This window comes from Rhodococcus sp. NPDC060176 (assembly GCF_042728675.1).
Taxonomy (GTDB): Bacteria; Actinomycetota; Actinomycetes; order Mycobacteriales; family Mycobacteriaceae; genus Rhodococcus_F.
Window position 1 is genome coordinate 164,760 of sequence record NZ_JBHWYS010000003.1, and the last position, 113,753, is coordinate 278,512.

111 protein-coding genes and 1 riboswitch (1 of these 112 only partly in view) are annotated in these 113,753 nt (G+C 62.2%); of the genes, 61 read left to right on the forward strand and 50 right to left on the reverse strand.

The window, feature by feature from the left end:
* Window positions 1-1,145: RDD family protein (locus ACFWEM_RS15670; RefSeq protein ID WP_378534874.1), on the forward strand; the 1,145-nt coding region annotated here is incomplete at its 5' end.
* Between the two features lie 32 nt (window positions 1,146-1,177).
* On the opposite strand, the gene ACFWEM_RS15675 is transcribed toward ACFWEM_RS15670, so the two are convergent.
* A complete protein-coding gene (locus ACFWEM_RS15675) occupies window positions 1,178-2,587 on the reverse strand; it encodes an acyl-CoA synthetase (RefSeq protein WP_378534876.1) in 1,410 nt (469 codons plus the stop codon).
* A 28-nt stretch (window positions 2,588-2,615) separates the two neighbouring features.
* On the reverse strand, window positions 2,616-3,956 hold the full coding sequence (locus tag ACFWEM_RS15680; protein ID WP_378534878.1) for an SLC13 family permease: 1,341 nt from the start codon (window positions 3,954-3,956) through the stop codon (window positions 2,616-2,618).
* Window positions 3,957-4,055: 99 nt separating this feature from the next.
* Between ACFWEM_RS15680 and ACFWEM_RS15685 the strand changes: the two genes are divergently transcribed.
* The 14 genes from ACFWEM_RS15685 (at window position 4,056) to ACFWEM_RS15750 (ending at window position 16,056) form a co-directional block, all read left to right on the forward strand.
* Window positions 4,056-4,703, forward strand: coding sequence for a FadR/GntR family transcriptional regulator (locus tag ACFWEM_RS15685; RefSeq protein WP_003945418.1), 648 nt, complete (start codon window positions 4,056-4,058; stop codon window positions 4,701-4,703).
* Window positions 4,704-4,970: 267 nt separating this feature from the next.
* A complete protein-coding gene (ftsH, locus tag ACFWEM_RS15690; RefSeq protein WP_378534880.1) occupies window positions 4,971-7,517 on the forward strand; it encodes an ATP-dependent zinc metalloprotease FtsH in 2,547 nt (848 codons plus the stop codon).
* A gap of 59 nt (window positions 7,518-7,576) precedes the next feature.
* Window positions 7,577-8,194, forward strand: coding sequence for a GTP cyclohydrolase I FolE (folE, locus tag ACFWEM_RS15695; RefSeq protein WP_019746783.1), 618 nt, complete (start codon window positions 7,577-7,579; stop codon window positions 8,192-8,194).
* Window positions 8,195-8,199: 5 nt separating this feature from the next.
* Window positions 8,200-9,060: a dihydropteroate synthase gene (gene folP, locus ACFWEM_RS15700; protein WP_378448270.1), complete on the forward strand. Its 861-nt coding sequence runs from the start codon at window positions 8,200-8,202 to the stop codon at window positions 9,058-9,060.
* A 1-nt stretch (window position 9,061) separates the two neighbouring features.
* The gene (gene folB / locus ACFWEM_RS15705) at window positions 9,062-9,427 is read left to right on the forward strand and encodes a dihydroneopterin aldolase (RefSeq protein ID WP_378534882.1); all 366 of its coding nucleotides are present in this window, start codon (window positions 9,062-9,064) and stop codon (window positions 9,425-9,427) included.
* The gene (folK, locus tag ACFWEM_RS15710) at window positions 9,424-9,927 is read left to right on the forward strand and encodes a 2-amino-4-hydroxy-6-hydroxymethyldihydropteridine diphosphokinase (protein WP_378534884.1); all 504 of its coding nucleotides are present in this window, start codon (window positions 9,424-9,426) and stop codon (window positions 9,925-9,927) included. Before folB ends, folK begins: the two co-directional genes overlap by 4 nt.
* Window positions 9,928-9,944: 17 nt before the next feature.
* The gene (locus tag ACFWEM_RS15715; RefSeq protein ID WP_230816814.1) at window positions 9,945-10,412 is read left to right on the forward strand and encodes a DUF3180 domain-containing protein; all 468 of its coding nucleotides are present in this window, start codon (window positions 9,945-9,947) and stop codon (window positions 10,410-10,412) included.
* A 68-nt stretch (window positions 10,413-10,480) separates the two neighbouring features.
* Complete coding sequence (locus tag ACFWEM_RS15720; protein WP_378534886.1) at window positions 10,481-11,587, forward strand: DUF6779 domain-containing protein; 1,107 nt, start codon at window positions 10,481-10,483, stop codon at window positions 11,585-11,587.
* Window positions 11,588-11,697: 110 nt separating this feature from the next.
* Window positions 11,698-12,639 carry a Rossmann-like and DUF2520 domain-containing protein gene (locus tag ACFWEM_RS15725; RefSeq protein WP_378534888.1) on the forward strand — a complete coding sequence of 314 codons (942 nt, stop codon included), beginning with the start codon at window positions 11,698-11,700 and terminating at the stop codon, window positions 12,637-12,639.
* Window positions 12,632-13,564, forward strand: a complete 933-nt coding sequence (gene panC / locus ACFWEM_RS15730; RefSeq protein WP_378534890.1) for a pantoate--beta-alanine ligase — start codon at window positions 12,632-12,634, stop codon at window positions 13,562-13,564. Before ACFWEM_RS15725 ends, panC begins: the two co-directional genes overlap by 8 nt.
* 27 nt (window positions 13,565-13,591) lie before the next feature.
* Window positions 13,592-14,038, forward strand: coding sequence for an aspartate 1-decarboxylase (gene panD / locus ACFWEM_RS15735; protein ID WP_003945761.1), 447 nt, complete (start codon window positions 13,592-13,594; stop codon window positions 14,036-14,038).
* Window positions 14,039-14,041: 3 nt separating this feature from the next.
* Window positions 14,042-14,857: a type III pantothenate kinase gene (locus ACFWEM_RS15740; protein WP_378534892.1), complete on the forward strand. Its 816-nt coding sequence runs from the start codon at window positions 14,042-14,044 to the stop codon at window positions 14,855-14,857.
* 219 nt (window positions 14,858-15,076) lie between these two features.
* A complete protein-coding gene (locus ACFWEM_RS15745) occupies window positions 15,077-15,637 on the forward strand; it encodes a cysteine dioxygenase (protein ID WP_378536149.1) in 561 nt (186 codons plus the stop codon).
* Window positions 15,634-16,056 (forward strand): rhodanese-like domain-containing protein, encoded by a 423-nt coding sequence (locus tag ACFWEM_RS15750; protein WP_003945445.1) that lies wholly within the window; start codon window positions 15,634-15,636, stop codon window positions 16,054-16,056. Before ACFWEM_RS15745 ends, ACFWEM_RS15750 begins: the two co-directional genes overlap by 4 nt.
* Before the next feature lie 21 nt (window positions 16,057-16,077).
* On the opposite strand, the gene ACFWEM_RS15755 is transcribed toward ACFWEM_RS15750, so the two are convergent.
* Complete coding sequence (locus ACFWEM_RS15755) at window positions 16,078-17,037, reverse strand: AraC family transcriptional regulator (RefSeq protein ID WP_378534894.1); 960 nt, start codon at window positions 17,035-17,037, stop codon at window positions 16,078-16,080.
* An 80-nt stretch (window positions 17,038-17,117) separates the two neighbouring features.
* Between ACFWEM_RS15755 and ACFWEM_RS15760 the strand changes: the two genes are divergently transcribed.
* From ACFWEM_RS15760 to lysS, 3 genes are read left to right on the forward strand one after another with little or no spacing between them, the layout of a single operon-like run.
* On the forward strand, window positions 17,118-17,951 hold the full coding sequence (locus ACFWEM_RS15760) for an NmrA family transcriptional regulator (protein WP_378534896.1): 834 nt from the start codon (window positions 17,118-17,120) through the stop codon (window positions 17,949-17,951).
* Window positions 17,948-18,451 carry a DUF1772 domain-containing protein gene (locus ACFWEM_RS15765; RefSeq protein WP_378534898.1) on the forward strand — a complete coding sequence of 168 codons (504 nt, stop codon included), beginning with the start codon at window positions 17,948-17,950 and terminating at the stop codon, window positions 18,449-18,451. The genes ACFWEM_RS15760 and ACFWEM_RS15765 overlap by 4 nt, the downstream gene beginning before the upstream one ends.
* 11 nt (window positions 18,452-18,462) lie before the next feature.
* Complete coding sequence (gene lysS / locus ACFWEM_RS15770; RefSeq protein WP_116057298.1) at window positions 18,463-19,974, forward strand: lysine--tRNA ligase; 1,512 nt, start codon at window positions 18,463-18,465, stop codon at window positions 19,972-19,974.
* A gap of 48 nt (window positions 19,975-20,022) precedes the next feature.
* Here lysS and ACFWEM_RS15775 read toward each other — a convergent pair whose 3' ends face one another.
* The 4 genes from ACFWEM_RS15775 to ACFWEM_RS15790 all read right to left on the reverse strand — a co-directional run bounded on the left by ACFWEM_RS15775 (window position 20,023) and on the right by ACFWEM_RS15790 (window position 23,294).
* Entirely contained in the window at window positions 20,023-20,400 is a 378-nt protein-coding gene (locus ACFWEM_RS15775; RefSeq protein ID WP_378534900.1) for a hypothetical protein, read from the reverse strand.
* Complete coding sequence (locus ACFWEM_RS15780) at window positions 20,397-21,293, reverse strand: hypothetical protein (RefSeq protein WP_378534902.1); 897 nt, start codon at window positions 21,291-21,293, stop codon at window positions 20,397-20,399. Before ACFWEM_RS15780 ends, ACFWEM_RS15775 begins: the two co-directional genes overlap by 4 nt.
* 316 nt (window positions 21,294-21,609) lie before the next feature.
* Window positions 21,610-22,416: a hypothetical protein gene (locus tag ACFWEM_RS15785; RefSeq protein ID WP_378534904.1), complete on the reverse strand. Its 807-nt coding sequence runs from the start codon at window positions 22,414-22,416 to the stop codon at window positions 21,610-21,612.
* Window positions 22,417-22,499: 83 nt separating this feature from the next.
* Window positions 22,500-23,294: a hypothetical protein gene (locus ACFWEM_RS15790; protein WP_378534906.1), complete on the reverse strand. Its 795-nt coding sequence runs from the start codon at window positions 23,292-23,294 to the stop codon at window positions 22,500-22,502.
* 184 nt (window positions 23,295-23,478) lie between these two features.
* Between ACFWEM_RS15790 and ACFWEM_RS15795 the strand changes: the two genes are divergently transcribed.
* The 5 genes from ACFWEM_RS15795 to ACFWEM_RS15815 all read left to right on the forward strand — a co-directional run bounded on the left by ACFWEM_RS15795 (window position 23,479) and on the right by ACFWEM_RS15815 (window position 29,158).
* Entirely contained in the window at window positions 23,479-23,817 is a 339-nt protein-coding gene (locus tag ACFWEM_RS15795) for an Lsr2 family protein (protein ID WP_283307103.1), read from the forward strand.
* A gap of 105 nt (window positions 23,818-23,922) precedes the next feature.
* Window positions 23,923-24,864: an esterase/lipase family protein gene (locus ACFWEM_RS15800; RefSeq protein WP_378534908.1), complete on the forward strand. Its 942-nt coding sequence runs from the start codon at window positions 23,923-23,925 to the stop codon at window positions 24,862-24,864.
* Between the two features lie 5 nt (window positions 24,865-24,869).
* On the forward strand, window positions 24,870-25,760 hold the full coding sequence (locus ACFWEM_RS15805) for an esterase/lipase family protein (protein ID WP_378534910.1): 891 nt from the start codon (window positions 24,870-24,872) through the stop codon (window positions 25,758-25,760).
* Window positions 25,761-26,057: 297 nt separating this feature from the next.
* Complete coding sequence (locus tag ACFWEM_RS15810; protein WP_003945604.1) at window positions 26,058-28,601, forward strand: ATP-dependent Clp protease ATP-binding subunit; 2,544 nt, start codon at window positions 26,058-26,060, stop codon at window positions 28,599-28,601.
* A gap of 77 nt (window positions 28,602-28,678) precedes the next feature.
* Window positions 28,679-29,158: a nucleoside deaminase gene (locus ACFWEM_RS15815; protein ID WP_378534912.1), complete on the forward strand. Its 480-nt coding sequence runs from the start codon at window positions 28,679-28,681 to the stop codon at window positions 29,156-29,158.
* 55 nt (window positions 29,159-29,213) lie between these two features.
* Here the strand turns inward: ACFWEM_RS15815 and fadD5 are convergent, their stop codons facing one another.
* The 3 genes from fadD5 to ACFWEM_RS15830 all read right to left on the reverse strand — a co-directional run bounded on the left by fadD5 (window position 29,214) and on the right by ACFWEM_RS15830 (window position 32,664).
* Window positions 29,214-30,803 carry a fatty-acid--CoA ligase FadD5 gene (gene fadD5 / locus ACFWEM_RS15820; RefSeq protein WP_378534914.1) on the reverse strand — a complete coding sequence of 530 codons (1,590 nt, stop codon included), beginning with the start codon at window positions 30,801-30,803 and terminating at the stop codon, window positions 29,214-29,216.
* Window positions 30,804-30,898: 95 nt separating this feature from the next.
* On the reverse strand, window positions 30,899-31,678 hold the full coding sequence (locus ACFWEM_RS15825) for an enoyl-CoA hydratase (RefSeq protein ID WP_378534916.1): 780 nt from the start codon (window positions 31,676-31,678) through the stop codon (window positions 30,899-30,901).
* The gene (locus ACFWEM_RS15830) at window positions 31,675-32,664 is read right to left on the reverse strand and encodes an NAD(P)H-dependent flavin oxidoreductase (protein ID WP_378534918.1); all 990 of its coding nucleotides are present in this window, start codon (window positions 32,662-32,664) and stop codon (window positions 31,675-31,677) included. Before ACFWEM_RS15830 ends, ACFWEM_RS15825 begins: the two co-directional genes overlap by 4 nt.
* A 340-nt stretch (window positions 32,665-33,004) precedes the next feature.
* Here ACFWEM_RS15830 and ACFWEM_RS15835 point away from each other — a divergent pair, with 340 nt between their 5' ends.
* Window positions 33,005-34,228: a TetR/AcrR family transcriptional regulator gene (locus ACFWEM_RS15835; RefSeq protein ID WP_378534920.1), complete on the forward strand. Its 1,224-nt coding sequence runs from the start codon at window positions 33,005-33,007 to the stop codon at window positions 34,226-34,228.
* Window positions 34,229-34,326: 98 nt separating this feature from the next.
* Window positions 34,327-34,761 (forward strand): OsmC family peroxiredoxin, encoded by a 435-nt coding sequence (locus ACFWEM_RS15840; RefSeq protein WP_378534922.1) that lies wholly within the window; start codon window positions 34,327-34,329, stop codon window positions 34,759-34,761.
* Here the strand turns inward: ACFWEM_RS15840 and ACFWEM_RS15845 are convergent.
* Together ACFWEM_RS15845 and ACFWEM_RS15850 are read right to left on the reverse strand one after the other, a co-directional pair.
* On the reverse strand, window positions 34,736-35,218 hold the full coding sequence (locus ACFWEM_RS15845) for a hypothetical protein (protein ID WP_378534924.1): 483 nt from the start codon (window positions 35,216-35,218) through the stop codon (window positions 34,736-34,738). The genes ACFWEM_RS15840 and ACFWEM_RS15845 overlap by 26 nt on opposite strands.
* The gene (locus ACFWEM_RS15850; RefSeq protein ID WP_378534925.1) at window positions 35,215-35,730 is read right to left on the reverse strand and encodes a DUF4352 domain-containing protein; all 516 of its coding nucleotides are present in this window, start codon (window positions 35,728-35,730) and stop codon (window positions 35,215-35,217) included. The genes ACFWEM_RS15845 and ACFWEM_RS15850 overlap by 4 nt, the downstream gene beginning before the upstream one ends.
* A gap of 24 nt (window positions 35,731-35,754) precedes the next feature.
* Between ACFWEM_RS15850 and ACFWEM_RS15855 the strand changes: the two genes are divergently transcribed.
* The 3 genes from ACFWEM_RS15855 to ACFWEM_RS15865 are packed head-to-tail and all read left to right on the forward strand — an operon-like array spanning window position 35,755 to window position 38,511.
* Window positions 35,755-37,110, forward strand: a complete 1,356-nt coding sequence (locus tag ACFWEM_RS15855; RefSeq protein ID WP_378534926.1) for a sensor histidine kinase — start codon at window positions 35,755-35,757, stop codon at window positions 37,108-37,110.
* Between the two features lie 47 nt (window positions 37,111-37,157).
* The gene (locus ACFWEM_RS15860; protein ID WP_378534927.1) at window positions 37,158-37,811 is read left to right on the forward strand and encodes a response regulator; all 654 of its coding nucleotides are present in this window, start codon (window positions 37,158-37,160) and stop codon (window positions 37,809-37,811) included.
* A gap of 55 nt (window positions 37,812-37,866) precedes the next feature.
* A complete protein-coding gene (locus ACFWEM_RS15865) occupies window positions 37,867-38,511 on the forward strand; it encodes a DsbA family protein (protein ID WP_223257813.1) in 645 nt (214 codons plus the stop codon).
* Here the strand turns inward: ACFWEM_RS15865 and ACFWEM_RS15870 are convergent.
* Both ACFWEM_RS15870 and ACFWEM_RS15875 read right to left on the reverse strand, forming a co-directional pair.
* A complete protein-coding gene (locus tag ACFWEM_RS15870) occupies window positions 38,490-39,758 on the reverse strand; it encodes a GAF domain-containing protein (protein WP_378536151.1) in 1,269 nt (422 codons plus the stop codon). The genes ACFWEM_RS15865 and ACFWEM_RS15870 overlap by 22 nt on opposite strands.
* 59 nt (window positions 39,759-39,817) lie before the next feature.
* On the reverse strand, window positions 39,818-40,597 hold the full coding sequence (locus tag ACFWEM_RS15875; protein ID WP_378534928.1) for an acetoin reductase: 780 nt from the start codon (window positions 40,595-40,597) through the stop codon (window positions 39,818-39,820).
* A gap of 220 nt (window positions 40,598-40,817) precedes the next feature.
* On the opposite strand from ACFWEM_RS15875, the gene ACFWEM_RS15880 reads away from it, so the two are divergent.
* Complete coding sequence (locus ACFWEM_RS15880; protein WP_378534929.1) at window positions 40,818-41,963, forward strand: hypothetical protein; 1,146 nt, start codon at window positions 40,818-40,820, stop codon at window positions 41,961-41,963.
* Window positions 41,964-42,002: 39 nt separating this feature from the next.
* On the opposite strand, the gene ACFWEM_RS15885 is transcribed toward ACFWEM_RS15880, so the two are convergent.
* Complete coding sequence (locus tag ACFWEM_RS15885) at window positions 42,003-43,466, reverse strand: MFS transporter (protein WP_378534930.1); 1,464 nt, start codon at window positions 43,464-43,466, stop codon at window positions 42,003-42,005.
* A 211-nt stretch (window positions 43,467-43,677) separates the two neighbouring features.
* Here ACFWEM_RS15885 and ACFWEM_RS15890 point away from each other — a divergent pair, with 211 nt between their 5' ends.
* Window positions 43,678-45,549: an NAD(P)-binding domain-containing protein gene (locus ACFWEM_RS15890; RefSeq protein ID WP_378534932.1), complete on the forward strand. Its 1,872-nt coding sequence runs from the start codon at window positions 43,678-43,680 to the stop codon at window positions 45,547-45,549.
* 60 nt (window positions 45,550-45,609) lie between these two features.
* Here the strand turns inward: ACFWEM_RS15890 and ACFWEM_RS15895 are convergent, their stop codons facing one another.
* From ACFWEM_RS15895 to ACFWEM_RS15905, 3 genes are all read right to left on the reverse strand, one after another.
* Window positions 45,610-46,386 carry a CbtA family protein gene (locus ACFWEM_RS15895; protein ID WP_378534934.1) on the reverse strand — a complete coding sequence of 259 codons (777 nt, stop codon included), beginning with the start codon at window positions 46,384-46,386 and terminating at the stop codon, window positions 45,610-45,612.
* Complete coding sequence (locus tag ACFWEM_RS15900; RefSeq protein WP_003945915.1) at window positions 46,377-46,571, reverse strand: CbtB domain-containing protein; 195 nt, start codon at window positions 46,569-46,571, stop codon at window positions 46,377-46,379. The genes ACFWEM_RS15895 and ACFWEM_RS15900 overlap by 10 nt, the downstream gene beginning before the upstream one ends.
* 24 nt (window positions 46,572-46,595) lie before the next feature.
* Window positions 46,596-46,735: riboswitch (cobalamin riboswitch) on the reverse strand.
* A gap of 88 nt (window positions 46,736-46,823) precedes the next feature.
* The gene (locus ACFWEM_RS15905; protein ID WP_378534936.1) at window positions 46,824-47,132 is read right to left on the reverse strand and encodes an antibiotic biosynthesis monooxygenase family protein; all 309 of its coding nucleotides are present in this window, start codon (window positions 47,130-47,132) and stop codon (window positions 46,824-46,826) included.
* Between the two features lie 45 nt (window positions 47,133-47,177).
* On the opposite strand from ACFWEM_RS15905, the gene ACFWEM_RS15910 reads away from it, so the two are divergent.
* Entirely contained in the window at window positions 47,178-47,915 is a 738-nt protein-coding gene (locus ACFWEM_RS15910; protein WP_378534938.1) for an alpha/beta fold hydrolase, read from the forward strand.
* On the opposite strand, the gene ACFWEM_RS15915 is transcribed toward ACFWEM_RS15910, so the two are convergent.
* Both ACFWEM_RS15915 and ACFWEM_RS15920 read right to left on the reverse strand, forming a co-directional pair.
* A complete protein-coding gene (locus tag ACFWEM_RS15915; protein WP_378534940.1) occupies window positions 47,900-48,325 on the reverse strand; it encodes an HIT family protein in 426 nt (141 codons plus the stop codon). The two genes, ACFWEM_RS15910 and ACFWEM_RS15915, sit on opposite strands and share 16 nt — an antisense overlap.
* 38 nt (window positions 48,326-48,363) lie before the next feature.
* On the reverse strand, window positions 48,364-50,985 hold the full coding sequence (locus ACFWEM_RS15920; RefSeq protein ID WP_378534942.1) for a LuxR C-terminal-related transcriptional regulator: 2,622 nt from the start codon (window positions 50,983-50,985) through the stop codon (window positions 48,364-48,366).
* 294 nt (window positions 50,986-51,279) lie between these two features.
* Here ACFWEM_RS15920 and ACFWEM_RS15925 point away from each other — a divergent pair, with 294 nt between their 5' ends.
* On the forward strand, window positions 51,280-52,188 hold the full coding sequence (locus tag ACFWEM_RS15925) for a hypothetical protein (protein ID WP_378534944.1): 909 nt from the start codon (window positions 51,280-51,282) through the stop codon (window positions 52,186-52,188).
* Window positions 52,189-52,237: 49 nt separating this feature from the next.
* On the forward strand, window positions 52,238-53,254 hold the full coding sequence (locus tag ACFWEM_RS15930) for a hypothetical protein (RefSeq protein WP_378534946.1): 1,017 nt from the start codon (window positions 52,238-52,240) through the stop codon (window positions 53,252-53,254).
* Here the strand turns inward: ACFWEM_RS15930 and ACFWEM_RS15935 are convergent.
* The 10 genes from ACFWEM_RS15935 to ACFWEM_RS15980 all read right to left on the reverse strand — a co-directional run bounded on the left by ACFWEM_RS15935 (window position 53,251) and on the right by ACFWEM_RS15980 (window position 63,118).
* On the reverse strand, window positions 53,251-54,132 hold the full coding sequence (locus ACFWEM_RS15935) for an A/G-specific adenine glycosylase (protein ID WP_378536154.1): 882 nt from the start codon (window positions 54,130-54,132) through the stop codon (window positions 53,251-53,253). The genes ACFWEM_RS15930 and ACFWEM_RS15935 overlap by 4 nt on opposite strands.
* Window positions 54,133-54,297: 165 nt before the next feature.
* Window positions 54,298-54,837, reverse strand: coding sequence for a hypothetical protein (locus ACFWEM_RS15940; RefSeq protein WP_378534948.1), 540 nt, complete (start codon window positions 54,835-54,837; stop codon window positions 54,298-54,300).
* Complete coding sequence (locus ACFWEM_RS15945) at window positions 54,834-56,084, reverse strand: MlaD family protein (RefSeq protein ID WP_378534950.1); 1,251 nt, start codon at window positions 56,082-56,084, stop codon at window positions 54,834-54,836. The genes ACFWEM_RS15940 and ACFWEM_RS15945 overlap by 4 nt, the downstream gene beginning before the upstream one ends.
* Window positions 56,081-57,154, reverse strand: coding sequence for an MCE family protein (locus tag ACFWEM_RS15950; protein WP_378534952.1), 1,074 nt, complete (start codon window positions 57,152-57,154; stop codon window positions 56,081-56,083). Before ACFWEM_RS15950 ends, ACFWEM_RS15945 begins: the two co-directional genes overlap by 4 nt.
* Window positions 57,154-58,233, reverse strand: a complete 1,080-nt coding sequence (locus ACFWEM_RS15955) for an MCE family protein (protein ID WP_378534954.1) — start codon at window positions 58,231-58,233, stop codon at window positions 57,154-57,156. Before ACFWEM_RS15955 ends, ACFWEM_RS15950 begins: the two co-directional genes overlap by 1 nt.
* Window positions 58,230-59,222 carry an MCE family protein gene (locus ACFWEM_RS15960; RefSeq protein ID WP_378534956.1) on the reverse strand — a complete coding sequence of 331 codons (993 nt, stop codon included), beginning with the start codon at window positions 59,220-59,222 and terminating at the stop codon, window positions 58,230-58,232. The genes ACFWEM_RS15955 and ACFWEM_RS15960 overlap by 4 nt, the downstream gene beginning before the upstream one ends.
* On the reverse strand, window positions 59,219-60,229 hold the full coding sequence (locus ACFWEM_RS15965; protein WP_378534958.1) for an MCE family protein: 1,011 nt from the start codon (window positions 60,227-60,229) through the stop codon (window positions 59,219-59,221). The genes ACFWEM_RS15960 and ACFWEM_RS15965 overlap by 4 nt, the downstream gene beginning before the upstream one ends.
* Complete coding sequence (locus tag ACFWEM_RS15970) at window positions 60,226-61,410, reverse strand: MCE family protein (RefSeq protein ID WP_378534960.1); 1,185 nt, start codon at window positions 61,408-61,410, stop codon at window positions 60,226-60,228. The genes ACFWEM_RS15965 and ACFWEM_RS15970 overlap by 4 nt, the downstream gene beginning before the upstream one ends.
* Entirely contained in the window at window positions 61,407-62,252 is an 846-nt protein-coding gene (locus tag ACFWEM_RS15975; RefSeq protein ID WP_378448203.1) for an MlaE family ABC transporter permease, read from the reverse strand. The genes ACFWEM_RS15970 and ACFWEM_RS15975 overlap by 4 nt, the downstream gene beginning before the upstream one ends.
* A complete protein-coding gene (locus ACFWEM_RS15980) occupies window positions 62,252-63,118 on the reverse strand; it encodes an MlaE family ABC transporter permease (protein ID WP_378534962.1) in 867 nt (288 codons plus the stop codon). The genes ACFWEM_RS15975 and ACFWEM_RS15980 overlap by 1 nt, the downstream gene beginning before the upstream one ends.
* A gap of 228 nt (window positions 63,119-63,346) precedes the next feature.
* Here ACFWEM_RS15980 and ACFWEM_RS15985 point away from each other — a divergent pair, with 228 nt between their 5' ends.
* Both ACFWEM_RS15985 and ACFWEM_RS15990 read left to right on the forward strand, forming a co-directional pair.
* Window positions 63,347-63,985, forward strand: coding sequence for a carbonic anhydrase (locus ACFWEM_RS15985; RefSeq protein WP_007726896.1), 639 nt, complete (start codon window positions 63,347-63,349; stop codon window positions 63,983-63,985).
* Window positions 63,986-64,082: 97 nt separating this feature from the next.
* Window positions 64,083-64,826, forward strand: a complete 744-nt coding sequence (locus ACFWEM_RS15990) for a DUF4232 domain-containing protein (protein WP_378534964.1) — start codon at window positions 64,083-64,085, stop codon at window positions 64,824-64,826.
* Window positions 64,827-64,852: 26 nt separating this feature from the next.
* On the opposite strand, the gene disA is transcribed toward ACFWEM_RS15990, so the two are convergent.
* Window positions 64,853-65,938 (reverse strand): DNA integrity scanning diadenylate cyclase DisA, encoded by a 1,086-nt coding sequence (gene disA / locus ACFWEM_RS15995; protein WP_378534966.1) that lies wholly within the window; start codon window positions 65,936-65,938, stop codon window positions 64,853-64,855.
* 96 nt (window positions 65,939-66,034) lie between these two features.
* Between disA and ACFWEM_RS16000 the strand changes: the two genes are divergently transcribed.
* The gene (locus ACFWEM_RS16000; protein ID WP_378534968.1) at window positions 66,035-66,595 is read left to right on the forward strand and encodes a PaaI family thioesterase; all 561 of its coding nucleotides are present in this window, start codon (window positions 66,035-66,037) and stop codon (window positions 66,593-66,595) included.
* A 23-nt stretch (window positions 66,596-66,618) separates the two neighbouring features.
* Here the strand turns inward: ACFWEM_RS16000 and radA are convergent, their stop codons facing one another.
* Together radA and ACFWEM_RS16010 are read right to left on the reverse strand one after the other, a co-directional pair.
* Window positions 66,619-68,052, reverse strand: coding sequence for a DNA repair protein RadA (radA, locus tag ACFWEM_RS16005; protein WP_276116490.1), 1,434 nt, complete (start codon window positions 68,050-68,052; stop codon window positions 66,619-66,621).
* A 98-nt stretch (window positions 68,053-68,150) separates the two neighbouring features.
* Window positions 68,151-68,786 carry a copper chaperone PCu(A)C gene (locus ACFWEM_RS16010; RefSeq protein ID WP_021342814.1) on the reverse strand — a complete coding sequence of 212 codons (636 nt, stop codon included), beginning with the start codon at window positions 68,784-68,786 and terminating at the stop codon, window positions 68,151-68,153.
* 265 nt (window positions 68,787-69,051) lie between these two features.
* Between ACFWEM_RS16010 and carD the strand changes: the two genes are divergently transcribed.
* The 5 genes from carD to rlmB are packed head-to-tail and all read left to right on the forward strand — an operon-like array spanning window position 69,052 to window position 73,133.
* On the forward strand, window positions 69,052-69,540 hold the full coding sequence (carD, locus tag ACFWEM_RS16015; protein WP_003945666.1) for an RNA polymerase-binding transcription factor CarD: 489 nt from the start codon (window positions 69,052-69,054) through the stop codon (window positions 69,538-69,540).
* Between the two features lie 22 nt (window positions 69,541-69,562).
* Complete coding sequence (gene ispD, locus ACFWEM_RS16020; protein ID WP_378534971.1) at window positions 69,563-70,270, forward strand: 2-C-methyl-D-erythritol 4-phosphate cytidylyltransferase; 708 nt, start codon at window positions 69,563-69,565, stop codon at window positions 70,268-70,270.
* On the forward strand, window positions 70,271-70,747 hold the full coding sequence (ispF, locus tag ACFWEM_RS16025) for a 2-C-methyl-D-erythritol 2,4-cyclodiphosphate synthase (RefSeq protein WP_378534973.1): 477 nt from the start codon (window positions 70,271-70,273) through the stop codon (window positions 70,745-70,747). It abuts the gene before it with no gap.
* Window positions 70,748-70,758: 11 nt separating this feature from the next.
* The gene (cysS, locus tag ACFWEM_RS16030) at window positions 70,759-72,153 is read left to right on the forward strand and encodes a cysteine--tRNA ligase (protein WP_095970890.1); all 1,395 of its coding nucleotides are present in this window, start codon (window positions 70,759-70,761) and stop codon (window positions 72,151-72,153) included.
* 2 nt (window positions 72,154-72,155) lie between these two features.
* Window positions 72,156-73,133 carry a 23S rRNA (guanosine(2251)-2'-O)-methyltransferase RlmB gene (rlmB, locus tag ACFWEM_RS16035; RefSeq protein ID WP_230816683.1) on the forward strand — a complete coding sequence of 326 codons (978 nt, stop codon included), beginning with the start codon at window positions 72,156-72,158 and terminating at the stop codon, window positions 73,131-73,133.
* Window positions 73,134-73,167: 34 nt separating this feature from the next.
* Here rlmB and ACFWEM_RS16040 read toward each other — a convergent pair whose 3' ends face one another.
* Window positions 73,168-74,949, reverse strand: a complete 1,782-nt coding sequence (locus ACFWEM_RS16040; protein ID WP_378534975.1) for an ABC transporter ATP-binding protein — start codon at window positions 74,947-74,949, stop codon at window positions 73,168-73,170.
* Entirely contained in the window at window positions 74,946-76,571 is a 1,626-nt protein-coding gene (locus ACFWEM_RS16045) for an ABC transporter transmembrane domain-containing protein (RefSeq protein WP_378534978.1), read from the reverse strand. The genes ACFWEM_RS16040 and ACFWEM_RS16045 overlap by 4 nt, the downstream gene beginning before the upstream one ends.
* Window positions 76,572-76,770: 199 nt before the next feature.
* Here ACFWEM_RS16045 and ACFWEM_RS16050 point away from each other — a divergent pair, with 199 nt between their 5' ends.
* Window positions 76,771-77,760, forward strand: coding sequence for an iron-siderophore ABC transporter substrate-binding protein (locus tag ACFWEM_RS16050; RefSeq protein WP_378534980.1), 990 nt, complete (start codon window positions 76,771-76,773; stop codon window positions 77,758-77,760).
* Between the two features lie 38 nt (window positions 77,761-77,798).
* Here ACFWEM_RS16050 and ACFWEM_RS16055 read toward each other — a convergent pair whose 3' ends face one another.
* Both ACFWEM_RS16055 and ACFWEM_RS16060 read right to left on the reverse strand, forming a co-directional pair.
* Window positions 77,799-78,596 (reverse strand): helix-turn-helix domain-containing protein, encoded by a 798-nt coding sequence (locus ACFWEM_RS16055; protein WP_378534982.1) that lies wholly within the window; start codon window positions 78,594-78,596, stop codon window positions 77,799-77,801.
* 170 nt (window positions 78,597-78,766) lie between these two features.
* Window positions 78,767-79,486: a hypothetical protein gene (locus ACFWEM_RS16060; protein WP_378534984.1), complete on the reverse strand. Its 720-nt coding sequence runs from the start codon at window positions 79,484-79,486 to the stop codon at window positions 78,767-78,769.
* Window positions 79,487-79,789: 303 nt separating this feature from the next.
* Between ACFWEM_RS16060 and ACFWEM_RS16065 the strand changes: the two genes are divergently transcribed.
* Window positions 79,790-80,515: a hypothetical protein gene (locus ACFWEM_RS16065; protein ID WP_378534986.1), complete on the forward strand. Its 726-nt coding sequence runs from the start codon at window positions 79,790-79,792 to the stop codon at window positions 80,513-80,515.
* An 88-nt stretch (window positions 80,516-80,603) separates the two neighbouring features.
* Here the strand turns inward: ACFWEM_RS16065 and ACFWEM_RS16070 are convergent, their stop codons facing one another.
* The 7 genes from ACFWEM_RS16070 to ACFWEM_RS16100 all read right to left on the reverse strand — a co-directional run bounded on the left by ACFWEM_RS16070 (window position 80,604) and on the right by ACFWEM_RS16100 (window position 86,537).
* A complete protein-coding gene (locus tag ACFWEM_RS16070) occupies window positions 80,604-81,296 on the reverse strand; it encodes an LpqN/LpqT family lipoprotein (RefSeq protein WP_378534988.1) in 693 nt (230 codons plus the stop codon).
* Between the two features lie 77 nt (window positions 81,297-81,373).
* Entirely contained in the window at window positions 81,374-82,246 is an 873-nt protein-coding gene (locus ACFWEM_RS16075) for a biotin-dependent carboxyltransferase family protein (RefSeq protein WP_378534990.1), read from the reverse strand.
* 57 nt (window positions 82,247-82,303) lie between these two features.
* Entirely contained in the window at window positions 82,304-82,918 is a 615-nt protein-coding gene (pxpB, locus tag ACFWEM_RS16080) for a 5-oxoprolinase subunit PxpB (protein WP_378534992.1), read from the reverse strand.
* On the reverse strand, window positions 82,915-83,676 hold the full coding sequence (locus tag ACFWEM_RS16085; RefSeq protein ID WP_378534994.1) for a LamB/YcsF family protein: 762 nt from the start codon (window positions 83,674-83,676) through the stop codon (window positions 82,915-82,917). The genes pxpB and ACFWEM_RS16085 overlap by 4 nt, the downstream gene beginning before the upstream one ends.
* Window positions 83,677-83,710: 34 nt before the next feature.
* Window positions 83,711-84,592 (reverse strand): metal ABC transporter permease, encoded by an 882-nt coding sequence (locus ACFWEM_RS16090; protein ID WP_003945811.1) that lies wholly within the window; start codon window positions 84,590-84,592, stop codon window positions 83,711-83,713.
* On the reverse strand, window positions 84,589-85,431 hold the full coding sequence (locus tag ACFWEM_RS16095; RefSeq protein WP_020723636.1) for a metal ABC transporter ATP-binding protein: 843 nt from the start codon (window positions 85,429-85,431) through the stop codon (window positions 84,589-84,591). Before ACFWEM_RS16095 ends, ACFWEM_RS16090 begins: the two co-directional genes overlap by 4 nt.
* Window positions 85,432-85,586: 155 nt before the next feature.
* Window positions 85,587-86,537: a metal ABC transporter solute-binding protein, Zn/Mn family gene (locus ACFWEM_RS16100; protein WP_378534996.1), complete on the reverse strand. Its 951-nt coding sequence runs from the start codon at window positions 86,535-86,537 to the stop codon at window positions 85,587-85,589.
* 139 nt (window positions 86,538-86,676) lie between these two features.
* Here ACFWEM_RS16100 and ACFWEM_RS16105 point away from each other — a divergent pair, with 139 nt between their 5' ends.
* Window positions 86,677-87,765 (forward strand): LacI family DNA-binding transcriptional regulator, encoded by a 1,089-nt coding sequence (locus tag ACFWEM_RS16105; RefSeq protein WP_007733995.1) that lies wholly within the window; start codon window positions 86,677-86,679, stop codon window positions 87,763-87,765.
* A 3-nt stretch (window positions 87,766-87,768) separates the two neighbouring features.
* Here the strand turns inward: ACFWEM_RS16105 and otsB are convergent, their stop codons facing one another.
* A complete protein-coding gene (otsB, locus tag ACFWEM_RS16110) occupies window positions 87,769-90,309 on the reverse strand; it encodes a trehalose-phosphatase (RefSeq protein WP_378534998.1) in 2,541 nt (846 codons plus the stop codon).
* An 87-nt stretch (window positions 90,310-90,396) separates the two neighbouring features.
* Window positions 90,397-91,035 (reverse strand): cholesterol catabolism transcriptional regulator KstR, encoded by a 639-nt coding sequence (kstR, locus tag ACFWEM_RS16115; RefSeq protein WP_003945752.1) that lies wholly within the window; start codon window positions 91,033-91,035, stop codon window positions 90,397-90,399.
* A gap of 94 nt (window positions 91,036-91,129) precedes the next feature.
* Here kstR and ACFWEM_RS16120 point away from each other — a divergent pair, with 94 nt between their 5' ends.
* From ACFWEM_RS16120 to ACFWEM_RS16145, 6 genes are all read left to right on the forward strand, one after another.
* Entirely contained in the window at window positions 91,130-93,292 is a 2,163-nt protein-coding gene (locus ACFWEM_RS16120; protein ID WP_378535000.1) for an acyl-CoA dehydrogenase, read from the forward strand.
* Between the two features lie 83 nt (window positions 93,293-93,375).
* Complete coding sequence (locus ACFWEM_RS16125) at window positions 93,376-94,416, forward strand: acyl-CoA dehydrogenase family protein (RefSeq protein WP_378535002.1); 1,041 nt, start codon at window positions 93,376-93,378, stop codon at window positions 94,414-94,416.
* Window positions 94,401-95,552: an acyl-CoA dehydrogenase family protein gene (locus ACFWEM_RS16130; protein ID WP_378535004.1), complete on the forward strand. Its 1,152-nt coding sequence runs from the start codon at window positions 94,401-94,403 to the stop codon at window positions 95,550-95,552. The genes ACFWEM_RS16125 and ACFWEM_RS16130 overlap by 16 nt, the downstream gene beginning before the upstream one ends.
* 10 nt (window positions 95,553-95,562) lie before the next feature.
* Window positions 95,563-96,561, forward strand: coding sequence for a bifunctional MaoC family dehydratase N-terminal/OB-fold nucleic acid binding domain-containing protein (locus tag ACFWEM_RS16135; RefSeq protein ID WP_378535006.1), 999 nt, complete (start codon window positions 95,563-95,565; stop codon window positions 96,559-96,561).
* A 2-nt stretch (window positions 96,562-96,563) separates the two neighbouring features.
* The gene (locus tag ACFWEM_RS16140) at window positions 96,564-97,004 is read left to right on the forward strand and encodes a MaoC family dehydratase (RefSeq protein ID WP_378535008.1); all 441 of its coding nucleotides are present in this window, start codon (window positions 96,564-96,566) and stop codon (window positions 97,002-97,004) included.
* Window positions 97,001-98,170 carry a lipid-transfer protein gene (locus ACFWEM_RS16145; protein ID WP_003945661.1) on the forward strand — a complete coding sequence of 390 codons (1,170 nt, stop codon included), beginning with the start codon at window positions 97,001-97,003 and terminating at the stop codon, window positions 98,168-98,170. The genes ACFWEM_RS16140 and ACFWEM_RS16145 overlap by 4 nt, the downstream gene beginning before the upstream one ends.
* A gap of 110 nt (window positions 98,171-98,280) precedes the next feature.
* Here ACFWEM_RS16145 and ACFWEM_RS16150 read toward each other — a convergent pair whose 3' ends face one another.
* Entirely contained in the window at window positions 98,281-99,576 is a 1,296-nt protein-coding gene (locus ACFWEM_RS16150; RefSeq protein ID WP_378535010.1) for a DUF222 domain-containing protein, read from the reverse strand.
* A gap of 84 nt (window positions 99,577-99,660) precedes the next feature.
* Here ACFWEM_RS16150 and ACFWEM_RS16155 point away from each other — a divergent pair, with 84 nt between their 5' ends.
* The 6 genes from ACFWEM_RS16155 to ACFWEM_RS16180 all read left to right on the forward strand — a co-directional run bounded on the left by ACFWEM_RS16155 (window position 99,661) and on the right by ACFWEM_RS16180 (window position 105,519).
* Window positions 99,661-100,212 carry a GNAT family N-acetyltransferase gene (locus tag ACFWEM_RS16155; RefSeq protein ID WP_378535012.1) on the forward strand — a complete coding sequence of 184 codons (552 nt, stop codon included), beginning with the start codon at window positions 99,661-99,663 and terminating at the stop codon, window positions 100,210-100,212.
* A gap of 31 nt (window positions 100,213-100,243) precedes the next feature.
* Entirely contained in the window at window positions 100,244-101,245 is a 1,002-nt protein-coding gene (locus ACFWEM_RS16160; RefSeq protein WP_378535014.1) for a helix-turn-helix domain-containing protein, read from the forward strand.
* A 134-nt stretch (window positions 101,246-101,379) separates the two neighbouring features.
* Window positions 101,380-101,790 (forward strand): VOC family protein, encoded by a 411-nt coding sequence (locus ACFWEM_RS16165; RefSeq protein WP_047269632.1) that lies wholly within the window; start codon window positions 101,380-101,382, stop codon window positions 101,788-101,790.
* A gap of 126 nt (window positions 101,791-101,916) precedes the next feature.
* Window positions 101,917-103,110 (forward strand): serine hydrolase domain-containing protein, encoded by a 1,194-nt coding sequence (locus tag ACFWEM_RS16170; protein WP_378535016.1) that lies wholly within the window; start codon window positions 101,917-101,919, stop codon window positions 103,108-103,110.
* 103 nt (window positions 103,111-103,213) lie between these two features.
* On the forward strand, window positions 103,214-104,062 hold the full coding sequence (locus ACFWEM_RS16175) for a mycofactocin-coupled SDR family oxidoreductase (protein ID WP_378448231.1): 849 nt from the start codon (window positions 103,214-103,216) through the stop codon (window positions 104,060-104,062).
* Window positions 104,059-105,519, forward strand: a complete 1,461-nt coding sequence (locus ACFWEM_RS16180) for an MFS transporter (RefSeq protein ID WP_378535018.1) — start codon at window positions 104,059-104,061, stop codon at window positions 105,517-105,519. The genes ACFWEM_RS16175 and ACFWEM_RS16180 overlap by 4 nt, the downstream gene beginning before the upstream one ends.
* A gap of 30 nt (window positions 105,520-105,549) precedes the next feature.
* Here the strand turns inward: ACFWEM_RS16180 and ACFWEM_RS16185 are convergent, their stop codons facing one another.
* On the reverse strand, window positions 105,550-107,025 hold the full coding sequence (locus ACFWEM_RS16185) for a glycoside hydrolase family 71 protein (protein WP_378535020.1): 1,476 nt from the start codon (window positions 107,023-107,025) through the stop codon (window positions 105,550-105,552).
* A gap of 525 nt (window positions 107,026-107,550) precedes the next feature.
* Here ACFWEM_RS16185 and ACFWEM_RS16190 point away from each other — a divergent pair.
* Genes ACFWEM_RS16190 through ACFWEM_RS16200 form a run of 3 tightly spaced genes read left to right on the forward strand, consistent with a single transcriptional unit; the run spans window position 107,551 to window position 109,946 of the window.
* Entirely contained in the window at window positions 107,551-108,507 is a 957-nt protein-coding gene (locus ACFWEM_RS16190) for an ATP-binding cassette domain-containing protein (protein WP_378535022.1), read from the forward strand.
* The gene (locus ACFWEM_RS16195; protein ID WP_003945537.1) at window positions 108,504-109,304 is read left to right on the forward strand and encodes an ABC transporter permease; all 801 of its coding nucleotides are present in this window, start codon (window positions 108,504-108,506) and stop codon (window positions 109,302-109,304) included. Before ACFWEM_RS16190 ends, ACFWEM_RS16195 begins: the two co-directional genes overlap by 4 nt.
* A 30-nt stretch (window positions 109,305-109,334) precedes the next feature.
* A complete protein-coding gene (locus ACFWEM_RS16200; protein ID WP_378535024.1) occupies window positions 109,335-109,946 on the forward strand; it encodes a TetR/AcrR family transcriptional regulator in 612 nt (203 codons plus the stop codon).
* A gap of 11 nt (window positions 109,947-109,957) precedes the next feature.
* Here the strand turns inward: ACFWEM_RS16200 and ACFWEM_RS16205 are convergent, their stop codons facing one another.
* Window positions 109,958-110,752: a putative protein N(5)-glutamine methyltransferase gene (locus ACFWEM_RS16205; protein WP_378535026.1), complete on the reverse strand. Its 795-nt coding sequence runs from the start codon at window positions 110,750-110,752 to the stop codon at window positions 109,958-109,960.
* Window positions 110,753-110,963: 211 nt separating this feature from the next.
* Here ACFWEM_RS16205 and ACFWEM_RS16210 point away from each other — a divergent pair, with 211 nt between their 5' ends.
* Window positions 110,964-112,124, forward strand: a complete 1,161-nt coding sequence (locus ACFWEM_RS16210; protein ID WP_378535028.1) for a lipase family protein — start codon at window positions 110,964-110,966, stop codon at window positions 112,122-112,124.
* Between the two features lie 10 nt (window positions 112,125-112,134).
* On the opposite strand, the gene ACFWEM_RS16215 is transcribed toward ACFWEM_RS16210, so the two are convergent.
* Window positions 112,135-112,701, reverse strand: a complete 567-nt coding sequence (locus ACFWEM_RS16215) for a TetR/AcrR family transcriptional regulator (RefSeq protein WP_378535030.1) — start codon at window positions 112,699-112,701, stop codon at window positions 112,135-112,137.
* A gap of 127 nt (window positions 112,702-112,828) precedes the next feature.
* Here ACFWEM_RS16215 and zapE point away from each other — a divergent pair, with 127 nt between their 5' ends.
* Window positions 112,829-113,753, forward strand: partial view of a cell division protein ZapE gene (zapE, locus tag ACFWEM_RS16220; protein ID WP_378535032.1) — the 5' portion only. The gene runs 23 nt beyond the window's last position; only the first 925 of its 948 coding nucleotides appear in the window; it begins with the start codon at window positions 112,829-112,831; its stop codon lies beyond the right edge, outside the window.

Below are 113,753 nucleotides of genomic sequence, written 5' to 3' on the forward strand. Positions count from 1 at the left end.
CGGCGGTGCTGTTCGAGATTGCGTCGAGTTCGCCGGAGTTGCGGCCGGCGATTGCTGCGAATCCGTCGACGTACGACGATCTTGTGACGTGGCTCGAGGCGTTGGGTGATCCTGCTGTGGATGCGGCGTTGGATCGAAGGGCTGCTGGGCAATTCGGTCTACCCGAGCCTCAGCCTGAGCCTGAGTCTGAGCCTGAACCGGTGCCCGTGCCAGTGTCGGTGCCTGCGCCGGTGAAGCCTTCATGGCGTGCTCTCGAGGCTGGAGATCCGCGGACCCCGGCGGCGGTGCTGTTCGAGATTGCGTCGAGTTCGCCGGAGTTGCGGCCGGCGATTGCTGCGAATCCGTCGACGTACGACGATCTTGTGACGTGGCTCGGAGCGTTGGGTGATCCTGCTGTGGATGAGGCGTTGGATCGAAGGGCTGCTGGGCAATTCGGTCTACCCGAACCCGAACCCGAACCCGAACCTGCGACCGAGACCTTCATCTCGAACGCACAGGAATCCCGCTCCGGTAGCGACCCCGTGCAACTGGCCGCACCGCCACTGGTCGTGCCGCAACCGAACCCGGGGTATGCGCCGACCGGCGTTCCACTCCGGCCTGGTGGTTTTCGGCCGGCCGGAGCCGGGATACGAGTTGCCGCGCGATTCATCGATTTTGCCATTCTCGCAGTCGTGTCGGTCGTCGGCGGCATGATCTCCACCGCGACGCTCAGAAACGGTTTCGACTTCGATGCCTACCGGACAAGTTCGGGTCTGATCGGCCTCCTGATCGGGATGGGTTCGATCGTGTACTTCGTTTGGGGAGAGTCAGCATTCGGGGTAACCCTGGGCAAACTTGCGCTCGGAATAGGCGTTCGCTCGGTAGGAGGTGCGCGCCCGACCCTGGCGCAGTCCTTCAAACGGAATGCATTCGTGATCCCCATGTACCTCGGATCGGCTGTTTCGGCGTTGGCCATGCTCGGTAGTGGTGACGAGCTCGTCGGCATGCTGAACACGATGTCGTTGGGCAGTATCGCCAGTATCCTGGGTACTGTTGTAACAGTGGGTATTTCGATCGCGATCATTGTCTCGATCAGTGCTGCACCGGATGTACGCGGTTTTCACGATCGGATGGCTGACGCCGTCGTCGTGGTCACCAGACAGTGAGCGAGCGCGCTTCGAGGGAAACACGCATGCCTTCAGGGCGTCAACAGTTTCTTCTGCACCTTCCCCATAGCGTTGCGGGGCAAGCTGTCCACCAGACAAACCTGGCGAGGACGCTTGTGGATCGACAGTGATTCGGCGACGAAGTCCGAAACCACAGCGCAGTCGGCTACGTCGCCGACGATGAACGCGACTATGCGCTGTCCGAGGTCGTCGTCTGGCACACCGACGACGGCGGCCTCGCGAACACCGGGGTATGCCAGAAGTGCCTGTTCCACCTCGCCGGCACCGATGCGGTATCCACCGGATTTGATCATATCGACCGACTCGCGACCGACGATGCGGTGGAATCCGCTCTCGTCGATCACCGCGATGTCGCCGGTGCGGAACCAGCCGTCTTCGGTGATGGATTCCGCTGTCTTCGAGGGGTTCCCGAGGTACTCGTCGAAGAGCACGGCTCCCGCGACTTCCAGTTGACCTAGCTGCTCTCCGTCGTGCGCCGACAATTTACCGTTCTCACCGCGCAACCTCGTCCTGACTCCGGGAACGGCGTGCCCGACCCAACCCGGGCGGCGTTCACCGTCGTGCGTCGTGCTGACGGTGATGAGGGTTTCACTCATTCCGTAGCGCTCGACGGGAGCCAACCCCGTCAGCGATTTCATCCGCTCGAACAACGGAACCGGAAGTGGTGCACTGCCGGATACGAGCAAGCGCGCAGATCGCAATGCTGCCGCCGCCGAGGGATCACCGCACACGCGTGACCAGACGGTCGGAACACCGAAGTACAACGAGCCACCCGTGGCCGCATACGAATCCGGGGTCGGTCTGACGGTATGAATCAGCGGCGAGCCCACGCGCAACGCGCCCAACACGCCGAGAATCAACCCGTGGACATGGAAGAGGGGCAGTCCATGGACGAGTGTGTCCTCCGGAGTCCAATCCCACACATGAGCGAGCGCGTCGAGATCCGCTGCGATCGATGCTCGCGAGAGGACGACGCCTTTCGGAGCTCCGGTGGTTCCCGAGGTGTACATGATCAGTGCAGTAGCTGCCGCGCTCGGTTCGGGATAGGACGTCGCGGATCGCGTGTGAATATCGATGGGAATCAACGGGATACTCGAATCCGTTGGCCCTTCTCCGAGTATCAGTTCGGCCTTGGAATCGGCGATGATGTGCTGACGCTCGAGCGGGCCGGAGTCCGGTGGAATCGGGACCACGGCAACACCGGCGATCAGTGCGCCGGTGACGGCGACCACCGTCTCGAGGCCGGCGGCGGCTTGTACTGCCACTCGCTGTGCACCATGGATTTGATCGGCGACTGCGGTGGCGGCGGCTAACAGGTCGGCGCGAGAGAGGGTGGAACCTTCGCCGAAACTGACCGCCGCCTCGTGGTCGTCGAATGCGCGAGGGTCGAGGGAGCGCAGAAGTGTGGATTCGCTGTTCATCGCGAGTTCCCTTTCTTTGAGCGAAGATTCAGACGGACCAGGGAACAACGAACAGCAACCAGGCGAGAATCGGTGTCACCACCATGATGGTCATGCCCCACCGCATCGTCAGCCCGAACACCACGTCGCGTTCTTCCGGAGCGGCGTTTGCCACTACCAGTGCGCCATTGGTCGAGAACGGACTGCAATCGACCAGAGACGAGGAGATTGCCAGCGCGATGACCAGAGCGGTTGCATTGACCTGACCGGTCATGAGGAAGGGAATAGCCAAAGGGATGAGTGCTCCCAGGATTCCGGTGGTGGATGCAAACGCCGATACGATCGCGCCGATCAGGCAGATCAAGAAGGCTGCGAGAAGTGGAATGCCGACGTGTGCAACCGAATCCCCGAGCCACTGGACGGTGTTCTGGTTCTGCAGAAGAGCGACGTACGTGACAATTCCGCCGATGAGGAGCACGGTGCCCCAGCTGATCTTGTCGACGGCGCCGCGGGCGGAGGCCGGGAAGATCAGGGTGAGAAGTACCGCGACGGTCAGTGCGGTGAATCCGACGTCGAGGTCGAAGACCAAGGCGCCGAGTGCAAGTGACGCCAGTCCGAGCAGGGTGAGTCGGCGCTCGAGATTGAGTGCTCCCTCGTGCGGAGCGGTCCCACCGGAGGACTTGCCGCCACCCTTCGAGCTGTCACCGGAACCCGAACCGGTGATGGTGTTGCCACCGCCAGACGCGTTGCCGACTGCGTTGACGAGCACGCGCTCGGAGGCGCCGCGCGCAATCAGTGCGCGACCGCCGAACGAGACGTACGCGATGGCAGCAACAACGGCCGCGGCCGCGAAGGTCGAGACGAACAGCAAGGCCGGGCTCGACGGGAGGCCGTTCTGACGCATGACGTCGTTGGTGATCACACCGAAGATTCCGATGGGGGAGAAGCTGCCCGCCGTTGCGCCCTGGACGACCATGAAGCCCATCAGCATGGGGTGGATTCGGTAGCGGGTGGCGAAGCCCATCGCCACGGGCGCGATGATGGCGACGGCAGCGGGACTGACCGCGCCCATGGCGGTGACGGCCGCGCACACCGCGAACATTGCCCACGGCACGAGGGCCACTCGTCCTCTGACCGCCCGGACGGCCGCGTGAATGATCCAGTCGACCGTGCCGTTGTTTCTGGCCAGCGCGAACAGGTAGGTGACGCCGACCAGGATGACGAAGAGGCTGGCAGGGAAGCCGTCGAGGATCTCGCTGGTATCGACGGTGAAGACCAGTGTTCCGACGACGAAGGCAGCCACCAGGGCAAGCGCACCCATGTTCACCGACCTCACGGTGGATATGACGAACACCAGGACAAGTACTGACAGGGCTATGACATTTGCCATCGAACTCTCAATCCGTTCGCGACCAGCTTGTGGTCTGCATCACTTGGAATTGGCCTAGCCTCTCTGCCACTGCTCCATTTGTCAAGTACACTCCGAGGCATGAATTCGACGTCATCGCCCGGCTCGCGCTCGGGCCTGCCCGGACGATTGAAGCGTCCGCGCCTGTACGAGCAGTTGGCCGAGCACATTTCGAATTTCATCGAGGCTCAAGGTCTTTCGCCCGGCGATCGGCTTCCTCCCGAACGCAGCCTGGCTGCCGAACTCGGCGTGAGTCGCGCGTCGCTGGCTCAAGCGCTCGTTGCCCTCGAGATCCGAGGCCGAGTCGAAATCCAGCACGGTAACGGTGCAGTGATTCGTGAAGCTCCGACGCCCGACGCGGGCCGCTCCGCGGACTCGGGCGTGCGGCTTCAGGATCGGACCGTCGACGAACTGACTGCGGCGCGGGAAGCGATCATGGCCGGCCTGGCTCGGGCGGCGGCGTCGAATCCCAACGCTGCGCTGCGGGTCGCGATGCTGACTGACGACGGGACCGCGAGAAACTTCGCCGAGACGTGGCGTTGTGTCAGGCACCTTGCCGGAGGTGGCTTATTGGCTGATCTCGACGACACGATCGCCCAGCAGGCGGACGTGCCCGAGTCGTCGGCTCGGCTGTCTGCGCGACTCGATCAGCTCGCACACCGCATCATCGACGGTGACCAATCGGGCGCCGCCGACGCTGTTGCGGGAATCCTCTCCGACACGGCCTGACGAATAACGACGGACGAGCGTCGGAAAAGCGCACGATAACCGCTGTGAGCATGTTCGCTCACAGGAAACTGTGCTGCGACGTAGCCCGGGAACCTGATCGGCAATGCGCACGTTGAACACAGTGACGACCGTTCCAACCAAGCGGCACGGCTGCTGGCGGGCATCGATGGGGCCGATCGCGGTAACCTGCAGGTGTCCGGTTGGCAGCCGGAAGGCGACCTGGCAGACCCGCACTCTCGAAAGGACCGGCCACATCGGCCGACCTGTATGAACCGTAAGACTGTGTTCCGTAACGTGCTACTCGTAGCCGTCGTGCTGTTGGTGATCTATGCCTTCAGCTACTTCAGCAACGACACCCGCGACTTCAAGACCGTCGACACGTCGGTCGCGATCTCCCAACTCGACGCCAAGAACGTTGAGTCGGCGCAGATCGACGACCGTGAGCAGCAGGTTCGTCTGTGGCTCAAGAACGGCAACGACGCCACCGACGGTAAGACGCAGATCCTGGCGAAGTACCCCGCGAGTGCGTCGGAGCAGATCTTCGACAAGGTCGAAGGCGCCGGAGCGGACAAGTTCAACACGACGGTCACTCAGGAGAGTTGGCTGACGTCGATCCTTCTGTTCGTGCTGCCGATGATCATTCTGTTCGGCATCTTCTTCTTCGTCATGAACCGGATGCAGGGCGGCGGTGGTCGCGGCGGAGTCATGGGATTCGGTAAGTCGAAGGCCAAGCAGCTCACCAAGGACATGCCGAAAACCACGTTCGCCGACGTCGCCGGCGCGGACGAGGCTGTCGAAGAGTTGTACGAGATCAAGGACTTCCTGCAGAACCCGGCTCGCTACCAGGCGCTCGGCGCCAAGATTCCGCGCGGTGTGCTGCTGTACGGCCCTCCCGGAACCGGTAAGACGCTGCTCGCTCGCGCTGTCGCAGGCGAAGCCGGCGTCCCGTTCTTCACCATCTCCGGTTCGGACTTCGTCGAGATGTTCGTCGGTGTCGGTGCTTCGCGTGTTCGCGACATGTTCGAGCAGGCCAAGCAGAACAGCCCCTGCATCATCTTCGTCGACGAGATCGACGCCGTCGGTCGTCAGCGCGGCGCAGGTCTGGGCGGTGGACACGACGAACGCGAGCAGACGCTCAACCAGTTGCTTGTCGAGATGGACGGCTTCGGTGACCGCACTGGCATCATCTTGATCGCCGCAACCAACCGCCCCGACATCCTCGACCCCGCACTGCTGCGTCCGGGACGCTTCGATCGCCAGATTCCGGTCGGCGCCCCCGACCTCGCCGGCCGCCGCGCGATCCTGCGCGTGCACTCGCAGGGCAAGCCGATCGATCCCAACGCAGACCTCGAAGGTCTCGCCAAGCGGACCGTCGGAATGTCGGGTGCCGATCTCGCCAACGTTATCAACGAGGCTGCGCTGCTCACCGCACGCGAAAACGGAACCGTCATCACCGAAGCCTCGCTCGAGGAATCGGTGGACCGTGTTGTCGGTGGACCGCGGCGTAAGAGTCGCATCATCAGCGAGCACGAGAAGAAGATCACGGCGTACCACGAGGGCGGTCACACGCTGGCTGCTTGGGCAATGCCTGACATCGAGCCGGTCTACAAGGTCACGATCCTCGCTCGCGGTCGCACCGGCGGTCACGCGATGACCGTGCCCGAGGACGACAAGGGTTTGATGACGCGTTCCGAGATGATCGCTCGTCTCGTCATGGCAATGGGTGGACGCGCCGCCGAGGAGCTGGTGTTCCACGAGCCCACCACCGGAGCGTCGTCCGATATCGACATGGCGACAAAGATCGCCCGCGCGATGGTCACCGAATACGGCATGAGTGCCAAGCTCGGCGCGGTTCGCTACGGCCAGGAGGGCGGGGATCCGTTCCTCGGCCGTTCGATGGGCGTGCAGTCCGACTACTCACACGAGATCGCTCGTGAAATCGACGAGGAGGTGCGCAACCTCATCGAGGCAGCGCACACCGAAGCGTGGGCAATCCTCAACGAGTACCGCGATGCGCTCGACCTCATCGCTACCGAACTGCTCGAGCGTGAGACGTTGACTCGCAAGGACCTCGAGAAGATCCTTGCCGGTGTCGAAAAGCGTCCGCGCATCACGGCTTTCAACGATTTCGGTGGGCGCACGCCTTCGGATCGTCCGCCGGTGAAGACCCCGCGTGAACTCGCGATCGAGCGCGGCGAAACCTGGCCGGAGCCCGCTGCCGCACCAGTTCTCGTCAAGGCCGGCGCAGCCAACAACAGTGTCCCCAACGGCGGTGTCCCCAACAACGGCAACCAGGGACCCTCGAACGGGTATGCACAGCCTTCGTACCCGCAGCCGAGTGCTCCGCAGCAGACTCCGCAACCGGGAACACCCGACTACGGAGCGCCCGCCGGATGGTCGGCACCGGGTTGGCCTCCGCGTGAGAACCAGTCGCCGACGTACCCCGGACAGCAGTCGGGTGGATACACCGGTGGACAGAATCCGAACCCGCCGAACCAGCAGCAGGGCCAGTACGGTCAGCCCCAACACGGTCAATCCCAGCCCGATCAGGGGCAGTACGGTCAGCCGCATCCGGGACAGCAGGCGTACCCGGAGCAGCCGCACCCCGGCCGCCGCTACCCCGCGCAACCCGACTACCCGGTGCAGTACCCGGACGGTGGACCCTTCGCCGATCCGAACCGGGGAAACCCGACCGGCGAAAACCAGTGGCAGAGCCCCGCACCGGAACAGCCGCAAACTCCTCCGCCGCATCATTCGGCTGAGGACGAGGGACCGAGCACCGTTCGCTGGGACGGACCGGACGGATCTCGCTGACCTTGCGCCACTAGGCTCTGCGGCGGGGGACCTGTGAACAATTCTCGAGGAGAGTTCGGTTGTCGGTGAATGATGTGGCCAGTGAACTGGTGTCGCTCGGAACGGGCCGCCCGTTCGATCAGGCGCGGGCAGAGGCTGCCGTACGGGAATTGTTGATCGCGGTCGGCGAAGATCCGGAGCGCCCAGGCCTGCTCGATACGCCGGCCCGGGTTGCGCGCTCGTACAAGGAGATCTTCGCGGGTCTGTACTCCGAGCCCGACGATGCGTTGAACACGACTTTCGACGAGGGTCACCAGGAATTGGTGCTCGTGCGAGACATTCCGATGTTCTCGACGTGCGAGCACCACCTGGTGTCCTTCCACGGCGTCGCCCACGTTGGCTACATCCCGGGAAAGTCGGGCAAGGTCACCGGTTTGTCGAAGCTGGCGCGTGTTGTCGATCTGTACGCCAAGCGTCCGCAGGTTCAAGAACGCCTGACCAGTCAGATCGCGGACGCATTGATGCGCAAGCTCGATCCGCGTGGAGCCATCGTCGTCATCGAAGCCGAGCATCTCTGCATGGCGATGCGCGGTATCCGCAAGCCCGGAGCCAGCACGACCACGTCTGCGGTTCGTGGGCTCCTGCAATCCAGCGCGGCCTCACGGTCCGAAGCGCTGGACCTCATCCTTCGTAAGTGAGCGAGATGTCCGCGGCTTCCGTTGCAGACAGCGATCCGGCCCGGATGGTCGTGATGGGGATTTTGAACGTCACCGCCGATTCGTTTTCCGACGGTGGCCAATTCCTCGATCGTGACGCGGCGATCTCTCGTGGGCTAGAGCTGCAACGCATTGGCGTCGACATCGTCGACATCGGCGGTGAGTCGACGCGTCCCGGTGCCACCCGAGTGGACCCGAAACTCGAGGCTGACCGTATTGCCCCGGTGATCGAAGAACTGGTTGCTGCGGGAATCCGCGTCAGCGTCGACACGATGCGTGCTTCTGTCGCCGCAGCCGCGATCGAAGCGGGTGCGGGGATCGTCAACGACGTCTCGGGCGGTCGCGCTGACCCCGACATGGCGTCCGTGGTTGCCGACGCCGGAGTGCCCTGGATCCTCATGCATTGGCGTTCGGCCCGCGACTACGTCCATCGTGGCAGTGCCGATCACTACGACGACGTGGTCCGAGACGTCCGTGACGAACTGCTGTCGCAGGTCGACCTGGCGTTGAAGGCGGGCGTTGATTCGTCGTCGATCATCCTCGATCCCGGCCTCGGGTTCGCGAAGAACGCCGACCACAACTGGGCTCTGTTGCGGGCCCTGCCCGAGTTCAACGCACTCGGATTCCCGGTCCTGGTCGGCGCTTCCCGTAAGCGGTTCCTCGGGTCTCTGCTCAGCGATCCCGAAGGCAATCCGCGCCCGCCGGCCGGCCGTGAGACTGCGACGGCCGTGGTCTCCGCCCTTGCAGCGCGCGAAGGTGCTTGGGGAGTTCGGGTGCACGACGCACAAGCCTCGCTCGACGCCATTGCCGTGGTCGACGCCTGGAACCGTGGACGAGAAAGGGCCTGACATGGGGGACCGAATCGAATTGCGCGGGCTGAAGGTTCGCGGCAATCACGGAGTGTTCGACCACGAGAAGCGTGACGGTCAGGACTTCTTCATCGACATCACGGTGTGGATGGACCTGGCGCCCGCCGCGGCGTCGGACGATCTGACCGAGACCCTGCACTACGGCGAGTTGGCGGAAGCCGCCGCAGCCATCGTCGCCGGCCCTTCGCGCGATCTCATCGAGACCGTCGCTGCCGAGATCGCTGACGACGTCATGAAGGATTCGCGAGTCGAGAGCGTCGAGGTCGTGGTCCACAAGCCGTCGGCGCCGATTCCGCTGGTCTTCGCGGACGTCGCCGTCGTCGCACATCGGACCAGGTCGGCATGACGCGCGCTGTTCTGTCGATCGGTTCCAACATCGGCGACAGCGTGGCTCACCTGCAGTCCGTTGTCGACGGGTTGGGCAGCGCCGTCGTTGCTGTCTCACCGGTCTACTCGACGGCGCCGTGGGGTGGCGTCGAGCAGCAGGATTTCTACAACGCGGTGGTGGTGGTCGACGACCCCGAGGCCGACAGCGTTGAATGGCTTCGCCGTTCGCAAGCTCTCGAAGAAGCCGCAGATCGGGTGCGCGAACAGCGTTGGGGACCCCGAAGCCTGGACGTGGACGTGGTCGACTGCGAAGGCGTCGTCAGTTCCGATCCCGAACTCACACTTCCGCACCCCCGGGCTCATCTTCGTGCCTTCGTGCTCGTTCCCTGGCTGGACGTCGAGCCTGATGCGACGCTGATCGTCGACGGTCGGAAGTTGTCGGTGGCAGAAATTCTCGGCGGCCTCGATCGCAGCGAACGTGAAGGTGTGCGCACTACCGATGTGGTGCTTGCGCGGTGACCGAACAAGACAAGGGTTTGAAGCCGACCCGGATCAGTGAACTCGCGGTTCTGGCCGCGGTTGCGGCCGTGGCCACCTGGATTCTGATTCGCGTGTTCTACGGTTCGATGCCGCCCATCCCTGTTTATGCGGGAGCGTCGCTGTACTTCGTGGCCGTTGCCGAAGCCGTCTTCGCTTTTGTCATTCGTGCGCGCGTCAAGAATCGTCAGGTCGGCGACGGGCTCAGACAACTCCATCCGATCACTGCCGCCCGGGCGCTGGCATTGGCAAAAGCATCCGCTTTGGTCGGTTCAGCTACCGTGGGTGTCTGGGTTGGAGTGCTGGTGTATCTCATCCCACAGCGCTCGGTTCTGCAGGCCGCGGCCTCCGACACGCCGGGCGCGTGGGTGGGGTTGGGCGCCGCAATTGCGCTGGTAGCGGCAGCTCTGTGGCTCGAACATTGTTGCAAGACGCCGGAAGATACACCTGACGAGCCGGCGCACTGACAGCCTGGTCGGCAAATCACCCACCGAGGTACGTGGCGACCCCGGTCTCGGCAAGTACCCTGGCAACCATGACAAATTCTGGTCGATCGAAGTCTGCGCGCCGAAGCAAGCGCAGCGCGAGCCAGATGATCATTGCTGCTCTTCTGGCACTTGCTGTCATTGCTTCGCTGTTCCTGATCTTCAGCAACAGCGTTCAGCTTCTTCGGGTGGGACTGGTCGTCGCTCTGTGGGCAGCCACCCTCGGCGCTATCGCCATGACCAAGTATCGGCGTGAGTCGGCACTGGACAAAGCCAAGGTTGCCGATCTGCAGACCGTGTACGAACTGCAGCTCGAGCGTGAAATTTCTGCTCGACGCGAGTACGAACTGAGCGTCGAAGGCCGTGTGCGTCGTGAGGTGACCGCCGACGCGGAGGAACTGGCCGGGCTGCGCGCCGAATTGGTCGCGCTGCGCCGGAACCTCGAAGCGCTTTTCGAAGGTGGACTGTTGCCCGAACAGACCGCGCTCAAGACCGATTCGACGCGAGTACCGGAACTTGGCGGTAGTTCGTACGGCGCGTACCAGCCGGCACCGTCGGGACTGTACGTTCCCGGCGCCGGCCAGAGCGGGCCCAGCCAACCGGCACCGAACGTCGGCGGCTTGGCTTCGCCCAACGACGATCCGGTGACTGCTGAGACAACCGTCGTGTTCGCGGAGACGTCGTGGCGCGACAGCAGCTTCGTGGCGCCGCGCGTCATACCGACGCAGAAGTCGCAGGAGACGCCGAAGCCGCAGGAGACGCAGAAGCCCCAGGATCAGACCCGGAACCAGGCCCCGAAGAATTCTCCGGTGAGTTCTGTGAGTTCCTCGCCGACACGAACGGCGAAAGATGTTCCGGTGGAGAAGGATCCGGAGCCGGTCGAGCCAGAAATCAAGGCTCCCGCCCAGGCCCCGAACATCGAAGACGCCGTCATCGAAGACGCCGTCGTCGAAGAGGCGCCCGAGGTTGTTCCCGAGGTTGTTGCGGAAACAGAACCTGAGCCCGACGCCGAGCCGCGCCGTCGTCGTCGCGCTGCCCCGGAAGATGCCGCGAGTGGTGCTCATTCCAACGGATTGACCGTCGCCGAAATAATGGCAAATCTGAGTTCGGCCAACCCGTCCGAAGGCTCCGGTCGACGCCGTCGCCGAGAGGACTGAGTCGCAGATCACTCGCCCGGCCATGGCAGGACGGTTCGGGCGAAGGATATCCTCGGACGCAGAACGTCTGGTACCCGCCGAGCGGGACTGGAACGAACGAGAGGAATCCGGTGACTTCCTTCGGGATCACTAATGGACCTGCACCTGCGCGATTGACGGTAGGAATTGTCTCCGCAGGCCGGGTCGGAACAGCTGTCGGTGCCGCGTTGGAGCGAGCCGGTCATGTTGTCAGCGCTTGCTCCGCAGTCTCCAGTGCCTCGGTCGCCCGCGCTGTGAAGCGGCTTCCCGATACCGAAATTCTCCCGGCTGCCGACGTCGCAGCTCGCTCCGAACTGCTGGTTCTCGCTGTTCCGGACGACCAGCTTGCTGATCTCGTTCGAGGGCTCGCGGCCACGAAAGCCGTCAAGCCGGGCACGCTCGTCGCCCACACGTCGGGCGCCAACGGCATTGCGATCCTGGCTCCCCTGACCGAACTGGGCGCACTGCCCTTGGCTATCCATCCGGCGATGACGTTCACCGGTCACGACGAGGACACTGCGCGGCTGTCGTCGGCGTGCTTCGGAATCACGGCCGGCGACGACATCGGATACGCGATCGCGCAGTCTCTCGTCCTCGAGATCGGCGGCGAGCCGGTCCGAGTGCGCGAGGAGAACCGCGCGCTCTACCACGCTGCCCTGGCTCACGGCAGTAATCACCTGGTCACCCTAGTTGTCGACGCTGTCGAGGCGCTGCGAGCGTCGTTGCAGGGTGACGAGCTGCTCGGTCAGCAGTTGATCGACGGCGATCCGGGTGGAGTGGCCGAGCGTGTCCTGCAACCGCTGTTGTCGGCGGCCCTGGACAACGCACTACGACGCGGTCCCTCGGCGTTGACCGGCCCGGTGGCACGCGGCGATGCCGCTGCCGTCGACACACATTTGCGCGTACTGACAGAACTGGATCCGGAGCTCGCTGCCGGCTATCGAGCGATGTCCTTGCGATCGGCCCAGCGGGTGGGCGCCCCCACCGAATTGTTCGACATCTTGACTGAAACGGGAGGTGACCGTCGTGAGTGATTTGCAGGGCGGATACAAGCGCGGCGAACTGACGGTGCACCACGATCCGGACAAGCTTCGGCGCGTCTCGCGGGCACTGCGTGGAGTCGGGCGCCAGGTGGCGCTCGTTCCCACGATGGGTGCGCTGCACGCGGGGCACATCGAACTGGTTCGTCAGGCCAAGGTCACCGGCGCCGTCGTGATCGTGTCCATCTTCGTGAACCCGCTGCAGTTCGGTGCCGGCGAAGACCTGGACGCATACCCGCGCACTCTCGATGCCGATCTCGACCTGCTTCGCGCCGAGGGCGTCGAATTGGTGTTCGTGCCCAGCGCCAAGACGATGTACCCGCGTGGTCAACGCACCACCATCGTGCCCGGACCGTTGGGTGGCGAGCTCGAAGGCGGCGCACGCCCCACTCACTTCGCGGGAATGCTGACGGTCGTGGCAAAGCTGCTGCAGATCGCGGCACCCAATCACGCGTACTTCGGCGAGAAGGACTATCAGCAGCTGACGCTCATCCGTCAGATGGTGTGGGATCTCAACTTCGACGTACAGATCATCGGAGTTCCGACGGTCCGCGAGTTCGACGGCCTCGCGTTGTCCTCTCGCAATCGCTACCTCGACGAGAGCCAGCGCGCCGCAGCGGTCGCGCTGTCCGCAGCTCTGATCGCCGGCGCACACGCGGCGGCCGGGGGAGCGGAAGCAATTCTGGAAACCGCACGCGCTGTCCTGGCAGCTGTTCCGGAAATCGAGGTCGACTACCTCGAGGTTCGGGGCGTCGATCTGGGCCCCGCTCCCGAGCGGGGTGACGGCCGACTGTTGGTGGCCGCCAAGCTCGGAACCACCCGTCTGATCGACAATGTCGGTGTTGCCGTGGGAACCGGCTTCCTCGAGCGTGACACCGATCCGTCCGCCGACGCCATCGACGACCTGCTGTCTCACTGAGCACTTTTCACGAGTAAGGACCTGGATATGTTTCGCACAATGATGAAGTCGAAGATCCACCGCGCCACCGTGACTCACGCCGACCTGCACTACGTTGGCTCCGTCACCGTCGACCAGGATCTGATGGATGCCGCCGACCTCCTCGAAGGCGAACAGGTGTGCATCGTCGACATCGACAACGGGGCGCGTCTCGAGACGTACGTCATCGCCGGTGAGCGCGGAACTGGTGTCATCGGAATCAACGGTGCAGCAGCGCATCTGGTCAAGCCGGGCGACCTGGTCATTCTGATCGCCTACGGCGTGATGAACGAGCAGGAAGTCAAGGAGTACTCCCCGCGCGTCGTGTTCGTCGATGCCGACAACAAGCAGATCGAGCTCGGTTCCGACCCGGCTCACGCGCCGGAGGGTTCGGGCCTGATCACCCCGCGCATGCTGTCGACACTCGAGGCCTCGCGCGAATCCAGTCTGGTGTAATCCATGCTGCTCACGGTCGACGTGCGGAACACCAACATCGTTCTCGGTCTGTTTTCCGGAACTGGTGAGCATTCGAAGCTGTTGCAGGACTGGCGAATGCGAACCGACCCTCGGATGACTGCCGACGAGTTGGCGTTGACCTTCCGTGGGCTGTTGGGTACTCATGTCGATCAGATCGCCGGTGTCGCCGCGTTGTCGACTGTGCCATCCGTCTTGCGTGAGATCCGCGTCATGCTCGAGCGGTACTGGGGTCATGTTCCCCATGTCGTGGTCGAGCCGGGCGTGCGCACCGGTGTGCCGCTGCTGGTGGACAACCCCAAAGAAGTCGGAGCCGACCGAATCGTCAACAGCCTTGCCGCGCACAATCTTTACGAGGGACCGTGCATCGTCGTGGACTTCGGCACGTCGACCTGCGTCGACGTCGTTTCCGCCAAGGGTGAGTTCCTGGGTGGCTGCATCGCGCCTGGGCTCGAGATCTCGACCGACGCCTTGGCGTCGCAGTCTGCTGCGTTGCGCAAGGTCGAATTGGTGCGTCCGCGTTCGGTGGTCGGGAAGAACACCGTCGAATGCATGCAGTCGGGCGCGGTATTCGGCTTTGCGGGCCTCGTGGACGGACTGGTCAACCGCGTACGCGACGAACTGCCCGAATTCGGTGGTGACGACGTCTCCGTGATCGCAACCGGGGACAGTGCACCGCTGATCATCCCCGAATCCGACACCATCGATCACTTCGAACGTGACCTCACCCTTGAAGGGCTGAGGTTGGTCTTCGAGCGCAATCAGGCGCGTCGCGGATCCGGTCGACGACCGGTCGCCTGATCGATGGTTTTGTTCCAGCAGTTTCGCGATCGCGAAAGTTGTGCCACAATGGTGCTCGTGAATCGCTGCATGGGTGCTCAGGAGTGTTGTCGAGGCTGACCGCTGCCTTGACCAATTCACACTCCTTGGAGCTAGCTCGTGCTATCTACATATTCTGCAGATCTCTCTGTTTTGGCCCCGACTCTTACTGCTGATCGCACTGTTTCCGCAGGTCGTGGCATCAATCGTGGGCCCTCCGGACGTCGCCCGAGCGGTGCCTCGTTGCCCACCCGCCTTCGCCCGGCCGATTTGCTGCGACTGACCGACGAGGGAGCAAACGGCGTGCTCGACGGCAGTTTCGATCACCTCATCCCCGACGCCTTCCCGACGCTCGACCGTTGGTCCACCCGCCTGCACGCGGACGACGACGTCGATGTGTGGCTCATCAGCTGGGTACCCGAACGCAATACCGAATTGCACGACCACGCAGGCTCGTTCGGCGCATTGACCGTTCTCAGTGGTTCTCTCACCGAATTCCGTTGGGCCGGTGACACCCTGGTGGAACGCCAGCTCGACGCCGGCGATCAGGCTTCGTTCCCGCTCGGATGGGTTCACGATGTCGTACGTTCGACGGATGCTCCCGGTGCTCCGATCGAAATCAGCTCTGATGCACCGACTCTGAGTGTTCACGCCTACTCGCCGCCGCTGACGGCAATGTCCTTCTACGAAGTGACGGATCACCGGACACTTCGTCGCACCCGTACCGAGCTGACCGACCTGCCCGAGGGGGGCACCAAATGACCATCGACCAAATGCTCGACGACGCTCGCGCACAGATCGATCGCATGTACGTCTTCCAGCTCACCGAGGCCTTTCACCGCGGAGCAATCTTCGTCGACATTCGTCCGCAGGCGCAGCGTGCCATCGAGGGAACTCTTCCCGGCGCACTCGCGATCGAGCGGAACGTGCTCGAATGGCGCCTCGACCCCACCAGCAGCGCGCACCTTGCGCTGGCCACCGACCACGACGTCGAGTGGGTGATCGTGTGCTCGGAGGGTTACACCTCGAGCCTCGCCGCAGCGTCGTTGCAGCAGCTCGGCCTGCACAAAGCCACCGATCTGGTGGGCGGGTACCAGGCGATCAAGGCCGCCGGCCTGCTCGGTGCGCTTAGCGGAGTGCGTCATTGCTCCCGCGAGTTGGCGGCGGTTTCGGCTCATTGAGGTTTTTGCTGTGCGCCTTTATTAACCGCGGGCGGTTAATAAAGGCGCACAGCGGGTTTGGCGGTACATCTTCGGGCTCAATCCGTGATGGCGGGTGAACGCGGTCGTGAGCGCAAAGGGGCTCGAGTAGCCGACTTCTCGCGCGATCGACGACACTGTTCGCCCGGGATCTGCCAGCAGGTCCGCGGCCACGGACAGTCGCCACTCGGTCAGGTATCCAACCGGCCCGATTCCCATGAGATTGGTGAACCGGCGAGCAAAGGCTGCTCGCGAACTGCCGGCTTCCTGAGCCAGGCTCGCGACTGTCCAGGAGTATTCCGGCCGATTGTGCATGAGCCGCAAGGCATGTCCGACGACTGGATCTTCGTAGGCCTTGATCCATCGCGGTGATCGATCCGGGTTCTCGGCGAACCACGTTCGGACCGCCGAGATCAGGACCAGGTCCAGGAGCCTGTCCAACAACACCTCCTGCCCGGGGCCGTCGGAGGCGATCTGTTGCTCCAGAAGCGTTGTCATCGGCTCGGTTTCGATACTGCGTCGCACGACCGCGACGGGTGTCAGGCTGTCGAGGATCTGGCGGCTGACGTAGGAGTCCAAACGGTATGTGCCCGTGAGCATGACGGTCTCGCCGCTCGTCGAGTTGCCCCAAGTGCGAACCCCGAGCACTGACATGTCCTCGAGTGGTGTGCCGTCGACCGCGGCGCAGTTCTGCGCCTCGTCGATGAGTACGTGGACCGGGGTGCCGGGTTGATCGGCGACTGTATAAGGATCAGGACCCCGCAACAGTGCCACGTCGCCGGCCCCGAGATTCTCGGTCTGTCCTGTGTCGGAGAGGACGACTGCGGTGCCGCGAACCAGAATCAGCACGGTGACGGGTGCGTGGTCCTCGATACGTAACGACCACGGCGGATCGAGTAACGAGCGCAATAGAAATGCACCTTCCGCCCGCGACCCGGCCAGCATCATCGACAATGCATCCATAATTCGACGGTAGACGCTGGCGTATGTTTTTGCGACCTTCGGCTATGGATCGTATTGCCGTCGCGCGGTCGAATGAGTTCATGACTTCAACAAGTGAAATTCAATCGGCAGTGGTGATCGGTGGTACCGGCAAGACCGGTGCGCGCGTTGCGCAGAGGCTGACGGCGGTGGGAATCCGTACCCGAATCGCGTCGAGAACATCCGGGTCGCGTTTCGACTGGAACGATCAGACGACGTGGCGGCCCGCGGTGTCCGGCGCCGAAGTGGCATACGTGACGTATGCGCCAGATCTGGCTGTTCCGGGATCGAGCACACACATCGAGGAGTTTGCGAATCTCGCGGATCGCGAAGGGGTTCGCCGCATGGTGCTCCTGTCCGGGCGCGGTGAACCGGCGGCGCAGAAAGCCGAACACGTTCTCGCCGACAGCGGTCTGGAATGGGCTGTGGTGCGGGCCAGTTGGTTTGCCCAGAACTTCAGTGAGGGGTATCTGCTCGATCCGATCAGGGAAGGCCACCTGGCACTTCCGGTCGGTGAGGTGGGGGAGCCCTTCATCGACATCGACGATCTCGCCGACGTGGCGGTGGCCGCATTGACTCGAACCGATCTCCTCGGCCGAGTCCTCGAGGTGACAGGTCCGGAGTTGCTCACTTTCGCGGCAGCGGTGGATGCGATCTCGACGGCGTCGGGTCGCCGCGTGACATTCGAAAGAATTGGACTCCAACAGTTTTCCGACGATATGGCGGAAGTCGGCGTCCCGAGTGACGTCCTGGAGTTACTCACGTACCTGTTTGCCGAGGTTCTCGACGGACGGAATCAAAGCGTGACCGGCGTTGTCGAAGAGGTCCTGGGACGACCCGCTCGAGATTTCACCACCTTTGCCGCCGAGACCGCTCGAACAGGGGTTTGGTCATGAAGAAGTCCGAGATCATTCTGGAGCTACTGGTCGGCGTGACTGCACTCGGCGCGCTCGTCGCCGGTGGTGCGTTGTTTGCCTTCTCTTCCTTTGTGATGCCCGCCCTGCGGTCGTTGGATGCGCATACCGCGATCACGTCGATGCAGGCGATCAACGTCGAAGCGCCGCGTAGTGCGTTGATGCTGCCGCTGGTCGGATCGGCGCTCACCGCGATCGCCGCTGGAATCTGGGCATCGATCTCCAGACCGGACGGCTGGGTCATTGCCGTTGTCGGATGCGTCGGGGTGCTCGCGTCCTTCGCGGTGACCGCGATCTACCACGTCCCTCGCAACGACGCGTTTGCCTCGGTCAGCGCTACCGACGCAGCCGCATGGGCGTCGTACGAGGCTGGTTGGACTATGTGGAATCACGTCCGGGTCGGGTTGTACTTGCTGTCGGGAATCGTGCTCGCGATGGCCGCGGTGCTACCAGCAACAAACGCGGTGGACACGGCCCAGTAGTCTTGTACCCCGTGAGTGATGTAGAAGCCCAGCCAGTCGACGACACCCCCGAGCAGCTCCGTATTCGGCGCGAGAAGCGTGAACGGATCCTGGCGCAGGGGCAGGAGGCGTACCCGGTTTCGGTCGATCGCACCCACACGCTCGCGCAGATCCGCGCGGAGTACCCGGAACTCGAGCCGGACACGGCGACTGGTGTGTTGGTCGGAGTCGTCGGCCGCGTCATCTTCATGCGCAATACCGGCAAGCTGTGCTTCGCGACTCTGCAGGAAGGCGACGGCACCCAGCTGCAGGCCATGATCAGCCTCGCCGGCGTCGGCGAAGAGGCACTGGCTGCCTGGAAGTCCGACGTCGACCTCGGCGACTTCGTCTTCATCCACGGTGAGGTCATCAGCTCCCGTCGCGGCGAGCTCAGTGTGATGGCCGACGCATGGCAGATCGCATCCAAGTCGCTGCGCCCCCTGCCGGTTGCGCACAAGGAAATGAGCGAAGAGTCCCGGGTGCGTCAGCGTTACGCAGACCTGATCGTTCGCCCCGAGGCTCGTGACAACGCCCGCAAGCGTGTTGCTGTCGTTCGTGCGTTGCGCAATGCGCTCGAGAGCCGCGGCTTCCTCGAGGTCGAGACGCCGATGCTGCAGACGCTGCACGGCGGGGCGGCAGCTCGTCCGTTCGTCACGCATTCGAACGCTCTCGACATCGACCTGTACCTGCGTATCGCGCCGGAACTGTTCCTCAAGCGTTGCGTCGTCGGCGGTATCGAGAAGGTCTTCGAGATCAATCGCAACTTCCGCAACGAGGGCGTCGACTCCACCCACTCGCCCGAGTTCGCAATGCTCGAGACGTACGAGGCTTACGGCACGTACGACGATTCCGCGAAGATGATTCGTGAACTCGTCCAGGAAGTTGCGCAGGAAGCATTCGGCACGCAGGTCCTCACTCTCGCCGACGGTTCCGAGTACGACGTCAGTGGCGAGTGGCAGGTCCTCGAGATGTACCCGTCGCTGTCGGCGGCCATCGGCGCCGAGGTCACCCCGGATACGACGGTCGACGAGCTTCTCGCTTTGGCGGAGAAGGTCGGCCTCGAGGTTCCCAAGGACAAGGGTTACGGCCACGGCAAGCTTGTCGAGGAGCTGTGGGAGCACCAGTGCGGCGATCAGCTGTACGTGCCGACGTTTGTTCGTGACTTCCCGGTCGAGACGTCGCCCCTGACCCGCGATCACCGCAGCAAGAAGGGTGTCACCGAGAAGTGGGACCTGTACATCCGCGGATTCGAGTTGGCGACCGGCTACTCCGAACTTGTCGACCCGGTCATCCAGCGTGAGCGCTTTGTCGATCAGGCGCGCCTCGCGTCGGCCGGCGACGACGAAGCGATGGTGCTTGACGAGGAGTTCCTCGCCGCGATGGAACAGGGCATGCCGCCAACAACGGGCACCGGCATGGGAATCGATCGACTGCTGATGGCTTTGACCGGCCTCGGTATTCGCGAGACGATCCTCTTCCCGATCGTCCGTCCTTCCGCCCGCTAGCTTTACTTCGATCAAGGTTCGGCCGCACATGTTGTGGCCGAACCTTTTTCAGTTGGGACGCTCCCAAGGGATTCGGTACGGTTCGTAGTCTTCGTCCCCGTCAGATATCGGCGGTGCGGAGAACCAGATGAATCTGGGTGAGTTCTTCAGCTCGACCAGTTCAGCAGGGAGCGCTCGAAGTTGGGATTCGATTTGTTCCCAACGACATTCGCCTGCCGCCACCCTTGCTGCATAGTGGCGAAGTTCGGCTGAGGCTTCGGGTCTGTCGGCAAGAAAGTTCAGCAAGTGGTCGGTGACGTCGATCCGGGAGTCCCAGTCCCCGTCCGTGACCCGGTCCAACTTGATCGCTGCATCGGCCACCGCGGCCGCTGCTTTCATGATCTTGTCGTAGCTGCTGCGCAGCTCGGGAGGTATCTCGGAGTTCATACGGCATCAGCCCACGGATCGCGACCGGTCCCCGGGTTGTAGCCGGTCTTCGGCGTATTCAACACGCCCTCCGCATCCGCGACACCGGCGATCGACAGGCCGAGTTCGGTCTTCTTCTTCGCGTCGTCGAGTGTGTCGACGACCGGTGCGAGTAACCGTTCGGACATCTCGCTCAGCTTGCCGGATGGTGAGGTGACGAGATCGAGGAACTCCTTCAAACATTCGACCAGGACTCGGATATCGTCGACAATTTCCTGAACTTTCTGTGCGGTCGAGAATGCTGCGCTGACCAGTTCTACCGTGATGATGGATGGTCCGGCATACGGAACTCGGCGAAGAACCCATTTCATCGCCGATCTCCCGTCGGTAATTTGAACCTGATCATCGAGTTTTCGTTCCAAGAATCGAAGGGCTGATTCGACACCGCGTCGGATCTGATCCGAGAGAACGTACAGAATCTCTTTGACGACTCGACCGTGTGGGCCTTCCCATTTCAACGCTTCCGACAGTTTGCGTGAGTATCCGTCGAACGACTGGGCGGCAAGGCCGTCCCAGCTCTCGCCGACTCGCTTCGTTCCGTCTTCGAGATTCAAGCCGCATTTTTCGATGCCGTCGCCGCCGGTTTTGTATGCGTCGCCGATCCGTTTGAGCTCGTTCCAATTACCGCTCAGCGGTGCGATCAGTCGTTCCAGCGGGCTCCATCCGGTCACAATCTTGAATCCGTTGTCGACGTCTCCCACCCACCCCGCAGATTCCGCGATGACCTTTCGGATGTCGTCGGTCGCAGACTGGGGTGGTGGAAAGTCGACGGCGTTTGCCGGCTTGAACTCTGCTGGACTGTCGTACGGCACGGCGGGGCCAGATATTGGATTCTCGGAATTGTAGGGCGACATGTCCACAATTGACATTTCACTGTGCGCGTTCAGCGCATCGTAGTTTCGCTTCTCTTGATCGTGGTACATCCACGCAGCACGATTGAGATGCATGCCGGTAGTAGCGCAATCGGATGCCAAGTTGGCATAGCGGCGGTAGGTGACATCGGTGTACGCCTGGAGTGGCGTTGAGAGTAGTCGCATCAACTCGCCATCAAAATCTCCGAACGGAGCGGTGTGGTGCAATACCAAGCGACAGCCGACGCCAGCGTCCATTGAGATTTGATCTACGAGGTTTGCAACCCCGGCGATTTGCCTCGGGCTAGCACGAAAAGTTTCACCCATTGCAGCATCCTGCGGTGTGGTGAATCGACTCTATGATGCGGTCGGCGACAGCGCGGTCGAGAGAGTTTTCAAACCCTTCATCGATGCGGATCATGAAGATCATGACCTCGGCTGTGGCGTAACTGGGTGTTGCGACGATGTCGAATGTTGCGGAGGGCGGGTCGCATTCGTTGTCGGCGGGGATATTTGTTGCGGTTGCTGTGTATCGGATCGCAGGGCGTCCGGAGATGGTGAATTCGGTGGGCTTGCTGTATGCGATGTTGGCGGTGTTGCCCTTTTTGTCGGTGAAGATTGCTTGGGCTTTGTGGACCCATTCTTGTGCTGCGGTGTCGATGTCGACGCCGTTCCGTCCAGTCGCTCCCGTCATCGCGAGTTTTGCGCCGTCGGAAGCCTCGCAGAAATCGTAGGCATATTCGCCGATCGCACCGAAGGCGATCAATCCCTCTGCCGAGCTCCATCCGGCAATTGCGTCCGAACCGTTACGCCAGTCTGGCGGAATGTCGTATGTGAGGCCGAATTTGGTGGCTATGGGTTGGGGTTGGCCGGGTTCGACCTCGATTTTGGGTGGTGGTCGATCCAGTGATGGGAATCCCGGTGGCAGTGGTGGGGGCGGCGTTGTGCTTGTGGTGTTGACGGGTGGGGCGAGTGCGGTTGCGAGTGATTCCGCTGGTGGGAGTTCGTCGGTGTGTGCGTTGCTGATGTGTCCCATGATGAAAAAGAATGCGTAGAGTCCGGCGATGGCTCCGCCGATTCGCAGTAGCGCTCGGTAGAGGTCTTTTCTCGAGCCGTCTTCTGTCATGATTCCCCCGTCTGGATGCATCCCCCGATGCGTTGCGTGGACTTTACCGTCTACCGCGCAACGACGTCGTAGGCGGTAATGCGTCAATCTGTTGTTCGACGGATTGTTGAAATGATTTGCTCGATCGAGCCCTGGTCGAGGGCGTTAGGCAGTCCCTGATCTGACTGGACAAGGAAGACCATGACCTCGGCTGTGGAGTAACCGGGTGTGGTGACGACATCGAATTCTGCTGAGGGCGGATCGCATTCGTTGTCCGCCGAGATATTGGTGGCGATTGCGGTGTATCGGATCGCAGGGCGTCCGGAGATGGTGAAATTCGTGGGTCCGCTGTAAGCGATGCTGGCGCGAGTGCCGTTCTTGGCGGCGAAGATTGCCTCGGCTTTGTGGACCCATTCTTGTGCTGCGGTGTCGATGTCGACGCCGTTGCGCCCTGTGGCCCCAGTCAGGGCGAGGGTGCTGCCATCAACGGCCGAGCAATAGTTTCTTCTGTACTGGCCGAGCGCACCAAATGTAACCGGACCCCATTTCGTATTCCATCCAGCGACTGAGGTTGCGGCGTTCTTCCAGTCGGCCGGGATGTCGTATGTGAGGCCGAATTTGGTGGCTATGGGTTGGGGTTGGCCGGGTTCGACCTCGATTTTGGGTGGTGGTCGATCCAGTGATGGGAATCCCGGTGGCAGTGGTGGGGGCGGCGTTGTGCTTGTGGTGTTGACGGGTGGGGCGAGTGCGGTTGCGAGTGATTCCGCTGGTGGGAGTTCGTCGGTGTGTGCGTTGCTGATGTGTCCCATGATGAAAAAGAATGCGTAGAGTCCGGCGATGGCTCCGCCGATTCGCAGTAGCGCTCGGTAGAGGTCTTTTCTCGAGCCGTCTTCTGTCATGATTCCCCCTCCGGATGCATCCCCCGATGCGTCGCGAAGAGTGTATCGGCACTGTCCTTGTCGCAAGACAAGTCGATAGGCATACCCGGCGGAGATCAGTCCCAATCATCCGGACGAGCCAAGACAGGACGTTTGTCCAGGTGCTATTGTCGCTGCTTATCGAAGGATCCGGGGAGGAATGGTCGTGGTGAAAAAGGTTGTTGTCACGATGGTTGACGATCTGGACAAGAAATCGCCCGCTGACGAAACTGTCGAGTTTTCCGTCGACGGAGTTGCATACGAAATCGATCTGACCGCCGCCAACGCCGCGGAACTGCGTGATGCACTGAAAAAGTGGATTCCCCATGCAAGAAAGTCGAATTCAGCCAAATCGGTCAACGGATCGGTGACCAAATCGCGCCCGGTTGCCGACCGCGATCAGAGTGCCGCCATCCGTGAATGGGCCAAGGGAGCGGGTTTCGAGATCTCGGCCCGGGGACGCATTTCCACCGAGGTGCGCCGAGCCTACGAAAAGGCCGTCTGAAATGGATCGCGAATGGATTCGGGCGCATTTTCCCGAAACGGATTGGTAACGCGTTCTAGTTTGTTAGCGTCTGCACGGTTCGCATCTCTCTCAGAGGAGTCGGTCGTGCACAGAATCAGGTTGTTCGGGGGCGTGGTTCTTGCCGCTCTGATGCTCGTCGGGTTCACATCCGTGGCTTCGGCTCAGGCTCCGTTGCCCGTGCCCAACGCATTCCTCGCAGGAGTTCCTCAGGAGTTGGGAAATCCTGGCGGTTCAGCTCCTGGATCCAATGACTTTTCATGCAAACCGACTGCCGAACATCCCAATCCGGTTGTGCTCGTTCACGGAACCGGCGGGAACAGGCAGACCAACTGGGCCACCTATGCGCCGTTGCTCGCCAACGAGGGCTACTGCGTCTTCGCGCTGACGTACGGCAACTTCCCCGAGCAGCCGTGGCCGTTGTCAGCAATCGGTGGAATGCAGGAAATTCCCTCCAGCGCAGCGCAATTGTCGAATTTCGTCGATCAAGTTCTCGGCGCAACCGGCGCAACGTCGGTGGATCTCATCGGCCATTCGCAAGGCACGATCATCAACGGGTACTACGCGAAGTTCCTCGGCGGTGCTGACAAAGTGGACAACATCGTCTCGGTGGCGTCGCTGTGGAAGGGAACGCTCGGAAACGAGCAGGCAAGTGTCGGCCGCAGCCTTCGCGAACTCGGGGTATCCGAGGCAGCGCAGGCCGGATTCCCGATCTGCAAGGCGTGCCTGAACATGGGGTCCGGTTCGGAGTTCATCGAAAATCTCCGTGCGGGAGGCGTTTACGCGCCGGGCGTTCACTACACGAACATCACGACTCGCTACGACGAACTGGTGCTGCCGTATACAAATGGGCTGGAGCCTGGGCCGAACGCCACCAACATCGTCGTTCAGGACAATTGTGAACAAGACATCTCCGATCATCTCGCCATCGCGGCGTCGTTGCGCGCCGCGACTTTTGCTCTCAATGCACTCGACCCCGCGCATCAGCGGCCGGTACCGTGCAACTCGGTATTGCCCGTCGTGGGTTGATCAATATGCGGAGGCCTTCGGTGGGGATCAGAACATGTGTGGGCGCTCTCGCTCTGGCGGGAGCCGTGGCCGCGTCCGCCACATCTCTTGCGTCGGCGAACGAACCTCTCCCCGTACCGTCGGGTTTCCTCAGTGGCATCGCCCTCGAAGCGATCAACCCGGGCGGATCGGCTCCCGGCACCAACGATTTCTCGTGCAAGCCTTCCGCTGCTCATCCTGATCCGGTAGTCCTCGTGCACGGGACGGCAGCCAACCGTCAGACCAACTGGGGCGTACTCGCACCCGTACTGGCCAACGAGGGGTACTGCGTTTTCGCGCTCACCTTCGGGAATCGAACGGACCAGCCGTGGCCGATTTCCGCAGCCGGTGGTCTCGCGCCACTCGGAGACAGCGCAGGGCAACTGTCGGAATTCGTCGACGACGTCCTCTCGTCGACGGGTGCCTCGAAGGTCGACCTGATCGGACACTCTCAGGGAACGACGGTCAGTGCGTACTACGCCAAGTTCCTCGGCGGCGACGCGAAGGTTTCCACGATCGTCTCCATCGCTCCGTTGTGGGACGGCTCGGAGGTCGGCCCGCCCGAAGGCGTCGGGGGACCGGATTTCGACAACGCCACCTTCGTGACCGAACTGCGCGACGCCGGCGTTTACTCCGACGACGTCGAGTACACCAACATCGTGACTCGGTTCGACCAAGTGGTCGTTCCGTACAGCAGCGGAATACTCGCCGCGTCGAACGCGTCGAACATAGTTGTTCAGGACGGTTGCGAACAGGACCTGTCGGATCACATCGCGCTGGTGGCGTCGCAACGAACAGCGACTCTGACGCTCAACGCGCTGGATCCGTCGAATCCGCGTGAGGTGCCGTGCGCTCGGGTACTCCCGATATTCGGCTGATCAGGCGTCGAAAATCGCTGTTCGCTTCAGGCGTACAGGAACCGGGAAACGATTCCCTCAGCTGCGACGTTGTGAACGGTAAGCAGTCCGGCTTCCGCCGCCAATCGGGTGGAGGAGCAGCAGGTGGACTTCGCGCCCTCTAGAGTAATAAGTGGGGTCGTGCAACCTTTGTCGATTCGTGGACGTCAGTCCGCTGACCGGCGAGGCGATCAGTCTGTAGTGCCGGAGCGAAACGCGGCGACCAGGGACGAGACATCCGGTCTCGAACCTGCCCGCCGGAGAGTGTGAGGGAGAGCGATGTTCGAGAGGTTCACCGATCGCGCGCGGCGCGTTGTTGTCCTGGCTCAAGAAGAAGCCAGGATGCTCAACCACAACTACATCGGCACGGAGCACATTCTTCTCGGCCTCATTCACGAGGGCGAAGGTGTCGCAGCCAAGTCGTTGGAGTCGTTGGGTATCTCCCTCGAGGGAGTCCGCAGCCAGGTCGAGGAGATCATCGGCCAGGGCCAGCAGGCTCCGTCCGGTCACATCCCCTTCACACCGCGCGCCAAGAAAGTCCTCGAGCTGAGTCTGCGCGAAGCGCTGCAGCTCGGACACAACTACATCGGTACGGAGCACATCCTGCTCGGTCTCATCCGCGAGGGTGAGGGCGTAGCAGCCCAGGTTCTGGTCAAGCTCGGTGCCGATCTCAACCGCGTCCGCCAGCAGGTCATCCAGCTGCTGTCGGGCTACCAGGGCAAGGAGCCCACCGAAACCGGTGGCACCCGCGGAGAGGCCGGCACGCCGTCCACCTCGCTCGTGCTCGACCAGTTCGGTCGCAACCTGACGCAAGCTGCCCTCGAAGGCAAGCTGGACCCGGTCATCGGCCGCTCGAAGGAAATCGAGCGTGTCATGCAGGTTCTCTCGCGTCGTACCAAGAACAACCCGGTTCTCATCGGTGAACCCGGTGTCGGTAAGACCGCTGTGGTCGAGGGCCTGGCTCAGGCAATCGTCAACGGTGAGGTCCCCGAGACCCTCAAGGACAAGCAGCTGTACACGCTCGACCTCGGGTCGCTCGTGGCCGGCAGCCGTTACCGCGGTGACTTCGAAGAGCGCCTGAAGAAGGTTCTCAAGGAGATCAACACCCGCGGCGACATCATCCTGTTCATCGACGAGCTGCACACCCTCGTGGGTGCGGGCGCGGCCGAGGGCGCTATCGACGCGGCCTCCATCCTCAAGCCCAAGCTTGCCCGCGGTGAGCTGCAGACCATCGGTGCCACCACTCTCGACGAGTACCGCAAGTACATCGAGAAGGATGCCGCTCTCGAGCGTCGTTTCCAGCCCGTTCAGGTGGGCGAACCAACCGTCGAGCACACCATCGAGATCCTCAAGGGTCTTCGTGACCGCTACGAGGCTCACCACCGTGTCTCCATCACGGACGGTGCGCTCGTGGCAGCTGCGACGCTGGCCGACCGCTACATCAACGACCGCTTCTTGCCGGACAAGGCGATCGACCTCATCGACGAGGCGGGCGCGCGAATGCGCATCCGTCGGATGACTGCACCGCCGGACCTGCGCGAATTCGACGATCGCATCGCCGACGCGCGTCGCGAGAAGGAGTCCGCGATCGACGCGCAGGACTTCGAGAAGGCCGCGAACCTGCGTGACAAGGAGAAGACCCTCGTCGCTCAGCGCGCCGAGCGTGAGAAGCAGTGGCGTGCGGGCGACCTCGACGTCATTGCCGAGGTCGACGACGAGCAGATCGCCGAAGTTCTGGGTAACTGGACCGGCATCCCCGTCTTCAAGCTCACCGAGGAGGAGACCACTCGTCTGCTCCGCATGGAAGAGGAACTGCACAAGCGGATCATCGGCCAGGAAGAGGCAGTCAAGTCCGTCTCGAAGGCGATCCGTCGTACGCGTGCAGGTCTGAAGGATCCCAAGCGTCCCTCGGGCTCGTTCATCTTCGCCGGCCCGTCCGGTGTCGGTAAGACCGAGCTCGCGAAGTCGCTCGCCAACTTCCTGTTCGGCGACGACGACGCTCTGATCCAGATCGACATGGGAGAGTTCCACGACCGCTTCACCGCTTCGCGTCTGTTCGGTGCCCCTCCCGGGTACGTCGGATACGAAGAGGGCGGCCAGCTCACCGAGAAGGTGCGCCGCAAGCCGTTCAGCGTTGTGCTGTTCGACGAGATCGAGAAGGCACACCAGGAGATCTACAACACCCTCCTGCAGGTGCTCGAGGACGGCCGTCTCACAGACGGTCAGGGACGTACCGTCGACTTCAAGAACACGGTGCTGATCTTCACGTCCAACCTCGGTACTTCGGACATCTCCAAGGCAGTCGGCCTGGGCTTCAGCTCGGGAACGGGCACGGAGTCGAACTACGAGCGCATGAAGCTCAAGGTTCACGACGAGCTGAAGAAGCACTTCCGTCCCGAGTTCTTGAACCGTATCGACGACATCGTCGTCTTCCATCAGCTCACGAACGAGCAGATCGTTCAGATGGTCGACCTGATGCTCGCTCGCGTCGAGGCGGCTCTCAAGAACAAGGACATGGCCATGGAGGTCACCGACAAGGCCAAGTCGCTTCTGGCCAAGCGCGGATTCGATCCGGTACTGGGTGCACGACCGCTGCGTCGTACCATCCAGCGCGAGATCGAGGACCAGATGTCCGAGAAGATCCTTTTCGGAGAGATCGGACCGGGTCACATCGTGCTCGTCGACGTCGAGAACTGGGACGGCGAAGGCTCGGGCGAGGACGCGAAGTTCACGTTCACGCCTACCAAGAAGCCGATCGACGTGCCGGACGCACCGCCGATCGAGCTGACCAAGGCCGGCGAAAGCGAAAGCGCAGCAGAGTAGTACAGCAGAGTAAGTAACGAACGGGCGGCACCTCACCGGTGCCGCCCGTTTCGTGTACCACGGGAGAGGATGTGCACATGAACGACATCGAACTGGGTCATCTGCGCCGTTGCGTCGAATTGGCTTCGGAGGCATTGGATGCCGGTGACGAACCTTTCGGTTCCGTCCTGGCAGCGGCCGACGGAACCTTTCTGGCGGAGGATCGAAACAGGATTGCGGGCGGCGACAACACTCGCCACCCCGAGTTCGAGCTGGCGCGGTGGGCGGCTCAGTACCTGACGCCGGAAGAGCGCTCCACAGCAACGGTGTTCACCTCGGGCGAGCACTGCGCGATGTGTTCGGCAGCGCACGCATGGGTGGGACTGGGACGTATCGTCTACATCTGTTCTTCGGCCCAACTAGGCGACTGGCTCGAGGAGTGGGGTGTGGCTCCGGCGCCGGTGAAGTCTTTGTCCGTCAACGAGGTAGCGCCGAACATCCCGGTCGAAGGCCCGGTATCGGAGTTGGTTCCGCAGGTGCGAGAGCTGCATCGGAAGTTGCATTCGCAGAGCGCTTGACGGGCACACAAACGGGCGGCACCTCGCTGGAGGTGCCGCCCGTTTGCGTGTCGAGTCAGGAAACTGCGTCGACTGCTCGAACCTTCTCTCGCAGTTCACCCTTGACGACCTTGCCGCTTGCATTACGCGGCAGCGCTTCCACGACGACGATGTCCTTCGGGTGCTTGTAGCGCGCGAGCCGATCATTGAGGAAGATGCTCAGCTCCTCGATGGTCAGGTCTACGGCTGAACCTGGCGCCATCGCGACGATTGCGACCGGCACCTCGCCCCACTTGGCGTCGGGACGACCGACTACGGCGGCTTCGACGATCAATTCGTGTTCGTAGAGGACGTTTTCGACCTCGGCGCAGTAAATGTTCTCTCCACCAGAGATGATCATGTCCTTCTTGCGGTCGACGACGTACACAAAGCCTTCATCGTCGACGCGAACGAGATCGCCCGAGTGGAACCAGCCACCGTGGAAGGCGTCAGCGGTGGCGGTGGGGTTGTTCCAGTACTCGCTCATCATCGTGGGCCCGCGGTAGACGATTTCGCCGATCTCACCGGGCGTCACGTCGTCCATGTTCTCGTCGACGACCCTGGCCGAGATGGTTGGGATGACCCGACCGACGGATCCGAGCTTACGAATCGCATCCTCGCCGTCGAGAACGCAAGTGATGGGCGACATCTCGGTCTGACCGAAGACTGCGACATTGAACGCGTCGGGGAAGGTTTCGGCCATTGCCCGCAGGATCGTGTCGGACGACGGTGCGGCACCCCACGAGATGTTCTTCAGTGACAGTGCTCGAGGTTGCGCCTTCTGCACTGCGCACACGGCCTGCCATTGCACGGGCACGAGGAACAAACTGGTGACCTTCTCGGCTTCCAGAATGTCGAGTAACTGACCCGGGTCGAACGCGCCGACCGGGTGGATCACCGTGGTAGTGCCGAGTTGCAGGCTCGGTGCGATGGAACCGAGGGCCGCGATGTGGAACATGGGCGAGGCGCAGAAGCCGATGGAATCGGCATTGAACAAGTGGAAGGCCCTGATGCAGGTCAATGCTTGCGAAGACAGGTTCGAGTGGGAAAGCACCGAACCCTTGGGGCGACCGGTGGTTCCCGAGGTGTACATGATGAGAGCCGGAGTGTCGTCCGGGATGTCGACGAACGCGTGCTTCTCGCCGTCTTCGCTGATCAAGTCCTCGTAATTCAGGCTGTCACCCTCAGCGGGGGCGCCCACGGTGATGGAGATGTCGATCCCCTCGGACGCGGCGCGCGCAGCTCCGGCCAGCGGAGCCAACGGTCCCTCGGCGACAATGACTTTGGAGCCGGAGTCGTTTACCAGGTAAGCGACCTCGGGTGGTGTCAGACGGAAGTTCACCGGAACAGCGATCGCGCCCAGTGCGTTGGTCGCGAGCACGACCTCGAGGTATTCGGGGCGGTTGAGCATCAGGATGAGCACGCGGTCGCCGAAGCTGACGCCGCGTCGGGCAAGAGCGTCTGCCAGCTTCTCGACGCGTGCGTCGAGGGTGCTCCAGGTGATGGAATCGCCCAGGAATCGCAGCGCGGTGCGATCGGGAATCATCTGCGCATGCCTGGCGATCTGATTGTTCCAGTTGGTGCGGCGTGAACGCTGCGCCTCGGAGACTGCATCGGTGGAGGCCATCGATGGGTTCCTCTCATGCGTGGGTGATTGTGTGACTCAGGCTACAGTGAGCCGTCGAAGTGCACAGTGGTTTTGTTAACACAAATTCGCAGCGGTCACTGGAAGTGCGGTGCACGCTTCTGGAGCATCGCCATCGCGCCTTCTTTGAAGTCCTCGCCAGTGAGAAGTTCTGCCTGACCGGTATTTTCGAGCTCCAGGGCGGCGTCGAGGCGGTCCAACGTAGCCGCATTGAGTGCGCGTTTGGTGAGTTCGAGGGCGCGTCGGGGAGCCTTCGACGTGCGATCGGCGATCGACTGGATGTGTGCGTCGAACGCGTCGTCGGAGACGGTGCGGGACACGAGCCCGAAACGCTCGGCGTCCTCGGCGGAAACCCGCTCGCCCAGCAACGCCATCTCGGCCGCGCGGGCGCGTCCGATCGCCGCCGGTACCAGCGCGCTGGCACCGCCGTCGGGCATCAGACCGACGTTGACGAACGAGAGAAGGAAGTAGGCGCTCGACGCTGCGTACGTCAGATCCGCGGCTAGGGCGATGGATACACCGACGCCGGCGGCCGGGCCGTTGACCGCAGCGATCACCGGGACCGGGGCGCTGGTGATGGCGCGAATCAGAGAAGTTGCCGCATCCATGACGACCTTCGGGTCTGCGGGGTTGACGGCCGCTGCGGCGAGGTCGGCTCCGGTGCAGAACGCGCGACCGGAGCCGGTGATGACGATGGTACGAACTGCCGGGTCTGTGCCGCCGTCGTGGACGGCGGCCGCGAAAGCGTTCATCGTGGGCAGATCGATCGCGTTCATGCGCTTGGGGCGATCGAAAGTCAATCGCAGTACGCCGTCGGTGATTTCGGAGCGGAAGCCAGCCTCGGCAGTGGCGGTCATGCCGCGCTCACCGCCGTCACGAATCCGGAAAGCCGTGAGGTGATGATGTGTTCGGCCTCCGACACCATACGGTCGATCATGTCGGCGACGGTCGGGATGTCGTTGATCAATCCCTGGCTTTGGCCGGCCGACCAGATGCCTGCATCGAGATCGCCGTCTTCGAAGACCTTGCGTCCGCGTGCTCCGGCGACCAGATGCTGAATGTCGCTGAACTCTGCGCCGCCGCGTGCCTCGATGTCGACGACCTCTGCGCTGATCGCATTCGCGGCCACGCGTGCCGTGTTGTGAAGGGTCCGGAAGATCAGCTTGGTATCACGCTCGGTGTTTGCGACAATCTTCTCTTTAACCGATTGTGCTACAGGGGATTCCACGGTGCACATGAATCGAGTTCCCATGTTGACACCGTCCGCTCCGAGAGCAAGAGCCGCAACGAGTCCTCGGGAATCTGCGATTCCGCCCGAAGCGATCACGGGAATCGTGAGTTGCTGCGTGGCAGCCGGAATCAGAATCAGCCCTGGTATGTCGTCCTCGCCCGGGTGCCCGGCGCATTCGAAGCCGTCGATGCTGACGGCGTCGACGCCCAGTCTCTCGGCTTTGACCGCATGTCGAACTGCAGTGCACTTGTGGATAACTTTCACGCCCGCGTCCTTGAAATGCGGAAGATGATCGATCGGATTGGAACCGGCGGTTTCGACGATCTTGATCCCGGATTCGATGATCGCCTGGCGGTATTCGGCGTACGGCGGCGGCGTGATCGACGGCAGAATAGTGAGATTGACGCCGAAAGGCTTGTCGGTGAGATCGCGGGTTCGAGCAATTTCCTTGACGAGGTCTTCCGGTGTGGGTTGAGTGAGGCCCGTCAAGAACCCGAGGGCGCCGGAATTTGCCGTGGCCGCAACAAGTTCTGCTCGTCCCACCCACATCATGCCCCCCTGCACGATGGGATGGTCAACGCCGAACATTTCGGTGAAGCGAGTGCGAATCATCTGCTCACAACTACTTTCTTACGGTCGGTCATTCGGCATCGAACCCTCTTGCAGGCGAAGAAAACCTCACGCCGCAGGGAACGAGCCCGCTAGCGGACTTCGTGCGAGGTTATGCGAATCGTCACTAACATAACACCGCTGAGAGAGCGGGTGTCAAGACTCTTTTTGCGGAATCCGTCCGTCGCAACACCTGCGTTGTAGGGTTTCGGGTGAAGCTGTACCGGGCGCGAATTGCGACTTTCGTGACGGTTACCATGATCCGTTCGGGCTCGCGCCTGTGAAAGAGCGGTGCAGCGGACGAAGGAAGTAGAAGAGGAAAGCAACGGAAGTGGAGGGTTTGGTGCCCGGACAGACGCGCGTCTCCGTGCGCGGCAGTGAACCTGCACCACGGACGCGTCCGAAGAATCGGAAGGCGCAAATCGCGGCCGCTGCCGCGGAGGCGTTCAGCGAACGTGGCTACCACGCGGTCGGTATCGACGAGATCGCAGCGAAGGTCGGAATCTCCGGGCCGGCCCTCTACCGTCATTTCCCCACGAAATACGCGCTGTTCGTCTACACGGTGAACAACCTGACGCAGGCGTTGTTGGATGCCAGCGATCCAGCGGTGCACCGAAACGAAGATCCACGCGAGCAGTTGAACTCCACGATGGTGGGTGTCATCCGCGCAACGATCGAGAATCGGCGCAGGGGAGGGCTCTACCGTTGGGAGGGGCGCTACCTGGTCGACGAGGATCGTGAGCAATTGCGGGTGGGAATGCGCACGCTCAATCTTCGGATCGCCGAACCGCTTGCCGCAGTGCGTCCCGAACTCGATCCGGCCGATGTAGAGCTGATCGCACCGGCCGTGCTCAGTGTGATCGCCAGTATCACCGGACACCGATCGGCGTTGTCCGCCAAGCAGATCGAAGCGCTGATTCTTGCGGCATGCTGGTCTGTCATCGGCGTCGAATTGCCCGTTGGTGAGGAGGATGGCGCGAGGGTAGTGGCGTCCGAACGCAAACCCGGCCTCGCCCGGACGTCGAAACGTGAAGTGCTGCTTCAGGAAGCAGTTTTGCTGTTCTATCAGCGCGGCTACCACGACGTGAGCATCGAGGAGATCGGTGCCGCGGCGGGTATCAATGCGTCGAGCGTGTATCGGCACTTCGCGAGCAAGGCCGACCTACTTGCTGCTGCATTCCACCGGGCGTCCGATCGTCTGACGATGACGTTGGGTTCGGCCTTGGCGGAGTCGGAGACTCCTCTCGCGGCCGTCGAGACGTTGGCGAAGATGTACGTCGAGGTTTCATTCGGGACCAGCGAACTGTTGGCCGTGTACTTTGCCGAGATCGGCAGCTTGCCGGATCGATCACGGACCGAGTTGCGCAACATTCAGCGGCTCAATGTCGAGGAGTGGGCGCACCTGTGCGTCGAGGCACGGCCGGAGTTGACGATCGTCCAAGCGCGGTTCCTCGTCCATGCGGCGCTCGGACTGGTCTTCGATATCGGCCGTATCGTTCACTTTTCCTCCGAGAACTCCGCGCAGGCGCGCGTCGAGAAACTGCTGTCTGCGACGCTCCTCGGGTAGAGCAGTCCGAAACAGTAGGTGTGACTTCACGTATCGCGGGTAGGTTCGTGATCGCAAGGCGTTCACCGAATCATGTGAAGACGGAAGTAGGGACAGCAATGCCAACTCGTACCGCACGCACCGCCTGGAACGGCACCCTCGAGGCCGGATCGGGACAGGTGGAACTCACCAGCTCGGGCGTCGCCACCTTCGACGTGTCGTTCCCCAAGCGCGCAGCTGAGGAGGCCGGCGGAACCACCAGCCCCGAGGAACTCATCGCCGCGGCGCATTCGTCCTGCTACGCGATGCAGTTGTCGGCCCTGATCGCCGAGGCCGGCGGAACCCCGCAGAGCCTCGACATCACCGCGGACGTGTCACTCGGCCCTGACACGGTCGGCTTCAAGCTCACCGGAATCAAGCTCACCGTTCGCGCCGAGGTCGACGGCCTCGACGCCGACAGTTTTGCCAAGGTTGCCCAGGCGGCAAAGGAAACCTGCCCGATCAGCAAGGCACTGACCGGCGTCGACATCACGTTGGACGCGGCCCTGGACTGATCATCTCGTGCTCGGGCGCCCCCTCCGGCGCCCGAGTGCGGTGGTGTGTGACGACCAGGTAGCTCGCGAACAGTATCGGGAGCACCCACAGATCCGAGGGATCGCGAAAGACCACGATCGGCAAGAGATCTCCGCGGAATCCTCCTGCGGTCAGGCGGAGAAACCCGATCACCCACTCGTACGCGTCGCCGATCGGCGGTACCACCTTCACGGCGGCGAAGCCGATTCCCGTGACTGCGATGGACCAGGCGATCGCTGCTCGCCCCACCAGGCTTCGCCTGAGCACCTCGAGAACCGAGAGAAGAAGCAGGGGAAACAGGAACACACCGGCGACGTCGGACAGCTTGCCCGTCATCGTGTTCCCGAAGGCTCCTTTGAGTACGTGGTCGTTGACCAAGATGACGGCCACCGAGACCAGCGCCCACGGACTCAGCAGCAGATCGCCCGGACGGTTCACGACAGGTTGATCGTTGCCGAGCCGGACGAGAACAGATCGCACTTGAACTGAAGGCGCAGACCGGTGGCGGCTTCGGGGACCTCGTACGCCAATTCGCCTCGCTTGGCAGCGCCCGGCGCAAGTTCTCCGTCGACACTCGACGTGCTGCTGTCGGTGAACGTGATGTTGTACGACTTGTTTGCCGAGTCCTGCAGTTCGAAGCACATCATCGACGAGACCGTCGACGGCTTGTCGCTGTTGTTGGTGACCTCGGTGTCGACGACGACGTAGCGGTTTCCGGGATCCGCGGTGATGAACTGATTGGTCGAGACGTAAGGATCGACAACGCCGTGTACCTGGACGCGCCAGTCGCCCAGTTCGACGACGTCACCGATACCGAACGCAGTTGCAGGTGCGGCGGACGAACCGTTGTCGTCGACCTTCTTCGCTTCGTCTGTTTCGCCCGAGGCGATGGTGGCGAACAGGGCTGCGCCGACGGCGAGGAGGGCGAGGGGAGTGCGGAGTGATCGCATGATGTGCGCCTTTCGAGAGTTGGTATGGCACAAGTCAACGATGTGGGGACCGCTCACCGCTTCAGTCGAAAGATCGGGGCGCCTCATCCTTTCGGTCGGAGCTTGACTGTTCGTCCACCCGTTCGGCTGATTCGAGGCGTCGGTGGCGATCGATACGCTTACTCGGTGATCACTACCAAAGGAACTGTTGTGCGACGACGCGTGTGGACTACCGCCGCTGTCGCGTTCAGCCTTTTCTGTTCCTTCATGACGGTGGGCATCGCAGGCGCGTCGGGAAATATGCCACCGGTATTGGTCGGGATCGGGTTCGTCCTGGGCGTGGCCGGTGGGATATCTCTTGTCTGGCGCCATCAACATCCCTGGGTGGTTCTGGCGATCACGCTTGTCGGCCCGCTGTTCTTCCCCACCGATGCGACGGCGGCGCTCATCGCGTTGTTCGCCGTTGCTCGGATCGCTCGTGGACCTCGGCTTGCAGCCGCTGCGGCAGCTGTCTTCGTCGTTTGCGGAATTTCGTTGACCTACGACGCTTTTCGAAATCGTGAGTACTCCGTCCTCACGATGGGAACGATGAAACCCAAGGACGGTTCGGCGGTAGTTCAATATGACATCGCCATCTGGATCCCGTGGCTCGTCGCAGCCGTCATGGTCGGCATCGTCGTGGCGCTCTCGCTCCTGATTCGGACTAGAACCGAACTCGTCGAGGCCGAACACGTACGGGATCTGGCCACTGAGAAAACAGACGTGATGCGCGACGAGATGATTCGCACCGAAGAGCGAACGCGGATCGCTCGCGACATGCACGACACGATCGCGGCCAGTCTGAGTCGGATTTCGTTGTTCGCCGGTGGGTTACAGGTCAGCGCGGCAGACAATCCCGAGAAGGTCGTCAACACCGCTGCGATGATCAGAACCACCGCGCACGAGGCTTTGGACGAATTGAAGGGAATCGTCGGAGTGCTCAGGGGAAGCGGTGATCGTCGCGAACACGGCGGGCATCAGGGGATCGACGCGATCGGTGATCTGGTCAACAGCGCACGCGCGGCAGGAATTCACTGCCGTCTCGAATCGGAGTTGCTCCCGGGTGATGTCGGAATGTTGGCGGGGCACGTCTGTTATCGCGTCGTGCAGGAGTCGTTGACCAATGTCCAGAAGTACGCGAGCGACCAGATGCTCGTCATTTCGGTCACCGGGTCGCCGCACGACGGAATTCGCATTCTTGCACGCAACAAGCTCAGCGAGCTTGCACCCATGACGTCGATCGGTTCGCGATCAGGTCTACGAGGGTTGGCCGAACAGGCGCGAGAGATCGGCGGCAAGGTCGAGGCAGGCGCGCTGGGGGACGATTTCCTCGTCAGTTGCTGGGTGCCCTGGTCGTCGTAGCCCGCCTAGCTCTAACTGTCGGGGCCACTGGGTAATCTGAGCGCACTATGGACGCTGACTCGCGCATCACAGTTTTGATCGTCGACAACGACGCCTGGGTTCGGCGCGGAATGAAGGACATCCTGGAAGCAGCGCCGGACATCGTGGTGGTTGCCGAGGCCGAGGACGGCGATCAGGTCGCAGCCAAGGTCACTCGTTTTCGTCCGCACGTGGTGTTGATGGATCTGAAAATGGCACGGGTGGGCGGCTTGGCGGCCACCCGAGAACTGATGACCATGAGCAATCCGCCGAAGGTCATCGCGATGACGGCCTTCGATGTCGACGACATGGTCGTGCAGGCAGTCGAGGCGGGCGCGCACAGTTTCCTGAGCAAGGATGCGGCGCCGGAGGCGTTCCAGCAGGCAGTACGGGTGGTTGCGTCGGACCACTCGTTGTTCAGCTCCGATTCTCTACGCGCCATCGTGGCCTCGTCGCCGCGTCGGCAGGCACCCGACCTCACTCCGCTCGCTTCGCTCACCGATCGCGAGCGTGAAGTGCTGACAATCCTGGCGACGGGCGCTGCCAACAGCGTCATCGCGGAACGGCTGTACCTCGGTGAGACCACCGTCAAGACGCATATCTCTTCGCTGTTCGCCAAGCTCGGCGTGCCCAACCGGGTGAGTGCGTCGTTGATCGCGTTCCGGTGTGGCCTGGTCACGTGACTCGGGACTAATCCCGCCCCTGTTTGTTGTTGCACCTTCGGTGACTGATCAAATCGTGATTGACCAAGACGTGACCATCGAAGTGTGGTCGGACGTTGCTTGTCCGTGGTGCTACATCGGAAAGACCAGGTTCCTCTCGGCTCTGGATCGTTTCGAGAACAAGGACCGCGTCAACGTCATCTGGCGTTCGTACCAGCTCGCTCCGGAGACTCCGGTGGGAGAAGGACGCACCGAACTCGACGCCCTGGTCGAGATGAAGGGTATGGCGCCTGATCAGGTGCGTCAGATGTTCGCCCACGTCAGCGCGACGGCAGCCGAGGTCGGGTTGACCTTGGACTTCGAAACCGTGATCGCCGCCAATACCTTTGATGCACACAGGTTGCTGCATCTCGCAGGCGAGCGGCAGAACGAACTCCTCGAAGCGCTGTTCAAGGCTCACTTCAGCGACGGCAAGGTGATCGACGACCGTGAGGTGCTGGTCGAGCTGGCAGTAAGCGTCGGCCTCGACGCCGATGTCGTGCGCGAGCAACTCGACTCCGATGCCGCCGCGGAGGCGGTACGCGAGGATCTGTCCATGGCGCGCCAACTCCAGGTCAGCGGCGTCCCGTTCTTCGTCGCCAACCGTGCGGTCGCAGTATCCGGCGCTCAGCCCGAAGAGGTGTTCTTGCAGTTGCTTACTCAGGCCTCCGAACCGGCCTGAGTACGGCGAGCGGCACGAACTGCCGGCGCGTTCGAGAACGGCAACAGATGTGCGCCGTCGTCGGGGCAGGAGAGCGTGACCTGTGCTGCATCGACGAACCGGTACGGCTGCGCCGCAACAACTCCGGCAAGGTTCTTTCGCAGACGCGACATCTCGGCCCGCGCGGTCACCGTGCGGGCCGGATCTCCGAACAGATCCTGCGCCAACCGAGATGCCGTCAGTCCGCGCCTCTCGGATCCGAGGAGGAACAAAATCTCCGCATGCCGCTGGGTCGGGGAGTACGCCCATTCGCCCAACCCCGACGTGACGGTCACCGACATGTTCTCGGAATCGCGCAGATCGATATGCACCGTGGGGGCGGTGATTTTCTCGCCGGTGGTGATCGGCCGAACCAGCCACCCGCCGGGAAGCGGATCCAGTTCGCACAGGCCCAGGGCGGGGAACCACGTCCTGCCGGGAGCCAAAGCTGCGGGGAGCAGCACGCGCGAGCGGTGGGGTAGCGCGTCGACCGCCGCTACCCAGCCATGGGTATCGATCACCAATGCAGGTGATCCGCTCCGTGCAAGCATCGGTCCTGCAACAGAACGTAATTGATCGAGATTGTCCCGATGCTTGTCGCGCAGGTGTGATTGGGCAAGACGTGCGACGGCGTCGACCAGAGCCAGTGTGGTGGGGTGGACGGTCTTGGCGGGACCACTGATGTCGACTACGCCGATGACACGGTCGTCCCGCGGATCGCGGATGGGTGCCCCAGCACAGGTCCACGGATGATGGCTGCGCGCATAGTGTTCCGCCGAGAAGATCTGAACCGCCTGACGTGACACCAGTGCCGTTCCGATGGCATTGGTGCCGACGCTGTCCTCGGCCCAGTTCGCCCCTTCGACAAATCCCAGCCTCGCGGCCTGGTCCAGTACACGATGGGACCCGCTGCGCCACAGCACAGTTCCGCGAAGATCCGCGACGACCATGATGTTTTCGCCGCTTGCGGTGACCGATTCGAGTCCGCGCGTGACGTCGTCGAGCACGTCGTACAGTCCGGACTCACGGCGGCGGAGATCGAGTTCGGCCACGTCCATGGACGGTTCGACCCGGTTGTGCTCGGGGTCGATACCTAACTCGCGCAGGCGTTGCCACGATTGGCGTACCACGTCCCGGGGGCGGGCCGGTGCGCGGTCTCCGGCCATCGTCGCGTCGTACACCGCGGCGAGGGTCCTCGCGTAGTCGCGAGGATCCTCACCGGGTGGCATCGCGGGCTCGGGCATCCGCTTTTTTGGCGAAGGCGCCGTTTTCAGTGAAGACACCGCGGTCAGCGGTAAACGAGGCCGCCGTCGATGAGACCGGCCTGCCCGGTCATGTAGTCGGAGTCGGGCCCGGCCAGGTACGAGACGAATCCTGCTACGTCGTCCGGGGTTTCAGCGCGCCCCAGAGCAATTCCGCCGACGAACTTCTCGTAGGTGGCGCCCTCCGGCGCACCGGTCAGTTCGGCGAATCTCTTGTCGATCGTCACCCACATATCGGTACCCACAACGCCGGGGCAGTACGCGTTGACGGTGATTCCGTCCGATGCGTATTCCTTGGCCGCAGCCTGTGTGAGTGCTCGGACCGCGAATTTTGTTGCGCTGTAAACACCTAACATGGCGAACCCGTCGTGGCCGGCGATGGACGACGCGTTGATTATCTTTCCGCGCTGACCGAGCGCCTGGAACTTTGCCGCTGCGGCCTGAATTCCCCACAGGACGCCGTCGACGTTAACGCTCCAGATTTTGGAAACCTCTTCCGGCGTCGCGTCGGAGATCGGGCCGACGAGAGCGATTCCCGCGTTGTTGACGATGACGTCGAATCCGCCCAATTCCTGGTGTGCGTGTTCGACGGCTGCGTTGACCTGCGCTCGATCGCTGACGTCGGCGACAAAAGTGGTTGTGCGACGCCCGATCCGTCGAATCTCGTCGGCAACCGCATCCAGTTTGGTCTGGTCGAGGTCGACCAACGCGATGTCGGCGCCGTCGTGGGCGAGGCGGAGTGCGATTCCGCGTCCGATGCCTTGGCCGGCGCCGGTGACCAGTACTACCTTGCCCGTGATGCTCATGCAGTTTCTCCTCGTAAGCAGTGAACCGGTTGCCTGGGAACCGGTGAGTGATTTGTATGTGACGGCGACCACAATGCGGAAGGGTTGCACCGTGTTGCAATTCCGGAAAATCGGACGGCGCTTGCAACCCTCGGCAACCCTCCCGGTGCCCCGCGCAACAGCTTCATAGTTGCGCCACCACTTCGCGAATCATCTTGCGAGACAATCTGGGAGAGGGAACATGACCGCTACAGTCGACACACCCACAGAACCGGCGACGCCGAGCCGCCAGCCGTCACGCCGCTGGATCGGGTTCGGGATCGCCAACCTCGTGATCGTTCTCGTGCTGGCCGTGGCGAGTTGGTACCTTCTGGCCGATCCGACCACCAGTCCGTGGAATTTCTACCCATTGCCGTTCAATGCGGCGCTTTTCTGGGCGATCCTCTTTGTGGTGTTCATCGGCTTCAACTGCGAGTTCGCCGGCTTCGATCGACTTCCGCAGCCGGTGAAGGGCCTGGCGATCATGGTCGCGACCGCGGTCTTCGCCGTCGTGGTGACGTGGCTCCTGGCAAACGGCTTGGGGAGCCTGTACCCGGATTTCGCGGCCGATCGTGAGGGCGGCCTCGGCTATTTCGCGGGTGCGCTGTTCGTGCTCTTCGGCTTCGGGACCTGGGTGATGGTGGTCCTGAACTGGCAGCATTGGCCGTGGACTTCCCTGGGGATGAAGCAACCGCTGGTGGGGTTGTGTGAGATCGCGTTTGTCGCCGTCCCGACGTTGGCGCTCTACTTCGTGTTCGGCCTGCCGTCCGTGTCGCTCTCCGCCACCGATCCGTTGATGACCGTCGACACCGTACTCGGGTGGTTCTACTGCGTCGTGGTGGTCGTGATCTTGACCGGCCAAACGCTCGACAACTGGCCGTGGAGACTGTTCGGCGGCGGCGGAAAGACGGCACTCGCAGCCACGATCGGCAACTTCGCCCTGGGAACAGGCTTGTACTTCGTGGCCATTCCGGTCGTGAAGGCGCTGTTGGGAAGCGATGCAGTTGCCGAATTGGGCGGCGTGGTGCATCAGTTCCCCGCGCAGCTCGGTGTGTGCTGGGCCTTCTGGATGATCTTCTGGGCCAACGCCTTCGGTAACAAGCCGACGGGTTTTGCGGACGGGGTCAACTTGGCGATCCGCGCGGTGCTCACGTTTGCGCTGGCGGTGGTTACCTTCTTGTTCTACTACCGTTTTGCGGCAGAGCACATTCTTCACGAACCGGCAGTCGCCGACGGGTTGCACGGCAATGCACTGGGTTTCGTGGACTGGGCCGTGCTGTGGACGTTGTTCTACGTCGTCGGATTTCAGTCGCTGGGACTCGGCAAACTGAGGCCTGCCGAGGGGTGACTCGGTTGCCCGCACGACAGTGCGGGCAACCGACAGCGGTCAGCTCGCCGCGGCAGTCGCAGGCTCTGCGGGTATTTCGATCCGGGAAGACATCTTTCGAAACGGAATCGACAACGCGATCGCTGCGGCGATCAATGCGGCCCCACAACTGATCAGCAGGCAGATCCGGAATCCGGCTTCCGACGGCAGAGTGTGGTCACCCACCTGGACGGTCATCTGCGCGAGAACTACACCGATGACAGCGGCGCACATCGACGTGCCGATCGAGCGCATCAAACTGTTGAATCCGTTGGCGGCGGCAGTGGCAGACGGCGGTACCGCGCCCATGATGAGGGCAGGCATGGCGCCGTACGCAAGACTGATGCCGGCGTTGGCAATACAGGCGACGATCAGCAGTCCCCATGTCGAGCCCATCAGCAGCATCGAAGACCCGTACCCGAGGGCGACCACGAGGATGCCCGTGAGGAGTGTGAACTTCGGTCCGCGCAGTGCGGAGAGCCGTGCGCCGAGCGGTGACACCGCCATCATCACGAATCCGGGCGGAGCCATCCACAATCCCATGGCCAACATCGACTGTCCCATGCCGTATCCCGTGGACTCGGGCAGTTGCAGGAGTTGCGGGATGATCAAGAACTGTCCGTACATCGCGAATCCGGCTGCAACGGAGGCGAGATTGGTCAGTAGCACCTGTGGCCTCGCAGTGACACGTAGATCGACGAGCGGCTCGTCGGTGCGTCGTTCGAACCAGATCCAGGCGAAAAGAACGATGATCGTTGTGGCGAACAAGCCCACGGTGGTGACGCTTGTCCAACCCCAGGTGCCGCCCTTCGATATGGCCAGGAGGAGGGAAACCAGGCCGACTCCGAGCCCGACCCCGCCGACCAGGTCGAACCGTCCGCCGGCCTCGTGTACCGGAGTTGCCGGAACGAAGAACCAGGTCAGGATCAGAATCAGCACACTGAGCACCGCAGATCCCCAGAAGAGAGCCCGCCAGCTTGCATTCTCGGCTACCACCGCGGCGATCGGCATACCGAGTGCACTGCCGATTCCCATCGACGAACTCATCAGTGCGATCGCAGAATTTACCCTTTTCGGCGGAAGCAGATCGCGCAGCGCGCTGATACCGAGCGGGATCAGGCTGGCGCAGGTGCCTTGCAATCCGCGACCGATCACCATCGGAACGACCGAATTGGCGGTTGCGCAAATGATCGATCCGGCAATGAGTGGGATTGTGAAGATCAGAATCATCTGTCGCTTGCCGTACAGATCGCCGAGTCGACCGGCTATCGGAGTGGCGACGGCGCCCGCCAGCAGAGTTGCGGTGACGACCCACGACGCGTTCGATGCCGTCGTGTTCAGCAGTTTGGGTAGATCTGCGATCAACGGGACGACAAGCGTCTGCATGAGTGCGGCGACGATGCCGACGAAAGCCAGGACGACGACGAGTCCACCAGGTCGGACGCCGGGTGCTGACCGCTCGGCGGTAGCGCTCACACTTGGCATGCGTGTCTCCTGTGCGGGTCGAGGGTGGTTGGCGATGCGAAGGATTCGCATCATCGAAGCGGTTTGAATCGTACATACCGTTGCATACTTCAACTAGTTTTGTGATCGAGGGATTGGTCACAGTGGTTCGGATTGCAACAGGCTGCAACGCTTGTGACCGGGGCCACTTATGCGATGTGCTGTGTGTCACATTCACAAACAAGGAGAAGTGATGACGCAAACCATCGATTCCGCAGTCGCCCCTGAGGTGAAGGCGACGGCGGTGACACCTCAGGAGCGCGTCGACGCCTGGCTGGCGGATTTCGAATCGGCACTCGCCGCTCGTGACATCGAGCGTGTTGCAGGCAAATTCGCGCTCGACAGCTTCTGGCGAGACTTGGTGTCGTTCACCTGGAACATCAAGACCGTCGAAGGTCGCGAGCAGATCGCCGACATGCTCTCCGAACGTCTCGACGACACCGATCCTTCAGGATTTCGGACCACCGAGACACCCGACGAAGCCGACGGCGTCACGTCTGCCTGGATCGAATTCGAGACTGCTACCGGGCGTGCGCACGGGCACCTTCGTTTGAAGGTAGATGATCGGCGGGCAGGAGCGGAGCGACCCGGGGAATATGTCGCTTGGACTCTGCTTACGTCGCTGCAAGAATTGAAGGGGCACGAAGAAGGCAAGGGCACTCGCCGGCCGCGGGGAGCGAAGCACGGTGCAGATCCGAACCGCGTCACGTGGGCCGAGCAGAAGGAGATCGAGGACCGCGAACTCGGTTACACCACACAGCCTTACGTCGTGATCGTCGGCGGCGGCCAGGGCGGTATCGCGCTCGGCGCCCGGATGCGTCAGCTCGGAGTTCCGGCCATCGTGATCGACAGCCACGAGCGACCCGGCGATCAGTGGCGTGGACGTTACAAGTCCCTGTGCCTGCACGATCCGGTCTGGTACGACCATCTGCCTTACATGCCGTTCCCCGACAACTGGCCGGTGTTCGCGCCGAAGGACAAGATCGGTGACTGGCTCGAGATGTACACGAAGGTCATGGAGGTTCCGTACTGGAGTTCCACGACCTGCACGTCGGCGTCGTTCGACGAGAAGGCCCAGGAATGGACCGTCGAGGTCAATCGAAACGGCGAGAAGCTGACCTTGCGTCCCAAGCAGTTGGTGATGGCGACCGGTATGTCCGGCAAGGCCAACGTTCCGACGTTCCCCGGCCAGGACAAGTTCCTCGGCGATCAGCACCACTCGAGCAAGCACCCCGGACCGGATCAGTACGTGGGCAAGAAGGTCGTCGTGATCGGGGCCAACAATTCCTCGCACGACATCTGCGGCGCTCTGTGGGAGAACGGCATCGACGTCACGATGGTGCAGCGCAGCTCGACGCACATCGTGAAGTCGGATTCGCTGATGGATCTGGGCTTGGGTGATCTGTATTCGGAGCGCGCCCTCGCTGCCGGCATGACGACGCACAAGGCCGATCTCACGTTCGGTTCGCTGCCGTACCGGATCATGCACGAGTTCCAGATCCCGGTGTACGACGCAATCCGCGAGCGTGACAAGGACTTCTACGATCGCCTTGAGAAGGCGGGCTTCGAGCACGACTGGGGCGACGACGGTTCGGGCCTGTTCATGAAGTACCTACGACGTGGCTCGGGTTACTACATCGACGTCGGCGCTGCAGAACTGGTTGCCAACGGGGACATCAAGCTCGCGCACGGCAACATTCGTGAGCTGACCGAGAACAGCGTGATCCTCGAAGACGGTACGGAATTGCCTGCCGACGTGGTGGTCTACGCGACCGGCTACGGCTCGATGAACGGCTGGGTGGCGGATCTGATCGGTCAGGACACCGCGGACAAGGTCGGCAAGGTGTGGGGCCTCGGATCGGACACGACCAAGGATCCGGGCCCGTGGGAGGGCGAGCAGCGCAACATGTGGAAGCCCACGCAGCAGGAGGCGCTCTGGTTCCACGGCGGCAATTTGCATCAGTCGCGGCATTACTCGCTGTACCTTGCGCTGCAGTTGAAGGCACGCTACGAGGGCATTCCGACGCCGGTGTACGGGCTGCAGGAAGTGCATCATCTGAGCTGAAAAAACAACTGCTGTGCGCCTTTATCAACCGCGGGAGGTTAATAAAGGCGCACAGCAGGTTCAGCGAAGGGCGTACTTCTTTGCCACGTCGGCGTTCTTGGTCGCGCGCTCGGTGAGGAAGGCAAATGCCAATCCGAGTACGAGCCACAGTGTCGCCTGCGTTGCGAGCGAGGAAAGTCGGAACTCCCACAGCAGAGTTGCCGGGAAGTCCTCGCCCACCTCGTTGATGCCGGGAAGCGAGACGTAACCGATCGCGACGATCACCAGGAACGCAGCCACCGGAGCGGCGATGCGCACACTGAGGAACTCGTGCCCGGAAACTGCCTTTGCTGCAGCTGCCGCCGCAGTGACGGACAGCAGCCCGAGAATCACGGCCGCCAGCCACAGCAGTGTCCGCTGGTTGATGGTGTCCGGATCTCCGACGGCCGGCGGATTGGCCGGGTACTTGAAGAACGGCACCGCCTCGATGGCCAGCCAACCGCCGACGGCGATGGTGATCGCCAACAACGGCCCGGACATTCCGGTGAGTCGTCGCGCGTAGTTGGCGACGACCGAGAAGATAGCGCCGAGCGCGAGTCCGGCCAGCGCGGTGGCCAGGAACAGCCCAGCGCGCTGCCCGTCGCGGCTCACCAGTGGTTCTTCTTCGTCACCGTGTGAATGCCCAGCGGCTTCGCCGGCATGTTCTCCAGCGGCACTGTTGGCTTCTTCGATCGCAATGGCAGCGTTGACGTGGGGTTCACCCAGCACGAACGCAACACCGCCGGCAAGAATGCCCGCGATCAAACCAGCCAACAATCCACGAATGAGAAGCTTCGTGAAACTGTCGACTAGTGGCACGGCAGGCCCATCAAGTGGCGTCCGTCGTGCATCAATTCATGCATGTACATGCCGGTGCGAGAGATCGCGCCCTGGTCGAATCCGACCAGGTAGAGAGCCAGCATCGCGAACAGAACTACCGCAGCGGCGAGGAAAGCAAGACGAGTCGAATCGATCGACGTATCGGGAGAATAGGCGAGAGCCATCGAAGCCTCCTGGGATTTTCGCGTCCCCTAGGTCCATGCGATGGCCGAAGTGTCTGGCTGTCGAAATAGTTGTGCCGAAAAAGGCACTTCACCTCGAATTACAGTGGCGCGACCGCTCCGGGCTTTCACCGGATTCCTGTCGGACCATCGCGTTTACATGCGAACTTTTGCACTACTGCCCGCACCGTGTCAACGCGTGAAGCCGAGATGACCGTCGATTGTGCCCGGCCAGGCGGGCACAATCGTTCGAGATCAGCTCTTGGCGGCGACGTCCAGGACAACTTCGAACTCGAGCAACGACGCACCCGAAGCGACGGGCTTCACACGCTCGCCGGAATGGGCTTCACGGGCAGGGCCGTCACGCCAATCGGCGAACGCCTGCTCGGACTCCCACTGAGTCACCACGAAGTAGCGGCTCTCACCTGCGGTGGGGCGGAGGAGTTGGAATCCGAGGAAGCCCGGGGAGTTCTCGACTGCGTGAGCGCGTGCTGCGAAGCGCTTCTCCAGTTCGGGGCCGGCGCCCTCGGGGACCTCGATTGCATTGATCTTCACGACTGCCATGAAAGCGACATTACCCGTGTACCTTCACCGCGTACCGTGACACTCGTGTTGCATGACGAAGGTGGAACGGGACAGCCGATTCTGTTGTTGCACGGCCTCATGGGCAGTTCCCGAACGTGGCGTCGCCATGTGCCGTGGATCCGGGAGTTCGGCCACGTCTACACCTTCGACGCCGCCGGTCACGGCAGGCCGGCGCCGGCGGAACTGACTACCGAGGCATTCGTCGAGGACCTGACATCGGCCGTTTCCTCCATCGAAGGTCCGATGATCGTGATCGGTCATTCGATGGGCGCTCTGCACGCGTGGTGCTTTGCCGCTGCGCATCCCGAGAAGGTGCGTGTCCTGGTCCTCGAAGACATGGCCCCGGACTTTCGCGGACGCACCGCGGCGGATTGGGCGCAGATGATTTCGGCGTGGCCGCAACCGTTTGCTTCCGAGGACGCGATGAAGGAATTCTTCGGCCCCGTCGCCGGCCAGTACTTTCTCGATTCCTTCGACCGCCGCGACGACGGGTGGTACCTGCACGGTGACGTCTCGACCTTCCGCGACATCTCGGAGGAGTGGGGCACGCGGCACTTCTGGGATCAGTGGAAGGCGATCGAGGCGCCGACTTTGCTCATCGAGGGGGAATTCACCATCACCCCCGAGGGGCAGATGCGAGAGATGGCCGAGCGGCCGCAAGCCCGGTACGTATGCATTGCGGACGCCGGTCACCTGGTCCACGACGATCAACCGCAGCGTTACCGCGACGTCGTGACGGACTTCCTTCAGACAGTGAGCTGACTGCGGATCGACGAGCCCACCTGCTCCAGTTCGACGGCTCGTCTGGCCAGAAGTCCGGCAGCGAACTTCGCCTTGTCGCCGCGATGGCGGGGGACCACGTGCAGGTGCGAGTGGAACACGGTCTGGCCCGCAGCGCGACCGTCATTGACCAGGAAGTTGACGCCGTCTGCGGCGATGTCGCAGCGCCGCAGAGCACCGGCGATGAGCGTCCCGACGCGGAACATCTCTGCGCCCTCATGACTTTCGAGAGCATCGAGGTTTTCCGCATGACGCTTGGGGACCACCAGAGTGTGTCCGCGACTCACCGGTCGGGCGTCGAGAAATGCGAGAGTCGTCTCGCTCTCGTGAACGAGAATCGCCGGCTCGGTCAGTGCGATGATCTTGCAGAAGACACAGGTATCGGTGCTCATGTCTACAGAATGTAGTCCGAATCAGATCCGGTCCGGGACTACAGCAGGCGCAGTTGACGTGCCTTCGTTATCGCTTCGTTTCGATTGTGTACGTCGAGTTTCTTGTAGAGAGTGCGTAGTTGAGTCTTGACCGTGTTGACGGAGACGTACAGTTTGTCGGCCATCGCGGCCGACCCCATTTCCAGTGCCAGGAGTGAAAGTACCTTCTGTTCGCGTTCGGTCAGTTCCACGATGTGCACGAATTCCGGAAATGATTCAGCTCGAGGCTTTTTCGCGAACTCGGCGAGTGCTCGCGAATTCGACTTCGCCATCGATTCGAGTTTCTCGACGTCTGTCGATGCGATGGTCGCGAACGAACGCAGAAGTCCGGTTTGCTCCGCGATACTGCACGCTCTGGACCATTCCTGAGCGGCGAGGCGTGGCTCACCCAATTCGGAGTGTGCAACCGCCTGCACCAGAAGCGATTCCATCTGTGCCCGCGGATAGGATTCGCCCGACCAGTCGAACTGGTGACACAGCGCCACGGCGGCTTCGTTCTGGCCGATCCGTTGGCGTAAACGTGCCACCGACGCGAGTGTCCACGGGTTGGCTGCAGGATCAGCGATATCCTTGGCCAGAGCAACTGCCTTGTTTCCCTCGCCGAGTGCGAGCAGGAGGTCGATCTCGGCAGATTGCAACAGAGGAAGCGCGAAAGATGTAGCCGTGTACTGCTTAGAATGAGCTTCAATCGCGTTGTGGAGCAACAACAGAGCGGAAGACGCAGTGCCCTGAGTCAGGGCGAATTGGCTGTGCGCATAGACGACGAACGCCCACAGTTCCTCGGCGTCGGACGGAACGCCGAGTTCGGTCAATGCGATACGTGCGTCATCGAAGTCAAGCGTGTCGAGAGCGGTGAGAGCCCGTGCGGTCAAGCCGGCGATCTTGACCACAGGTTCGAGCCAACCTCCGGGGTCCGGATGCTTCTGCTCGAGTTCGAACCAATGTGCGGCCTGTCGCGGCTCACCTGCCAGCGCCCAATTCAGAGCGGCGCTGCCAGCGGAGTTGCGAGCGATGAAGTCGACTCCTCGAGACAGAGCACCGTGGTATGCCATTCGAGCTTTGATCGTGGATTCGGTGAGTCTGCCGTTCAATTGGAAATTGATCGCCCATTGAAGTCGCATGAGGGGGAGTTGTGCGTTGACGGTCTCCGGGTTGTTCTCCAGCGCACTGCGACTGAGGTGAGCCAGACGCCTGGTGGTCTCTGCCGCTAGTCCGTACTCGCCGGCGAGCCTGAGCATGATCGATTGGACGCAACCGATGCTGAGGGCGTCTTTTGCCTCTGCCCCGGCGCCGAGTTTCCACAGTTCGGCGGGCGATTCGGGCAGCGAGTCGACGACACTTGCACGCTTGCTCGGATGCATGGTGAACAGGGCGCGCCCGGCCTGGACAGCGGAGTGTTTGTCGGCAGCCTCCACCGGAATCCGTTGAAGTGCAGAGCGAACCGTGTCCAGGCTGCTCACGATCATCGTCACCCAATGCTGTTCGACGATGTCGACTGCGAGGGTCCAATTCTGTGCCTCGATCGCGTAGTCGAGCGCCGACGCGTGATGGCCGACGTCGAGTCGATTATGGGCAAGGAATGAAAGACGTTGCGACGGTTCGATTCCACTGCGGGTGTGGCGCGCGAGTAATGATTGCCGAATGGCGGGCGACAACTCCCAAGTCTCGTCGGCCTCGCTTTCTGAACGCGACAGTAATCCGGCAGTCTCCAGTGTCACCAGTCTCGCCCGAATTCGACGAATAGTCTCTGCAGCATCGTGGTGTTGGGACTCGAACAGGACTGCGGCGATGTCGACGGTGATCGATCGAGCAAAGGCGATCGCGAGCAGGAACTCGTGTTGGTTCACGCGCTCGGCGATGGTGAGGACGGAACCAGTCACGTAGTCGTCTATCGCTCGCGCGACGTTCTCCTCGATTACCTGCCGGCGATTGTCGCCGCCTGGAATTTTTGCGACTGCGGCAGCGGCGGCGCGGACCAGCGAGGGAAGCCCACCAGTCAAAGATGTGATTCTTTCAGCATCGCCCGCAGCCGTGTGAGCGTCGGTCTGTTCCAGTACGTGGGCGGTATCGGCTGCCGTGAACAACAACTCGCCCGCGTTGACAACCTCATGATCTGTGTCGAGAAGGTACGGCGCGGAGAACATTCCGAAGCCTGAGAGCGTCACCACGAGGTCAAGATTGTGGCAGCGAGTGAGGAGTTCGATCAATTGATCATCCAACTCCGGTTCCGGTACCAGATCCGGCCTGATCAAAACGAGCAGTACGGGTCGGGACAGATCGTTCAAGGATTTGGTGATCGCGGTGTAAGGATCGGCGAGACCACCGGCGTCGGGTAGTGCTATTCCGGCGGCGTGAATTCGCTCCAGGACCAGTGCCCAGAAAGTCGCGAGTGTCGATGAAGGAGGTGGCGCCGAGACCCACACCAGAATACGTTCGGACGCCAGATTGGCGCGTAGCCACGACGCGATCAACGACGATTTTCCGTAGCCGTTCGGTGCGCGGACGATGGTCAGAGCGGCGCGGCGGTCGAGTTTCGCGAACAGGGCCTGCCTGGGAATCGACACGGCGATCGTGCGTCTTTCGGGAATAGCTGCCCAGTCATGGCCGTCCATCCCGAACATCAACGCGGACCCTTTCTGCCTTCGCGCCCCCGTTGTAATTGAAGCGTTTGGGCGGATTGTCTCGATCCATCTATCTACAGGGTGGAGCGTAGCTGGTGCGAATCCAGAGTGTGCCATCCCGGGCAATTCACCCGGGACTTCACCCTGGGTGAGAGAAGTTCACCCACACAATCACGCCTTCACCATTGGCTTTCGAGTCCCTCGAGCGACTTCTATTGAACGTAGCTCGGGATTCGCCAAATGCGGCCGAGAGTGCCCGCCGGGGGCCCGAGAGTCAGACATCGAAGGAGCGTCGTGAGAACTCGTCTGTCAGAGGTGTGGTCGAAGGCCGTTACGGTCGGACTCCGGCCGAGGGCGTGGCGCCGAGGAGTACGAGGCATCGGCGTAGTTGTCGTGACCGGAGCTCTGGTGGTCGGCGCTGCTGCGCTCGGCGTGCTCCCGGTGCAGTCGGATGTTCGATTAGCAGCCGAAGGAGAGTTTGCACCCTTCACCGTCGAGTTGACTGCGATCGACGGCGCACCGCCTTTCGATCCCACTGACGGCCCGGGCCTCGATTCCGGACCGTCGAACGGCATTGTCCGAGAGGGTGATCCGGTGACGTATGTCATCGACATCGGTGTTCGAGACCAGTCGCTCTCGGACGTGGTAGTGCAACTTCCGGTGCCTCGAGGTTTTACTCTGCCGTCCGTGCCGGACTACTGCGGAGACGACTCGGGCATCGACGAGGTCGGGTTACTCTGCCGGGTAGGGGATCTGGAAGCAGGTCGATACTTCACTCGAACCGCGACGATGACTGCAGGTAATCGGGACGACACTGACGGTTTACCGATAGCGGCAGTGGTCACTGCGGATCGGGGTGCGGTGCGCGTGCGGTCGGGCGACGTCACCGTGCGAGTGTCGACTACCCCGGGAGTGTGTGATCCGCAAGGGAATTCTGTCGACGGTCAGACGGTCCAGGGAAATCCGGTTGCGGCGAACGGGCAGATCTCGGGTCTGGTGACGTCCGGAATATCGGAAGCAGTGAGGATCGACGGTGTCGATCAATGCGGGCATGCGATAACACGGACGGTCAAGCCGTTCGAAGGTCGCTTCTCGTTTGTCGGACTTCTCCCGGGTGGGTATCGCGTCACGGTCGACGGCCGAGCGCCGGTGGACCTCGTGCTGGAACCAGGCGCAATGGCGCTCAGTGGCCTGACGTTCTGATACGGCTCCGCAGAGATCTCGACCCCCGCAACAGTCAATGGAGGATCCAGTGCGTGAAAGCCTGGGCGTTGTATTCGAAAACAGTTCCATTTCAACAGCTCTCGTAGATGCCGACACGCCGCTACTTGGTTCGATCGACGAGTTCCGTCACCCGTGGGGTGTAGACGGGACTCTTCCCTCTGCGCAGACGTCGGCACACGCGCTCGCCTCCGCTGCGGAGGTCGCCACCAGCCGAGCTTTGCGCTCGAATCTGTGCCCCACCGTCGTCGGAGTGATGTGCGAGCGTGCGGACGTGCGCGAACTTGTCCCGGATGTGTTGTCTTCCAGTGCTTTCGAGAACGTCGAGTTGGTCAACGGTCTGGACGCCCGCCTTGCCTACCTGCGGACTGTGGACGCGCTGAACGGTGTTTCGCCGATCCTCGCATTCTGGCCGGACGGCAGCGAGATTGTGATCGCGGCCATTGATCCGAGTGCCGGCGTCGTGGACTCGGCTCACCGCTACGCCACCGCCGAGTTGCTTGCAGACAGCTCGACATTTGCTGCGACTTTGGAATTGCTCGTCGCCGAACAAGACCCAGCTCCGAAGATGCTCGTCGCGATGCTGGTGAAGGAAGAGGCCAGGCAGCCCTGCGCCGAAGCCGCCGAACTGGCCGGGCTCGGCTTCCTGTTTCTGAGCGAGCGCGCACAACTGGCGATCGGCGCTGCGCTGGTAGCGGCCGCGAGGGGAAATGAAGTTCGGCCTGGCGTGGCTGTTCAGCCCGTCAACAGGATCCGGTGGGCAGCGGCAATAGTGTTGCCGCTTCTGCTCATGCTGACGGGATTGCTGATCGCCCTCTCTCCAGACGGGTCGCACGCGGTGTCCACTGACAGCCCGAACGTCGGCGCCGAGCCTGCGACCTCGACCAGCGGGCCACCGCCAGGCGCTGCACTACCGATTGTGACCCTTCCGCCCTGCGACCCGGTTGTACCCGTCGTTCCTGCTGCACTTCGACGTTCGGATCCTGAAGTCGCACCACCCCAGACCGCCGAACCCGCAGCAGCATGCGACCCGATGCGAGTCGGTTAAGCCGTACCCTCTCCCGCCAGCGCAAACAGGCCGTCGTCGGTCTGCTCGACCAGTCCGTCGACCAGCAGGGAATGCAACGCGCGGTCACGTTGACCAGGATCGGTCGGCCAGACGATGTCCAGTTGCGCACGTTCGACCGGACGGTGACTTTCACGCAGAACGGCCATCAGTTTCCCCCGTACCTGGCGATCGGTGCCGGCGAACTTCTGCACTTTCTTGGGCGGTCCGGTGTGTGCCGGCTTGCCCGACGCGACCCAGGCGCAATTCGGCAACGGACAGTTTTCGCAGTTCGGTGTCCGCGCCGTGCAGATCAGTGCGCCGAGTTCCATGAGAGCTGCGCTGTAGGTGGCGGCGCGCTCTCGCGTCCTCGGCAGTAGTGCCGCGACGTCGGCGAGGTCGCGCGTGTTGGATGGATTGCCAGGTTCCGCATTGCCATGGACGGCCCGCGCAACTACGCGTCGTACGTTGGTGTCCACCACCGGTACTCGCTGTCCGTACGCGAAGCACGCTACGGCGCGGGCGGTGTACGAACCGATTCCCGGCAGTGAGAGCAGGATGTCGACGTCTTGCGGCACCACGTCACCGTGCTCGGTGGCCAGGACGCCGGCGCATTCGTGGAGGCGCAGCGCACGTCGAGGGTAACCGAGTTTGCCCCACGCGCGAAGCACTTCTGCCTGACTGGACGCTGCCATCGCCGACGGAACCGGCCAGCGCTCCACCCACTCTTCCCAGATGGGCGCAACACGCACCACTGGCGTCTGCTGGAGCATGATCTCGCTCATCAGGATCTGCCAGGCACTGACGCCCTCACGTCGCCACGGCAGGTCACGGGCCGTATCGGAGTACCACTTCAGCAGCACCGAAGATTCCACTGCCACCGCTACCGACACACTCCTCGAACCTGCGCTCCCGGCCGACGAAGGACACGTCGACTTGTGGAGGCCACTTTATCGGCAGGCGCCGACACGGCTGCGTTCCGATACGGCTGCGTTCCGATACTGCTGCGTGCCGATACGGCCGCTTGCTGATGGCAGACCTCCCGATCACAACAATTGCACGTTGCTCAGTTTCCACTCGCCGTCTTCGCGGACCAGTGAGAGTTGCATGCGGTTGCGGTCGATCCTCGGATCGGGGGAGTTGGTGTTGGTGATCGTTTGATCGAGGAAAACGAGAACTTCGGCGTTGTCGCGGTCACTGCTCGCCAGCCCGGCTGAGATGATCTGCGCGGACGAGGTCGCTTGATACTGCACGATCATGTTCTGCAGGTTGGCTGCCACTTGGGCGTACTGGCCGGCGAACTCACCGACGGAGTTGTCGCGCACCACGGAAAGATTCTGATCGAGGTTCTGGAAGTTGTATGTCGCGAGGTCGGTGGCGAATTGCCGTCCGCTCTCGAGTGCACTGGTGCGGGCATCGTCGTGGACCGATTTCTGCCAGGTCGCGAATGCGCCCCATCCGAGTGCAGCGACGACGACCAGGACGCCGGCGACGATCAGCATGCTCTGCTTGCGAAGGCGCTTCGGCTTTTCGACGATTGTGGGTGTCTGGGGTTCGGGTGTCTGGGGTTCGGATGTCTCGGTCATTGCGTTCCTTGAACTAGTAGTGCGGCAAACGAGTTGTCACCGAGAACGGTGTTCTGACCACCGTTGAGGCCCAGGCGAATCGATGTTCCGTCGCCGGTAGCGACCGTGCCGACGGCAGGATCGTATTGCGCGACCCCGTCGATCGTTCCAGTGTTTGCTCCGGTTGCGGTGGGGATGTTCTGCGAACCGCGGTTCTGGATGCGGCCCGATTGGTCCGTGCAGTGTTGGTTCTTGTCGATTGTGGTCGGTGAGGTGTCCTGTACCGATCGTCGGGGTGTGTCGTAGAGGCAGACCGGACCGATTGCTGTGATCAGATCAAGTTGCGCGCGTCCGTCTTTGACGATGCTTCCGAACTTTTCGAAACCTTTCGGGACCACCACCAACAAGGCGTCGACGGCGGGCATCCGTGCGGTGACGATCTGGGTGGAGACGAGGGAATTGGCCAACAGCAGACTGAACGGTTCACGGCTCTGCTCGATGAGAGGGAGTATCTGATTGTCGAGAACGCTCGGGCTTCGATCGAGGAGTGTGCGCAGTTGCGGGTCGGAGTTTCGTACCTGATCTGTCAATTGGCGAAGTGTGAGTGCAACTTCGGGAAGAGCATCGACGTTGTCTTCGTTCGCGGCAAAGAGTGAACGCGAATTCTGTACGAGTGTGTTGACTTGCGGTTGATCGGCTCGGACAGTGCGCGCGAGTACGTCGAAGTTGTCGACAAGAGCCTGTAGATCCGGACCCGATCCGTTCAATCCCTCACCGAGTTCGTGCGAGAGGGTCCGCAGGTCTGCCGGATCGACGGTGTCGGCAGCAGCGTTGAAATTCGCGATGACGGTTCCCAACGCGACCGGGATCGACGTGCGGTCAGCCGGAACCACCGAACCTTCGGCGAGGTAGGGACTGCCGTCGGTCTGCGAGGACAACTGAACTTTCAGTACCGGAACTGCGGTGTCCTGGCTGATGGCCGCATGCGAATCGTTGGGGATCTGTTGGTCGGCGGCGATGCTCAACGTCATCACGACGAGGTCCCGGGCGGAGTCCACCTGCACCGACTCGACGTCGCCGACGGTGACTCCGCGGTATGCCACCTCCGAACCTGGTGCGATTCCGGCCGCGTTCTCCAATTCGACGGTGACCGAGAAGGTTCCGGTGAACGGATCTCCGGCACCTACTTGCCGGAGCACGTACGTCGTGCTGATCACCGCAATGAGGAGGAAGGCCACGATCTCGAAATAGACGGTTCGGTTCTTCATCGCGCGCCTCCTTGCAGGGGTGTCGTGATCGGCAGCTCCCGGTCGAAGGCAGGCAGAGGTGGCAGTGGAGGTGCGGCACCGGGAATGATCTCGTTGAGCACCCCGGTCACTGTTCCCTCGAGATCGACGTCGAGGTCGATGTTCACGTAGTCACCTGGGCTGGCGCGTTCGAGGAGCACTTTCGCGTTGTCCAGGTTGGTCATCGTCTCACCCAGTGTCGGGCCCATCGCCGAGAACTGGTCGAGGATGGGTGAGAGTCGATCGGTGATGTCGGAAATCTGGTCGGCCGACTGATCGAGTACGGAATTGGTTGCGGTACTGAGCCTGTCGGTCTCATCGAGAATATCCAGCAGTGGTTGTCGTTGGTCGGAGACAACACCCAAGGCCGGGGTGAGTGCGCGCAACCCTTCGTCGATGGTGGCGCTCTCGTCACCGATCAAGGCGCTGAGCCGATTCAGTGAGTCCAGGGCCGAGTTGATCGATTCTTTTCGGTTTTCGAGTGTTCCGAGAAAAGCGTCAAGGCGCGCAAGCAGATCGCGGATCGTCTCGTCCCTGCCGTCGAGAATCTGATCAGCCTCGCTGACGATGTTCTTGACCTGCGCCAACCCGCTGCCGTTCAACAGAGTTCCGACGGCGCCGAGTAGTTGTGCGACATCGGGCCCGCGCACGGTTTCCGATCGTTTGATGGTGGAACCTGGTTCGAGGACGGGGCCGGTCGCATCGGCCGGAACTTCGAGGTTGACGAATGCATCGCCGATCGGGGTGGACAGCTCGATTCGGGCGCGGGTGCCGATGGGTAGTTCGATGTCGGACTCGATGTCGGTATGGACGACGGCGGCAAAGGTTTCCGCGCTCATCGAGGTGACTTTGCCGACGACAGCCTGCCCGATCCGTACCTCGCCGCCGACTGGAAGTAGTGAAGCGTCGTCGAACTCCATGTTCAACGGGTACGACTGTCCTGGCAGGCCGCGACCGAGGGGGAGGTGCTGGAAGTTGAGACTGCAGCCGGTCAAGGGTGCTGCGATGGCAAGTGCCACAACAATGCTCGCCACGGACCTGTTCGACGCCATCAGTTGCCTCCACCCAGGATGCGTGCCAGCTCGGAACTGCCTGCGGAAGGGAATTCGATGGGATTGACGATTCCCGGCCCGGTGCACAGTGGAATCGGCATCTTCTCGCACAGTGCTCGTGTCGTGTCGAACTGTGACAGATCGGTGGCGATGTCCAAGCGGCCGCGTGCTCGGCCGTCTTCGGTGACGAGGTTGGCGACGTTCTCGAATCCCGTTGGTGCCGTTTCGATGATCTCGCGCAGTTGGTCCTGCTTGGTCGCCACTGCTCCGGTCAACTGTGCGAGCGCACCGAGGTCGGCGGTGACCCTCTCGCCGTGTTCAGCGAGTAGCGCCGAGACCTGTCCGAGCAACGTGGTCAGGGAATCGAGCGCCCCGCTGATGTCTTCGCGTTGTTCGCTGAACGTGCGGGCGGTCAGTGTCACCGAGTTCGACAGCGAATCGACCTGGGTCTGGTTGTCCGCGATCAACTGCACGAGGGTGTTCAGGTTCTTCACCAGCTCGGAGATGTCAGGACTTGCACCCGCCAGCACCGAACTTGCCTGTGAGATGGACTGCACGGCATCGTGAAATGCTTGTCCGTTGCCGTCCACCGCGTGGGCGCCTTCTCCGATGAGGTCACCGATCCCACCGCCGTCGGCGCCAGGGCCGAGCGCGACCGTCAGTTCGTTCACCGAAGCAGTGAGCTGGTCCCACGTCAGAGGAGAGTGAGTGCGTTCGAGAGGGATCACCGCGCCGTTGGTGAGGAACTCACCGTCTTCGTAGCCGGGGCCGAGCTCGATCGTGCGGTCACTGATGACCGAAGGAGAGAGAACCCAGGCCTGCGCGTCGGCCGGCACGCGTGTTCCCGGTGGCAGGCTCAGTGTCACCCGTACCCGGGGCCCGTCCGGTGTGACGCTCTCGACTCTCCCGCTGGGAACTCCCAGAATCGTCACCGTGTTGCCGGTGAAGATGGCATCGGTGGAAGTGAATTCGGCAGTGAGAGTGAGTCGGTGCTCGTCACGCGTGACGAACAGGATCGCGCCGATCGCGCAGATCACCATTGCGGCCAGGGCAGCAAGTTTCTTGACGGTCGTGGTCATCGGCACCCCTGCACAAGCCCTACGACGCACAACCAGTTGTCCGGGATGAGCGTGGAGGGTGAGTTGAGATCGAGCCAGTTGCCGTTGCCGGTCGCGTTGGTGACGTAGCGGACGCTGGGCGCGAAGTTGTCGAGCAGCGTGGTCAGCGATTGTTCGTTCTCGGACAGAACTCCCGTCACCTCGTGGATGTCTCCCATGACCGAGTCGACCAAAGCCTGGTTGTCACCGAGGAACTGGGCAATGGTGGTACTCAACTGATTCAGGTCTTGTACAAGAGCATTCAACACGTCCCGACGGTCGGCGATCGTGGCCATCACAAGATCTGCATTTCCCAGAAGGGTTTGCAGAGTGTCCTTCTGCTCGGTCAGGGTTGTCGTGGTCTGCTGCGCCCCGGTGAGAAGGGAGCGCAGTGCATCGTCGTTGTCGTTGACGACCCCGGAGAGTGCGTCGATGCCCTCGAGTGAGCGGCGGATGAGTTCGGGATCGTTCGGTGAGTTGTCGGAGACCACGGTCAGCATGTTTCGCAGTTGTTGCAGGTCAAGGTTTTCCGACGTGGATTGTGCGCTGCGTCCGAGGTCGTCGAGAGTGAACGGAACACTGGTATTCGTGATGGGGATGGTCGAACCTGCGGGCAACGAGCGCGATCCGTTCGGAGTGATATCGAGCGAGCGTCGGCCTAGCAGAGTCGAGATCTTGATGTCCGCACGCGAGTCTTCGCCGAGACTGACGCTGTCGTCGAGTCGGAAGGTGACGTCAACGGAGTTGCCGCTGACCGCCAACGACGTGACTACCCCGCTCGGAACTCCTGCGACGTTGACCGGATCGTCTCGCGTCAACCCGGTGGCGTTGGCAAATACGGCGTGGTACTCGTTGGTCTTGACCTTCAAAATCAGTTGAGGGACGACAAGTGCGGCCAGAACGACTCCGACTCCGACGAGAATGCAGATGATTCCGTTGCGGACCGGGTTCTTGACGGTGAGCCAGTTCATCGGCACACCGCCGAGCGCTCGGGACCACCCAGCGCCACCGATTGACCCAGTGCACTGAGTCGAAAGTTGCAGATGTAGATGTTCGCCCAACTGCCGTAGCTCATTGCGATTCCCAACTGGGTGAACAGTTGATCGAAGGCGGTGATACCTGTCGCGAGCGAGTCGCGATTGTCGACGACGGCGCGGGCCGACTGATCGATGGAGGTCAGTGTGCCCGCCAAGTCAGGCTCGACCCGCGTGACCAAGTCCTGAAGGGAAGAGGTCAGGGCACCTGCGGAATCCACTGCGGCCGAGATCTGTTGGCGGTCCTGTGCCAAACCGCCGACCAGTGTGTCGAGGGTGTTGATCATCTCGACGAAGTTGGGTCGATCCGTCGTGGTGACGGTCAGTACCCGGTCGAGGTTGGTCAGTAGCTGGTCCAGGATCGCGTCGCGGGACGTCAAGTTCTCGGTGACGGCAACGGTGCGCTCGAGCAGGCTTTCGACGGTGGAACCTTGTCCTTGGAATACCTGCACGACGTGTCCGGCAAGTTCGTTGACTTCTGCGGGGTCAAGTGCGTCGAACAGTGGACGGAAGCCGCCGAGGATGTCGGTGAGGTCGATCGCCGGCTGAGTCCGTTCCACCGGAATGGTGGCCCCGGGGGAGAGGTAGTTGCCAGTTGCACGTTCGTATGGGTCTGATTCGATCGAAATCGTCCGTGCCCCCAACAGATCCGCATACCTCACCACTGCTCGACCGTCGGTCGGAATGCGTTGTGTGGATTCGAGTTCGAAACCGACGACGGCTTGATTGTTCACCAACTCGACGCTCTCGACGCGCCCGACTCGGACCCCGGCGATCTGTACGTCACTGCCCGTGACCAGACCGGAGGCATTGGCGAAGACGGCCTGGTACTGCGAACTCGGCCCGGAGACGGGGTTGATCAGGGTGCTCACCACGATCACGGTGGCGAGAATCGACAGTGCGGCAAACACTCCGAATCTGATCAGAGACTTCTTCACGCTCATTCGCCCACCACCGTCGTGCCACGAAGTACCGGTCCGGCCACCAGAGTGTCCAACGCTGTACCTCCCTGGGTGAGAGCTGCGATCAGCGACTGTTCGACGGGACTGCCGACCGGTCCGACGGTTCCGCCGAACGCGGCAGCGGCGGCAGGGCAGTTGGGGCCGCGGGCCGCGTCGTATTGTGGGCAGTCAGTTTTGCCGTACGGATACAGATCTGTGACGGACAGCCGCAGGTCGGTGCTCAGCCATGGCCCGTGTGCCAACGCCGGCGGAAGCTTGATCGTGAGATTGCGCAGGCCGGTGTAGAAGGTTGTGATGTGGTCGGGTCGTGAAGTGATTGCGCCGGTGAGGGAATCGGCGTCGCCGATCACGGTGATCATGCGGTCACGATTGTCACCGATCACAGTCGCGGCAGCAGAACCCGTGCTGGTACCGGCTCGCAGAAGCGCCGCCAATCCGTCGGATTTCTCGACGACGGTTTTGGATGTGGTGATGGAGTTCTCGAATGCGGCGAGCATGTCCGGCGCACTCGACGAGAGACTGTCGGCGAGGGTGGCTATGTCGTCGAGGTCGTCACCGAGCCCGTCGATGACGGGCTGCGCACCGACCAACGCGTGGTGAACCGAATCGAGAGATTCACCGATCTGGTTTCCCTTGCCGCTCATCGCGTCCGAGACTGCCGTGAGCGCGACGTTGATGTCGGCGGGGTCGAGGGAAGAAACGAGCGAGTAGATCCGCGAGATCGATTGGTAGAGCTGGACCGCGACCTCGGACTGATCCGATACCAACTCCGTACCCGGCGCGAGAGCAGGGCCACGGGAGAGTCCGGCGGGTTGAATCAGGTCTACGAAGAAGTCGCCGAAGATGTTGCGGGGCATCAGCCTCACCTGACTCGTCGACGGTATGTCCTCGAACGCACCCTCGTCGATTGCGAGTGAGACGGTGGACGCGGTGGTGCCCGGCTCGATGTCGGCTACCGTTCCGACTACGACGCCGCGGTACTGAACAGACGACCCGACGCGTAGCGCACCGGCGGCGGCGGGGACGACAGCGCTGACCTGAGGTGTGGAACCGAAGGTGTCCGTTCCCCTGCTGAACAGGAAGACATAGGCGATGATCAGCAAGACAACGGCAAGTAAACCCCGCAGTGCCAGCGTGATTCGACTGGTATTCGTGACGATCATCCGGTCAACCCGGGTACTTGAGGTTTGAGTCCCCACAGCGCAATGGTCATCGCGACGTCGGTGAAAGCAAGGAAGACGATGCTGGTGCGCAAGGCTCGCCCGGCGGCTCGTCCGACGCCTTCGGGGCCACCTGTGGCGGTGTAACCGTAGTAGCAGTGCACGAGGGTCACCACGACCGCGAACACCATGACTTTTATCAGTGACAGCCAGATGTCGTTGGGGGAGAGGAAAAGACTGAAGTAGTACCCGTACGTTCCCTCGGACTGTCCCTTGACCCGGATCACCGCAAGCGCCGTTGCCATGTACGAGGCAAACAGGCCGACGAGGTACAGCGGGACCACCGCGATCAGTGCCGCGATCATTCGGGTGGTGACCAGATACCGCAGTGAGGGAATCGCCATGACCTCGAGTGCGTCGATTTCCTCGGAGATCCTCATGGCGCCGAGTTGCGCGGTGAATCCGGTTCCGACTTTGGCTGCCAAGGTGATTGCGGCGACGAGCGGTGCGACCTCGCGAGTGTTCGCGATGGCGGACATCACCCCCGACAGTGGAGCGAGGCCGACGAGGTTGAGCCCGCGGTAGCCCTCGAGTCCGATCTGGGAACCGGCGAAGAACGAGATCGCGAAGATGACGACGACGCTGCCGCCGCCGGCGAGGAGGGTGCCCGAACCGAATGCCACCTGCGCGACCAGACGGGCCACTTCACGCCAGTATCGCTGCAGGGTTGCCGGAATCGAGGTGATCACGCGCGCGTGGAAGGTGAACTGATCGCCGAGTCGACTCAACCCGTCGACGGTTCGCGAACTGACCCGCTTGGCACGAATTGCGATGGGAAGGTGCATCAATAGGCACCTTTCACCGAGACGAACAGCGGGTAGAACTGGGTGATCGCGAGATTCGCGACGAACACGAGGACAAACGAGAGCACCACGGTCTCGTTGACGGCATCGCCGACGCCTTGGGCTCCACGCTTGACGGTCAAGCCCTTGTAGCAGGCCACGATTCCCGAGATGAGAGCAAAGGCAACGGCTTTGATGCCGGATACGACGAAGTCGCTGGGTTGACTGAATTGAACGAGATTGCGTAGGAAGCTCTGTGCGTTGCCGTCGAGTATCAGGACGTGAACGAAGAGGCTTGCGCCCAAACCGATTACGAGAACTATTGAATTCAGTAGGAGGCAGACGATCGCGATCGCGATCATCCGGGGCACGACCAGGCGTTCGAGCACGGGTAGGCCCAGCACTTCGAGTGCGTCGATTTCTTCACGGATCGTTCGCGCTCCCAAGTCTGCGCAGATCGCGGAACCGCCGACGCCGGCGATGATCAGGGCGCACACCAGAGGTCCGGCCTGTCCGATGATGAGGAACGCGACGACGGCACCGCTGTACGCACCCGCGCCGATTTGATCTGCCAGCGCACCGATCTGCAGTGCTACTCCCACACCGAGGGGAATCATCACCAGAGCAGACGCGACCGAGGTGACGTGGGCGAGAAACCACATCTGGTCGAGCGCTTCACGCCAGGCGAGGCGCCGGCGTCGCAGGGTCGTGACCGCGGCAACGCACACACGCACGGTGAAGGTGAACAGCAGTCCGATCTCGGACAGCAGGTTCGAGAACATATTCGTCTTGGCCAGGGAGGCAGGTGTTGCGTCCCCGCTTGTTCCAACTTCGGGGTTGTCTCCGGTTGTTTCAACTTCGGTGCTCACGCCATCCCCCTTTCCGGCCGAATCGTGCTGGTCGGGTTTCTTCGATCACACTCGGATGCTCGAAGTGCTCCAGGTCACGTTGGGAGACGGTATCAGGAAACTGACTCTGAAGTAAGTTCCAATTCGGGTGCTTCATCACAAGGTGTGAAAGCCGACGCGGATCTTTCGTTTGCGTCTACGCAACCTTCCCGGCGAGAGCCCGAAATGCGGCGGGTGCACAATGAGTGAATGCCACGATCAAGCCCCATTTCCGCTTGGAAGTCTCTTCGCGAAGGCAACGAGCGATTTGTCAACGACGCATCCATCCATCCCAGCCAGGGAATCGCCGACCGCGCGAAACTCGTCGACGGGCAGCACCCCACAGCGGTTCTGTTCGGTTGCGGTGATTCGCGCGTAGCCGCAGAGATCATCTTCGACCAGGGCCTCGGCGACATGTTCGTCGTGCGTACGGCCGGTCATGTACTCGACGATTCGGTTCTCGGTTCGATCGAGTACGCCGTTCACGTGCTCAACGTGCCGCTCATCGTCGTCCTCGGGCACGACGGTTGCGGTGCTGTGAAGGCAACGCTCGACGCCCTGGACAAGGGCGCAGTTCCCGATGGATTCATCCGCAGTGTGGTCGAGCGTGTTGCCCCGTCCATCCTGATGGGCCGCAACGAAGGCTTGTCCACCGTCGACGAACTCGAAGGCCGTCACGTCGTGGAGACCGGCTCTCTGATTATGCAGAGGTCCCGGATCATCGCCGACAAGGTGGACAAGGGTGCGTGCGCGATCGTCGGCGTCACGTACACGTTGTCCGACGGTCACATGCGAGTTCAGGGCGCAGTCGGCGACATCGGCGAGAGCGTCGAGACCGTCGAAGGTTAGATCTTCCGGGGCAGTGGTACCTGGCAGCAGACAATGGGTACCGACACGCCGCCTCAGCTGACGGTTAGTGGACCCTGCGCCAACTACCGTTGAGTCCGTGTTGGAACCTAATGGACCACTGCCCCCCGAGATCTACTGGCGTCGCCGGGCGCTGGCCATTGGTGCCGCCGTCATTGCACTGGCGTTGATCATCTGGGCGGCGTCTGCCCTGTTCGGCGGTGGAAGTGATACCCCGGAGGCCGATTCGGCCGCTGCGAGTTCGTCGCTGACAACAGACGTCTCGTTCACTCCCAACCCTTCGGGATCCAACGCGCCGTCGGGTGACGGTGGTTCGGGTGGGGGCGCTGCCGGTGGATCGGGCGGCTCGGGCACGCAAGCTTCGGGATCGTCGACATCGGCGTCGTCTTCGTCGACCACCGGCGCCCCGGTTCCGGCCGGTCAGTGCGCCGACTCGTCGCTGGCAGTCAAGGCAACCGCTGACAAGGCGACCTTCGCTCCCGGCGAAGAGCCGTCGTTCACGATCGTCATCACCAATATCGGTTCGGCACCCTGTGATCGAGATCTGGCGGGCGGCCTTCAGCAGGTGCTCGTCTACAGCATCGACGGCAAGACCCGTCTGTGGTCCAACGTCGACTGCTACCCGCAGCCCGCTGCCGACGTGCGCAACCTCGCTCCGGGTGAGCAAGCCGCGTTCAAGGTCGCTTGGTCGGCCACGACCTCGAACCCCGAGTGCGCGACCGCGCAGAACCCCGAGCGCAATCCGGTGGGCGCAGGCGCCTACACGGTTGTCGGTCAGCTCGGCGCATTGCGAAGCTCCCCGGAGCCGTTCAACATCGCGTGAGAGCGAGCAAGCGGCGAACGGGTTGGCTAGTTGAACGATCCGGTGATCGACGTCTCGGCGAGCCGGGACAGTCCCTCACGGATGTGACGGGCCCACAGCCCGCCGATGCCCTCGACCGACTGCAGATCGGCAGCCGTAGCGGCCAGCAGCGACTGGAGAGTGCCGAACGATCCGACCAAGCGGTGGATCTGATGGAACTGCAATCGAGGCACACGCATCAGTACGCGATATCCGCGAGGAGTCATCGGAGTATCGAGGGCTTCGATAGTGCCCGGATAACCGAGCACACGCGCAAGCGTCGTGAGATCGAGTAGGTCTGCGTCGGTGACGCGATCGAGTGCGACGAGGACGTTGTCCATCGCCGCGGTACCGATGGGTTCGGGGGCGGCAAGGTAATCCCGAACGATCAGTTGACGTGCAATGTCGTTGTCGCCGACCAGTTCTTCGAGCTGCAGTGCCAGCTGGCGACCGTCGGTGCCGAGCTCGAGGACGTCCTGCTCGATCTCGATCGACACACGGCGAACCATTTCGAGTCGCTGTACGACGGTCAACGCGTCGCGCAGGGTCACAAAATCCTCGATTTCGACGACCGACAGTTGCCGTGTCACTTCGTCGAGTCGCGCTTTGTATCGTTCGAGCGTCGCGACGGCCTGGTTGGCGCGCGAAAGTATGGTGGCCGAGCCGTCGATGACGTGCCGGATACCGCCGACATACACACTGACGATCGACATCGACTGACTGACCGACACCACGGGATAGCCGGTTTGAATCGCCGTACGCTCGGCGGCACGATGCCTGGTGCCGGATTCGACGGTAGGAATCTTGTGATCGGGAACGAGTTGGACGTTTGCGCGCACGATGCGTGTGCCGTCCGTCGAGAGGACAACCGCGCCGTCCATCTTCGACAACTCGCGCAATCGGGTCGGGGCGAACTCCACGTCGAGATTGAATCCGCCGTCACACAGCGCTTCCATCTCGTCGTCGTATCCGAGGACGATCAGCGCGCCGGTACGACCGCGAAGAATGCGCTCGAGCCCGTCTCGCAACGCGGTACCCGGCGCCAACCTGGCGATGGTCTCTCGCAATGCCGACGACGACTGTGTGTCCGCCATCGCACTGATCATTGAGAAACTCCCTGCTGAGGTCGATGTCACTTCGGTCGGGTCCGATGCCTGTGCCGGACTGATCCCCGTTTAGATTACCTATCCATGAGTAGTACCTGGACCCTGCCTGACGACCTGACCCTCCCGGAGCCGACCGAATTCTTTCCGGCCGCCGGCGAGAAGCTGCCTCAGCACTGGTCGAAATGCTTCGGCTGCGGCGACGACCAGCCTGCGGGAATGGCGATGAGTTTCAGGGCCGGTGACGGGCTGGAAGTGACCGGCCGTCTGGAGGTCGCCAAGAAGTATCAGGGCGGTCCGGGAGTCATTCACGGCGGCATTCTGTCGACGGCTTTCGACGAGGCTCAAGGTATGGCATGCATGGCTCTCGGCTCGCCGGTGGTGACCGGGCACCTCGAGATCGACTTCGCCCGACCGATCCCGTTGGGATCGGTGCTCGAATTCCGGGCCCGCATCGACGGCGTTGTGCGCCGCAAGGTCTACACCAGTGCAGAAGCGGTGATCGTCGAAGGTCCGACAGCGGATCCGGACACGGTGGTGGGAACATCCCGGGGACTGTTCCTGACCATCACCTCGGAACACTTCGCCAAGACCAAGGAGTTCGTGGACGGCGAACCGACTTCCCCGTTCGGCACCTCGTCGGTCTGACGAGGTAGTCGGCCGCACGCCGATCACTTCACCGGTGTGAGCTTGGGGCGAGACGGGGCTTGTTTGCCGCCCATCAATCCGGCGTAGGCCAGCGCCTCGGCCAGATTCGCCACTTCGTTGACGCGCATGCCGGGAATGTTCGGGCCGGAATCGACCGGCACGATGGCGCTGGTGAATCCCAATCGGGCAGCTTCGATCAGCCGTCGGTTCACGCCGGCAACTCGTCGAACCTCTCCGGCGAGTCCGACCTCGCCGAGGATGACGAGCCCCTTGGGGACGGGTTTGGCTTTCACGGCGGAAGCGACTGCAATGGCGAGAGCCAGATCGGCACCCGGCTCGGTCATCCGCATACCGCCGACGGTCGCGGCGTAGACGTCGGCCTTCGAGATCGACACTCCGACGCGGCGCTCCAACACGGCCAGAACCATGGCCACACGAGCAGTGTCGAGCCCGCTGACGGCTCGGCGAGGTGTCGGCAGGGGTGTGGTGGCGACGAGGGCCTGAACTTCACCGAGCAGAGGACGCTTGCCGTCCATCATCACGGTGACGGCAGTGCCTTCCACGGCTTCTTCACGGTGATGCAGGAAAAGCCCGGACGGATCGCTGATCTCGTTGATGCCCTGCTCGCTCAGCTCGAAGCATCCCACTTCGTCGGCTGCGCCGAACCTGTTCTTGACGCCACGGACCATGCGCAGGGTGGAGTGCTTGTCACCTTCGAAGTGCAGGACCACGTCCACGAGATGTTCGAGCGAGCGAGGGCCGGCGACGGCGCCGTCCTTGGTGACGTGGCCGATCAGAAGCACCGGGATGCCACTTGCCTTGGCCAAGGAGGTCAGGGCGCTGGTGACGGCCTTGACCTGGGTCACGCCGCCGACGACGCCGTCGACGTCGGCAGCAAGCATTGTCTGCACCGAGTCGACGATGACCAGGGTCGGCTTGACCTGCTCGACGTGGCCGAGGATTGTCGCGAGATCGGATTCTGCTGCCAGGTACATCCGCTCGTGGACCGAGTTGGTGCGATCTGCTCGTAGTCGAACCTGACCGGCAGACTCCTCGCCCGTGACGTACAACGCTCGATCTTCGGCACTGCGCATCGCCCAGCGGTAGACGACCTCGAGAAGTAGCGTCGATTTTCCGACACCGGGCTCTCCCGCGAGCAGAACTACGGAACCCGGAACGACACCACCGCCGAGCACGCGGTCGAGCTCACCGATTCCGGTGGGCTTGGCCTGCGTCGAGGTGCTGTCGATCTGTGTCAACGGGGTGGCCGGCGTCGTTGGTAGTACGGCGCTTGACCCCGCTTTCGCGAGTGAAGCGCCGGCGCGACTGGCGACGGGTGCGACGACGGCGACCTCGGTCATCGAGCCCCACGAGTCGCAGTCCGGACATCTACCGACCCACTTGGGCACTACCGACTGGCATTCGGAGCATCGGTAGTTCGATTTCACTTTGGCCACCGGGACAGACTAGAGGCGGGGTCCGACATGGACCCCGCCTCCAGTGCGATGCTGAAATTGTTCTGCGAGGCGCAGTGTGCGCCTTGGTGATTCGGGGCTCAGTGCCCAGCTTCTGCAACGTCGGGCGACTTGTCCGACTCGTTGCGCTCGAGCTGCGGGCCGGCATCGACAGGCACGTCGACGGTGACCGAACCGGCCTTCTCGAACTTGAACGTGATCGGGACGGTCAAGCCCGGGCGAACGCCTGCCTTGATGTCCTGCAGAACGACGAGAGTGAGCGCAGCGGGTGCGTCGTCGTTCTCTTCGTTGTTCTTGATCTGGGTCTCGGCCTCGGTTGCGGCGCCCTCGCCGGCGGGCAACTGACCGGCCTGCAGTGACGTCTGCGGCTTGATCGTCAAGCCGCCGACCTCTTCACCTGCGATGACGCGCGCTGCGTAATCGGTGGTGATGCTGACGAGCTTGTCCGTGGTCTCGGCGCTGTCGTTCACGACGGTGAATGCGAGCACGGCGTTGCCGCCCGGCTCGATGCTGTATTCCTCGGACGAGGGGTAAGCGATGTGCACGTTGCGCAGTGCGATCTCACCGAGGTTGGCGCTGTTGCCGTTCACGGCGGCCTGCTGGACGGCGGTCTGGCTCACCTGTCCGGAACCGCAAGCGGACAGCGCGATGGCTGCGCCTGCAGCCAGTGCAATGGCGGTAGCGACTCGACGAGTCGGCTTACGGATAGCAGTCACGATTTGTCCTCCACGGCGTCAGGTTCGCACTCCACTAGGCAGAGTAGTAGATAAGGTCCCGCAGGCTGGCCGTCGGGTCGCCACAACGGTTGTCTGCGTGGGCTTTCAGTCGGTTACACAGGGGTGCTCCAGACCAGTTGAATGCACGTACAACAAGCCCTGTCAACCCCTACGCTCGAGCAAGGACGCCCCTGACCTGCACAGTTGATGAGTGGTCGGTTCTTTCACGTGTTAAACTAGTGGAATCGAAAGGGGCACGGGACACATGATTTTCAAGGTCGGAGACACCGTCGTATACCCCCATCACGGTGCGGCGCTGATCGAAGCTATCGAAACCCGCACCATCAAGGGTGAGCAGAAGGAGTACCTGGTTCTGAAGGTCGCTCAAGGCGATCTCACAGTTCGGGTTCCTGCAGACAACGCAGAGTACGTCGGAGTTCGTGACGTGGTCGGCCAAGAAGGCCTTGACAAGGTTTTCCAGGTTCTGCGAGCACCGCACACCGAAGAGCCCACCAACTGGTCTCGTCGATACAAGGCAAATCTCGAGAAGCTTGCCTCAGGTGACGTGAACAAGGTTGCAGAAGTTGTTCGTGACCTGTGGCGTCGTGAGCAGGACCGTGGACTTTCCGCTGGTGAGAAGCGCATGCTCGCCAAGGCTCGTCAGATTCTCGTCGGAGAGCTCGCGCTCGCCGAGGGCACTGACACCGAGAAGGCAGAGACCATTCTCGACGAGGTCCTCGCGGCCGCGTCCTGACGGTAATACAACAAAGCTGACAGTGGCAGTAGTAGCCCTGGTACCTGCTGCAGGTCGGGGAGTGCGTTTGGGCGAGAAATTGCCCAAGGCATTCGTCGAACTCGGTGGGTGCACCATGCTTGCACGCGCGGTCGATGGACTCCGGAAATCCGGAGCGATCGACCGCGTTGTTGTCATTGTGCCGCCTGAGCTGGTCGAATCCGTCGTGGCCGACCTCGGTCTCGCAGCGGACGTCGACGTCGTCGGTGGTGGCGCCGAAAGGACCGATTCGGTTCGAGCCGGCCTCAATGCTGCCGGTGACGCGGATTTTGTACTCGTGCACGACGCCGCGCGGGCATTGACGCCGCCGGCGCTGATCGCACGTGTCGTCGAAACTCTCCAGGCCGGCAGCTCCGCGGTCATTCCGGTACTTCCGGTTACCGACACGATCAAGTCGGTCGACGTACTCGGCGCAGTCACCGGTACGCCTCTTCGTTCGGAGTTGCGTGCGGTTCAAACTCCTCAGGGCTTCTCCACCGACGTCCTGCGGAGTGCGTACGACGCCGGTGGCGTCGCCGCGACCGACGATGCCGCTCTGGTCGAGCGTCTCGGTGTTTCGGTCCAGACGATTCCCGGCGACGCTCTCGCCTTCAAGATCACCACTCCACTCGACCTCGTCCTTGCACGGGCGCTCCTGATCTCGGAGACAGAGGAGACAGAGTTGAGTGCGGACTCACGGAACGGAAATTAGATGCGCGTCGGTCTCGGCACGGATGTCCACCCCATCGAGGTGGGCCGACCTTGCTGGATGGCGGGGTTGCTGTTCGAGGAAGCAGACGGGTGCTCAGGGCATTCGGACGGCGACGTCGCCGTCCACGCGCTCTGTGACGCGTTGCTCTCCGCGGCGGGCCTCGGTGATCTCGGTTCGGTTTTCGGCACCGGCAGGCCCGAATGGGACGGCGTGAGCGGCGCTCGAATGTTGGCCGAGGTTCGCCGACTGCTCGAGGAAAACCAGTTCACCGTCGGCAACGCAACAGTGCAGGTCATCGGTAACCGCCCCAAGATCGGGCCGCGACGCGACGAGGCACAGAGGGTGCTCTCGGACATCCTCGGCGCCCCGGTTTCGGTGTCTGCGACCACCACGGACGGCCTCGGCTTGACCGGTCGCGGCGAGGGGATCGCCGCCATGGCCACCGCGTTGGTCATGACAACCGAACACGACAGGTAAGATCGCTGGTCGTGACCCTGCGCCTATACGACACCGGTACGCGGGCCCTTCGGGATTTTGTTCCGTTGGCCCCCGGACATGCATCGGTGTACCTGTGTGGGGCGACAGTTCAGGGCGATCCGCACATCGGACACGTTCGCAGCGGCGTCGCTTTCGACGTGCTGCGACGCTGGCTGTTGGCGCACGGCAATGACGTTGCCTTCGTGCGCAACGTGACGGACATCGACGACAAGATCCTCAACAAGGCCGCCGACGCCGGCCGACCTTGGTGGGAGTGGGCGACGACGTTCGAGCGTTCGTTCACGTGGGCCTACGACCAATTGGGTGTGCTTCCCCCGTCCATCGAGCCGCGGGCCACCGGTCACGTGACGCAGATGGTCGAGATGATGGAACGCCTGATCGAGAACGGCCACGCGTACGCGGCGGGCGGTGACGTCTACTTCGACGTACAGAGCTACCCCGAGTACGGCGCACTGTCCGGCCACAAACTCGACGACGTCCATCAGGGCGAGAGTGCCGCCGAGGGAAAGCGCGATCCCCGCGACTTCACTCTCTGGAAGGCCGTCAAGCCCGGTGAGCCCTCGTGGCCGACACCGTGGGGACCAGGCCGTCCGGGCTGGCACCTCGAGTGCTCGGCCATGGCGGAATTCTACCTCGGCGCGGCATTCGACATCCATTGCGGTGGACGCGATCTCGTCTTCCCTCACCACGAGAACGAAATCGCTCAGGCCAAGTGCGCCGGCGACGATTTCGCTCAGTACTGGCTGCACAACGGTTGGGTCACGATGAGTGGCGAGAAGATGTCCAAGTCGTTGGGCAATGTTCTCTCGGTGCCGAACGTGCTCAAGAAGGTTCGCCCGCAAGAACTTCGGTATTACCTCGGTAGTGCGCACTACCGTTCCAACCTCGAGTACTCCGACGAGGCATTGGACGAAAGTGCGAAGTCCTACCAGGGGCTCGAGTCGTTTGTCCTGCGCACACACAAGCGCGCAGGTGGCGTCGAACTCGGCACGTGGACCGAAGGTTTCGCGGCGGCTCTCGACAACGACTTGTCGGTGCCGATCGCGTTGGCCGAGATCCACGGCAAGGCGAGCGAGGGTAATTCCGCGCTTGCTGCCGGTGATCTCGACGCGGCTCGGGTGGCTGCCGGCCAGGTGCGGGCCATGCTCGCGATCCTGGGCGTCGACCCACTCGACGAGCATTGGACGCAGTCCGGTGGCGACACCGAGACGGCAATGGAAGCTTTGGACGTGTTGGTGCGGGCCGATCTCGATCGTCGGCAGCAGGCACGTACGGAAAAGAACTGGGCGGTGGCGGACGAGGTCCGCGATCGCCTCATCAAGGCGGGTATCGAAGTAACCGATACTCCCGACGGACCCGAATGGTCCCTTAAGGCAGGGCAGTAACAATGGCTGGAAACTCGAGCAGGCGCGGCGCAGTCCGTAAGGGCGGCACCAAGAAGGGCCAGGTTGCCGGTTCCGGTGGCCAGCACAAGCGTGGTCTCGCCGGCCGCGGTGCTACGCCTCCCGCCGAGGCACGCACCAAGCACCCCGCGGCGAAGCGTGCAGCGCGCGCCGCCCGGGCCGACGAGAAGCAGAACCAGGGCCGCGGTGGCCGTCCGGGTCCGGGCCGCAAGGTTCTCGACGGTCCCGAGACCGTGCTCGGTCGCAACCCGGTGGTGGAGTGCCTGCGCGCGGGTGTTCCGGCGACGGCGCTGTGGGTGGCTGTCGGTACCGAGAGCGACGACCGGCTGAAGGAATCTGTTCAGCGGGCTGCCGACGCCGGTATCTCCATCCTCGAGGTGCCGCGCTCGGATCTCGATCGCCTCAGCGCCAACGGTCTTCACCAAGGCATCGCTCTGCAGGTTCCGCCGTACCGCTACGCGCATCCGGACGATCTTCTGTCCGAGGCACGTAAGCACGCCGAGCCGCCGCTGCTCGTCGCGCTGGACAACATCACCGATCCCCGCAACCTGGGTGCCGTTGTGCGCTCGGTCGCAGCTTTCGGTGGACACGGCGTCGTGATTCCGGAGCGCCGTAGCGCGAGCGTGAGTGCTGTTGCTTGGCGTACCAGCGCCGGCGCTGCCGCTCGTCTGCCGATTGCGCGGGCCACCAACCTCACTCGCACGCTCAAGGACTGGGCGTCGAAGGGTGTTCAGGTCGTCGGTCTCGACGCCGGCGGCGACACCACTCTCGACGATTTCGACGGCAGCGGTCCTGTGGTGATCGTGGTCGGTTCCGAGGGCAAGGGTCTTTCACGTCTCGTCCGCGAGAACTGCGACGCGATCCTCTCGATTCCGATGGCCGGTCCGGTCGAGTCGCTCAACGCGTCGGTTGCCGCCGGAGTTGTCCTGGCGGACATCGCCCGCAGGCGTCGTAGCAGCTGAGTTGTAACGGCTTTCAGGTGAGCCTGGCGGGGTTCTAGCTCCGGACCGACCAGGCTTCCCACAGTGCAGCGTAGGAACCGTCCGCGCCGATCAGTTCGTCATGTGTCCCGCTCTCGACTACGCGGCCACCGCTCATGACGAGTATCCGATCGGCGCGGACTGCTTGGCTCAGGCGGTGCGCTATCACCACAGCAGTCCTGGCGCTGACCGCGAGCTCGGCCGCCTGATCGAGCAGACCTGCTGCGGTGGTTCCGGCTTCGGCAGTGGCCTCGTCGAGGATGACGACGGGTGGATCGAGCAGAGCCAGTCGGACGAGGGCTATGTGCTGTGCCTGAGCCGCAGTCAACTGGTACCCGCCGGCGCCCACTCGGGTCTCGATCCCTTCCGGAAGCTCGTGAATCCATTGAGCTTTCATCGTTTCGACGACTTCGGCGATCTTCGCATCGTCCGAATCGGGTGCGCACAACCGGAGATCATCGGCGATCGTCCCGACGAACACGTGAACTTCCTGGCTGACCAGGACGACTTTGTGCCGAAGTTCGGCATCACTGAGGTCGTCGATCGGTATGCCGTCGACGGTGATTCGCCCGTCTCCGACGGGAATGATGCCGGCAATCAGTTTGGCGAGCGTGGTCTTTCCGGCGCCGCTGCTTCCGACGACGGCGATTCGTTCCCCCGGTGCGATGGCGATCGAGATCGAATCGATGACCGGGGTGGAGTTGTTGTACGAGTAAGAAACCCGGTCCACCTCGACGCCGATGGGGTCGGACCGAGCCGGGGCAGGAATGGTCGAAGGACGCCCGGGCATCGCGGTGACACCGATCAGGCGAGCCAAGCTGGCACCAGCATCCTGCAATTCGTCGATGTTGGAGAGAAATACCGCGATGGGGCTGAACAGACTGTGGAAGTAGAGCGCGGCGGCGGTAGCGGCCCCGATGGACACCGATCCCGTGGTCACGAGCCAGTAGCCGACGCTCAGGACGGCGGCCAATCCGAGTAGTTCGGCGCCGTTCAGTTGAGCGAAGAAGTTGGTACGCAGCCGAACTGCCTGCATGTCGAAGCTGATGGCATGCTCGGAGGTCGCGGCGATTCGGCCGATGTGCTCGTCAGTTCTCCGTAGGGCAGTGACAGTGCCTGCGCCACCGAGAGTTTCGATGAGCTGCTGTCCCCGCCTGGCCTGCGCAGCGCGGGAGCGTCGGTAGACGGGTCCGGAGCGTCGGAGGAAATGACGAAGAGCAAAATAGTGGATCGGCGCGACCGCAACGATGGCCAGGGTGAAGCGCCAATCGATCACTCCCACACCGACAAGCGTCAGCGAAATCATAAACAGGGCCGATACCGTTGCGGGTAGCACCCGAGCGATGACGGTGTTGACCGCTTCGACGTCACCCGAGACCCGGGAAATCAGATCGCCGGTTCCGGCATCCTCGACCAGCGACGACGGCTGCGCGAGCGTAGCGGCGAACACGTCCTCACGAAGATCGGCCAGCACGTTCTGCGCGACTTTCGCGAGAAGCTGTGTGCTCCACCAAGTCAGCGCGACTCCTGCGGCCGCTGCGCCGAGCATGAACGCGGTGATACGTAGAAGTGAGACAAACGGCTTGCCCTCCGTGACCGCATCGACCATGAGTCCGAGCAGCGCGGGGGTGGACAGGCCGCAGGCCGTAGCGGAGAGAAGTACGACGGTCGTGAGTGCGAGTGCTCGCTTGCGTGGCCGAAGCAGTGCGATCAATGCGCGGACGGTCTGCTTGGTCGACGCGATCGGCAGGGCAGATACAACCGGAACAGCAGATGCATCCGGAAGAGTTTCGGTCACAGCGAGTCTCCGTCCCGCGCGTCGTCGATCGTCACGACGCGGTCGCACGAATGGAGCAAGGTCGGACTCGAGGTGATCACCAGAATGGCCTTGTCGGGAAAGTTTCTCAGTGAGTGTGCAATTCGATGCTCGGTGACAGAATCCACGGAAGTGGTGGGTTCGTGAAGGACCAGGATCGGCTGGGGTTGATGGAGAGCGCGGGCGAGGAGAAGACGTTGGCGTTGACCCCCGGAGAGCTTCTTTCCTTGCTCACCTACCTCGGAGAGGTGGCCGTCGGGCAGATGCGTCAACACGTCGTCGAGTGCCGATGACGTCATTGCCGACGAGTCGACGCTCGGTGCAGCCAGATTGTCGAAGACGGTGCCTGTGAACACGGTTCCTTCATGAGCGGAGACGAACACCTGATCGCGAACTCCGTCCGGACCGAGTTCGGTTGCATCGGCGCCGAATACGAAGTAGCAGTCGGGGACGAGCGGGGTCTGGTAGGCGAGTTGTCGTGCCAGCCGGTCAGCGGAATCGTCAGCGCGCACGCCCACCACTTCTCCGCGGCGAGCTGAGACGACGGTTCCGTTGTCGGCCGAAATCAGCAGGGCGTCTTCACTTCTGTCGGAGTTGGCCGAGGCCGTGGAGAGCAGCGAATCGATCAGGTGCGGTTCGGCCAGGAGTTCGGACAGTCTGCGCGCGGAGCCCCGCTTGGCAGCGAGTTCGGCACCGAAGAACCCCAGCGTTTCCATCGGACCGGCAATCACTCTGCTCAGGCCGACCACGGTGACGAAGTTGCCCACGGTGATCGTGCCTTGATGCGCCATCCACGCGGCACCCAATGCGACTGACGCCAGTACCAACGCGGAGACCCCTGAGTTGAGTGCGGTCAGACTGGACATTGCCCTGACCGTCCGGATCGCTGCTTTCATCGACTCCCGGCTGGCATGGACATATCGGGAGAGAGCAGTGGGCTCGGCTCCGAAGCCTTTGAGTACTCGCAGTCCGAGCGTGAAATCAGTTGCGAGCATGCCTGCCTCGGCTGCCTTCTTCTGCTCTGCATACACACGCTCGTCCAGTGGACCGCTGATCTTGTGGATGAAAACGAGCTGCGCAGCCGTGATGAGGACGACGATCAATGCCAGCGGCCACGATACGAAGGCAAGCGAAATCACTGCCGCGGCAAGCCCTGCGAAAGCTGAGCCCTGCTCGGCGACAACCCAAGAGAAGCCCGAGACGTGCGAGGCGTCCGAAGTGGCGATAGTGAGGACTTCACCCGTCGAACGCTGAGCTTGCATGCCCCTGGCGTCGAGTACCCGTCTGGCAGCGTTCAGTCGTAGGTCGTGTTCGCCGTAGACGAAGACCTGTGTGTTCAGGCGAACTGCGATGCGCCACGACAGGGCGAGTCCGACGAACAGAGCGCACAGCACCGCCAGCCACACGAGAAGTGCTGTGCTGTCGGACTTTCCGATTGCCCGATCGACGACGGTGCCGATCAGCACCGGAATAAGCGCTTGAGCTACCTGGTACGACGCCTGACCGGTGACGGCTGCAACCAGTCGCGGGCCGCGCCCGGAGGAGAACGATCCGGTTCTGATCATCTCCATCGGACCGGTACGAGTTTCGGGCAGCGCTGACACTCGTGAAACTCCTCGCCCAGATCCGAACACTCGTTGTGCAGTTCTACGGTAGAGCCGGTGGAGGTACGGAAAGTGCTCGTAGATGCCAAGGGCTACGCGGCAGCGGACAGATGGAGCATCGAGACCCCATTACCGGGATCAGGTCTCGATATACCTGCCTGGTCGAAACAGGTACGTTTGCGAAGAGAGCTGACAGAAGATGAAAAGCACTACCCGAATAGTGGCTGCGTTGGCCGCGATTGCCCTGCTCGCAGGCTGCCAGAGCAGCACCGAGTCAACTGCGTCGGAGGATACGACGCAGTTGGCCGAGACCGGTGCGCTGCCGGCCACCATCGACCACGCGTACGGCTCGACAACCATCGAGACCGAACCTCAGCGGATCGTGACCATCGGTTGGAACAGCCAGGATTCGGTCCTTGCACTGGGTAAGACGCCCGTCGCCATGGAGTCGTTCAGTGGGGCAGGCTTGGAGAGCGGAATCCTGCCGTGGGACGAAGAATTGTTGGGCGATGCCGAACCGACGTTGCTCGACAGCACGTCAGGTGTGCCGTTCGAGCAGATCCTGGCATTGGAGCCGGACGTGATCATCGCGGTGGTCTCCGGAATCACCGAAGACGACTATGCACGTCTGACTCAGATCGCACCCACGATTCCGTTCAAGGAGACTGCATGGGCGACCACGTGGCAGGAACAGTTGTCGACCATCGGTTCAGTGCTCGGTCAACCGAAGCGGGCGGCTGAGCTGATCGAGGAAACCGACGAGTCCATAGCCGACCTCGCCGCGGGCTCTCCGAATCTGAACGGGAAGACCTTGACCTTCCTCTCGGGAAACATCGACGGCCTCACCAATTACTGCGCCGACGACGGCCGAGTCATCCTGATGACCCAGCTCGGACTGAAGCAGTCGGCCGGAAGCGCAGGGCTGTGCGGCGACACGCAGGGTTCTGTCACCGCATCGCGCGAACAGTTCAACGAACTGGACGCGGACGTTATCGTGCTCAACGACGCGAGTGGCCAGGGGCTCCCCGGATTGATGGGAGACAAGTTGTTTGCCGACCTGCCGGCGGTCAAGGAGGGCAGGCTGATTCAGCAGCTCGGCCTGGCCCGAGTCATGGCACTGGCCTCACCCACGTCGCTGAGCGTGAAATATGCCTTCGCCGAACTGGTCTCGAAGATGAACGGGTTCTGACCGACTGATACTTCTGCCCAGCTGATGATTCTGACCAGCTAGGCCGACAATTCGCACGCATCCGAGTAATAGTTCTTCGGTGTCCGTCCGGTGACCTTGCGGAACACGCTGGTGAAGGCGCTGGGGGTTTCGTATCCGACACGGCGGCTGACCGTCGAAACAGGAACGCCCGCAGCGAGATAGGACATCGCAGCGCGGACGCGAACTTGAATTCTCCACTCGGTGAAGGACATCCCCGTGCCCTGAGCGAACACGCGGCTCAGGGTGCGGGGGCTTCCGCCGACCACGTAGGCCCAATCGGCGAGCCCGCGTTGATCGGCGGGGTCGGCGATCAAGCGGCGTGCGACGGCGAGGGCCCGGGGATCAGCGGGCATCGGCACTGCGACATCGGCCGCCTCGATGGGCGCTAGCGTGTCGAAGACTACTGATTCGGCGCGCAAGCGAGCCTCGGGCGGCATATTTCGCTGGTGCAGGTGGATGAGCATCGTCTTGACCACGTCGTCGATGCCGATGATTGCGGGTTTTGTCCACGGGTGGGGGAACGACTCGGGTCGGAAGTACGTGAAGCGAGCCTCGGTGGATGCGCCGAGCGTGATGCGCCGTGGAGTTCCGGCCGGGATCCACATGCCGACCGTCGGTGGGATCTGCCAACGAACGTCGTCGATGTAGGCGCTCATCTCTCCGGAAGCGCCCCAGAGGAGTTCGTGTTCGGGATGGCGGATCTCACGCCACGCCCGCTTCTGATCGCGCCCGATGGTGGACGTGGTCATGGAGAAAGGGAGCGGAACGTACCGGCCTGCCGGCACAGCCCAGTACGGAAATCCTGTGGAACTCATCGCTGGATCATACCGCGGATGACTTAGGTAATGCTTTCCTATTTGGTTCTTTGATGCGGGCGCGACGGAGTGTGATCGCCACAAAAGATCGAGGGTGGCATCGAGTCCGAAGACTCGATGCCACCCTCGAACACATTCCCCGACGGAGTGTTTACAGGTGGAGCGGAAAATCAGCTGCCGTTGGCCAGGACACCGCTGATGATGTCGGAGATGAAGCCGGCCGGGTTGTCCAGGATGGAGGAGCCGGCCGAACCGGTTCCGCCCTCGCCGTCAGAAGAGCCGAAGCCCAGATCTGCCGAGCCCGAAGCGGCTGCCTCACCGGGGTTCTTGGCGCGGATCTTGGCGTAGACGCCGCTGATGTTCTGATCGGTGCTGAACAGCGAGATACCGATCGAGCTGGAGAGTTCCTGGTACGAACCGATCGGTGCATCATCGGCGACGAGGTACTGTGCCTCGATCGTCACGGTCTTGCTACCGGTGGGGGAAATCAGCCAACCGGTGCTCGGAATGTTGACGGTGCGGTTGGTCGTATCGACAGACGGCGTGACGGATTCGGTCTTCTGGCCACCGACCAAATGCCATGCGTTGACCGTCGCGGAGTCCTGGATGTATTTGAACGTGGCGGGGTAGCGATCGACGAACTGATTGACGTAGCGCTCGGGGTGGCCGGTCGTAGAGATCACGGTGCGTACGGTGACCTTGCCGCCGGGTGCAACTTCGCCGTCGCCGACGATGCTCTTGGTGATCCGGACGTTGGAGGAGTTGACGGTCGCAGAGGCCGGGTGGGCTGCATCAGCGCTTGCGGTGCCTGCGCTCACGAAAAGTCCGCTGGTGGCCAACGCAGCGATTGCTACTCCGGTGAGTGTTTTGCGCATTGAAAAACGTGACATGAAGTTCTCCGTTCGAGGGGTTCGGCGGCGATGTGGTGACTCTTCAAAGGTTGCGCCGCGGTAACCATTGAAATCTATCGGACGCTTGCTCATGTAGAAGTTGGGCAAAATTTACGGAAAAGTCCGGTTTGAGAAGCTTTTTCTCGGCTAGGTTGCCTGTCGATAACTGAGTGCTGACAATTTTGACGAAAAGCTGGGCGAATGTCCAGGTCGCCTGTATCGTACTTCGGGAGTCGGGTTGTAACAAGTTCCAGTAATCGACGAAATCGGTTGTCCTGGAACTCTAAAGAGCGGAGATGTTTCGTGACGAAGGTTGGATCCAGGAATCGGAATCTGTCCACTGTCGGCGTCGGGCTGGGGGCGATCGCTCTGGCTGTGGGTGCAAGCACTTTCAGCGCTGGGGTCGCGACTGCCGAGACTGCAACTTCTGGTGCCTACACATTTACTCGCACCGTGGACAACGCGTCCCCGAAGATCGGCGACACGATCACCTACACGACAGTGTCGAAGAAGAGCGGAATCGACGGATATATCAGCAGGTTCACCGAGACTCATGCCGCATGCTTGACCTTTGTCCCGGGTTCGGCGAAGGTCACGAAGTTTCACGTTGGCGGGACGCTGACCGAAACCACGGAAACACCGGAACTGACAGCCACGACGCTCCAAGTGACCAGCGCCGGCTGGATCAACAACGGAAGCAAACCGGTGACCATGAAGACCAGCTACACGGTCACTGCTTCGTGTGCGCCGGGAACCGTGTACGGAAGTGGATTGGCGGTAGGTGCCACGGTGATGGGCAACGGATTCCAGTCGAGTGCGAATTTCGCCAACGTGGGACCGTCCATCACTGTCCGCGCCGCGGATGCGGTCGATCCGGTTGACCCGGTCGATCCCGTCGATCCGGTCGATCCGGTCGATCCCGTCGATCCCGTTGATCCCACTGGCCCCGGAACCGGTGGAGGAAGCGGATCACTCGGCTCGTTGAGTGGTGGTCTCGGTTCCCTCAGCGGCCTGTTCGGCTCGAGCTAGTCGAGAGTTGTGAAACGGCGGGCCGTGACTGTCGAAGTCTCGGCCCGCCGCTGTTGTTCGGTGATCAGGTATTCAAACCATCAGGTGCTCAGCCGAATTCGATGGAAGTATTGATTTCCTCCACCTGGTTGGACGTCTGCATGTTTGTCGTATCGGTGAACTGGTTTGCGAAGCTGACCAAGTAGACCGGCGAGTTGTCGTCGGCTTGGTATGCGACAACTGTCATGACGGCGTACAGCGGAACGTCCACATTTGGAGCGGTCCAGGTTCCGGAGAGGCGGAATCCCCGCTGTCCGTCGACGTCGATCTCGGTGTACTTCACCTCGGTCCACCCGTCGAGAGTGGCGATTGTTTCACGCGCGGCGGCAAGAACCTCGTCTTTTGTTGCGGTGCCTTGGTTTTCGACCGTCACGGTGGTGTTCGGCATGAAGCCGCTGGGTTCGCGGCTGTTGCTGGACAACGCATCCGTAACGCCGGCAGGGATGTTCTCGCCGTGAGTCCAGCTCGGCGGGAGGCTGACACTGATGCTCGGCGCTTCGGGGTCGTCGCCGGTTTCGATCGTCGTCCGCTCACCGATGAACGGTGTTCCGTCCCGCAAGGTTGGCGTCGCGACAGCGGCAGACGGCGAGGATGCAGAACTTTCGGAGGCGGTGGTCTCGCTGGTGTTGGTATCACTGGAGACGGCGTCGCCGCTTTCCGAACTGCTGCATCCGGACAGGACGAGTGCAGCAGTGATCAGTGACGCTATTCCGAGAGCAAGTGTGCTGCTCTTAGGGCTCATAGTGTGACAGTCCTTCAGGTTCTGGTGACGGCCGAGCGCCGCCGGCAGCGTTGCTGGCGCGGCTGAGACTATCAGCGCTACGACGGCCTGGTAGTGGCCTTGAAGGTAATGGTGCTGCCGGGCCGCAGCTGTGCCAGCGACGCAATCCCCGCGTCGGAGACGACGGCGATGACTGGGTATCCGCCGGTCACGGGATGGTCGGCGAGAAACACGACGGGCGCTCCGCCTGGTGGCACCTGGATGGACCCCACGACGACGCCTTCGCTCGGCAGTTCCTCCGTGCGTGAGCGATGCAGAGGCCCTTGGCCCAGTAACCGGACACCGACGCGGTTGGTGTGTTCGGTGACTTTCCAGGTGGTGTGAAGGAGCGCCTGAACGGATGCGGCAGTGAACCAGGAATTTCGTGGGCCGAGCGTGATCTCGAGTGGAACTGCGCCGAGTGGAGGGGCCGGCGGTGGAATCAACTCTTCGGTGGGCCACGTCCCTTCCTCGGCCCCGAGGAGGAGGTGATCGCCGACGGTGAGCGGCGGCGGCCCGAGTCCGGAGAGCGTGTCGGTGGATCTGCTGCCGAGTACCTGCGGGACGTCGATGCCGCCGCGTGCGGAGATGTACGTTCTCAAACCAGTTGTACTGTAACCTAATTCGAGAATACTGCCATCGTAGAGGTGCATGCTCGAGTAGTCAGGCACCGGCTGTCCGTCGACGGTCAGCGCTACCCGCGCGCCCGTCACTGCCACCGTCATCGATCCGACGGCTCGCATAGCGAAACCGCCAGTGGTGACTTCGATGGTTGCTGCTCGAAAAGTGTTGCCTACAAGTCTGTTCGCGCTGTCGTGCGAGATCATGTCGACGGCGCCGGATCTGCCGACCCCGAGGGCGCCGTAGCCTGTCCGCCCGCGGTCTTGAACTGTGGCGAGCGGGCCGGTACGCATTACCTCTAGCCAGGCCATGAATCCATTCTCCCGCAACATCGCGGTGAAGACACCGAAATCATGCGGGCATCAAATTCACGCACGGACAAAGGTGACCGTGGTGCCGGGTAGGAGCAAGGCTGGCGGGCGGCGCTCGGTGTCCCACACCGACAGTTCCGTGGTTCCGATCAACTGCCAGCCGCCTGGGGAACTACGCGGGTAGACGCCCGTGAACGGTCCGGCCAATCCGACTGCACCGGCCGGGACCTGCCTGCGCGGGTCCGATCGACGTGGAACCTCCAGCCTTGTCTCGCTGCTGGTCAGATACGCGAAGCCGGGGGCGAAACCGATGAACGCGACGGTCCAGGTCGCAGACGCGTGAGCGTCGATCACACCGTCGACCCCGAGTCCGGTCAGCTTGCCCACTTCTGCAAGGTCGGCGCCGTCGTAGCTGACCGGAATCTCGACGGCAGGTCCGCTCTCGTCGGCCGTCAGTTCGATCGGTACGGCACCGCGCACCCATTTCTCCACGAGTTGGTGCCCGGTGATCGTGTTGTCGTACTCGATCAAGATGGTTCGCGCCGCAGGAATCAAGTCGATCACCCCGGGGATCCGACTGGCGTCGAGGGCCCTGAAGTTGCCCAACACGTTCAGCAGTTCGTCATACTCGATGAGGACTGCGGATTCACCGGCGGGCAGGATCGTGATCATCTGAACGGCGTGATCTCGACGTCTGAGGATTCGAGGAGTGCACGGATCGCCGCGGCCATGTCGACGGCCGCCGGACTGTCACCGTGCACACACACCGAGGCTGCGGCGATTTCGAGGGTGCTCCCGTCGACTGCGTCGAATTCGCCGTCGACGATCATGCGGCGAACCCGTTCTGCAACCAGCGTCGGGTCGTGCAGCACCGCACCTGGTTCGGTTCGGGGGACCAGGGTGCCTTCTGCCGTGTACGCGCGATCGGCAAAAGCCTCGGCGACGATGTCGAGTCCGGCCTCGCGAGCCTCTTCCAGAAACACCGAACCCGGCAGTCCGAGAACTGGTAGCGAACTGTCGTAGGCGACGACAGCCGCGACCACGGCCCGTGCTTGCCGACGATGATGAACTATCGCGTTGTAGAGCGCGCCGTGGGGTTTGACGTACGTGACCCGCGATCCGGCGACACGAGCCAAACCGTCGAGCGCCCCTATTTGATAAATGACGTCGGCGGTCAGGTCCTTCGGAGAGACGTCGATGAAACGTCTGCCGAAACCGGCGAGGTCGCGGTACCCCACCTGCGCGCCGATCCGTACGCCGCGGGTGGCTGCGGATTCGCATGTCGCCAACAGTGTCGTCGGGTCGCCGGCGTGGAATCCACAGGCGATGTTCGCGCTTGTGACGAGTTCGAGCATCGCGTCGTCGTCGCCCAGGGTCCAGGCTCCGAAGCCCTCGCCGAGGTCGCTGTTCAGATCAACGCTGTAGCCCATACCTCGATTCTAGGTAGGTATGGGCTCTCGGTGTTCAGGCGTGCGCCGGAATCCGTCCGGCATTCTTGCGGCGTGCGGATCCGAAGAGTCGGCATATCAGGTAGATCACGAACGAGACCGAGGTGACGAAACTCGAGACGGGAACGCCGGGGGCCAGCGAGAGAAGGATGCCGCCGACGGCTGCCAGTTCGGCGAACACGACGGAGAGAATCGTGGCCTTGAGCGGGCTTGCCGTGACGTACGCGGCGGCCGCTGCGGGAGTGATCAGCAGCGACATCACCAGCAGAGCGCCGACGATCTGCACGCCGAGCGCGGCGGTGATACCGACCAACACTGCGAACACTATCGACAGTGCCCGAACCGGAACACCGCGAGCTGCAGCAACTTCGGGATCGGTGCTCGCGAAGAGCAAAGGGCGGTAGATGAATCCGAGTGTGCCGATCACGATGACCGCGCACAGCAGCAGAAGTTCGAGACCGCTGTTTCCCGGCGCCACGATCTGTCCGACCAACAACGAGAAGCTGGTGCCCGTGCGACCGTCGTACGCCCAGAGGAACAACACCGACAGGCCGAGGCCGAAAGCCATGATCACACCGATCACCGAATCCCGGTCCCGCGCTTTGGCTCCGAGTAGCCCGAACAGAACCGCGGCGACCACGGATCCGACGATGGCGCCGAAGCCGACGCCCACACCGACAAGAAGTGCGGCGGATGCACCGGTCAGTGACAGCTCACTCGTACCGTGCACCGAGAACGACATCTGGCGGCTCACGATCAGCGGCCCGATGATGCCCGCCAGCAATCCGAGGATGGCGCCGGCGATCAATGCCTGTTGGACAAAGTCGTACTGCAGTAGATCGACGGTGGCGGACACGTCGAACATCCGCGACATCGCGTCGGTGAACTTGTTACTCACTGGTGGTGATCCTCATCAGAATGGTGAACGCCTTCTCCCGGACGTAGACCGCCCGCGCTGCCGAGCGCGTCGATGGCATCTCCGGTGCCGATCACGACGAGGCGACCACGAACCTGCAGCACCTCGACGTCGGTGTTGTACAGATCCGAGAGAACCTCGGACGTCATCACTTCGGCCGGCGTCCCGATCCGGAATTTGCCGTCCACCAGATAGAGCACTCGATCCACCAACGGCAGGATCGGATTGATCTCGTGCGTCACGAACAGCACCGCCGTGTCATGGCTGCGTCGACGCTTGTCGATCAGCGTCGAGACCAGGTGCTGGTTGGCTAGGTCGAGGCTGAGCAGCGGCTCGTCGCACAGCAGAATCCGCGGGTCGCCGACCAAAGCCTGAGCGATACGCAGTCGCTGCTGCTCGCCGCCGGACATGGAGCCGATGGGAGCGTCGGCAAACGACTGGGCGCTGACCTGCGCGATGGCGTCGTCGACGATCTTGCGTCGACGGCCCCGGCGCAGTAGCCCCGTGCCCCACTGGTGACCGTCGACGCCGAGGCCGACCAGGTCGCGGCCGCGGAGCGGGAGGCCGTCGTCGATCGACTTCTGCTGCGGGATGTACCCGACATGTGAGTTCCCGGCCCGCGCCGGCGTGCCGACGATCTGAGCACTACCACCGCTGAGCTGCAGTTGACCCAGAAGAATCTTCAGGAGCGAGGTCTTGCCAGACCCGTTCGGTCCGAGTACGGCGATGAACTCACCTGGCTGTACCTCGAGGTCGAGTCCGTCCCAGAGGGTGCGGGCGCCGAAGGACAGTCGAGCATCCTTCAGCGTCACAGCGGGCACGGTGGTACCAGAAGGCTCGGTGTTACCAGAGGGCACGGAGTCACCAGAAGGCTCGGTGTTACCAGAGGGCACGGAGTCACCAGAAGGCACAGGAGTATTCGCGGAAGTTTCTGTCACAAGCCGATCGGTTCTTCTCGGAAATGGTGGGGCAAAAATTACTGGGCAGAGAGGGCGTTTGCGAGCGACTCCGCGGTCTGCGTCTGCCACTGAATGTAGTCCAGGCCCTCGGGGAGAGTCTCCGTAACCTCGACGACGGGCACTCCGGCGGTTTCGGCGGTGGTGCGCATGTCCTGGGTCACTTTGTCCTGCGTCTGGATGTTGTAGACCAGTGCGCGGGCCTGCTTCTCCGAGAGGAGCTGGCGCGTTGCGGCGATTGCGGCCGGTGAAGGATCGTTGCCGTCTTCGATGGCGCTGGTGAACTCTTCGGGAGTTGCGTCCTTCAGTTCAGCTGCGACCAGGAGGTAGTGCGCGATCGGTTCGGTCTGAGCCACGGGTGTGCCCGCGTGGGCAGCGGCGATGGAATCGGTGATGGCCGTGACGCCGGCGAGCTTCTGGCTGTATGCCTTCGCGTTGTCCTCGTAGGTCGCCGCATTGTCCGGATCGAGAGCGCTCAGCTGATCGGCAACCGAATGTGCGACGGCGTCGACGGTCGGGATGTCGAACCAGACGTGTTCGTTGACTGCGCCGTGGGTGTGACCGTCATGCGATTCGCCCGCGGTTTCGCCGGCATGGATGCCGCCGTCGAGCAGGTTGTAGGCGTTGACCGTCTTCTGCTCACCCTTGCCTGCGTCGAGGACGTCGGTGATGAACTGGTCGTAACCGCCGCCGTTGTAGACGACAAGCGATGCGTCGGTGATCTTGGCGGCGTCGGCGGGAGTCGCCTCGAACGAGTGCGGGTCTGCGGACGGCTCGTTGATGATCGACGTCACGGTCAGCTTGTCGCCTGCGACGGCCTGCGCGACGTCGCCCCACACGTTCGTCGATGCGACGACGGTGATGCCGTCGTCTTTCGAAGAGGTTGAGCTGCACGCGGTGAGCGCGAATGCTGCGGCGACCGAGACGGCCGCGAGGGCGGTGGCGGTGCGGAATTTCGACGACGAACGCACGTGCTTTTCTCCTGAACAAAGGCTGGGCTAAATGCTATTGGAAACCGTTACCGTTACACATTAGCGCATAGTCGCTGGTAGTTCACCTTCGGTTCAGCCCCAACGCGCCGTCTGCGGGCACTACGGCTAACGTCCGTTTATGCCCCGGTCCCGTCAGCCACGCCGTCAAGCCACTTTGGCGTCGCTTGCCGCCGAGCTCAATGTGTCGAGAACTACAGTCTCGAACGCGTACAACCGACCCGATCAGCTCTCCGTCGAGCTGCGGGATCGAGTGCTCCAAGCGGCCAAGCGACGTGGATACCCCGGACCTGATCCGGTCGCCCGCTCCTTGCGAACTCGCAAAGCCGGCGCCGTCGGTCTCCTGCTCACCGAAGCACTCAGTTATTCGTTCCGCGACCCGGCCGCCATGAGCTTCCTCGCCGGTCTCTCGGAATCGTGTGAGGACGCCGGCCAGGGCTTGCTGCTCATCCCGGCCGGGCCCGGGCGCGACGAGGTGGATGCTGCGGCCGTGGTCCAGCAGGCGGGCGTCGACGGCTTTGTCGTCTACTCGGTGGCCGACGACGACCCGTATCTTGCCGCCGTGCTCGAGCGTCACATTCCGATCGTGGTGTGCGACCAGCCGCGCGAGATTCCCGGTGCGTCCCTCGTAGGCATCGACGACCGCGCTGCCATGCGCAAGGTCGCCGACTACCTCATCGGTCTCGGCCACCGCGACATCGGCGTGCTCTGCATGAGGCTGGGGCGCGACCGGATGGACGGCGTCGTCAGTCAGGAACGACTCAAGTCCCCGCACTTCCACGTCCAGCGTGAGCGGATCGAAGGAGTGCGCGACGCGATGGTGGCGTCCGACATGGACCCACTCTCACTCACGGTGATCGAGCGCTACGTCCACACTTCGCAGTCCGGCCACTCGGCGGCGGCGGAAGCTCTCGCGACCAACCCCGAGATCACCGCACTGGTCTGCACCACCGACGTGCTGGCCCTCGGCGCCTTGGACTGGGCGCGCTGGCAGGGCATCGATGTACCTGGTCAACTGTCGATCACCGGATTCGACGGCGTCGACGAGGCGCTGCGTGAATCACTGACAACGGTGCGCCAGCCCCAGGAAGAGAAGGGCCGGCGCGCCGGTGCGCTCCTGATGTCGCCGTCGGGATCCGGCGTTCCGATAGTCGAGATGCTCGACACCGAACTACTGGCCGGGCGAACATCAGGTCGGATCAAGGGGTAGCGCTCACGCCAGGAGTTGGGCGCAGCGCAACAATCCCAGATGGCTGTACGCCTGGGGGTGGTTGCCCAGTGAGCGTTCCGCGATGGGGTCGTACTCCTCCGCGAGCAGTCCGGTGGGACCCGCTGCCGCGACCAACTGGTCGAACAGCGCCTCTGCTTGCAGGCGTTGCCCGATCAGTAGGTATGCCTCGACGAGCCAGGCTGCGCAGAGATGGAATCCACCTTCGATGCCGGGCAGGCCGTCGTCGTGGTGGTAGCGGTATACCGTTGAGCCGCTGCGTAGTTCGGCCTCTGTGGCTACGACGGTTGCGGCGAAGCGTGGATCCGTGGGATCGATCAGTCCCGACAGTCCGATGTGCAGAGTAGCGGCGTCGAGATCGGTACCGTCGTAGGCAGCGGTGTACGACTGGACGTCGTCCTTCCATCCCTTGTGGCGTACTTCGTCGGCGATCTGGTCACGTAGTTCCACCCACTCGGGCAGAGCCTCACGAGAAAAGCGGGCAGCAAGATCGACAGCGCGGTCGACGGTGACCCAACCCATCACCTTGGAATAGACGTGGTGGCGAGGGTTGTCGCGAATTTCCCAGATACCGTGGTCGGGTTCGAACCAGCGTCGCTGCACTGCTTCGACCATGGCGCACACCAGTTCCCAGTCGCGGTCGCTCAAAGGGTCAGCAGCACCGGCCTTTTCGCGTGCATTGGCCAGTTCGACGATCAGCTCGACGATCGGGCCGAACACGTCCAGTTGAACCTGCTGATTCGCGGCGTTTCCGATGCGGACCGGCCTGGACCCGGCGTACCCGGGCAGTGAGTCGATGACGGCTTCGGGCGGTAGTGAAGTCCCGTACAGCGTATAGAGGGGATGCAGGCGCTCGGGTCCCGGCAGCGTTTCGAGCACGCGGTGGACCCAGTCGAGGTAGTTCTCGGCCTCGTCGGTGGATCCGACGCTGACGAGAGCTGTTGCGGTGAGGGCGGCGTCGCGCAACCAGCAATAGCGGTAGTCCCAGTTGCGGACTCCGCCGATCTCTTCCGGTAGAGATGTCGTAGCGGCGGCCATGATGGAACCGGAATCGGCGTGAACCAGCCCGCGCAAGGTCAGCGCAGAGCGTTTCATCAAGTCCGGCTTCAGCTTCGGCAGTTCGAGCGTCTTGGCCCAATCGGACCAGTATGCCTCCGAAGTTGCTCGGCGTTCGATCTCCGGAATCTCGGAAGGGCCGATTTCTTCTGTTCCGCAGCGCAATTCGAGGACGACGTCGCCCTTGGACGGCTCGACGATGGCGTGCGCGGTCTGCTGGTTTCCGTCGGTGGCGATGTTCCACAGCACGCCGGGGGAGCGGAGCACGTAGGGCTCGTTGGTGCCGAGGACCCGAATGCCCTCGTCGACGACCTCGAGGGTGACCTGACCTTGGCCGAACTCGGGACGGGGTGCAAACGAGACGATCGCGTCGGCCTGGCCGGAAATGATGCGAGTCAGGTCGGTTCGTCCCTGCGGGACGTCGTGGGGGAGGTAGTCGGTGACGGACAGGCTCGCCCAGCGGGTCTGAACGGTCATCGTGCTGTCGATGTACTTCTGGCTCAGCGGCAAGGCTGTGCGGCGAGGGCCGACCGTGAAATGGCCCGCCCCGGTTCCGCCGAGAAGGTGTGCGAAGACTGCTGCGGAATCCGGTTCCGGGTGACACAACCAGGTCAGCGTCGCATCCGGGGTCACCAAAGCGACGGTCCGCGGACTGGCGAGCATCGAGAGCCGCTCGATGGGCGGAGCGTCGGCACCGGAAAGCCACGTACGACGCTCGTCGAGCAGGAACGCCAGAGCGGCAGCGACGTCCTCGGTGCTGTCGACGCGATAGTCGGCGACAGTGTCCCCGCTGCCGACCTTGATTCCGATGTCCGGCCCCTGAAGCCTGCTGAACGCCTTTTCGTCGGTCACGTCGTCCCCGATGAAGACGGCTGCGGTAGCGCCGTCCTGATGGCGAATCAAGTCGAGTGCGTGGCCCTTGTCGGTGGCGATGACGGCCAATTCGACCACCGATTTGCCCTCGGTGACCTGAACACCCGGCCAGAGCGCCGATTCGGTGCGAACGGCGATGAGTGCCTTCTCGGCGTCGTCGGCGCTGGTGTTGCGTACGTGCAGGGCGACGCTGGCGGGCTTCTTCTCCACCGTTGCCCCAGGGGTGTCGGCGGCGATTCGGCCCAGCTCGGTGACGATCTCGTCGAGCAGCTTCCTGGCGTCGGCGTCGATCGCGTGAACGAATCCGATATCGAACTCGGAGCCGTGGCTGCCGACCAACTGCACTTCGGCGGGAAGTCGGGACAGCGCAGCCAGATCCTTGAGGGCGCGACCGGAGATCACGGCAGCCGTCGTCGAAGCCAGGCTGGCGAGGGAGCGGAGCGCACGCACCGTTTCCGCACGGGGATACGCCTTGTCCGGGTTGGCGACGATGGGTGCCATCGTCCCGTCGTAGTCGGAGGCTACGAGCAGACGCGGGGTGCGTGCCACGCCCGACAGTGCTCGGCGGAGTTCGATGGACAGGTCTTGTGCGCTCACCTCTTCAAATCTAGGTGATGCAGCGACTCCTGGCTCGATACGTTTCCGGCCGATCAGTGCAAAAATGACAGATGCGACAAGGGACGTCTATTCGGGTTTCCGAGTTCCGTCACCGAGCAGCAGTTCAACCGTCAATTCCAGTCGATTGGCGACATCGGTAGCCGAAGAACGTCGCGTGAGCCATGCCACCAAATTGGACAGCCACACATCGGAGATCACGCGCGCGATCGCCAACTGCTCTTCGGTTGGCTCCTCTTCGGTCATCGCTCGTGCGAAGAGGCGGTCCATCAACTGGCCCACTTGATCGACCTCGGCCGCTGCGGAGGCGTCGGCGAACATGAACGCGCGAGTCATGGCTTCGGTCAGGAGTGGATCGCGCTGCATCGCGCGGGTGATGAGGCTGAGGATCAGCTGCATCCGCTCGAGGGGGCTGGTTCCGGGTGGGATCTTGCCCTTGGAATCGATCTTCTCGAATTCGCGTGCCAGAGCGGACACCAACAGGTGAACCTTGGACGGGAAGTAGCGATAGAGCGTTCCGACTGCGACGTCTGCGCGCTCGGCCACGGCGCGCATCTGGACAGCCTCGTAGCCACCCTTGGACGCCAAGGCGAGGGTTGCGTCGAGAATCCGCTTGCGGCGTTCGCGTTGCGCGTTGGAGCTGAGATCGTCGTCCCCGAGCGTTGCAGAAGCAACCGCGTTGGAGCGGGATCGGGATGTTGTGGTCATCGACAAATTCCTTCGCGCCTTGACTCTTGGCCAGGAGTCATATTAGAACACGTTCTAAACAATTGTGTCACTTATCGAGAGGCGGGAACCAGTTGTGACAATCGCCACGACCGATGAACAGCGAGCGGTCCAGGAATCGATAGAGGCCTGGGCTCGCTCGGCCACGCCGATGGACATGGTACGCCGTGGACCAGCAGTTTCGTGGCGGGAGAAATGGTCCGAGTTCGCGTCTCTCGGGATATTTTCGGTCGCCGTTCCCGAATCGGTAGGCGGAGCCGGGGCCGAAATCGTCGATCTCGCAGCAATGCTCGAACAGGCGGCAATCGAACTCGTGCCGGGTCCTGTTCTCACGACTGCACTCGCAGCTCTGGTGGTGGGGCGAAGTTCTTCGCCCGCTGCCAAGCGTTGGTCCGAAACGCTCGCCGACGGTGCGTTTCCGTGCGCCGTTGTATTGGACGAAAGTCCAGTTGTGGCAACGGCGAACGCGTCCGGTGGCATCGAGCTTCATGGCGAAGGAGGTTACGCCTGGGGTGGAGATTCGGGCGTATCGGTGCTCGTGTCGGCAGGCGTGAATTCCGAAGGTGGCGGCTCGCGTGTCGTCTGGGCTCTCGTCGACGGCGACAGCGAAGGCGTGACCTACGACGCCGTCGACACGATCGACAAGTCGCGACCACTGGCACGGGTCTCGTTCGCCCGAGTGACGGTTGACGCCGACCGAATCCTCGATGACATTGCGCCCGGATCGGTTTCCGATCTCGCGGCGGTACTGGGGGCCGCGGAAGCAGCCGGAATTGCGGCGTGGAGTCTGCGTACTGCGGTGGAGTACGCGAAGATTCGCGAACAATTCGGAAAGCCCATCGGTTCGTTCCAGGCGATCAAACACATCTGTGCCGAAATGCTTTGTCGCGTAGAGAATGCCGGAGCGGTCGCCTGGGACGCCGCGGTCGCTGCCGAGTCGGGCGACGAACTTCCGATCGCCGCAGCAGTGGCGGCCGCGGTGTCGCTGGACGCCGCAGTCGACACGGCAAAAGACTGCATTCAAGTGCTCGGCGGCATCGGATTCACCTGGGAGCACGAGGCGCACTTCTACCTTCGTCGAGCACTGTCGCTCAGGCAGATTCTGGGCGGATCGTCTCACTGGCGCGCACGCGTCGCGGAATTGACGATCGGCGGTGCACGGCGTCACCTTCAGATCGACTTGAGTGAGCTCAAATCCGACCGGTCCGAAATTCGCGAAGAGGTAGCGCAATTGGTCGCGCTGCCCGAATCCGAACAGCGCAACGCGTTGGCTGAATCGGGCTACCTCGCACCGCACTGGCCCAAGCCGTACGGCCGGGGCGCCAAGGCAGCGCAACAGATCCTGATCGAAGAAGAGTTGGCGGCCGTCGGTATCGGCCGCCCCGACCTGGTGATCGGGTGGTGGGCAGTGCCGACCATCCTCGAGCACGGCAGTGCGGAGCAGATCGAAAGATTCGCGACACCGACGCTCAAGGGCGAGATCACCTGGTGTCAACTCTTCAGCGAACCTGGTGCAGGTTCGGATCTTGCGGCACTGCGCACGACCGCGGAAAAGGTCGACGGCGGTTGGAAGCTGAACGGCCAGAAAGTCTGGACTTCGCTTGCGCGTGAAGCTGACTGGGCCATCTGCCTAGCCAGGACCGATCGCGATGTTCCCAAACACAAGGGCATCACGTACTTCCTTCTCGACATGAAGACCGCTGGGATTCGGATCTCGCCGCTGCGCGAGATCACCGGAGACGCCCTGTTCAACGAAGTCTTCCTTGACGACGTCTTTGTCCCGGACGAGTGCGTCGTCGGCCAACTCGGTGGAGGCTGGAAGCTGGCCCGCACGACCCTCGCCAACGAGCGGGTCGCGATGAGCGGTGGCTCTTCACTCGGCGGTGCGATGGAGGAATTGCTCGAGCTGGCCGGCGATCCCGATCCTGTGGTTGCAGACAAGCTCGGTGGGCTGATCGGAACCGCCATGGTGGGCTCACTGCTGGAATTGCGCACGACACTGCGGCAATTGGATGGTCAGGATCCGGGCCCGGCGTCGAGCGTCCGCAAGCTGGTGGGCGTGCGCCAGCGTCAGAATGTCGCAGAGTTCGCCATGGAATTGGGTGGCCCGGCCGGATGGGTGGAGGGTCCGCTCTCGCGTGAGTTCCTCAACACGCGATGCCTGTCGATTGCCGGCGGAACCACGCAGATTCTGTTGACCGTCGCCGCGGAGAGAATTCTGGGCTTGCCCCGTGATTAGACGGCGTGAGTAGAGGCCTTTAGAAATGTCCACGTTGGTGATACAACTAGAACACGTTCTACATCAGAGACAGGATTGCCAGCGTGGACTTCACTCCCGATGAAACCCAGGAAGCGGTAGCCGAGGTGGCTACCGCGCTCCTTGCCCGCGAACTGGAGCCGGACGCGCTCTGGGCGGCATTCGCCGAAGCCGACCTGCTCACGTTGGCCCTGCCCGAGCGTCTGGGCGGCGAGGGCCTCTCGGTCACCGACGTCGGCTCTCTTCTCGTCGAGGTCGGCCGGGCCGCCGCTCCCATTCCGGCTCTCGCAACTCTCGGCTTCGGTGTACTCCCCATAGTCGCTCTGGGGACCGATGCTCAACAGGACGAATTGCTCACCGGAGTCGGCGCCGGACGGGTGTTCACCGCGGCGCTCGGTGAGCCGGGTCAGCAGTTCCCGGCGCGCCCGTCGACCACCGCGCAGCAGTCAGGCGACTGGTATCGCGTCAGCGGGACGGTGCTTGCCGTGCCCTTCGCGGCGAGCGCACACAGAATTCTTGTGCCCACCGACGCCGGAGTCGTTCTTGTCGATCCAACTGCCGCCGGCGTCGCACTGACACCGACTCCCAGTGCGTCCGGCAGTCCGGAGTTCGCAGTCACCATGGACGAGGCAGTCGGTGAACTTCTCGGAGCGGGTCAGGAAGCCGTCCAGACGCTGTACCGGATCGCCACGGCGAGTATCGGAGCCGTCGCCGACGGTTTGGTTTCCGGCGCCGTCGATCTCACCGCCACACACGTCGGCTCGCGTGAGCAATTCGGCAAGCCGCTCGCCACGTTCCAGGCAGTCTCACAGCAGATAGCCGACGCCTACGTCACCTCCCGGACACTTCACGTCGCGGCGTTGTCGGCGTCCTGGCGCGTGTCGGAGGGCCTGGATGCCCAGTCGGACCTCGACGTCATGGCGTACTGGATCGCCCAGGAAGTTCCTGCCACGATGCAGGTGCTTCACCACTTGCACGGCGGTCTGGGCGTCGACGTCACCTATCCGCTTCATCGTTACTACTCGACGGCAAAAGACTTGGCGCGCCTGCTCGGCGGCGCTTCGCAGCGACTCGACCTCGTGGGGGCCCGGTGTTCATCGATCTGACCGACAGTCAGCGCGCATTGCAAGCTGAACTTCGACGCTACTTCTCGACGTTGATTTCGCCCGAAGAGGCCAAGATCATGCGTGTGGAGCGGCATGGCCCTACCTATCGCGAGGTCATCCGTCGTATGGGCAAGGACGGCTGGCTCGGCGTCGGCTGGCCGGTGGAGTACGGCGGACGTGGGTTCGGAGAAGTCGAGCAGCAGATTTTTGTCAACGAGGCTGTGCGGGCGGATGTCCCACTGCCTTCGGTCACTCTGCAGACCGTCGGTCCGACTCTGCAGAAGTACGGTAGCGAGGAGCAGAAGCAGAAATTCCTGCCTGCGATCCTGGCCGGTGAAGTGCACTTCGCGATCGGCTACACCGAACCGGAAGCGGGCACGGACCTTGCAGCACTGCGTACCTCGGCGGCACGCAATGGTGACGAGTACGTCGTCAACGGCCAGAAGATCTTCACGACCGGCGGGCACGACGCGGATTACGTGTGGCTCGCCGTGCGGACAGGGTCTGCCGATTCACGGCATCGCGGTATCTCCATCCTGATCATGGATACCAAGGATCCCGGCTACACCTGGACCCCGATCATCACCTGCGACGGTGCGCATCACGTCAACGCCACCTACTACGAGGACGTTCGCGTTCCGGCGAACATGCTTGTGGGTGAAGAGAATCAAGGTTGGCGCCTGATCACGACGCAGCTCAACCACGAGCGCGTCATGCTCGGCCCGGCAGGTCGTGTCGCAGGAATCTACGACCACGTCTTCGATTGGGCCAAGCGTGAAAATCTGCTTGATCACGTTGATGTACGGCGCGCACTCGGCGAAATTCATACGACGTACCGGCTCAACGAACTGCTCAACTGGCAAGTGGCGTCGAGTGATTCGGAGTCGGTGGATATCGCCGACGCTTCGGCAACCAAAGTGTTTGCGACCGAGCGCATCCAGCGGGTCGGTAGACTGGCAGAAGAGATCGTCGGGCGGTACGGAAATCCGATCGATCCCGAAACTGCTGATCTCATGGAATGGCTGGACATGCAGATCAAGCGCAACCTGGTGATCACCTTCGGCGGTGGAGTCAACGAGGTGATGCGCGAATTGATTGCGACCGCCGGCCTGAAGCTTCCCCGCGTTCCGAGATAGGAAACAAACCGTGTCAGATCCCATTCTCACTGCTGCCGAGCGGGTTCGAGAGGACGGGCCAAGCGCTCCTCGCGCCGGCCGGGACCCCGTGAACCTGCCGATGATCCGCAACTGGGTCGAGGCGATCGGAGACGAGAACCCGATCTACGTCGACGAATCGGCTGCCCGCGCCGCCGGACACGACGGCATAGTCGCGCCGCCGGCGATGGCGCAGGTATGGACGATGCGCGGTCTGGGCGCGATTCGAGAAGCTGACGATCCGTTGGGCCGGATGACGGACATACTCGACGAAGCCGGATTCACGTCGGTCGTCGCGACCAACTGCGATCAGATCTACCACCGCTATCTGAAGCCGGGTGAAGAAGTCACCATCTCGTCGGTGTTGGAAGATGTTGTGGGGCCGAAGAAGACAGGTCTCGGTGAAGGTTGGTTCTTCACTACCCGCAGCTACTGGCGGGTCGGCGAAGAACTGGTCTCGGAGATGATGTTCCGGATCTTGAAGTTCGCGCCGCCAACAAGTGAGAGCCCCTCCACTGACGTTCCGGCTGACCTGGACGCATCTCGGATGCTGCGTCCGACAGCATCTCTCGACACGCAGTTCTTCTGGGACGGTGTTGCCGCACACGAGTTGCGTATCCAACTGCGTGCGGACGGTTCGGTGCAGCACCCGCCGGTGCCCGCGATCTGGAAGGACAAGTCGGAGCAGACCGACTACGTGGTCGCGTCAGGTCGGGGAACGGTCTTCAGCTTTGTCGTTCACCACGCCCCCAAGGTTCCTGGTCGGTCGTTGCCGTTCGTCGTGGCCCTGGTCGAACTGCCCGAGGGTGTGCGGATGCTCGGCGAATTGCGCGGCATCGATCCGTCGAGTGTGTCGATCGGGATGGAGGTGGAGGCGGTCTACCTCGACTTCCCCGGAGACGACGAGACCGGGGGAACTCCCTGGACTCTGTACGCCTGGCAGCCGGTTTCTGTGTCTGGGGTTCCTGCGGTTTCTGCGGTGAAGGAGTGATGATGACTTCGACGACGGATATCACTGTGGGAGAGATTCTTCCGCAGCTCTCGATTTACGGCGACCCGACTTTTGTCGTCTCGGCGGCGCTCGCTACCCGAGACTTTCAAGATGTTCACCACGACCGCGACCTCGCACAGAAACGCGGCTCGAAGGACATCTTCGTCAACATCCTCACCGACACCGGGCTGGTGCAGCGATTCGTGACCGATTGGGCAGGACCGCGGGCCGTACTCACGTCGATCAAACTCCGCCTCGGAGTCCCCTGGTACGCCTACGACACGTTGACTCTCTCCGGAACGGTGACCTCTTACGACGAGGATCTCGTGTCGCTCGCGGTGGTCGGCAAGAACAGTCTGGGAGATCACATCACTGCGCAGGTCACACTGGCATTCCCGGCGTCAGGCTCGAACGGAGACATTGAAAACGGAGACATTGAATGAGCGCATTGTCCGGCAAGGCAGCGATCGTCGGAATCGGCGCCACTGATTTCTCGAAGGACTCCGGTCGCAGTGAACTGCGACTGGCCGCTGAGGCTGTTCAAGCCGCGTTGGACGACGCCGGTCTGACACCCGCCGACGTCGACGGTCTTACCTCGTTCACTATGGACACCAACACCGAAGTGGCAGTAGCTCGTTCGGTGGGTATCCCGAACCTCAAGTTCTTCAGCCGCATTCACTACGGAGGCGGTGCCGCTGCAGCGACGATTCAGCAGGCAGCCATGGCTGTTGCCACTGGCGTCGCGGACGTCGTCGTCGCCTATCGCGCGTTCAACGAGCGGTCGGGTGCGCGTTTCGGTCAGGTGAACTCCGGTCTTGTGGCGCAGGTCAATTCGTCGGGCACGGACAACGCTTTTTCCTACCCTCACGGATTGGGCACGCCCGCATCGTTTGTCGCGATGGTCGCGCAGCGATACATGCACGTCTACGGAGCGTCCAGCGAGGACTTCGGCCGAATCGCCGTCGCGGACCGTAAGCATGCAGCCACCAATCCGAAGGCATTCTTCTACGGAAAACCGATCACCCTCGAGGACCATCAGAACTCGCGATTCATCGCCGAACCTTTGCATCTCCTCGATTGCTGCCAGGAGTCCGACGGCGGCATCGCCATCGTCGTCACCTCGGCAGAACGAGCCAAGGATCTGAAGAACACCCCTGCCGTTATCGCAGCCGCCGCACAGGGCAGCGGGGCAGATCAATACATCATGACCAGCTACTACCGTGACGGTTTGACCGGCCTACCGGAGATGGGCCTTGTCGGCGATCAACTCTGGTCACAAAGTGGGCTGCGCCCGTCGGACATGCAGACGGCGATCTTCTACGACCACTTCACGCCCTATGTTCTGATGCAGCTCGAGGAACTCGGATTCTGTGGCAGGGGAGAAGCGAAAGACTTCATCGCCGGTGGCGCAATCGAACTCGGCGGCAAGCTTCCGATCAACACCCATGGCGGACAGCTCGGTGAGGCATACATCCACGGGATGAACGGTATCGCCGAGGGTGTTCGGCAGATCCGCGGTACTTCGGTCAACCAGGTCGACTCCGTCGAGAACGTACTGGTGACTGCGGGAACGGGCGTTCCGACATCAGGGCTTGTGCTGACTCGCTGATTGATTCGTGGGCACGGCTTCATCAAGCGTCACGGCCTGTTGGCATCGCATCGGAGGGATCCCTTCGATGCGGTGCTCGGCCGTATTCTGTTGTACCCGAGAAGCTGTTCTCAGGTTTTGAAGGTGGTGTTCGCCGGCCGTGGGTGCTGCCCGGGGTCGATCGAGGGTGGTGGGATGAACCAGGGTTTGTTGTCGACCCCGATTCGGATTTCCCATTTCCCGACGAACCCGGATCTGCGGTGCATCAACCGGTGATGTGAACGGCACAGCAGGACCAGGTTGTTCATCACCGTCGGCCCACCGTTCGCCCAGTGCCGGATATGGTGGGCATCCGTCCACGCCGGCACGCATGTGCAACCCGGGAACGCGCAGCCTCTGTCGCGGGCAATCAACGCAGTCCGTTGTTCGGCGGTGACCAGCCTCTTCCCTGGTTTCGCATCCAAGGGCGCGCCGTGATCGTCGAGCAGGACGGTGGAGAGGAAGCAGTCACACCCGAGGAGTCTGGTCTGCGATACGGACAGTGGTCCGAGCCAGGGCATGTGCCCGACATCAAGATCCGACGCAGACTCTTCACCATCAGAAGAGGCGGCGCAGTCTCGGTGCTCGGCCAGATCCCGAGCGTTGATGTGCACGTTCACATGCGGACGCTGCCCACCATCGGTACCGGTCTTGGCGCAGTCCAGATACCGGCGGATCAGTTCGGTGAACCCGTCCGCGGTCCGCTTTGCTGCGGACCGGGCATCAGGGGTTCCATCGGGCGCTGGGGTCGGCATCGTCAGATTCGACAACGCCGACAACAACATTTCCCCGGTGAGGGCGTCGAAATCGCCTCGCACTACCACCCGACCATTCAACGTCGATGCGATCCGCAACTCATTGAGATCGACATCCTCGGCGGGCGGAATCTCATCCGATTCGAACAACCTCTCCAACGTCGCGATCACGTTCCGCACCTTCGTCGTCGTCGCTTCCACACCCGACGCAGCAGCCAACAACAAATCGATGCACTTCGGTAGCGCCTCCTCCGGCATGCCTTTAGGTGGTGATTCACAGAACGCCACGATCAACACGGCATGATCGAACGAGCAATCCCCGCAATCGAACCGAGCCGCCACCGCCGGAAACGGCCGCAAAGCTGCACCTAACGCGGCGATCTTCTTCCCGTCCCGAACCTGCAGCATCGTGTTCGCCGCCAACCACGCACCCACCCCGCGGGACGCGATCACCTGATCATCCGGACGCATCGCCAGTTCGTCTACCACCGCCACCCGCACGGCTTCCAGGCGCAGAATCTCCGCACTCGCCTCGACAGCAGCGGCGCGTAACTCGGCGGCAGACAATCGCCACAGGCGTCCGCGTAACCCCACCGCAGAACCTGACACCACGTCCGACAGATAGACACTCATAGAATCCCCCGATCCCCTCCTCAAAGTGTACTCGAACACACGTTCGAGTCAAGGAAAATTTCGAACCCAATCTAGGATCGCTGGATGTTCACGTTGACTACGGAACGCCTTGTTCTGCGAGATTTCACGCCCGAGGATGAAGAGGCCGTCCATCAGTACGCGTCCGACCCCGCCGTCTGTAGACATGTTGATTGGGGTCCGAACACTCCCGCGATGACCAGGGCGTTCCTTACCGATGCGGCACTCGAAGCTGCGCTCGTCGAACGTCGCTCGTTCACCCTGGCGATCACGTCGAAAGCTGACGGAGCAGTGATCGGGTCGGTAGCTGCTTGGGAAGTATCCGCCGCGCACCGTCGGGCCGAACTCGGTTTTGTCGTGAACCCGAAGTTTCAGGGGCAGGGTTATGCGTCCGAGGCAGCGCGCACGGTTCTGGAACTCGCCTGTTCCCGCCTTGGAGCGCAGCGAGTGCAGGCAACGTGTCGTCCGGAGAACTCGGCGTCGGCGTCGGTGCTCGCCAAAATCGGCATGGTGGAGGAGGGACTGATGCGGGCGCACATGGTGATCCGGGGGACCGCGGTCGATTCGCTGCTTTTTGCCGCCGTACGAGCAGAGATCACGCCACCTGACTTTGCGTGACCTTCCCCGGCCCTGGTGCGATACTCGAACCATGTTCGAGGACGCCTTGCTCATCGATGTGGCCGGTCGGCCCACCATGCAGCATCATCAGGCCTTTTCTCAGGACTGGGACCGCATCAAGGAGTGGTCCGACAACATCTACATGCCCTATACGGTGACGCCGATCGGAAGTCGGTTGAAGCCGGCTTCGGACATGTACTCGGCGGCAGTCGGCAAGATCGACGTCACCAGATTCTGTTACGGGATTCCGGTCTCCGTCGGTGAATGTTCGCCTGAAGCCGGAAACATTCTGGTCCTGACGACGATCAGGGGCAACGGTCGACATGCACTCGGACGGGGCGCTGCGGCGAATACCGGAGTGGGGGAGACCTTTGTCGCAGACTGCAGCCGGACCGACTACTTCGTCGAATTCGACGAGGATCATCTGCAGCTGAATCTCACTGTGCCGCATCAGCTTGTCGCCGATCACGCCCAACAGTGGTACGGGGTAGTTCCCGATGACCGCCTGTGGCGGCACAAGTGCACGATCGGCGGGCGTGGCTCGAGTTGGCTGGCATTGATGGACTACGTCGTTCGCGCAATTGCAGAGTCACCCGACGCGATGTCGGATGAAAGGTTGGGTGTCAGGGTTCAAGAACTCGTCACGGCTCAGCTTCTCGACGAGTGGGCGACGCAGGCCGGGTTGCAACTCGGAGTCGACGTCGCCTCCGCCGAACCGGCCTACGTGCGATCGGCAGAGGAGTACATCGACACCTTCGCGCGCTCGGTGCCGACGGCGTCGGAGATCGCGGCTGCAGTGGGCGTCAGCGTCCGAGCGCTCACTGCGGGATTTCGACGGTACCGAGACACCACGCCGGGTCAACGACTGCGCACTCGTCGACTGGAGGGAGTACGTAGCGAACTGTTGCGTTCCGATGGGAGAACCGTCTCCGAAATCGCCAACGCCTGGGGTTACGTCAATCTGGGTATGTTTGCGGCGGCATACCGGAAACGGTTCGGGGAGCTACCTTCCGAGACTCGGAACCGGTTCTGAGGACAGCTGTTTGAACGGTCATGACGATCGGTTTACACAGTGGATGAACTGCCTTGATCCGTTGTTTCGTGTCGGAGCGTTCTGCAAGGATTGAATTCGAACGTGACAGCAATCCCACGAGCTAGGAGTACGTCATGGCAACTCGACTCAATCCGTACATCAGCTTCAACGGCAATGCCCGCGAGGCGTTGGAGTTCTACAAAGAAATCTTCGGTGGCACGCTGGCGCTGAGCACGTTCGGTGAGTTCGGCAATCCCGGTGAAGGCGGCGACAAGATCATGCACGGAATGCTCGAAACTGATCAGGGATACACCCTGATGGGTGCCGACACTCCGCCAGGCATGCCGTACAACCCCGGCGACAACATCACGGTCAGCCTCAGCGGCGACGACGGTGACGTGCTGCGCGGGTACTGGGAGCAGTTGTCGGGAACGGGAACGGTGAGCGTTCCACTCGAGAAGCAGATGTGGGGCGACGAATTCGGCGCCTGTACAGACAAATTCGGCATTTCCTGGCTGGTGAATATCGGAGCGCCCCAGAGTTGACTCCAGGCTCTGCCCGGTTCTGCCGAAACGAGACAGTTTTCCTGCCGTTTCGAGGCAGAACCGGGCATGTGATCGCCGTTACATTCTGTTCGACAAGACAAGTTGCGAGTCGGATGGAGAAATGCAGTGACGATCGAAGATATTGCGCGGAAACCTCTTTCGAAGCCCCGCCTCGACGACGTGCTGGCGCGAGCAACTCAGGGGGCTGACCGTGTCCCGGGTGTCGTCGCGATGATCACGGATCGAGAAGGCAACATCTACGAGAGTGCAGCCGGTGAGCGGACTCTCGGTCACGGCGAACCGATGACCCTTGATACAACTTTTGCGCTCTTCTCGACGACCAAGGCGATCACCGGTACCGCTGTCCTGCAATGTGTGGAAGAGGGGTTGCTCGATCTCGATGCGCCCGCTGCGACCTATATTCCCGAAATTGGTGAGCTGAAGGTCCTGGACGGTTTCGATGCCGGCGGAAACCCTGTTCTTCGGGAACCCAAGCGAGACATCACCACTCGCATGCTGCTCCTTCACACTGCAGGGTTCGGTTACGACTTCTTCAACGAGTCCTACAACCGGCTCTCGCAGGAACATGGGCAGCCCAGCGTGATTACGTGTAGCAAAGCCGCGCTCACGACGCCGCTGCTCTTCGACCCGGGTGAGAAGTGGGAGTACGGCACCAACATCGACTGGGCCGGACAGGTCGTCGAGTCGATCCGAGGTCAGCGGCTCGGCGATGTCATGCGCGAGCGCATCTTCGAACCTCTCGAGATGGCGGATACGGCATTCACGATGAGCCCGTCGATGAAGGATCGACTTGCGCCGATCCATCAGCGTGAGAGCGACGGAAGCCTCACTCCGCTCATAGGATTCGAGCTTCCGGCTGAGCCTGAGGTGCACATGGGTGGTCACGGTTTGCACGGCACTGTCGGCGACTACATGAAGTTCATCCGTATGTGGCTGAACGACGGCGCGGGTACTGCGGGCCGCGTGTTGTCGCCGGAGACGGTCGCTGCAGCCGTACGGAACGGACTCGAGGGCCAGCACGTCGGGTTGTTGCCCGGAGTTCTTCCGACACTGTCCAACGATGCGGAATTCTTCCCCGGCGTACCAAAGGGATGGGCATACTCCTTCATGACAAATGAAGAGGTGGCACCCACCGGCCGGCCGGCCGGATCACTGGCTTGGGCGGGTCTTGCAAACCTCTATTACTGGATCGACCGGCACACCGGCGTCGGCGGGTTCTGGGCAACGCAGATTCTGCCGTTCGCGGACGCTGGATCCATCAACGGATACCTGGAATTCGAGACCGCCGTCTACCAGTGATCGGCTAGATTCCCGCTGTCCGGGATCGACTGTTTCTTTCGGGTGGGTTCGGAGTACGCATGCAGTACAGCGCACGCTGGCATACGACGAACTAGGAGACGGCATGAACAGCCTCGAAGGCAGCTTCGAAGGAAAAGTTGCACTGATCACCGGTGCCGCACGCGGTCAGGGGCGCGCCCACGCTATCGCATTCGCGGAGCGTGGCGCGGACATCGTGATCTGCGATCGGTGCGAGAACAGTGATGTCGTCGCCTACCCCCTCGCGACGGAGGAGGACCTGAAGGAAACCGTCAGGTTGGTGGAGGCCACCGGTCGTCGGTGTATTGCAGTCAAGGCTGACACAGCTGATCGGGAGGCGATGGATGCGCTGGTTGCCCGCGCTGAAGCCGAGTTCGGCCGTGTCGATATCGCCGTCGCGAACGCCGGTGTGTCCGTGCCCGCTCCGATCACGTCGATGACGTCGGCACAGTGGAACGAGGTCATCTCGTCGAACCTGACCGGTGTGTTCAATACCGTGGCAGCCGTGTCGGGCGGAATGGCGGAACGTGGTTACGGGCGCATCATCACGATCTCCTCGATGATGGGTCGATCCGGTGGCACCCAGATGGCGGCGTACGGCGCCTCCAAGTGGGGTGTCATCGGTTTGACGAAGAGTGTGTCACTCGAACTGGCCAACTCGGGTGTGACCGTGAATGCTATTGCACCGGGCAATATCTCGACGCCGATGATTCACAACGACATGATGTACGCAATGATGCGGCCGGATCTGGAATCGCCTACGGCAGACGACGTCGAACCTGTGTACGCAACCTTGCACGCGCAGCCGATCGGTTGGCTGGATCCCTTCGAGGTCACCCGAGTCGTCCTGTTCCTCGCCGCCGACGCGAGTGCCCACATGAGTGGCATCGTGGTTCCTGTCGACGCCGGAGTAGCCGCTCGCTCGAACGCTTGACGGACAAGACTGTTCGCGCGAAAGCGCGGACCGGGTGGGTCGTCGGCGTCCTGAGTCTGAGCGGTGTGGTGGTCGCGCTGCAACAGACCTTGGTGGTGCCGGTCCTGCCTGCGTTCGCGACGGCATCGGGAGTATCGTCGTCCACCGCTTCCTGGCTGGTGACCTCGACGCTGCTGACCGGTGCCGTCGCGACCCCTCTCATCGGCCGACTTGCCGACATGTTCGGCAAGCGCGCGATGATGCTCGTCTGCCTCGTGGTGATGATCGTCGGCTGCATGGTTGCTGCGCTCAGTCAGAGTTTCTGGCTACTGATCCTCGGTCGCTCATTGCAGGGCTTCGCGACGGCGCTTCTGCCCGTCGGAATCAGCATCATGCGCGATGTCCTTCCCCCGGAAAAGCTCAGTGGTGCAGTAGCTCTCATGAGTGCGACGTTGGGTATCGGCGGAATGTTCGGCATGCCGATGGCGGGGGTGATCTCGGCGCATTGGGGATTATCCGCGCTTTTCTGGGTCACCGGCGGGTTCGGGGTTGTACTGGTAGTCGTCTTGCCGCTGGTGGTGCCGGAATCGGCTGTGAAAAGTCGAGGACGCTTCGACTTTCTGGGAGCCACAGTCCTCACATTCGCCATGACTGCACTGCTGCTGGCCGTTTCGAAGGGAACCGAATGGGGCTGGGGAAGCCTCCAGGTTCTCGTTCTGGTCGCGTCCGGAGTTGTCTTGCTCTGTGGATGGATCCCGTGGGAACTGCACACGCCGGCACCGTTGGTAGATCTGCGAACTTCCCTTCGCGCCCCGATTCTCGTCTCGAACGTCTGCGCGGTGTTGCTCGGATTTGCCATGTTCATCAGTGCGTTGGCGGCAACGCAGGAACTTCAGTTGCCCCTGGCGTCGGCTGACGGTCTCGGACTCTCAGCCGCCGAAGCGGGATTGGCGATGATGCCGGGCGGAGTTCTGATGATCGGGTTGGCGCCGGTGTCGTCGAAGGTGACGAGGCGATGGGGAGCGAAGGCCACGTTGGCGTCAGGTGCGATCGTCATTGCAATCGGATACGTCTTGCGTGTGCTGTTGACGCCGACGTTGGTCAATATCGTGATCGGCGCTGCCGTGGTGTCCGCCGGTGTTGCATTTTCCCTGGCAGCCATGCCGACGCTGATCACCGAATCTGCACCGATCCATCAGACTGCGTCGGCCAACGGATTCAACAGCTTGCTCCGCTCGGTCGGTACCTCCACCGGAAGCGCTGTTGCGGCAGCGGTATTGGCCAGTTCGACGGTGGTGATCGGTGCGACCGCTGTACCGACCCTGCATTCGTTCGCGGTTTTGTACTGGATCGGAGCGGGTGTATCGGCATTGGCCGCAGCCGTGACGTTGGCAGTGAGAGTGGATCGGACGGGTGCGGTATCTGTGTCCGAGTTGCCTACTGCAGCAGAAACCGACGGCGTAACGAGGATCGGGTGAGCCGAGGGACTCACCCGATCCTCGTCACCGTTATCTCCTACTGGAATCGACCAGGTACTCGAGATTCTGGTTGTACGGTGTGGCCGTTACCGCAGCGTGTGAACTCACCCGGGACACCTCGGTCGAGCCGCGAACGACTGTGGCTTTGACAGCGCCTACCTTCAACGGTGCGATGCAGCTGCTCATCCCGGCCGGAGAATTGCAGGTGGTTGTTGTGCTTCCCACTGTCACCTTGACGACCGCAGGCGCAGTCAAGAAGGAAAGAACTTCGACGGTATCGCGAGCGGGAGATGACCATTGGCGCAGTGTCATAGGGGCGGCAGAACGGTTTGTGGGGACCGCGGAGACCGACTGATTGCGATAGATGAGATAGGCGGTGTCGCGAACTATCGCGGGCGAGGCGCCGGTGCGGAAGCTGTACAACCCGTAGGAACTCATGTCGAGCAACGCGCGTCCATGACCGGCGCTGGGCGCGAACGACGTTCCCTCGCTGTAGTCGTTCCAGGTGACGAGCTGTACCCATTCGCTGTTGGACGCAATCGCAATCTGCCACATGTTCTGCAGATTCTGTGAATTCTGTGCCTCGTCGTAGATCGACTGACTCGGACGAACATCTTGGAAGGCGACTGGCTGCATCCATATCTTTCCCAAGGAGTGAGCGGCAGCGGCAAGTCCCATCGGAGAGTTCGGGTTCGAGGCCGAGAGCGGATTTCCTGCCGGGTTTCGATTACCCCAATTCGACATCCCATAGCTGATCGATGCAAAAGAATTCCGGTTGGCTGCGGCGTCGAGGAAAACCGGAACAAATGCCACGTTGATTCCGTATGAATTTTTCATTATGGTCATGAATTCCGACCACCAGCCCGCAGTCTTGTTTTCGGCAAGAAATGGCGATATCACGAGCCGTCCGTCGTTCAATTTGAATGATGAAGCCATGGACGAATACGGTTTCATCTCAGCTGCCATTTGGGCGGCGGTCATGTTTTTGAACGCGCCGTTCATATCAGGCATGAGCATGATCTTGAAATTCGGATCGACCGACGCCGCCGCTTTGATCAGTGCAGTGGGCACAGTGGAACCCCACCAACTGGTGTCGGTTGCCTTGGCGATGATGTCGACGGAGAATCCGTCGATGCCCGCAGCGATCGCCGAACGAACCTCGTTTTCGAGATCGCGTTGGCGCCACTGTGCATCGGCGATGGGTTGCCGCGGACTCGGCCGATCGCGGAGGAATCCTCCGTAGCGGACGTGCTTGTTGTTCTCGCCGTTGACCGTAAGATATTGTGTCGCATAATAATCACCGGATGGATTCGCGTTGTCGATCGATACCGGATATGGCGGGAAGTAGTGAGCGAAAACCAACTTCCCGTTGAGTGCTGACTTCGGCGGTATGTCGAAGGGCAACGCTGCAGATTCGGGATTCGCAGAGAACGAAGTCGGTGTGTACGTCGGCGCGGAGCGTGGTTGCGTGTTGTACGCGGAGATCAGTGCGGCCACGACAATCACGGCCAGTGTGAAGCAGATCGTCTCGAAGGGATATTTCGCCGTTCTTCGGATGCATTGAGTTCTGGTGCATGGAGTTCGGACGCTCATGGCGCAGTCAGCCTTTCTCGATCCCCCGAAGTGTGAGTCTTCCCCGCGTGCACTGAATCGGTGATCAATTCTTTTCGGCCTCTGCTTGGTTCATTTCGAGATTCGGCACCAGATAGCCGCTGTCATTGGGCCGAGTGCCACTTGCGGTACGAGTGTAACGCTGCCGCGTCTGTCGTGAATACCCGAAAATGATCTTTATTCAAGAAATTTCGAGTTTTTCTTTCGGGTGTATTTCGGTCGAAAGGTTAGTGAAATTTACCGGCTGTATTGGACAGGACGGGGACGTGCGGCTTGTGCCGTACCTCGTGACCGAAAGCCACCGGCGAAACCGGCGAGGTGATTGCAGCCCGTCAACTGACGAAATTTCCTGGAATGTGTCGGCCTCCTGGGTCACACTGGGGAACGGACTACCGACGGATTACCGATGCGGGAGGGCTCATGACCGAAGCGATTGTGGCCGAGGGGCTGGTCAAGAAGTACGGCGAGGTCACGGCATTGGACGGCATCGACCTGGAAGTGCGCGAGGGTTCGGTGATGGCTTTGTTGGGTCCCAACGGTGCCGGAAAAACCACTGCGGTAAGGATATTCACGACGCTGCTCATTCCGGACGGTGGTCGCGCCGAGGTTGCCGGGCTGGACGTGGTCGAGGATGCGCGGGCGTTGCGATCCAAGATCGGAGCTTCGGGTCAATACGCCGCGGTCGACGAGTACCTGACGGGTTACGAGAATCTGGATATGGTCGGGAGGCTGTATCACCTCGGCGCCCGAAGCAGTAAGGCCCGAGCGCGTGAATTGCTCGAGCAGTTCGATCTGGTGGAGGCCGGCGATCGGCCGGTCAAGGGCTACTCCGGTGGAATGCGCCGCCGTCTCGATCTCGCCGGCGCATTGGTTGCTCGCCCGCAGGTGTTGTTTCTCGACGAGCCGACCACCGGCCTCGATCCTCGGGCGCGACTCGGTCTCTGGGATGTCATCGAAGGGTTGGTGGCGCAGGGAACCACGCTGTTGCTCACGACGCAATACATGGAAGAAGCCGAGAGATTGGCCGACCAGATCGCCGTCATCGACCGCGGTTCGGTCATCGCACGCGGTACTGCAGATCAGTTGAAGGCGCGGGTCGGGGGAGAGCGCATCGAATTGAGTGTGCACGAGGTCGAGCACCTCGACATCGTCCGAGAGGAATTGCGCTCGCTTGCCGTCGGGGACATTCAGGTTCAAGAGAATGTTCGTCGCGTCACCGTTCCTGTCGACGACGGCACCGATGCGTTGGTCGCAGCGCTGAATCTTCTGTCGGCACGAGGCATCCGGGTGTTCGACGTCGGTCTGCGCAGACCTACTCTCGACGATGTCTTCCTTACACTGACCGGGCACCAGGCTGAACTGGAGGATCAGAAATGACCGTGCAGATGGCGCTCGAAGACGGTTTGACCATCGCCAGGCGAAACTTGATCAAGATCAAGCGCGTTCCGGATCTTCTGGTGTTCACCACTCTGTCGCCGATCATGTTCGTGCTCTTGTTCGCATACGTCTTCGGCAGCGCGATCTCCGTCCCGGGTACGTCGTATCGAGAATTCCTGATTGCCGGAATCTTCACCCAGACAGTCATATTCGGTGCTACCTGGACTGGCTTGGGGATGGTCGAAGACATCCAGAAAGGAATCATCGACAGATTTCGATCGCTCCCTATGGCTCCGTCCGCCGTGCTGACCGGACGAACATCAAGTGACGTGTTGATCAACGTCATCAGTTTGGTGGTCATGTCGTTGACCGGTCTTCTGGTGGGGTGGCGTATCCATTCCAGCTTCCTCGAAGCGGTGGCGGGTTATGCGCTACTTCTGTTCTTCGCGTACGCGTTGTCATGGGTCATGGCTGTTGTCGGGCTTTGGATCCGGACGCCGGAGGTATTCAACAACGCGAGCTTCATCGTCATCTTTCCGCTGTCGTTCATCGCGAACACTTTTGTCGAGACCACCAATCTTCCCGGCCCGCTCAAAGTGATCGCCGAATGGAATCCGGTGTCGGCGGTGACTCAGGCGGTGCGTGAATTGTTCGGCAATACCAACCCTGCGATGACAGTTCCGGATGCGTGGCCACTGCAGAACCCGGTCATCGCGTCGTTGTTGTGGACTTTCGGTTTGCTGATCGTCTTCGTACCGTTCGCTATTCGTCGCTATCAGAAGGCAGTCAGCCGCTGACCTGGTGGTTCCGGCCGGTAGGGTAGGTATGTGCCGGAGTCTGAACGCATCGACAAACGCAGCCTGAGATACGCCGGGCGACGTGAGGAGTTGCTCGACGCGCTGACCCGGTACGTCATCGACAACGGTGTCGGGGAAGTGACGGTGAGGCAGCTCGCCAAGGCTGTAGGTGTGTCGCATGCGTCGTTGCTCAACCATTTCGAGAGCAAGGAGAATCTGCTCTCCGAGGTAATCGAGAACATGCGTAGCGAGTCCATTCCGATTGCGGTCCCGATGGAAGCGGGGATCGATCCGGCGACAGTGCTGACCGCGTGGTGGACCGAACGTACGACGCCGGAGGTCCTGCCCCGATTCCGAGTGATGGTCGAGATCTACGCCCTCGCGCTCGGCGATCGCGAACGCTACGGACGGTTTTTGGACCGTTTCGTGGGTGATTGGATCGAAGCTCTGGAAACCGGACTTCGGCAAGCGGGCTGTCCCGAGGAGGATGTTTCGTCGGTCGCTACCTTGTTGCTTTCGCAAATGCGGGGTTTGTCGATGGATCTTCTGGCCACGGGGGACCGGGCTCGCGTCGATCGCGCGTTCGGGCTTTTTGTCGACGGCTTTGCCGCCCACGCTCGGAACTGGTCTGTGCCTTCATGATTCGATCGCCGTCAACGCTGACCGATCACCACGGTTGACGCGGTTTCATTGTAGGTTGCCACACGAGTGAGAAACCCTCCCCGAGTGAATGTTTCGACGGTCATCTCGACCTGCTCCGTGCTCGTCTCGACGAGTAGGTGGCCGCCCGGTCGTAGCCACGGCGCAGCATCGGCGATGATGCGGCGCTGCAGGTCCAGACCGTCGGGGCCGCCGTCCAACGAGACTCTCGGTTCGTGAAGTCGCGCTTCGGGCGGCATGAGTCGGATTGAATCGGTGGGGACGTAGGGCGCATTGGCGACGACGACGTCAACACGACCTCGCAACTTCGTCGGCAGTGGGCGGTACAGATCGCCTTCGAGTACACGCTCGGGCGGTGCGATGTTCCGGCGAGCGCACCGAATCGCTGCCGGTTCGATGTCCACCGCGTAGAGATCGACAGTATCGATCTTCGCCTGCACAACAGCCCCGACAGCTCCTGAACCACAACACATGTCGATGACGACGCTTCCCGAGTCGACGAGTGTGCAGGCCTGTCGAGCGAGGAGTTCGGTGCGTCGGCGGGGGACGAATACTCCAGGGTCGATGTGGATGCGCAATCCGCAAAATTCGGCCCACCCGATGACAGGCTCGAGGGGCTCGCCGGCAACTCGTCGATCGATCATCGCGTCGAGTTCGTCGCGCGAGCGTGCGGCGTGGAGGAGTAAGCGAGCTTCGTCCTCGGCGAACACGCAACCTGCTGCCCGGAGGATCGCGGCCACCGAATTCTGCTGCGAAGGGGGAGAGGTCGGGAGATCAGGCGCTGACATGAGAGAGCCTTTCGGCCTCCTGATCTCGCGGGGGACCTGCATGTATAGAACACCGCCACCTTACCGGAGCAGGCGCGTGACGACGGGGAATGTGCAGCGGGAATCTAGGTTGACCAATTGGTAGGGCTGTTCTAGGGTCTGAACTCGATCGGCTGATGTGGGGCTGATCACCACATACGGCAGTGTCAACGCAATCGGTAGGAGAAGGCACGTGAGCAAGCGGCTCTGTAGGACGCTCGTCGGATTGGGTGCGAGCGCATTGGTGGCGTTGACCGTCACAGTGCCGGCCGAGGCGGAAGAGAACGATCTTCCGGGCTCCGTGGTGAGCCACGAGTCGCTCGGCCCCGATCGGGTGATCCCCGGCGCTGTGAGCGCAACAAAGGTGACGTACTGGTCGACGGGCCCGAAGGATGCGCCGATGACGAGTACCGGTGTGGTGTACCGCCCCGAGGGGGCTCCGCCCGAGGGTGGTTGGCCAGTCATTTCCTACGCGCACGGAACGGTCGGTGTCGCGGATCAGTGTGCGCCGAGCAGTAGCGTTCCGCTCGAGCGGACCGCGACGCATCTCGGGCATTGGCTGGAGCAGGGATATGCGGTGGTGACCACCGACTACGTGGGGCTCGGAACACCCGGTGTTCATCCGTATCTCGACGGTCGTTCCGCTGCGCACAGCGTTGTCGACATGGTGCGTGCCGCTCGTGCGGTCGACGACGACCTGTCGAGCGCCTGGGTAGCGATGGGGCAGTCACAGGGTGGACAGGCGACTATGTTCACTGCTTCTCTTGCCACCGATTACGCGCCGGAGTTGGACTACCGCGGCGCTGTCGCCACTGGTGTCCCCTCGAACATCGAAAATCTTCTACCGCTCGGTGGCCCCGCCTTCCCGGCACTTCCACTCAAGGGTACGACGGTCTACATCGCGAATGTTCTTGACGGATTGCGTGCTTCGCGTCCGGACATCGACATCGACTCGTATCTGACCCCGCTCGGCAAGACCATCCTCGACGACGTCGAGAACAACATGTGTTACACCGAGGCGCGCACCAAATACGGAACCGTCACGCTCGGTCAGGTGCTGTCGAAGTCGCTGGACAATCCAACGTTCATGGACGCTGCGCGCGAGCTGCTCACTGTGCCGACCGCAGGATACGACCGCCCGTTCTTCATAGGTCAGGGACTCTCGGACATCGATGTTCCGGCGCCACTGACTTTGAAGTTTGCTGCTGACCTTGCTGCCAACGGCGTGGACTTTGCATTCCATACCTATCCCACGGATCACCTGGGAACCGTTCCGGCTTCGGTTCCAGATAGCACCCCGTTTGTCGCGGCACTGTTCTCTGGTCAAAGGCCCTGCACCGGAAGCCTCTGCTGACCACTGTCTTTCAGGTGGCGCCAACTCCGCGCAGAAAGATGTCGATCGGGATCCGAAGTTGCCGAACGGTTTCGGAGGAGCGAGCATCTCGGCTACGTGCTCCGAGGCAGTAGTCGAAGATCAAGCCCTCCAGAAGGCTCAGGAAATTTGCAGCGGCGACGTCAGGATCGTCAACGCCAATGGTGTCGAAGATAGGTCTTGCCTTCTCCTGTGAAAACAGGCTGCCTTCGAGGAGTTGGTGCAATGCCGAATCTCGGGGAGTTTCCACGAGCAGTGCGTATCGAGCGATCAATTCGTTTCTGCGGTGCGAGAGAAGATCATCGAGATACTCAGCCGTCAGGGCAGCAGGATCGCTGGGCCTCTCGCGGAGTTCGTCGAATATCGAACGTGACCGGTGCACGATGTGCAATGCGGTTTCTTCGAGAAGTGCCTCGCGAGTGCGGAAATAGTACGACGTCGAACCGGCAGGAAGTTCCAGGGACTGATCAACCGCCCGATGGGTGAGTGCACGCGGGCCCTGCTCGGCGATGATCGTGACGGCGGATGCCGCGATGAGGGCTCTGCGATCGGGCTTCATGTCGTTCCTTGCTGTCGATGTTGCATGCTGCCGGAGTTGAATGTTGCTGATGGTGCGTCGTGAGGGTCACATTGACTCGATTTGTCTTCGGTCATTAGCCTCGACTCTACAGATGTAGAGGAGCCTCATGTTACTGGACGAAGAGCAGTTGGCGGCACGTGAAGCCCTCGATGCACTGCGGGTTCGGATCTCCGACGGTGAGGTCGGGGGTGGGATCTATCTCTGGGGAAGCGTCGGTCGCGGGAAGACGATGCTCATGGACGAGTTCTACGACGAGCTCCCGGTCGGCAAGCGGCGCATTCACTTTCATCGGTTCTTTGCAAACCTGCACGCCCGGGCGCATGAACTCGGATCGATGGGTTCGGCGCTGGACCACGTGGTGGACGGAATCCGCGTGCTCTGTTTCGACGAGTTCCACATCGACGACGTCGCCGACGCGATGTTCATGGCAAGGGTTCTCGATACAATCGTCGCGAAAGGTGTGACTGTTGTTGCCACGTCCAATGTCCCGCCGACCGAGCTTCTTCCCAATCCGCTTTTTCACGAACAGTTCGTGCCGTCCATCGAGTTGATGGAGCAGAGGCTCAAGGTGATCGAGTTGGGCGGCTCTGTCGACTATCGGACGGCGGGTCAGCCGGGTGCCGGGGACTACCGGTTTGCGACAGGGGAATTCCTCGTCGACTCGGAAATCGTGAGGCCTTCGGGTGAGGACGTCGAATTGACGATCGGCACACGCACATTGGCATGCTCGGCGATTCGAGACGGCGTCGTCTGGTTCGACTTCGAGGTGCTGTGCGGCGGTTCGACCTCGGCCGCCGACTACCTCGAGCTCGCCTCTCACTTCGGCGACTGGGTGATCTTCGGGGTGCCGGCGCTCGCTGAAGCTTCGGAATTTGCTGTCCGCCGCTTCGGTAACGTCGTCGATGTTCTGTACGACGTCGATGCACGGCTGACCGTGTATGCCGCTGCCGGTGTGGAGGAAGTGGCGGGCAGTCTTCGGGGCGTTTCCGGATTGGCGCGCCTCTACAGCCGACTGTCGCTACTGGCGCGGT

Coding starts and splice junctions, on each gene's coding strand:
- folP (WP_378448270.1), top strand. CDS start 8,200: ATGTCCGCGGCTTCCGTTGCAGACAGCGATCCGGCCCGGATGGTCGTG.
- ACFWEM_RS16205 (WP_378535026.1), bottom strand. CDS start 110,752: ATGTCAGCGCCTGATCTCCCGACCTCTCCCCCTTCGCAGCAGAATTCG.
- ACFWEM_RS16075 (WP_378534990.1), bottom strand. CDS start 82,246: ATGGCCTGGCTAGAGGTAATGCGTACCGGCCCGCTCGCCACAGTTCAA.
- disA (WP_378534966.1), bottom strand. CDS start 65,938: ATGGCGGACACACAGTCGTCGTCGGCATTGCGAGAGACCATCGCCAGG.
- ACFWEM_RS16085 (WP_378534994.1), bottom strand. CDS start 83,676: ATGGGCTACAGCGTTGATCTGAACAGCGACCTCGGCGAGGGCTTCGGA.
- ACFWEM_RS15740 (WP_378534892.1), top strand. CDS start 14,042: ATGCTGCTCACGGTCGACGTGCGGAACACCAACATCGTTCTCGGTCTG.
- ACFWEM_RS16145 (WP_003945661.1), top strand. CDS start 97,001: ATGAGCGCATTGTCCGGCAAGGCAGCGATCGTCGGAATCGGCGCCACT.
- ACFWEM_RS15985 (WP_007726896.1), top strand. CDS start 63,347: ATGCCACGATCAAGCCCCATTTCCGCTTGGAAGTCTCTTCGCGAAGGC.
- ACFWEM_RS15920 (WP_378534942.1), bottom strand. CDS start 50,985: ATGTTCGGGATGGACGGCCATGACTGGGCAGCTATTCCCGAAAGACGC.
- ACFWEM_RS15970 (WP_378534960.1), bottom strand. CDS start 61,410: ATGATCGTCACGAATACCAGTCGAATCACGCTGGCACTGCGGGGTTTA.
- panD (WP_003945761.1), top strand. CDS start 13,592: ATGTTTCGCACAATGATGAAGTCGAAGATCCACCGCGCCACCGTGACT.
- ACFWEM_RS15870 (WP_378536151.1), bottom strand. CDS start 39,758: ATGCCACCCGGTGAGGATCCTCGCGACTACGCGAGGACCCTCGCCGCG.
- ispF (WP_378534973.1), top strand. CDS start 70,271: ATGCGCGTCGGTCTCGGCACGGATGTCCACCCCATCGAGGTGGGCCGA.
- ACFWEM_RS15905 (WP_378534936.1), bottom strand. CDS start 47,132: ATGGCAGTCGTGAAGATCAATGCAATCGAGGTCCCCGAGGGCGCCGGC.
- ACFWEM_RS16155 (WP_378535012.1), top strand. CDS start 99,661: ATGTTCACGTTGACTACGGAACGCCTTGTTCTGCGAGATTTCACGCCC.
- ACFWEM_RS16105 (WP_007733995.1), top strand. CDS start 86,677: ATGCCCCGGTCCCGTCAGCCACGCCGTCAAGCCACTTTGGCGTCGCTT.
- ACFWEM_RS15830 (WP_378534918.1), bottom strand. CDS start 32,664: ATGATTCGCACTCGCTTCACCGAAATGTTCGGCGTTGACCATCCCATC.
- folK (WP_378534884.1), top strand. CDS start 9,424: ATGACGCGCGCTGTTCTGTCGATCGGTTCCAACATCGGCGACAGCGTG.
- pxpB (WP_378534992.1), bottom strand. CDS start 82,918: ATGATCACGATCCTGCCCGCCGGTGAATCCGCAGTCCTCATCGAGTAT.
- ACFWEM_RS15685 (WP_003945418.1), top strand. CDS start 4,056: ATGAATTCGACGTCATCGCCCGGCTCGCGCTCGGGCCTGCCCGGACGA.
- ACFWEM_RS15960 (WP_378534956.1), bottom strand. CDS start 59,222: ATGAACTGGCTCACCGTCAAGAACCCGGTCCGCAACGGAATCATCTGC.
- ACFWEM_RS16215 (WP_378535030.1), bottom strand. CDS start 112,701: ATGAAGCCCGATCGCAGAGCCCTCATCGCGGCATCCGCCGTCACGATC.
- ACFWEM_RS15900 (WP_003945915.1), bottom strand. CDS start 46,571: ATGGCTCTCGCCTATTCTCCCGATACGTCGATCGATTCGACTCGTCTT.
- ftsH (WP_378534880.1), top strand. CDS start 4,971: ATGAACCGTAAGACTGTGTTCCGTAACGTGCTACTCGTAGCCGTCGTG.
- ACFWEM_RS16160 (WP_378535014.1), top strand. CDS start 100,244: ATGTTCGAGGACGCCTTGCTCATCGATGTGGCCGGTCGGCCCACCATG.
- ACFWEM_RS16070 (WP_378534988.1), bottom strand. CDS start 81,296: ATGAGCCCTAAGAGCAGCACACTTGCTCTCGGAATAGCGTCACTGATC.
- ACFWEM_RS15780 (WP_378534902.1), bottom strand. CDS start 21,293: ATGTCGCCCTACAATTCCGAGAATCCAATATCTGGCCCCGCCGTGCCG.
- ACFWEM_RS15790 (WP_378534906.1), bottom strand. CDS start 23,294: ATGACAGAAGACGGCTCGAGAAAAGACCTCTACCGAGCGCTACTGCGA.
- ACFWEM_RS15885 (WP_378534930.1), bottom strand. CDS start 43,466: ATGCCAAGTGTGAGCGCTACCGCCGAGCGGTCAGCACCCGGCGTCCGA.
- ACFWEM_RS15880 (WP_378534929.1), top strand. CDS start 40,818: ATGACCGCTACAGTCGACACACCCACAGAACCGGCGACGCCGAGCCGC.
- ACFWEM_RS15810 (WP_003945604.1), top strand. CDS start 26,058: ATGTTCGAGAGGTTCACCGATCGCGCGCGGCGCGTTGTTGTCCTGGCT.
- ACFWEM_RS15940 (WP_378534948.1), bottom strand. CDS start 54,837: ATGACCGAGACATCCGAACCCCAGACACCCGAACCCCAGACACCCACA.
- ACFWEM_RS15975 (WP_378448203.1), bottom strand. CDS start 62,252: ATGCACCTTCCCATCGCAATTCGTGCCAAGCGGGTCAGTTCGCGAACC.
- fadD5 (WP_378534914.1), bottom strand. CDS start 30,803: ATGGCCTCCACCGATGCAGTCTCCGAGGCGCAGCGTTCACGCCGCACC.
- ACFWEM_RS15875 (WP_378534928.1), bottom strand. CDS start 40,597: ATGAGCATCACGGGCAAGGTAGTACTGGTCACCGGCGCCGGCCAAGGC.
- ACFWEM_RS15805 (WP_378534910.1), top strand. CDS start 24,870: ATGCGGAGGCCTTCGGTGGGGATCAGAACATGTGTGGGCGCTCTCGCT.
- ACFWEM_RS15825 (WP_378534916.1), bottom strand. CDS start 31,678: ATGACCGCCACTGCCGAGGCTGGCTTCCGCTCCGAAATCACCGACGGC.
- ACFWEM_RS15815 (WP_378534912.1), top strand. CDS start 28,679: ATGAACGACATCGAACTGGGTCATCTGCGCCGTTGCGTCGAATTGGCT.
- ACFWEM_RS15755 (WP_378534894.1), bottom strand. CDS start 17,037: ATGGATGCATTGTCGATGATGCTGGCCGGGTCGCGGGCGGAAGGTGCA.
- ACFWEM_RS16165 (WP_047269632.1), top strand. CDS start 101,380: ATGGCAACTCGACTCAATCCGTACATCAGCTTCAACGGCAATGCCCGC.
- ACFWEM_RS15720 (WP_378534886.1), top strand. CDS start 10,481: ATGACAAATTCTGGTCGATCGAAGTCTGCGCGCCGAAGCAAGCGCAGC.
- ACFWEM_RS15955 (WP_378534954.1), bottom strand. CDS start 58,233: ATGACCACGACCGTCAAGAAACTTGCTGCCCTGGCCGCAATGGTGATC.
- ACFWEM_RS15855 (WP_378534926.1), top strand. CDS start 35,755: ATGGCACAAGTCAACGATGTGGGGACCGCTCACCGCTTCAGTCGAAAG.
- ACFWEM_RS16190 (WP_378535022.1), top strand. CDS start 107,551: ATGACCGAAGCGATTGTGGCCGAGGGGCTGGTCAAGAAGTACGGCGAG.
- ACFWEM_RS15760 (WP_378534896.1), top strand. CDS start 17,118: ATGACTTCAACAAGTGAAATTCAATCGGCAGTGGTGATCGGTGGTACC.
- ACFWEM_RS16195 (WP_003945537.1), top strand. CDS start 108,504: ATGACCGTGCAGATGGCGCTCGAAGACGGTTTGACCATCGCCAGGCGA.
- ACFWEM_RS15750 (WP_003945445.1), top strand. CDS start 15,634: ATGACCATCGACCAAATGCTCGACGACGCTCGCGCACAGATCGATCGC.
- carD (WP_003945666.1), top strand. CDS start 69,052: ATGATTTTCAAGGTCGGAGACACCGTCGTATACCCCCATCACGGTGCG.
- ACFWEM_RS16060 (WP_378534984.1), bottom strand. CDS start 79,486: ATGTCACGTTTTTCAATGCGCAAAACACTCACCGGAGTAGCAATCGCT.
- ACFWEM_RS15860 (WP_378534927.1), top strand. CDS start 37,158: ATGGACGCTGACTCGCGCATCACAGTTTTGATCGTCGACAACGACGCC.
- ACFWEM_RS16000 (WP_378534968.1), top strand. CDS start 66,035: ATGAGTAGTACCTGGACCCTGCCTGACGACCTGACCCTCCCGGAGCCG.
- ACFWEM_RS15680 (WP_378534878.1), bottom strand. CDS start 3,956: ATGGCAAATGTCATAGCCCTGTCAGTACTTGTCCTGGTGTTCGTCATA.
- ACFWEM_RS15915 (WP_378534940.1), bottom strand. CDS start 48,325: ATGAGCACCGATACCTGTGTCTTCTGCAAGATCATCGCACTGACCGAG.
- ACFWEM_RS15950 (WP_378534952.1), bottom strand. CDS start 57,154: ATGGCGTCGAACAGGTCCGTGGCGAGCATTGTTGTGGCACTTGCCATC.
- ACFWEM_RS16175 (WP_378448231.1), top strand. CDS start 103,214: ATGAACAGCCTCGAAGGCAGCTTCGAAGGAAAAGTTGCACTGATCACC.
- ACFWEM_RS16055 (WP_378534982.1), bottom strand. CDS start 78,596: ATGAGTTCCACAGGATTTCCGTACTGGGCTGTGCCGGCAGGCCGGTAC.
- kstR (WP_003945752.1), bottom strand. CDS start 91,035: ATGACCACAACATCCCGATCCCGCTCCAACGCGGTTGCTTCTGCAACG.
- folB (WP_378534882.1), top strand. CDS start 9,062: ATGGGGGACCGAATCGAATTGCGCGGGCTGAAGGTTCGCGGCAATCAC.
- ACFWEM_RS15775 (WP_378534900.1), bottom strand. CDS start 20,400: ATGAACTCCGAGATACCTCCCGAGCTGCGCAGCAGCTACGACAAGATC.
- ACFWEM_RS15965 (WP_378534958.1), bottom strand. CDS start 60,229: ATGAGCGTGAAGAAGTCTCTGATCAGATTCGGAGTGTTTGCCGCACTG.
- ACFWEM_RS15840 (WP_378534922.1), top strand. CDS start 34,327: ATGCCAACTCGTACCGCACGCACCGCCTGGAACGGCACCCTCGAGGCC.
- ACFWEM_RS15945 (WP_378534950.1), bottom strand. CDS start 56,084: ATGAAGAACCGAACCGTCTATTTCGAGATCGTGGCCTTCCTCCTCATT.
- rlmB (WP_230816683.1), top strand. CDS start 72,156: ATGGCTGGAAACTCGAGCAGGCGCGGCGCAGTCCGTAAGGGCGGCACC.
- ACFWEM_RS15675 (WP_378534876.1), bottom strand. CDS start 2,587: ATGAACAGCGAATCCACACTTCTGCGCTCCCTCGACCCTCGCGCATTC.
- ACFWEM_RS16050 (WP_378534980.1), top strand. CDS start 76,771: ATGAAAAGCACTACCCGAATAGTGGCTGCGTTGGCCGCGATTGCCCTG.
- ACFWEM_RS16140 (WP_378535008.1), top strand. CDS start 96,564: ATGACTTCGACGACGGATATCACTGTGGGAGAGATTCTTCCGCAGCTC.
- ACFWEM_RS15850 (WP_378534925.1), bottom strand. CDS start 35,730: ATGCGATCACTCCGCACTCCCCTCGCCCTCCTCGCCGTCGGCGCAGCC.
- ACFWEM_RS15785 (WP_378534904.1), bottom strand. CDS start 22,416: ATGACAGAAGACGGCTCGAGAAAAGACCTCTACCGAGCGCTACTGCGA.
- ACFWEM_RS16150 (WP_378535010.1), bottom strand. CDS start 99,576: ATGAGTGTCTATCTGTCGGACGTGGTGTCAGGTTCTGCGGTGGGGTTA.
- ACFWEM_RS15765 (WP_378534898.1), top strand. CDS start 17,948: ATGAAGAAGTCCGAGATCATTCTGGAGCTACTGGTCGGCGTGACTGCA.
- ACFWEM_RS15890 (WP_378534932.1), top strand. CDS start 43,678: ATGACGCAAACCATCGATTCCGCAGTCGCCCCTGAGGTGAAGGCGACG.